The 114,573-nt window shown below is 65.3% G+C and carries 105 protein-coding genes and 1 pseudogene (2 of these 106 only partly in view); 71 read left to right on the plus strand and 35 right to left on the minus strand.

The genetic code is table 11. The annotated features are described in order from the left end of the window. The 3 genes in view from ACSU1G_RS31750 to ACSU1G_RS31760 are tightly spaced (at most 40 nt apart) and all read right to left on the minus strand, a layout consistent with a single transcriptional unit that may run on beyond the window. Positions 1-1,816, minus strand: the 5' portion of a protein-coding gene (locus tag ACSU1G_RS31750) for a 3-hydroxyacyl-CoA dehydrogenase NAD-binding domain-containing protein (RefSeq protein ID WP_439285196.1). Its footprint begins 386 nt before the window's first position; only the first 1,816 of its 2,202 coding nucleotides appear in the window; the start codon lies at positions 1,814-1,816; its stop codon lies beyond the left edge, outside the window. Positions 1,817-1,838: 22 nt separating this feature from the next. Next, complete coding sequence (locus ACSU1G_RS31755) at positions 1,839-3,047, minus strand: acetyl-CoA C-acetyltransferase (RefSeq protein ID WP_439285197.1); 1,209 nt, start codon at positions 3,045-3,047, stop codon at positions 1,839-1,841. A gap of 40 nt (positions 3,048-3,087) precedes the next feature. Next, the gene (locus tag ACSU1G_RS31760; protein ID WP_439285199.1) at positions 3,088-4,275 is read right to left on the minus strand and encodes an acyl-CoA dehydrogenase family protein; all 1,188 of its coding nucleotides are present in this window, start codon (positions 4,273-4,275) and stop codon (positions 3,088-3,090) included. Between the two features lie 121 nt (positions 4,276-4,396). On the opposite strand from ACSU1G_RS31760, the gene ACSU1G_RS31765 reads away from it, so the two are divergent. The 9 genes from ACSU1G_RS31765 to ACSU1G_RS31805 all read left to right on the plus strand — a co-directional run bounded on the left by ACSU1G_RS31765 (position 4,397) and on the right by ACSU1G_RS31805 (position 13,389). Continuing rightward, on the plus strand, positions 4,397-5,164 hold the full coding sequence (locus ACSU1G_RS31765; protein ID WP_439285201.1) for an SDR family oxidoreductase: 768 nt from the start codon (positions 4,397-4,399) through the stop codon (positions 5,162-5,164). Then, complete coding sequence (locus ACSU1G_RS31770) at positions 5,161-6,393, plus strand: acyl-CoA dehydrogenase family protein (protein ID WP_439285203.1); 1,233 nt, start codon at positions 5,161-5,163, stop codon at positions 6,391-6,393. The genes ACSU1G_RS31765 and ACSU1G_RS31770 overlap by 4 nt, the downstream gene beginning before the upstream one ends. Continuing rightward, the gene (locus ACSU1G_RS31775) at positions 6,390-7,463 is read left to right on the plus strand and encodes a phosphotransferase family protein (RefSeq protein WP_439285205.1); all 1,074 of its coding nucleotides are present in this window, start codon (positions 6,390-6,392) and stop codon (positions 7,461-7,463) included. The genes ACSU1G_RS31770 and ACSU1G_RS31775 overlap by 4 nt, the downstream gene beginning before the upstream one ends. 351 nt (positions 7,464-7,814) lie before the next feature. Beyond that, entirely contained in the window at positions 7,815-8,261 is a 447-nt protein-coding gene (locus ACSU1G_RS31780) for a hypothetical protein (protein WP_439285207.1), read from the plus strand. Positions 8,262-8,371: 110 nt separating this feature from the next. Further along, positions 8,372-9,874 carry a CoA-acylating methylmalonate-semialdehyde dehydrogenase gene (locus ACSU1G_RS31785; RefSeq protein ID WP_439285209.1) on the plus strand — a complete coding sequence of 501 codons (1,503 nt, stop codon included), beginning with the start codon at positions 8,372-8,374 and terminating at the stop codon, positions 9,872-9,874. A 10-nt stretch (positions 9,875-9,884) separates the two neighbouring features. After that, positions 9,885-11,093: an acyl-CoA dehydrogenase family protein gene (locus ACSU1G_RS31790; RefSeq protein ID WP_439285211.1), complete on the plus strand. Its 1,209-nt coding sequence runs from the start codon at positions 9,885-9,887 to the stop codon at positions 11,091-11,093. Beyond that, positions 11,093-11,989, plus strand: coding sequence for a 3-hydroxyisobutyrate dehydrogenase (gene mmsB, locus ACSU1G_RS31795; protein ID WP_439285389.1), 897 nt, complete (start codon positions 11,093-11,095; stop codon positions 11,987-11,989). Before ACSU1G_RS31790 ends, mmsB begins: the two co-directional genes overlap by 1 nt. A 37-nt stretch (positions 11,990-12,026) precedes the next feature. After that, the gene (locus ACSU1G_RS31800) at positions 12,027-12,539 is read left to right on the plus strand and encodes an NAD(P)-dependent oxidoreductase (protein WP_439285213.1); all 513 of its coding nucleotides are present in this window, start codon (positions 12,027-12,029) and stop codon (positions 12,537-12,539) included. 73 nt (positions 12,540-12,612) lie between these two features. Next, positions 12,613-13,389: an enoyl-CoA hydratase-related protein gene (locus ACSU1G_RS31805; protein ID WP_439285215.1), complete on the plus strand. Its 777-nt coding sequence runs from the start codon at positions 12,613-12,615 to the stop codon at positions 13,387-13,389. A 178-nt stretch (positions 13,390-13,567) separates the two neighbouring features. Here ACSU1G_RS31805 and ACSU1G_RS31810 read toward each other — a convergent pair whose 3' ends face one another. Both ACSU1G_RS31810 and ACSU1G_RS31815 read right to left on the minus strand, forming a co-directional pair. Next, the gene (locus ACSU1G_RS31810) at positions 13,568-14,017 is read right to left on the minus strand and encodes an SRPBCC family protein (RefSeq protein ID WP_439285217.1); all 450 of its coding nucleotides are present in this window, start codon (positions 14,015-14,017) and stop codon (positions 13,568-13,570) included. Further along, complete coding sequence (locus ACSU1G_RS31815; RefSeq protein WP_439285219.1) at positions 14,017-14,553, minus strand: MarR family winged helix-turn-helix transcriptional regulator; 537 nt, start codon at positions 14,551-14,553, stop codon at positions 14,017-14,019. Before ACSU1G_RS31815 ends, ACSU1G_RS31810 begins: the two co-directional genes overlap by 1 nt. Before the next feature lie 155 nt (positions 14,554-14,708). Here ACSU1G_RS31815 and ACSU1G_RS31820 point away from each other — a divergent pair, with 155 nt between their 5' ends. From ACSU1G_RS31820 to ACSU1G_RS31835, 4 genes are read left to right on the plus strand one after another with little or no spacing between them, the layout of a single operon-like run. After that, entirely contained in the window at positions 14,709-15,485 is a 777-nt protein-coding gene (locus ACSU1G_RS31820; protein WP_439285220.1) for an electron transfer flavoprotein subunit beta/FixA family protein, read from the plus strand. A 5-nt stretch (positions 15,486-15,490) separates the two neighbouring features. Beyond that, entirely contained in the window at positions 15,491-16,462 is a 972-nt protein-coding gene (locus tag ACSU1G_RS31825) for an electron transfer flavoprotein subunit alpha/FixB family protein (protein WP_439285222.1), read from the plus strand. Between the two features lie 6 nt (positions 16,463-16,468). Further along, positions 16,469-18,157 carry a cytochrome b/b6 domain-containing protein gene (locus tag ACSU1G_RS31830; protein ID WP_439285223.1) on the plus strand — a complete coding sequence of 563 codons (1,689 nt, stop codon included), beginning with the start codon at positions 16,469-16,471 and terminating at the stop codon, positions 18,155-18,157. Beyond that, complete coding sequence (locus ACSU1G_RS31835; RefSeq protein ID WP_439285225.1) at positions 18,157-19,017, plus strand: alpha/beta fold hydrolase; 861 nt, start codon at positions 18,157-18,159, stop codon at positions 19,015-19,017. The genes ACSU1G_RS31830 and ACSU1G_RS31835 overlap by 1 nt, the downstream gene beginning before the upstream one ends. 39 nt (positions 19,018-19,056) lie before the next feature. Here the strand turns inward: ACSU1G_RS31835 and ACSU1G_RS31840 are convergent, their stop codons facing one another. Next, positions 19,057-19,563, minus strand: a complete 507-nt coding sequence (locus tag ACSU1G_RS31840; RefSeq protein ID WP_439285226.1) for a GNAT family N-acetyltransferase — start codon at positions 19,561-19,563, stop codon at positions 19,057-19,059. Positions 19,564-19,671: 108 nt separating this feature from the next. Here ACSU1G_RS31840 and ACSU1G_RS31845 point away from each other — a divergent pair, with 108 nt between their 5' ends. Continuing rightward, the gene (locus ACSU1G_RS31845; RefSeq protein ID WP_439285228.1) at positions 19,672-20,232 is read left to right on the plus strand and encodes an acyl-CoA thioesterase; all 561 of its coding nucleotides are present in this window, start codon (positions 19,672-19,674) and stop codon (positions 20,230-20,232) included. Between the two features lie 46 nt (positions 20,233-20,278). Continuing rightward, positions 20,279-21,607, plus strand: a complete 1,329-nt coding sequence (locus tag ACSU1G_RS31850) for a hypothetical protein (RefSeq protein WP_439285230.1) — start codon at positions 20,279-20,281, stop codon at positions 21,605-21,607. Here ACSU1G_RS31850 and ACSU1G_RS31855 read toward each other — a convergent pair. From ACSU1G_RS31855 to ACSU1G_RS31865, 3 genes are read right to left on the minus strand one after another with little or no spacing between them, the layout of a single operon-like run. Beyond that, positions 21,493-22,023 (minus strand): hypothetical protein, encoded by a 531-nt coding sequence (locus tag ACSU1G_RS31855; RefSeq protein WP_439285232.1) that lies wholly within the window; start codon positions 22,021-22,023, stop codon positions 21,493-21,495. The genes ACSU1G_RS31850 and ACSU1G_RS31855 overlap by 115 nt on opposite strands. Continuing rightward, on the minus strand, positions 22,020-22,595 hold the full coding sequence (locus ACSU1G_RS31860; RefSeq protein WP_439285233.1) for a hypothetical protein: 576 nt from the start codon (positions 22,593-22,595) through the stop codon (positions 22,020-22,022). The genes ACSU1G_RS31855 and ACSU1G_RS31860 overlap by 4 nt, the downstream gene beginning before the upstream one ends. Beyond that, positions 22,592-23,446, minus strand: a complete 855-nt coding sequence (locus ACSU1G_RS31865) for a hypothetical protein (protein ID WP_439285235.1) — start codon at positions 23,444-23,446, stop codon at positions 22,592-22,594. Before ACSU1G_RS31865 ends, ACSU1G_RS31860 begins: the two co-directional genes overlap by 4 nt. A 94-nt stretch (positions 23,447-23,540) precedes the next feature. Between ACSU1G_RS31865 and ACSU1G_RS31870 the strand changes: the two genes are divergently transcribed. The 4 genes and pseudogenes from ACSU1G_RS31870 to rocD all read left to right on the plus strand — a co-directional run bounded on the left by ACSU1G_RS31870 (position 23,541) and on the right by rocD (position 29,891). Beyond that, positions 23,541-27,182: a proline dehydrogenase family protein gene (locus ACSU1G_RS31870; RefSeq protein ID WP_439285237.1), complete on the plus strand. Its 3,642-nt coding sequence runs from the start codon at positions 23,541-23,543 to the stop codon at positions 27,180-27,182. Between the two features lie 142 nt (positions 27,183-27,324). Then, positions 27,325-27,639: pseudogene (locus ACSU1G_RS31875) on the plus strand (type II toxin-antitoxin system VapC family toxin); the annotation flags it as partial. 150 nt (positions 27,640-27,789) lie between these two features. Next, a complete protein-coding gene (gene ddaH / locus ACSU1G_RS31880; protein ID WP_439285239.1) occupies positions 27,790-28,698 on the plus strand; it encodes a dimethylargininase in 909 nt (302 codons plus the stop codon). Further along, positions 28,695-29,891, plus strand: a complete 1,197-nt coding sequence (rocD, locus tag ACSU1G_RS31885) for an ornithine--oxo-acid transaminase (protein WP_439285240.1) — start codon at positions 28,695-28,697, stop codon at positions 29,889-29,891. The genes ddaH and rocD overlap by 4 nt, the downstream gene beginning before the upstream one ends. Positions 29,892-29,901: 10 nt before the next feature. Here rocD and ACSU1G_RS31890 read toward each other — a convergent pair whose 3' ends face one another. Next, positions 29,902-31,227 carry an MFS transporter gene (locus ACSU1G_RS31890; RefSeq protein ID WP_439285391.1) on the minus strand — a complete coding sequence of 442 codons (1,326 nt, stop codon included), beginning with the start codon at positions 31,225-31,227 and terminating at the stop codon, positions 29,902-29,904. Between the two features lie 5 nt (positions 31,228-31,232). After that, positions 31,233-31,673, minus strand: a complete 441-nt coding sequence (locus tag ACSU1G_RS31895; protein WP_439285242.1) for a MarR family transcriptional regulator — start codon at positions 31,671-31,673, stop codon at positions 31,233-31,235. Positions 31,674-31,715: 42 nt separating this feature from the next. Between ACSU1G_RS31895 and ACSU1G_RS31900 the strand changes: the two genes are divergently transcribed. From ACSU1G_RS31900 to ACSU1G_RS31915, 4 genes are read left to right on the plus strand one after another with little or no spacing between them, the layout of a single operon-like run. After that, positions 31,716-32,468: a copper homeostasis protein CutC gene (locus tag ACSU1G_RS31900; RefSeq protein WP_439285244.1), complete on the plus strand. Its 753-nt coding sequence runs from the start codon at positions 31,716-31,718 to the stop codon at positions 32,466-32,468. Between the two features lie 42 nt (positions 32,469-32,510). Continuing rightward, entirely contained in the window at positions 32,511-33,368 is an 858-nt protein-coding gene (locus tag ACSU1G_RS31905) for an alpha/beta fold hydrolase (protein ID WP_439285246.1), read from the plus strand. Between the two features lie 50 nt (positions 33,369-33,418). Then, positions 33,419-34,468, plus strand: coding sequence for a lipoate--protein ligase family protein (locus ACSU1G_RS31910; RefSeq protein WP_439285248.1), 1,050 nt, complete (start codon positions 33,419-33,421; stop codon positions 34,466-34,468). Beyond that, positions 34,465-35,358, plus strand: a complete 894-nt coding sequence (locus ACSU1G_RS31915; RefSeq protein ID WP_439285249.1) for a DNA-methyltransferase — start codon at positions 34,465-34,467, stop codon at positions 35,356-35,358. Before ACSU1G_RS31910 ends, ACSU1G_RS31915 begins: the two co-directional genes overlap by 4 nt. Positions 35,359-35,426: 68 nt before the next feature. Here the strand turns inward: ACSU1G_RS31915 and ACSU1G_RS31920 are convergent, their stop codons facing one another. From ACSU1G_RS31920 to ACSU1G_RS31935, 4 genes are all read right to left on the minus strand, one after another. Then, positions 35,427-36,749, minus strand: coding sequence for a TRAP transporter large permease (locus ACSU1G_RS31920; RefSeq protein WP_439285251.1), 1,323 nt, complete (start codon positions 36,747-36,749; stop codon positions 35,427-35,429). Between the two features lies 1 nt (position 36,750). Beyond that, complete coding sequence (locus tag ACSU1G_RS31925) at positions 36,751-37,341, minus strand: TRAP transporter small permease (RefSeq protein WP_439285253.1); 591 nt, start codon at positions 37,339-37,341, stop codon at positions 36,751-36,753. Positions 37,342-37,482: 141 nt separating this feature from the next. Continuing rightward, entirely contained in the window at positions 37,483-38,523 is a 1,041-nt protein-coding gene (locus ACSU1G_RS31930) for a TRAP transporter substrate-binding protein (protein WP_439285255.1), read from the minus strand. A 145-nt stretch (positions 38,524-38,668) separates the two neighbouring features. Beyond that, complete coding sequence (locus ACSU1G_RS31935; protein ID WP_439285256.1) at positions 38,669-39,766, minus strand: LacI family DNA-binding transcriptional regulator; 1,098 nt, start codon at positions 39,764-39,766, stop codon at positions 38,669-38,671. Positions 39,767-39,886: 120 nt separating this feature from the next. Between ACSU1G_RS31935 and ACSU1G_RS31940 the strand changes: the two genes are divergently transcribed. The 5 genes from ACSU1G_RS31940 to ACSU1G_RS31960 all read left to right on the plus strand — a co-directional run bounded on the left by ACSU1G_RS31940 (position 39,887) and on the right by ACSU1G_RS31960 (position 44,815). After that, the gene (locus ACSU1G_RS31940; RefSeq protein ID WP_439285257.1) at positions 39,887-40,111 is read left to right on the plus strand and encodes a hypothetical protein; all 225 of its coding nucleotides are present in this window, start codon (positions 39,887-39,889) and stop codon (positions 40,109-40,111) included. A 76-nt stretch (positions 40,112-40,187) separates the two neighbouring features. After that, positions 40,188-41,594, plus strand: coding sequence for a glucuronate isomerase (gene uxaC / locus ACSU1G_RS31945; protein WP_439285259.1), 1,407 nt, complete (start codon positions 40,188-40,190; stop codon positions 41,592-41,594). Continuing rightward, positions 41,591-43,030: a mannitol dehydrogenase family protein gene (locus ACSU1G_RS31950; protein ID WP_439285261.1), complete on the plus strand. Its 1,440-nt coding sequence runs from the start codon at positions 41,591-41,593 to the stop codon at positions 43,028-43,030. The genes uxaC and ACSU1G_RS31950 overlap by 4 nt, the downstream gene beginning before the upstream one ends. Before the next feature lie 21 nt (positions 43,031-43,051). Then, positions 43,052-44,290, plus strand: coding sequence for a D-mannonate dehydratase ManD (gene manD / locus ACSU1G_RS31955; RefSeq protein WP_439285262.1), 1,239 nt, complete (start codon positions 43,052-43,054; stop codon positions 44,288-44,290). Between the two features lie 6 nt (positions 44,291-44,296). Continuing rightward, positions 44,297-44,815: a gluconokinase gene (locus ACSU1G_RS31960; protein WP_439285264.1), complete on the plus strand. Its 519-nt coding sequence runs from the start codon at positions 44,297-44,299 to the stop codon at positions 44,813-44,815. Between the two features lie 42 nt (positions 44,816-44,857). On the opposite strand, the gene ACSU1G_RS31965 is transcribed toward ACSU1G_RS31960, so the two are convergent. Further along, positions 44,858-46,309, minus strand: a complete 1,452-nt coding sequence (locus tag ACSU1G_RS31965; protein WP_439285266.1) for a carboxylesterase/lipase family protein — start codon at positions 46,307-46,309, stop codon at positions 44,858-44,860. Between the two features lie 128 nt (positions 46,310-46,437). Here ACSU1G_RS31965 and ACSU1G_RS31970 point away from each other — a divergent pair, with 128 nt between their 5' ends. The 3 genes from ACSU1G_RS31970 to ACSU1G_RS31980 are packed head-to-tail and all read left to right on the plus strand — an operon-like array spanning position 46,438 to position 49,861. Beyond that, positions 46,438-47,598: an ROK family transcriptional regulator gene (locus ACSU1G_RS31970; protein ID WP_439285268.1), complete on the plus strand. Its 1,161-nt coding sequence runs from the start codon at positions 46,438-46,440 to the stop codon at positions 47,596-47,598. Further along, entirely contained in the window at positions 47,595-48,506 is a 912-nt protein-coding gene (locus ACSU1G_RS31975) for a polysaccharide deacetylase family protein (RefSeq protein WP_439285270.1), read from the plus strand. The genes ACSU1G_RS31970 and ACSU1G_RS31975 overlap by 4 nt, the downstream gene beginning before the upstream one ends. 11 nt (positions 48,507-48,517) lie before the next feature. Further along, positions 48,518-49,861 (plus strand): MFS transporter, encoded by a 1,344-nt coding sequence (locus ACSU1G_RS31980; RefSeq protein WP_439285272.1) that lies wholly within the window; start codon positions 48,518-48,520, stop codon positions 49,859-49,861. 101 nt (positions 49,862-49,962) lie between these two features. On the opposite strand, the gene ACSU1G_RS31985 is transcribed toward ACSU1G_RS31980, so the two are convergent. The 4 genes from ACSU1G_RS31985 to galT are packed head-to-tail and all read right to left on the minus strand — an operon-like array spanning position 49,963 to position 53,901. Then, positions 49,963-50,481 (minus strand): GNAT family N-acetyltransferase, encoded by a 519-nt coding sequence (locus ACSU1G_RS31985; protein WP_439285274.1) that lies wholly within the window; start codon positions 50,479-50,481, stop codon positions 49,963-49,965. Between the two features lie 4 nt (positions 50,482-50,485). Then, a complete protein-coding gene (galE, locus tag ACSU1G_RS31990) occupies positions 50,486-51,463 on the minus strand; it encodes a UDP-glucose 4-epimerase GalE (protein ID WP_439285276.1) in 978 nt (325 codons plus the stop codon). A gap of 39 nt (positions 51,464-51,502) precedes the next feature. Beyond that, positions 51,503-52,681, minus strand: a complete 1,179-nt coding sequence (galK, locus tag ACSU1G_RS31995) for a galactokinase (RefSeq protein WP_439285278.1) — start codon at positions 52,679-52,681, stop codon at positions 51,503-51,505. Then, entirely contained in the window at positions 52,678-53,901 is a 1,224-nt protein-coding gene (galT, locus tag ACSU1G_RS32000; protein ID WP_439285393.1) for a galactose-1-phosphate uridylyltransferase, read from the minus strand. The genes galK and galT overlap by 4 nt, the downstream gene beginning before the upstream one ends. 162 nt (positions 53,902-54,063) lie before the next feature. Between galT and ACSU1G_RS32005 the strand changes: the two genes are divergently transcribed. Further along, positions 54,064-55,017, plus strand: coding sequence for a LacI family DNA-binding transcriptional regulator (locus ACSU1G_RS32005; protein ID WP_439285395.1), 954 nt, complete (start codon positions 54,064-54,066; stop codon positions 55,015-55,017). Between the two features lie 21 nt (positions 55,018-55,038). Here ACSU1G_RS32005 and ACSU1G_RS32010 read toward each other — a convergent pair whose 3' ends face one another. Then, on the minus strand, positions 55,039-56,022 hold the full coding sequence (locus tag ACSU1G_RS32010) for a serine hydrolase domain-containing protein (RefSeq protein ID WP_439285280.1): 984 nt from the start codon (positions 56,020-56,022) through the stop codon (positions 55,039-55,041). 82 nt (positions 56,023-56,104) lie between these two features. On the opposite strand from ACSU1G_RS32010, the gene ACSU1G_RS32015 reads away from it, so the two are divergent. From ACSU1G_RS32015 to ACSU1G_RS32070, 12 genes are all read left to right on the plus strand, one after another. Next, entirely contained in the window at positions 56,105-57,880 is a 1,776-nt protein-coding gene (locus tag ACSU1G_RS32015) for an ABC transporter ATP-binding protein (protein ID WP_439285282.1), read from the plus strand. A gap of 36 nt (positions 57,881-57,916) precedes the next feature. Beyond that, positions 57,917-58,810, plus strand: coding sequence for a PmoA family protein (locus ACSU1G_RS32020; protein WP_439285284.1), 894 nt, complete (start codon positions 57,917-57,919; stop codon positions 58,808-58,810). Positions 58,811-58,887: 77 nt separating this feature from the next. Beyond that, positions 58,888-59,982 carry a Gfo/Idh/MocA family protein gene (locus ACSU1G_RS32025; RefSeq protein ID WP_439285286.1) on the plus strand — a complete coding sequence of 365 codons (1,095 nt, stop codon included), beginning with the start codon at positions 58,888-58,890 and terminating at the stop codon, positions 59,980-59,982. 249 nt (positions 59,983-60,231) lie between these two features. Then, positions 60,232-61,524 carry an ABC transporter substrate-binding protein gene (locus ACSU1G_RS32030; protein ID WP_439285287.1) on the plus strand — a complete coding sequence of 431 codons (1,293 nt, stop codon included), beginning with the start codon at positions 60,232-60,234 and terminating at the stop codon, positions 61,522-61,524. Positions 61,525-61,621: 97 nt separating this feature from the next. After that, on the plus strand, positions 61,622-62,611 hold the full coding sequence (locus tag ACSU1G_RS32035; protein WP_439285289.1) for a carbohydrate ABC transporter permease: 990 nt from the start codon (positions 61,622-61,624) through the stop codon (positions 62,609-62,611). Further along, on the plus strand, positions 62,608-63,549 hold the full coding sequence (locus ACSU1G_RS32040; protein WP_439285290.1) for a carbohydrate ABC transporter permease: 942 nt from the start codon (positions 62,608-62,610) through the stop codon (positions 63,547-63,549). Before ACSU1G_RS32035 ends, ACSU1G_RS32040 begins: the two co-directional genes overlap by 4 nt. Before the next feature lie 30 nt (positions 63,550-63,579). Further along, positions 63,580-64,227 (plus strand): hypothetical protein, encoded by a 648-nt coding sequence (locus tag ACSU1G_RS32045; RefSeq protein ID WP_439285291.1) that lies wholly within the window; start codon positions 63,580-63,582, stop codon positions 64,225-64,227. 212 nt (positions 64,228-64,439) lie between these two features. Then, positions 64,440-65,567, plus strand: coding sequence for a Gfo/Idh/MocA family protein (locus tag ACSU1G_RS32050; RefSeq protein ID WP_439285397.1), 1,128 nt, complete (start codon positions 64,440-64,442; stop codon positions 65,565-65,567). 3 nt (positions 65,568-65,570) lie between these two features. Next, positions 65,571-66,743: a dihydrodipicolinate synthase family protein gene (locus tag ACSU1G_RS32055; protein ID WP_439285293.1), complete on the plus strand. Its 1,173-nt coding sequence runs from the start codon at positions 65,571-65,573 to the stop codon at positions 66,741-66,743. Beyond that, positions 66,740-67,609: a sugar phosphate isomerase/epimerase family protein gene (locus tag ACSU1G_RS32060; RefSeq protein ID WP_439285294.1), complete on the plus strand. Its 870-nt coding sequence runs from the start codon at positions 66,740-66,742 to the stop codon at positions 67,607-67,609. The genes ACSU1G_RS32055 and ACSU1G_RS32060 overlap by 4 nt, the downstream gene beginning before the upstream one ends. A 10-nt stretch (positions 67,610-67,619) precedes the next feature. After that, the gene (locus tag ACSU1G_RS32065; RefSeq protein WP_439285296.1) at positions 67,620-68,657 is read left to right on the plus strand and encodes a LacI family DNA-binding transcriptional regulator; all 1,038 of its coding nucleotides are present in this window, start codon (positions 67,620-67,622) and stop codon (positions 68,655-68,657) included. Positions 68,658-68,687: 30 nt separating this feature from the next. Next, the gene (locus ACSU1G_RS32070; RefSeq protein WP_439285298.1) at positions 68,688-69,797 is read left to right on the plus strand and encodes a glycerate kinase; all 1,110 of its coding nucleotides are present in this window, start codon (positions 68,688-68,690) and stop codon (positions 69,795-69,797) included. A 162-nt stretch (positions 69,798-69,959) separates the two neighbouring features. Here ACSU1G_RS32070 and ACSU1G_RS32075 read toward each other — a convergent pair whose 3' ends face one another. Next, positions 69,960-71,087, minus strand: a complete 1,128-nt coding sequence (locus ACSU1G_RS32075) for a Gfo/Idh/MocA family protein (RefSeq protein WP_439285300.1) — start codon at positions 71,085-71,087, stop codon at positions 69,960-69,962. Continuing rightward, positions 71,087-71,908, minus strand: a complete 822-nt coding sequence (locus ACSU1G_RS32080; protein ID WP_439285302.1) for a sugar phosphate isomerase/epimerase family protein — start codon at positions 71,906-71,908, stop codon at positions 71,087-71,089. Before ACSU1G_RS32080 ends, ACSU1G_RS32075 begins: the two co-directional genes overlap by 1 nt. Before the next feature lie 97 nt (positions 71,909-72,005). Between ACSU1G_RS32080 and ACSU1G_RS32085 the strand changes: the two genes are divergently transcribed. Then, positions 72,006-72,659, plus strand: coding sequence for a TetR/AcrR family transcriptional regulator (locus ACSU1G_RS32085; protein WP_439285304.1), 654 nt, complete (start codon positions 72,006-72,008; stop codon positions 72,657-72,659). Positions 72,660-72,697: 38 nt separating this feature from the next. Here ACSU1G_RS32085 and ACSU1G_RS32090 read toward each other — a convergent pair whose 3' ends face one another. Continuing rightward, a complete protein-coding gene (locus ACSU1G_RS32090) occupies positions 72,698-74,455 on the minus strand; it encodes a glycoside hydrolase family 35 protein (protein ID WP_439285306.1) in 1,758 nt (585 codons plus the stop codon). A gap of 38 nt (positions 74,456-74,493) precedes the next feature. Then, entirely contained in the window at positions 74,494-75,168 is a 675-nt protein-coding gene (locus ACSU1G_RS32095; RefSeq protein ID WP_439285308.1) for a rhamnogalacturonan acetylesterase, read from the minus strand. Positions 75,169-75,357: 189 nt separating this feature from the next. Here ACSU1G_RS32095 and ACSU1G_RS32100 point away from each other — a divergent pair, with 189 nt between their 5' ends. From ACSU1G_RS32100 to ACSU1G_RS32145, 10 genes are all read left to right on the plus strand, one after another. Continuing rightward, complete coding sequence (locus ACSU1G_RS32100; RefSeq protein WP_439285310.1) at positions 75,358-76,032, plus strand: YesL family protein; 675 nt, start codon at positions 75,358-75,360, stop codon at positions 76,030-76,032. 63 nt (positions 76,033-76,095) lie between these two features. Continuing rightward, positions 76,096-77,631, plus strand: coding sequence for an extracellular solute-binding protein (locus ACSU1G_RS32105; protein WP_439285311.1), 1,536 nt, complete (start codon positions 76,096-76,098; stop codon positions 77,629-77,631). A 56-nt stretch (positions 77,632-77,687) separates the two neighbouring features. After that, positions 77,688-78,674 carry an ABC transporter permease gene (locus tag ACSU1G_RS32110; protein ID WP_439285313.1) on the plus strand — a complete coding sequence of 329 codons (987 nt, stop codon included), beginning with the start codon at positions 77,688-77,690 and terminating at the stop codon, positions 78,672-78,674. After that, entirely contained in the window at positions 78,674-79,555 is an 882-nt protein-coding gene (locus ACSU1G_RS32115; RefSeq protein WP_439285315.1) for a carbohydrate ABC transporter permease, read from the plus strand. Before ACSU1G_RS32110 ends, ACSU1G_RS32115 begins: the two co-directional genes overlap by 1 nt. Then, on the plus strand, positions 79,552-80,199 hold the full coding sequence (locus ACSU1G_RS32120) for a DUF1961 family protein (protein ID WP_439285317.1): 648 nt from the start codon (positions 79,552-79,554) through the stop codon (positions 80,197-80,199). The genes ACSU1G_RS32115 and ACSU1G_RS32120 overlap by 4 nt, the downstream gene beginning before the upstream one ends. Then, a complete protein-coding gene (locus ACSU1G_RS32125) occupies positions 80,196-82,835 on the plus strand; it encodes an exo-rhamnogalacturonan lyase family protein (RefSeq protein WP_439285319.1) in 2,640 nt (879 codons plus the stop codon). Before ACSU1G_RS32120 ends, ACSU1G_RS32125 begins: the two co-directional genes overlap by 4 nt. A gap of 172 nt (positions 82,836-83,007) precedes the next feature. After that, positions 83,008-83,967 (plus strand): aldo/keto reductase, encoded by a 960-nt coding sequence (locus tag ACSU1G_RS32130; protein WP_439285321.1) that lies wholly within the window; start codon positions 83,008-83,010, stop codon positions 83,965-83,967. Further along, positions 83,960-84,658 carry a ThuA domain-containing protein gene (locus ACSU1G_RS32135; protein WP_439285323.1) on the plus strand — a complete coding sequence of 233 codons (699 nt, stop codon included), beginning with the start codon at positions 83,960-83,962 and terminating at the stop codon, positions 84,656-84,658. Before ACSU1G_RS32130 ends, ACSU1G_RS32135 begins: the two co-directional genes overlap by 8 nt. Then, the gene (locus ACSU1G_RS32140) at positions 84,655-85,143 is read left to right on the plus strand and encodes a hypothetical protein (protein WP_439285324.1); all 489 of its coding nucleotides are present in this window, start codon (positions 84,655-84,657) and stop codon (positions 85,141-85,143) included. The genes ACSU1G_RS32135 and ACSU1G_RS32140 overlap by 4 nt, the downstream gene beginning before the upstream one ends. Before the next feature lie 16 nt (positions 85,144-85,159). Further along, positions 85,160-86,143 carry a LacI family DNA-binding transcriptional regulator gene (locus ACSU1G_RS32145; protein WP_439285326.1) on the plus strand — a complete coding sequence of 328 codons (984 nt, stop codon included), beginning with the start codon at positions 85,160-85,162 and terminating at the stop codon, positions 86,141-86,143. A 41-nt stretch (positions 86,144-86,184) separates the two neighbouring features. On the opposite strand, the gene ACSU1G_RS32150 is transcribed toward ACSU1G_RS32145, so the two are convergent. Further along, positions 86,185-87,174 (minus strand): hypothetical protein, encoded by a 990-nt coding sequence (locus ACSU1G_RS32150; protein ID WP_439285328.1) that lies wholly within the window; start codon positions 87,172-87,174, stop codon positions 86,185-86,187. Positions 87,175-87,264: 90 nt separating this feature from the next. Next, on the minus strand, positions 87,265-88,908 hold the full coding sequence (gene pgm, locus ACSU1G_RS32155; protein ID WP_439285330.1) for a phosphoglucomutase (alpha-D-glucose-1,6-bisphosphate-dependent): 1,644 nt from the start codon (positions 88,906-88,908) through the stop codon (positions 87,265-87,267). A 125-nt stretch (positions 88,909-89,033) separates the two neighbouring features. Between pgm and pheA the strand changes: the two genes are divergently transcribed. Next, positions 89,034-89,984, plus strand: a complete 951-nt coding sequence (gene pheA / locus ACSU1G_RS32160) for a prephenate dehydratase (RefSeq protein WP_439285331.1) — start codon at positions 89,034-89,036, stop codon at positions 89,982-89,984. Between the two features lie 196 nt (positions 89,985-90,180). Here pheA and ACSU1G_RS32165 read toward each other — a convergent pair whose 3' ends face one another. Continuing rightward, on the minus strand, positions 90,181-91,227 hold the full coding sequence (locus tag ACSU1G_RS32165; RefSeq protein WP_439285332.1) for an LLM class flavin-dependent oxidoreductase: 1,047 nt from the start codon (positions 91,225-91,227) through the stop codon (positions 90,181-90,183). A 114-nt stretch (positions 91,228-91,341) separates the two neighbouring features. Here ACSU1G_RS32165 and ACSU1G_RS32170 point away from each other — a divergent pair, with 114 nt between their 5' ends. From ACSU1G_RS32170 to ACSU1G_RS32195, 6 genes are all read left to right on the plus strand, one after another. Then, on the plus strand, positions 91,342-92,517 hold the full coding sequence (locus ACSU1G_RS32170) for an ROK family transcriptional regulator (protein WP_439285333.1): 1,176 nt from the start codon (positions 91,342-91,344) through the stop codon (positions 92,515-92,517). A 31-nt stretch (positions 92,518-92,548) separates the two neighbouring features. Next, complete coding sequence (locus tag ACSU1G_RS32175; protein WP_439285335.1) at positions 92,549-93,739, plus strand: ABC transporter substrate-binding protein; 1,191 nt, start codon at positions 92,549-92,551, stop codon at positions 93,737-93,739. Positions 93,740-93,814: 75 nt separating this feature from the next. Continuing rightward, positions 93,815-94,642 carry an ATP-binding cassette domain-containing protein gene (locus tag ACSU1G_RS32180; RefSeq protein WP_439285337.1) on the plus strand — a complete coding sequence of 276 codons (828 nt, stop codon included), beginning with the start codon at positions 93,815-93,817 and terminating at the stop codon, positions 94,640-94,642. Between the two features lie 32 nt (positions 94,643-94,674). Beyond that, on the plus strand, positions 94,675-95,910 hold the full coding sequence (locus ACSU1G_RS32185; protein WP_439285339.1) for a sugar ABC transporter permease: 1,236 nt from the start codon (positions 94,675-94,677) through the stop codon (positions 95,908-95,910). Positions 95,911-96,117: 207 nt separating this feature from the next. Beyond that, on the plus strand, positions 96,118-98,712 hold the full coding sequence (locus ACSU1G_RS32190) for a collagen-binding domain-containing protein (RefSeq protein WP_439285341.1): 2,595 nt from the start codon (positions 96,118-96,120) through the stop codon (positions 98,710-98,712). 122 nt (positions 98,713-98,834) lie between these two features. After that, positions 98,835-100,550 (plus strand): cation:proton antiporter, encoded by a 1,716-nt coding sequence (locus ACSU1G_RS32195; RefSeq protein WP_439285343.1) that lies wholly within the window; start codon positions 98,835-98,837, stop codon positions 100,548-100,550. 2 nt (positions 100,551-100,552) lie between these two features. On the opposite strand, the gene ACSU1G_RS32200 is transcribed toward ACSU1G_RS32195, so the two are convergent. Continuing rightward, positions 100,553-100,759, minus strand: coding sequence for a hypothetical protein (locus ACSU1G_RS32200; RefSeq protein ID WP_439285345.1), 207 nt, complete (start codon positions 100,757-100,759; stop codon positions 100,553-100,555). Positions 100,760-100,878: 119 nt separating this feature from the next. Next, positions 100,879-102,279 (minus strand): dicarboxylate/amino acid:cation symporter, encoded by a 1,401-nt coding sequence (locus ACSU1G_RS32205; protein WP_439285347.1) that lies wholly within the window; start codon positions 102,277-102,279, stop codon positions 100,879-100,881. A gap of 105 nt (positions 102,280-102,384) precedes the next feature. On the opposite strand from ACSU1G_RS32205, the gene ACSU1G_RS32210 reads away from it, so the two are divergent. Next, the gene (locus ACSU1G_RS32210) at positions 102,385-102,627 is read left to right on the plus strand and encodes a hypothetical protein (RefSeq protein WP_439285349.1); all 243 of its coding nucleotides are present in this window, start codon (positions 102,385-102,387) and stop codon (positions 102,625-102,627) included. A gap of 176 nt (positions 102,628-102,803) precedes the next feature. Here ACSU1G_RS32210 and ACSU1G_RS32215 read toward each other — a convergent pair whose 3' ends face one another. From ACSU1G_RS32215 to ACSU1G_RS32230, 4 genes are read right to left on the minus strand one after another with little or no spacing between them, the layout of a single operon-like run. Continuing rightward, positions 102,804-103,037: a helix-turn-helix domain-containing protein gene (locus ACSU1G_RS32215; protein ID WP_439285351.1), complete on the minus strand. Its 234-nt coding sequence runs from the start codon at positions 103,035-103,037 to the stop codon at positions 102,804-102,806. Beyond that, a complete protein-coding gene (locus tag ACSU1G_RS32220; protein WP_439285353.1) occupies positions 103,034-103,783 on the minus strand; it encodes a hypothetical protein in 750 nt (249 codons plus the stop codon). The genes ACSU1G_RS32215 and ACSU1G_RS32220 overlap by 4 nt, the downstream gene beginning before the upstream one ends. Continuing rightward, a complete protein-coding gene (locus ACSU1G_RS32225; protein ID WP_439285355.1) occupies positions 103,783-104,397 on the minus strand; it encodes a hypothetical protein in 615 nt (204 codons plus the stop codon). Before ACSU1G_RS32225 ends, ACSU1G_RS32220 begins: the two co-directional genes overlap by 1 nt. Next, positions 104,397-105,020, minus strand: coding sequence for a hypothetical protein (locus tag ACSU1G_RS32230; RefSeq protein ID WP_439285357.1), 624 nt, complete (start codon positions 105,018-105,020; stop codon positions 104,397-104,399). The genes ACSU1G_RS32225 and ACSU1G_RS32230 overlap by 1 nt, the downstream gene beginning before the upstream one ends. 184 nt (positions 105,021-105,204) lie before the next feature. Between ACSU1G_RS32230 and ACSU1G_RS32235 the strand changes: the two genes are divergently transcribed. From ACSU1G_RS32235 to ACSU1G_RS32250, 4 genes are all read left to right on the plus strand, one after another. Further along, entirely contained in the window at positions 105,205-107,733 is a 2,529-nt protein-coding gene (locus ACSU1G_RS32235) for an ATP-dependent Clp protease ATP-binding subunit (protein ID WP_439285359.1), read from the plus strand. A 141-nt stretch (positions 107,734-107,874) separates the two neighbouring features. Further along, the gene (locus ACSU1G_RS32240; protein WP_439285361.1) at positions 107,875-108,375 is read left to right on the plus strand and encodes an amino-acid N-acetyltransferase; all 501 of its coding nucleotides are present in this window, start codon (positions 107,875-107,877) and stop codon (positions 108,373-108,375) included. Continuing rightward, on the plus strand, positions 108,375-109,040 hold the full coding sequence (locus ACSU1G_RS32245) for a hypothetical protein (protein ID WP_439285363.1): 666 nt from the start codon (positions 108,375-108,377) through the stop codon (positions 109,038-109,040). The genes ACSU1G_RS32240 and ACSU1G_RS32245 overlap by 1 nt, the downstream gene beginning before the upstream one ends. A gap of 215 nt (positions 109,041-109,255) precedes the next feature. Further along, positions 109,256-109,672: a dehydrogenase gene (locus tag ACSU1G_RS32250; RefSeq protein ID WP_439285365.1), complete on the plus strand. Its 417-nt coding sequence runs from the start codon at positions 109,256-109,258 to the stop codon at positions 109,670-109,672. On the opposite strand, the gene radA is transcribed toward ACSU1G_RS32250, so the two are convergent. Further along, positions 109,673-111,055 carry a DNA repair protein RadA gene (gene radA / locus ACSU1G_RS32255; RefSeq protein WP_439285367.1) on the minus strand — a complete coding sequence of 461 codons (1,383 nt, stop codon included), beginning with the start codon at positions 111,053-111,055 and terminating at the stop codon, positions 109,673-109,675. A gap of 173 nt (positions 111,056-111,228) precedes the next feature. Between radA and ACSU1G_RS32260 the strand changes: the two genes are divergently transcribed. The 4 genes in view from ACSU1G_RS32260 to cydD are tightly spaced (at most 59 nt apart) and all read left to right on the plus strand, a layout consistent with a single transcriptional unit that may run on beyond the window. Continuing rightward, positions 111,229-111,852 (plus strand): helix-turn-helix transcriptional regulator, encoded by a 624-nt coding sequence (locus tag ACSU1G_RS32260; RefSeq protein WP_439285369.1) that lies wholly within the window; start codon positions 111,229-111,231, stop codon positions 111,850-111,852. A gap of 59 nt (positions 111,853-111,911) precedes the next feature. Beyond that, positions 111,912-113,327 carry a cytochrome ubiquinol oxidase subunit I gene (locus tag ACSU1G_RS32265; protein WP_439285371.1) on the plus strand — a complete coding sequence of 472 codons (1,416 nt, stop codon included), beginning with the start codon at positions 111,912-111,914 and terminating at the stop codon, positions 113,325-113,327. A 17-nt stretch (positions 113,328-113,344) separates the two neighbouring features. Further along, positions 113,345-114,400: a cytochrome d ubiquinol oxidase subunit II gene (cydB, locus tag ACSU1G_RS32270; protein WP_439285373.1), complete on the plus strand. Its 1,056-nt coding sequence runs from the start codon at positions 113,345-113,347 to the stop codon at positions 114,398-114,400. Continuing rightward, positions 114,397-114,573 carry the 5' end (the start) of a thiol reductant ABC exporter subunit CydD gene (gene cydD, locus ACSU1G_RS32275; RefSeq protein WP_439285375.1) on the plus strand. The gene runs 1,473 nt beyond the window's last position, so the window shows 177 of its 1,650 coding nt (coding positions 1-177); its start codon is at positions 114,397-114,399; the stop codon falls past the right edge of the window. Before cydB ends, cydD begins: the two co-directional genes overlap by 4 nt.

Raw genomic sequence — 114,573 nt, forward strand, 5'->3', positions numbered from 1 at the left:
TGCGGCCAGGCCGCTTCGCGTCATCGACGATCCAGTCCATAATCGCCTCTGACGGATGCTCGACCCATGCACCGCCCTCGGCCTCGACCGCCGTGCGCGTCTCCTGCCGAATCCTCTGCGACAGCGAGATGGTCAGCTCGTCCAACAGCTGCAGGGCACCGGCCGGGTACCCGGCCTGGAGTGCCGCCTGCTCGACGGATGCCGGCTCCACGCCCTCGCCGACAGCGGCGACCGCCTCGGCGATGAACTTTCCGATGACTCGGGAGGTGAAGAAGCCTCGCGAATCGTTGACGACGATCGGAGTCTTACGGATCTGCTGCACGTAATCGAACGTCTTCGCGAGCACCTCGTCGCCGGTGTTCTCGCCGCGGACGATCTCCACGAGCGGCATCTTGTCGACGGGGGAGAAGAAGTGGATGCCGATGAAGTCGCCCCGCCGCGTGATCCCCTCCGAGAGCACCGTGATCGGCAACGTCGAAGTGTTGGAGCCGAGCACGGCATCCGATGCCACGATGTCCTCGATCTCCTGGAACACGCCCTGCTTGACAGGGACGGATTCGAACACCGCCTCGATGACGAAGTCGACGCCGTCGAAGTCGGCTGCATCGCCCGTCGGGTGGATGCGTGCCAGCAGCGCCTCGCTCTTCTCCGGCGTCGTCTTGCCCCGGGCGAGTACCTTCTCTTCGAGCGTGCGGGCGTAGTCCTTGCCCTTTTCTGCGGCCTCGGCGGAGACGTCCTTCAGCACGACCTCGATGCCGGCCTTCGCTGAGACGTAGGCGATTCCTGCGCCCATCATGCCCGCGCCGATGACGCCGAGCTTCTTCGCGGTGTGCTTCGGGAACGGCTCTCCGTTCGCCTGCAGTGGGCGGCTGCCGCCGGAGTTGATCTCCTGCAGATCGAAGAAGAACGCCTTGATCATGTTCTTCGCGACCTGCCCGTGGGTCAGGCTCACCAGGTAGCGCGTCTCGACTTTGGATGCCGTGTCGAAATCAACATATGCACCCTCCACTGCTGCTGCGAGAGCCGCGCGAGGAGCAGGCATCGGTGAACCCTTGAGTTGCTTGCGCAGCAGTGCGGGAAGGGCTGGGAGCAGCGCGGCCACCGAGGGGGAGCTTGGAGCGCCTCCCGGAAGCCGGAAGCCCTTCTCGTCCCACGGCTTCACGGGAGACGGGTTCGCCGCGATCCACGCGCGGGCGCGGGCATCCAGTTCCGCCAACGGTGCGACCTCGTCGATGATTCCCACCGTCAATGCATCCTCAGCGCGGAATCGGGTCGCAGGGAGAATGACGTCCTGCAGAGCTTTTTGCAGACCGAGCATCCGGACCAGACGCGTCACGCCGCCGCCACCGGGCAGCAGGCCGAGCGAGACTTCGGGCACTCCGAACTGAGCGCCCTTGGCATCGGATGCGACGATGCGATGGTGAGTCGCGAGCGCAACTTCGAGTCCGCCGCCGAGTGCCGTGCCCGTGAGGGTGGCGACAACGGGCTTCCCGAGTTGCTCAACCCTGCGCAGCAGCGCCTTCACGTGGTCGATGTGGGCGGTTTCTTCCGCTGCCTTGGCGGGGTCTGCTGCACGGAGCAGATTCAGATCTCCGCCGGCGAACCAGCTCTTCTTCGCCGAGGTGAGGATGGCGCCGGCGATGTCATCACGCTCCATCTCCAAGCGCTCAACCGTCGCCTCGAGCGATGCGACGAAGTGCGGGTTCATGGTGTTGACCGCAGCATCCGGGTCATCCATGGTGATCGTGACGATGCCGTCGGCATCCTTCTCCCAGGCGTAGCCGGTGTATACGCCCGTGTTCTCTGCAGTGTTCATGATTCTCCTCAGACCTTTCGGCTCAGACGCGCTCGATGATGGTGGCGATGCCCATGCCCGCTCCGACGCAGAGTGTTGCGAGGCCGCGCTTGAGATCCCGACGCTCGAGCTCGTCGAGCAGGGTGCCGAGGATCATGGCGCCGGTCGCACCCAGGGGGTGGCCGAAAGCGATCGCGCCGCCGTTGACGTTGACCTTGTCGTCGGGGATGCCGAGATCCTTCTGCCACTTCATGACGACCGCGGCGAAGGCCTCGTTGAGCTCGAACAGGTCGATGTCATCGACCGTGAGCCCTGCACGATCGAGCGCCTTCTGCGTCGCGGGCGTCGGACCGGTCAGCATGATGGTCGGCTCTGAGCCGACGACCGCAGTCGAGATGATGCGGGCGCGCGGTGTCAGACCTGCGGCCTCACCGGCCGAAGCGGATCCGATCAGCATGAGGGCCGCGCCATCCACGATGCCCGAAGAATTTCCTGGCCCGTGCACATGCTCGATGTGTTCGACCGCGTGATACTTCTGCAGTGCCACGGCGTCGAAGCCGCCCTGTGCGCCGACGGCGGCGAAACTCGCCGGAAGCTTTCCGAGCGATTCGACGGTCGACTCGGGGCGACGGTGTTCGTCGGTATCGAGCAACACCACGCCGTTGATATCGCGCACGGGGATGATCGACTTCTCGAAGCGACCCTCCCGCCAGGCGGTCTCGGCGCGCTGCTGTGAACGCTCGGCGAAACCATCGACATCCTCACGGCTGAAACCCTCGAGCGTCGCGATGAGGTCGGCGCCGATGCCCTGCGGCACGAAGTAGTTGTCGTATGCGGTGGTTGGATCCTGCGCGTAGGCGCCGCCGTCCGAACCGATCGGCACGCGTGACATCGACTCGACGCCGCCTGCCAGCACGAGATCCTCGAATCCGGACGCGACCTTCTGCGCCGCGAGGTTCACAGCCTCCAGGCCCGAGGCGCAGAACCGGTTGATCTGCACTCCGGCAACGGTCTCGGGAAGGTTCGCCACCAGAGCTGCGGTGCGGGCGATGTCGCCGCCCTGCTCGCCGATCGGCGATACGACACCGAGCACGATGTCATCGATGGCTGCGGCATTCAACCCTGGATTGCGATCGCGGATGGCGTCGATCAACGTCACCACCAGGTCGACCGGCTTGGTGCCGTGCAGCGCCCCGCCCTTGTTCTTACCGCGGGGTGTGCGCACGGCGTCGTAGATATACGCGTCTGTCATGTTCTGCTCCTATGCCTGCTCTGTGCGAGTACGCGGATGACTAAAGCCCGAGGTCCCGGCCGACGATCTCTTTCATGATCTCCGTCGTTCCTCCGTAGATGGTGGTGATGCGCGCATCGAGATAGTCCTGTGCGATGCGGTACTCCTTCATGTACCCGTATCCACCGTGCAGTTGCAGGCAGCGGTTCACGATGTCGACGTACTGCTCGGTGGTCAAGAACTTCGCCGCCGAGGCATCCGCGGCCGTCAGCTCGCCCGCGTTGTGCTGCGTGATCGCCTGGTCGATGTATGCGCGACTGGCGGCCGTCGCCGTCACCATCTCGGCGAGCTCGAAGCGGGTGTTCTGGAACGATCCGATCGGTTTGCCGAATGCGGTGCGCTCCTTCACATAGTCGAGCGTGCGTGCAAGCACGCCTTCGCTGGATGCCACGGCGGCGGATGCGATCGACAGGCGCTCCTGCGGGAGGTTCCTCATCAGCCCGAGGAAACCCGCTCCCTCATCGCCGAGCAGGTTGGCGGCCGGAACTCGTACATCCTCGAAGATGAGTTCGCTCGTGTCCTGTGCGTGTAGTCCTACCTTGTCGAGGTTCTGGCCGCGCGAGAAGCCGGTCATTCCTCGCTCGATCACGAGCAGGCTGAGACCCTTGTGTGGGTCGGGGGAGGTGCGCACCGCGGTGGCGACCAGGTCCGCGTTCTGGCCGTTGGAGATGAAGATCTTCGATCCGTTGACGATGTAGTCGTCACCATCGCGCACGGCGGTGGTGCGGATGCCGCTGAGATCACTGCCGGTACCGGGTTCGGTCATCGCAATCGCGGTGATCAGTTCGCCTCGGGCGATGCCAGGCAGCCAGCGCTGCTTCTGCTCGTCATTCGTGAGATCGGTGAAGTAGGGGATGGTGATGTCGTTCGACAGGGCGATGCCCGCCATTCCGCTGGAGACCGGATTGCCTGCAAGTTCTTCGCCCATGATCGCGTTGAAGCGGAAATCGTCTGTCCCGCCTCCGCCGTGGGCCTCATCGATTGCGAAGCCGAGGATACCGGCATCCGCTGCGGCAGTGAAGAGCCCGCGGTCGACCACGCCTTCGGCATCCCAGCGTTCGATATGCGGTCGGACGTTGCGCTCGACGAAGTCCCGAACGATCTTGCGGAATTCTTCGTGCTCTTCGTCGTACAGGTGTCGTGTCAGCGCCATCGCCGCTCTCTCCTTCTCCGCGTCGTCGCGGGTCACAGTTTTTATTATCCATTCAAAATGGCAAGAGTCAAGCCCGAGGAAATCAATTGGCTATGGGTTGCATTGCGGCAGGAATTTAATGAAAATTAGAGAAAGCCTGACGATCGAAGGAGATCTCATGTCGGATGCCGATGTACTGCTCGCCGGCCGCACAGCGCTGGTCACCGGTGCCAGCCGGGGGATCGGCCTCGCCATCGCGCAGCGTCTGGTCGCCGACGGCGCGTCGGTGTGTGTGACCGCGCGACGCAGTGAGCCGTTGGAAGAGGCCGTCGCGGGCCTAGGCGGACGCGCAATCTGGGTGGCAGGGTCTGCCGACGATCCGGAGCACCGTCGAGAGGTGTTCGAGCGAATCACCGCGGAGTTCGGCCGGCTCGACATTCTCGTCAACAACGCTGGAATCAACCCTGTGTACGGGCCGCTCGTCGATCTCGACCTGGATGCGGCGCGCAAAATACTCGAGGTCAACGTGATCGGTACCCTCGCCTGGACGCAGGAGTCGGTGCGCGCGGGGCTCGGTTCGCAGGTGACAGGTGGCGTTGTCGTCAACCTCTCGTCCGTCACCGGTGAGGTGTCATCGCCCGGAATCGGCTGGTACGGAGTGAGCAAGGCGGCGGTGAGTCATCTCACACGCACGCTGTCGGTGGAGCTCGCCCCGCGCATCCGTGTCAATGCGGTGGCACCTGCGGTCGTCAAGACGCGCTTCGCGCGGGCGCTCTATGAAGGACGCGAAGAGGAAGTCGCCTCCGCCTACCCGATGGGCAGACTCGGAGCGCCGGAAGACGTGGCGGATGCTGTCGCGTACCTCTGCTCCGACGGCTCCGCGTGGATCACCGGCCAGGTGCTCAATGTTGATGGCGGACTACTGAACGCAGGAGGAACCGCATGAACGATCTCGTTGCCGTCACCGATCTCATTGCGCGCACGCGCACCTTCATCCGGGAAGTCGTGATCCCTGCGGAGCCCGCATGGGGTGAGACGCTGTCGGATGCAGCGCTGCAGAGGCTGCGCGCCCAGGCGAAGGATGCCGGTGTCTATGCGCCGCACGCACCGAAGGAATATGGCGGTCTCGGGCGGTCCTTGCCGCAGTGGTCGCCGGTGTTCCAGGAGGCGGGCTACTCGCTGATCGGACCTGCGGTGCTGAACTGCATGGCGCCGGACGAGGGCAACATGCGCCTGCTCGAGGTTGTGGGTACCGATGAGCAGAAGGAGCGGTATTTGCGGCCGCTCGTGGGCGGCGGCATCCGCTCCTCCTTCGCGATGACGGAACCGCATCCGGGCGCAGGGTCCGACCCGGATGCCCTCGCGACCGTCGCCGAGCGCGTCGACGGCGGGTGGCGTATCAGCGGGGAGAAGCGCTTCATCTCCGGTGCCGAAGGTGCAGCGTTCGCGATCGTGATGGCGCGCACTGAGGCGACCGGGGAGCATTCGGCCGGGGCGACGATGCTGCTCACGCCTTTGAGTGCCGAAGGCGTGCGGATCGGGCCGTCGATTCGCACGATCGAGGCGGCGATCTCCGGCGGGCACCCGCACGTCACCTTTGACCGAGTCTTCGTTCCGGATGCTGATGTGCTCGGGACTCCCGGAGGCGGCTTCCGCTACGCACAGGTGCGGCTGGGGCCGGCCAGGCTCACGCACTGCATGCGGTGGCTGGGGCTGGCCAGGCGTGCGTTCGACATCAGTCTGGATCGCGCGAACTCGCGCTCGCTTTTCGGGTCGCAGCTTGCCGACCTAGGCGTCGCGCAGTCGCTGATCGCCGACAGCGCGATAGACATTGATACCAGCGACGCGATGATCGATCGGGCGGCTCGGGTGCTTGAGGATGATCCGCGCGCGGGCGCGGCGCTGTCGTCGATCGCGAAGGTGTACTGCTCCGAGGCGGTGAACCGCATCATCGATCGCGCCGTGCAGTTGTGTGGAGGTGATGGTGTGAGCTCTGGATTGCCGTTGATCCAGTACCTGAACGAGGTGCGCCCGTTCCGGATCTACGACGGGTCGAGTGAGACCCACCGCTGGGCGATCGCGCGTCGAGCGGCTAAGGCGCGGCAGCGTGACGTGGATGCGGGAGAGCCGCGCCGCGACATCGTGAATCCACGCATCGTCGGGGGCGCGTCGTGATTGACGCCGATCTCGAAGTGGTGCGCACTCGCGAGGAGGCATCGCTGCTGGGGCGACCGCCGTTACTCGTGCTCGATGCGCTGGCTGATCATCTCCGTGAGGTTGGCCTCGGCGATGGGGATCTGCAGTGGTCGAGGATCGGCGACGGGCACTCGAATATCACGTATTTATTGGATGTCGGTGGCCGGAAGTTGGTGCTGCGGCGCGGGCCCCGGCCGCCCCTGCCTCCGTCGACGCACGACATGCTCCGTGAGGCAAGGGTGCAGCGGCTGCTGGGGGCTGCCGGCGTTCCGGTCCCAGAGATCCTGGATGTCTGTGCGGACGAGAGCGTGCTGGGTGTGCCGTTCTATGTCATGGAGCACCTCGATGGGGATGTCGTGACCGATCGGATGCCGCCGGCTCTCGATGATGCAGAGGGTCGGCGCGCGCTGCCGTTCGCTGCCGTCGACACACTCGCCGGGTTGCATGCGCTCGATGTGAGCACGGAAGGGTTGTCGACGCTCGGTCGTCCCGATGGTTATCTGCGTCGGCAGGTGGAGAGGTTCGCCTCGCTGTGGCCGAACGTGTCACGGCGGACTTTGCCAGAGGTCGATCGGCTGGCCGACTGGTTGCTGGCGAACCTCCCTGTATCGGCGCGTGCGTCGGTAGTGCACGGTGATTATCGGATCGGCAACCTCATGTATCGCAGGGAGGGTCCCGCATCCGTGCACGCAATCCTGGACTGGGAGATGGCGACGCTCGGCGATCCGCTCGCTGACCTCGGCTATCTCGTGGCGACCTATGCGGAGGCGGATGCCGTGCCGACGCCGCTGGAGCTGACAACCGTGACGCGAGGTGAGGGATACCCGCGGCGCGCGGACCTGATCGAGCGCTACGTCGAGCGCACCGGAGCGGACGTCTCGGCACTTGCCTGGTACGAGGTGCTCGCACTGTGGAAGGCCGCGGTGTTCTGTGAGGCGATCTACACGCGCTGGCTCGACGGCGAGCGGCCTGGCGACACGTTCGCCCCGACGCTGGCGCAAGGTGTCCCCGTGCTGCTGGCTCAGGCTGCGGCTCGCGCCGCAGCCTGAGCGCCGTTCGACAAGCGCAAATGGCTCGGTCTGACCGTCGGATGCAACCATTTGCGCCTGTTGAACCTCATCGCTGTGCAAAAGGAAAGATCCCCGCCGACCCGATTCGGCGGGGATCTTCTCATCCGGGAGCTGAGCTCACCGTGGCGCGGAAGGCGTCTGAGTTACCCGATCCGGTCTGAGATTCTCCCGCGCACAAGCAGTTGTACGTGCCGAAGGTGACTGGGTGGTGAACGGAGTCGGAACAGGTGGATGCGACTTCTTCTGCACCGATCTGACTTCGCGGCGAGTTGTCCACAATGCCCGGAATCTCACGGAGGGCCTTCTCTTAAATCGGTCATCATCGTGGGCATGACTGAAACAACCAACCCCCTCAAGAGTCGGGTACTTGACCGCGATGATGACCTGCGTGACGTGCTGGAAGTGCTGCTGCAGCGCGCGAACAGGCGGCAGATGTGGCTGATGTTCATGGACGATCGCGGATGCCTCGGCGACCCGCTCATGCCCATGGCCGACTACCCCGATGACCCGAGCCACGTGGTGGAGATCGATGATCTCGGCCAGGTGACCGAGGCGCATGTGCTCATGCATCGCGCGGGCATGCTGCGGGAGATGACCGGCAACGCCAGCGTGGTGCTTGCGTGGGAGCGGGGCGGTTCGAGCGCCGTCTCGAAGGATGACCGAGCCTGGGCGCAGGCGATGGCCGAGGCGGCGCAGAAGCTCGACATCCCGCTACGCGCGCAGTTCATCGTGCATTCGCGAGGGGTGCGCCAGCTTCATCCAGACGACTACCTCTGAGTCCTGGCCAGGGGCGAGCACAAGCGAAATACAAGGGCACCCTAGTAAATCTCAGGATGCCAGAGTAATCTGGTCATCGTGCCAATGGCGGCACGAAGGGACATCGCATAATGACTCGTACCATCCCCCATTTCATAGGCGGATCGCTCCTCACCCCGGATGCCGGGCGCTTCAGTGACGTGTTCGACCCGAGCACGGGAGCCGTACAGGCACGTGTACCGCTCGCCTCGGCCGACGACGTTCGTCGAGTGATCGACGATGCCGAGGCCGCGCAACCCGCGTGGGCCGCGACCAACCCGCAGAAGCGCGCACGCGTGCTGCTGCGTTTCCTTGATCTCGTGAATCGCGACATGGATTCGCTGGCACGTCTGCTCTCCAGCGAGCATGGCAAGACTTTCGATGATGCGAAGGGCGACATTCAGCGCGGGCTGGAAGTCATCGAATTCTCCGCGGGCGCCCCGCATCTGCTGAAAGGGGAGTTCGCCACTGGCGCGGGCACCGGCATCGACGTCTACTCGATGCGCCAGCCGCTTGGCGTCGTCGCCGGGATCACTCCATTCAACTTCCCGGCGATGATCCCGTTGTGGAAGGCAGGTCCCGCGCTCGCCGCAGGCAACTCCTTCATCCTCAAGCCGAGCGAACGCGACCCCTCCGTACCGGTGCGGCTCGCCGAACTCTTCCACGAAGCGGGTCTGCCGGCCGGTGTCTTCAACGTCGTCCACGGCGACAAGGAAGCGGTCGACACGCTGCTCACCGATCCGCGCATCCAGGCGGTGGGCTTTGTCGGCTCGACTCCGATCGCCGAGTACATCTACTCCACTGCTGCTGCGCACGGCAAACGCGCGCAGTGCTTCGGCGGAGCGAAGAACCACATGGTCGTGATGCCGGATGCCGACCTCGACCAGGTTGCCGATGCGCTCATCGGCGCAGGATACGGTTCTGCGGGAGAGCGTTGCATGGCGATTTCCGTCGCGGTCCCGGTCGGCGAAGAGACTGCTGATGCCCTGGCGGCGAAGCTCGCCGAACGAGTGGCGGAGCTGAAGGTCGGGCCCTCGCTTGCCGAGGGTGTCGACTATGGTCCGCTCGTTGCGCGCTCGGCGGTCGAACGCGTCGAGGGATACATCCAGCAGGGCGTCGACGAGGGTGCGACGCTGCTGGCTGACGGCCGAGGCTTCACCGTGCCCGGTCACGAAGAGGGCTTCTACCTCGGCCCGACGCTGTTCGATCACGTCACGACCGACATGGCGATCTATCGCGAAGAGGTCTTCGGGCCGGTGCTCGTGATCGCACGCGCCGCGGATTACGAGCAGGCGCTGGCCATGGCATCCGATCATGAGTTCGGCAACGGCGTCTCGATCTTCACTCGCGACGGCGACGCCGCCCGTGACTTCACCGCACGCGTCAACGTCGGCATGGTCGGTGTCAACGTGCCGATTCCCGTGCCGATCGCCTACTTCAGCTTCGGAGGATGGAAGAAGTCAGGGTTCGGCGATCTGAATCAGCACGGCACCGATGCCTTCCGCTTCTACACGAAAACCAAGACCGTGACGAGCAGATGGCTCTCGGACACCGTTCGTGAAGGTGCCAGTTTCGTCATCCCCACGATGAGCTGAGGAGCCAGCCATGACCATCACCGCCACTGTCACCACGGCCGAGGAGCGAGAAGCGATCCTCGGTGCCGTTCGCGAGTATGCCGAAACTGAACTCGCCCCCTACGCGATCGAGCGCGATGAGAAGCACGAGTTCCCACGTGAGGCGCTACGTCGCGGGGGTGAACTGGGCCTCGGCGGTATCTATGTGCGCGAGGAGTCGGGTGGCACCGGGCTCGGCCGCGTCGACACCGTGGCGATCTTCGAGGAACTCGCCAAGGGTGACCCGACGATCGCGGCGTACATCTCTATCCACAACATGGTCGCCTGGATGATCGACACCTACGGTGATGACGCGCAGCGCAGCGAGTGGATCGAGAAGCTCGCAGCCATGACGGAGTTCGGAAGCTACTGCCTCACCGAGCCCGGAGCGGGGTCGGATGCCGCTGCCATTGCCACGAGCGCTCGCCGCGACGGGGACGAGTACGTGCTCACCGGAGTCAAGCAGTTCATCTCGGGCGCAGGTGAATCGGGCGTCTACGTCGTCATAGCGCGCACGGGCGATGCCGACAGTGGGGCGCGCGGGATCAGCGCGTTCCTCGTCCCCGCCGATGCCGATGGGCTGAGCTTCGGGGCGCTCGAGAAGAAGATGGGCTGGCACGCTCAGCCCACACGGCAGGTCATCTTTGACGGACTGCGCGTGCCGGCATCCGCCATGCTGGGCGACGAAGGCCGCGGTTTCGCGATCGCCATGTCGGCGCTCAACGGCGGTCGCCTCAACATCGCGGCGTGCTCGCTGGGCGGCGCGCAGTGGGCACTCGATCGTGCGGTGCAGTACGTGCAGGAGCGTGTCGCGTTCGGAGAACCTCTGGCAGAGAAACAGTCGATCCTGTTCACCATCGCCGACATGCGCACCGAGTTGCAGGCCGCGCGCTTGATGGTCAGGGACGGCGCACAGGCCGTTGATGATGAGGCTCCGGATGCCACGATGCGGTGCGCGATGGCCAAGCGGTTCGCCACCGACGCCGGGTTCAATGTCGCCAACCAGGCCCTCCAGCTGCACGGTGGCTACGGGTACCTGCAGGATTACGGGATCGAGAAGGTGGTGCGGGATCTGCGCGTGCACCAGATACTGGAGGGAACCAACGAGATCATGCGGCTGATCGTCGGCCGCGAGATGCTTCGCCCGGCCGGATCCGCATCGATGCGAAGCGCCGCGAACGAACACCCGAGGAGTGCATGATGACCAGAATCGGTTTTCTCGGCCTCGGCCACATGGGTATGCCGATGGCTGTCAACCTGATGAAGGCCGGCCACGACGTGCGCGGCTTCGACCTCGTGCCCGCGGCGATCGAGGCAGCGCTGGCGGCCGGAATCCCGATCGCCGAAAGCGCCGCGGATGCTGCGGCAGGCGTCGATGTCGTGATCACGATGTTCCCCGCAGGTAAGCACGTCATCGAGGCGTATCAGGGCGGGCTGCTGGCGGCGGCTCGGCCAGACACGCTGTTCATCGAATCGTCCACGATCGCCGTGGAGGAAGCCCAGACCGCGCATGCGCTGGCCGTCGCTGCCGGGCATCGCAACATCGACGCTCCGGTCTCGGGCGGCGTCGTTGGCGCCGAGAACGGGACTCTGGCGTTCATGGTTGGTGGTTCGGAAGAGGATTTCGCCACGGCGCTGCCGTTGCTCGAAGCGATGGGTAAGCGCATCGTGCACTGCGGCGGCCCTGGCCTTGGGCAGGCAGCGAAGGTGTGCAACAACATGATCCTGGCGGTGTCGCAGATCGCTGTCGCCGAAGCATTCGTGCTGGGGGAGCGGCTGGGGCTGGAGCATCAGGCGCTGTTCGATGTCGTTTCGCAGGCGTCGGGCCAGTGCTGGTCGATCACGACGAACTGTCCGGTACCGGGGCCGGTGCCGACGAGCCCCGCCAACCGTGACTATCAGCCCGGGTTCGCAGGCGCATTGATGGCGAAGGACCTCGGGCTCGCCCTGCAGGCGATCGAGGGCACGGGGACGGATGCCAGGATGGGTATGCTCGCCCAGCAGATCTACGCGACGTTTGCCGCGGGAGATGGCGCGGGGCGCGATTTCTCCGGCATCATCACCGACATTCGGGACACGTCTTCTGCTGATCTGTGACCGATGGGTAAGAGTAGACCCGGATAACCTCGACGTGGTGCTCTCGATGCTCGGTGTTCCTTATACATTCCGACGTGTCTCGCTGTACTCGGCGGGGATGACGAACATCGTGCGCGCGATGGCGCAGCACGACGTACGCCGCCTCGTGTGCGTGAGCTCGAGCGGCACGGATCCCGCGTTACACTCACGCGACACGGGCGGAGGATTCCTATTCGAGAAGATGCTCAAGCCGCTCGTGGTCGCCACGCTCGGTCGGACGGTCTACGCCGACATGCTGCGGATGGAGCAGCTGGTCACGGCATCCGCTCTCGACTGGACGATTGTGTGCCCTGGCGCGCTCTTCCACACTGCCGATGTCACGGACTATCGCACGGCCGACGATTTTTTCGCTGGGCGATACACCTCCAGGGCGGACCTGGCGGACTGCGTGCTGCGACAGCTCGATGACAGGCGTCGCGTCCGCACGGTGGTCGCCGTCGCCACGGTCGCCGTGCAGCCCACCATGGTGGGTATCTTCTGGAACGAGGCGCTGCAGAGCGTCTCGAGGTGACGCGGATGCGGCGATACTGGACGAGAACCACGGACACTGGACGAACCACAATGAAGCGGTGAAGGGGAACGAGATGACTGAGTACGAGACGATCCTGGTCGAGCAGCGAGGCCGCGTCGGGTGGATCACCCTCAACCGCCCGCAGGCGCTGAATGCCCTGAATGCCCAGCTCTCCCAGGAGGTCACTGCGGCGGCGGTCGCCTTCGATTCGGATGACGGGGTCGGCGCGATCGTGGTGACCGGGTCGGAGAAGGCATTCGCCGCGGGCGCCGACATCAAGGAGATGGAGTCGATGTCGGCCGCCGAGATGCGCGAGACCGACCACTTCGGTGCATGGAGCGACTTCGCCGCAGTTCGCACGCCCGTGATCGCTGCCGTGAGCGGCTTCGCGCTCGGCGGCGGATGCGAGCTGGCGATGATGTGCGACATCATCCTGGCCGCCGACACCGCGAAGTTCGGGCAGCCGGAGATCAATCTCGGGGTGATCCCTGGGATGGGTGGGACGCAGCGACTCATCCGCGCCGTGGGCTATTACAAGGCCGCCGAGCTCGTTCTTTCTGGCCGCATCGTGGGTGCCGAGGAAGCGGAGCGTGCGGGTTTGGTGTCGCGTGTGATTCCGGCATCCGATCTTCTTGCAGAAGCTACGAAGCTTGCCGAAACGATCGCGTCGAAGAGTCTGCCTTCGGTCTATGCGGCGAAGGCTGCGCTGGATGCGGCGATGGAGACGCCGCTCGCGGAGGGGCTCGCGCACGAGAAGGATGCCTTCGCCGCGCTGTTCGACACTGCGGATCAGAAGGAGGGCATGTCTGCCTTCCGTGAGAAGCGGGCGCCGAACTTCACGAACAGCTGAGACGCCAGCCGCAGGGTTTGGCTACGTCCGCTGCGTGAGACACCAACGAGGACGTGGTGCCTTACGCAGCGGATGTTGCGGTGCGCGTACGCTGGCGCGTCAGGCACGCATTCAGAATCGAGAACACGCAAACCGTCCTTCCGGCGAGGCGGGAAGGGCGGTTTGTGCGTTCTCGGTCTCAGCGCTCAAGGGATGCAGCGAGCAACTCGTTGCGTTCGGAGATCAGCCGGCGCATGTACTCCCGCATGAAGAGGCGGTCGACAAGCCTGCCGATCGGTCCGAACGGCGAGCGAAAGGTCACCGTGTCGCGCATCAGCGTGCCGTCCGGATGCTCCAGGAACAGATGTTCGTGATGGAATGCGCCGAACGGACCTTTCGTCTGCTCGTCGCAGAACCGGTGCGGCGGGTCGATGTCGAACACGATCGAGCTGAGGTGGAACGGCACGCCGAAGTGCCGCGCGCGCCAGGTGACCGTTGATCCCTCAGTGAACGTGCCTCCGGCAGGACCGGAAGTCATCGTCTCGCCGTAGCGCGCCATGGACTCGACATGAAGTGCCGGATCGAGGGATGCCGCGAACGCTTCCGCAGGCGCTGCGCGGATGACCCGCTCCAGCACGAACTCCGCCATCAGAGCGGATCCGGCTGCGGGCGCGGATCGGTGAAGTCCCCGGCATCCTTACGCAGACGGGCGACGATCGACACGAGATCGGCGGCATCGGCGTGGTTCACGCCCGGTTCGTTGAATACCTGCGCATTGAGAGCCGTAGTCGCCCGCTCCACCAGATCGCGCCCGGCATCGGTGAGCGCCAGCATCGCCGCGCGCCCATCGTGAGGATGCGGCTCGCGCAGGATCAGTCCATCGCGCACCAGCCGGTCGGCCGTGCTCGTGACCGTGGTGGGGTGCACCTGAAGGCGTGCGACGACGCTCGACAGGGGGAGGCGACCCGAGCGGCTGAATGCGAGCAGCCGGAGCACCTCAAAACGCGCGAAGGAAAGCCCGAAAGGTTTGAGCGATGTATCCACTCGTGCGAGCAGCAACTGCTGGGCGCGCATGATCGAGGTCACGACCGCCATGCCGTCTGCGGCATCCGTCCACCCGTGCGAGATCCACTGACGCTTCGCCTCGGCGAGAGGGTCGATCGGGAGCGGACGAGGTTGGGCCACGAAGTCCACGGTACCGGGAAGTGCGTCGTGCGGATGAATTGTTCGTTCTGTATACATTAGGCCGCCGTTTTGGGAGTCAGTTCGGGGGTTATGGCCTGGATTGGCTACATAGCACGAGATATAGCTAGACTCAGCGGTGTCGTGAGGAGTAGTCGATGAAGATCTTCGTCTTGGTCAAAGAGGTGCCGGACACCTATGGCGATCGCAAGCTGAATCTGGAAACAGGTTTGGCCGATCGTGCGGCGGGTGATGTGGTCCTCGATGAGATCACTGAGCGCGCTCTTGAGGTTGCGCTGTCGTATGCCGATAAGTCAGAGGGCACCGAGGTTGTGGCGCTCACGATGGCTCCCGCGTCTTCGACGGCGTCGCTTCGCCGTGCGCTTGCGATCGGTGCGGCATCCGCTGTGCACATCGTTGATGAGCAGTTGGCCGGTGCCGATCTGGGTTTGACCGCCGAGGCGCTGGCTGCGGCGATCCGCCGTGCCGAGCCTGATCTGGTCATCACCGGAAACCTCTCCACCGATGGCTCCGGTGGTGTGATCCCGTCGATGTTGGCGGAGCACCTCGGCTACGCGCAGGCGACTGCCCTCAACGCGGTGGAGATCACCGCCGAGGGTGTCTCGGGTACGCGCGCTGCTGACGATGGCTCGCAGCCCGTTTCCGTGTCGTTCCCTGCGGTGATCTCGATCACCGAGGCTCTGCCGGATGCGCGGTTCCCGAACTTCAAGGGCATTATGGCTGCGAAGAAGAAGCCGCTGGAGGTGTTGTCGCTCGATGACCTCGGTGTCTCGGCTGATCCTGCCGCGGCGCCGCGTGCGATCATGACGACCATTTCCCAGAAGCCCCCGCGTGCGGCGGGCGTGAAGATCACTGATGAGGGTGACGCCGGCGCGAAGCTGGTCGAGTTCCTCGTGCAGAACAGGCTGGTGTGACGACGATGAGCTACCCCGACAAGTCGATCCTCGTCCTGGTGGACGTGACGCCCACTGGCGCTGCGGCAAGTTCTACTGCCGCGCTCATCGGCGCAGCATCGCTGATTGGCTCACCGGTCGCGCTGGTGCCCGGTGGCTCGCAGAGCGCAATGGATGCCGCCTCCGCTGCCGGCGCATCCGTCGTGCTGACCGCTGACGCCGATGCCGCATCTCTCACCGTGCCGCTTGTGGATGCTCTGCAGGCGGCGTATCAGCGCGTGCAGCCCGACGCGGTGTTGGTGTCGAACTCGATCACGGGTCGCGATGTCGCGGGCCGTCTTGCGGTGCGCGAGAAGCTCGCACTTTCGGTTGACGCGGTCGGTGTCTCCCGAGATGACGAGGGTATCGTCGCGCATCACTCTGTCTACGGTGGCGCGTACCTTGTGGAATCCGCGCCCACCTTCGGTGCGCCTGTCATTACGGTGCGTCAGGGTGCGGTGGATGCGCGCGGCGAGGCCGTCGCCTCGCCGACTGTCGAGGCCTTGGAGGTCACGGCCTCCGGCTCTGCTGCCGCGACCGCGGGCGCCACGGAGGTCATTGAGGTCGAGTCGTCTCGTCCTGATCTGCGGGGGGCCGCGAAGGTCGTCTCCGGTGGCCGCGGCCTCGGGTCGAAGGAGAAGTTCGTGCTCGTCGAGCAGCTCGCGGATGCGCTGGGGGCTGCTATCGGCGCCTCTCGAGCAGCGGTCGATGCCGGCTACATCCCGTACGCGCACCAGGTCGGTCAGACCGGCGTCTCCGTGTCGCCGCAGCTCTACATCGCGCTCGGCATTTCCGGTGCGATCCAGCACCGTGCCGGGATGCAGACCGCCAAGAACATCGTCGCGATCAACAAGGACGGCGAAGCGCCGATCTTCGACGTCGCCGACTTCGGCATCGTCGGTGATCTGTTCACCGTCGTGCCACAGGTGATCGCCGCGCTCGAAGCGCGGAAGAAGTAGCGAACGATGGGTGCGCAGAAGCTGCGTCGGGGGCTTCCCCGCGTTGTCGGCGGCGACGGATGGCCGCCGGCCGGTGACGTCGAGACGGCGGATGCTCCGGCGGTGGATGCTGTCGTTGAGGTCGCTCCGGTAGCGGATGCTGCTTCGGTGGCTGCGCCGGTAGCGGATGCTGCTGCGCCCGTTGTCGAGACTGCGGCTGTCGCTCAGTCGTCGGCGCCTGTGGCCGCGTCTGCTGCCCCGGCTGCGGCCAGCGGCGTGCGTCGAGGACTGCCTCGCACGCCCGGTGGCGAGCCGTGGCCTCCGTCTGACGCTGCGCCTTCGGTCGGTGCCGCTTCCGCCGCCGCGCCTTCGGTCGCCGCGCCTTCGGTCGCTGCGCCTGCAGTAAGCAGCCCAGTTGCTGCGTCTGTTGACGCGCCCGCTACGAGCACCCCGAGTGCCGCGCCCGTCCACGCCTCCAGCGCTCCGGCGGTTACCGCGCCGGCCCCGGCCGGCGGAGGTTCCACCGTGCGTCGTGGGCTCCCGCGCACGACCGGTGGCGAGCCTTGGCCGCCCGCCGGCACGAGCGCACAGATCGCCGCTGTCGCGACCGCGGCACCCGAGGCAACAGTGTCGCCCGCAACGGTGCCGTCCGCGACGACAGCCGTTGCGGTACCCGTTGAGTCGTCGACGGCCGTGGCGCCGGTTGACGTGAGTGCTCCGCTGCCTTTCCGGCGCACGGTCTTCGCGGGCGAGTACGCCTTCGCCCGTCCGGCTCCCGTCCCGGAGCCGGTGCGTATGGGCCCTTTCACCAAGGGGCAGTGGGCGGGGGCCGTCATCGTTGGCGGCATCGGTCTGTTGGGCGCTGCGGCCATGGCCGTGCTGTTCGTGCGCTGGCTGCTGAGCCTGTCGGGCATGCAGGACTTCCTACAGACCTACCCCGGCGAGTATCACCTGCCCGAGGGCGCTCCGGTGGGCTTCCCGAGCTGGCTGGGCTGGCAGCACTTCTTCAACGTGTTCCTGATCGTGCTGATCATCCGATCCGGGCTCAGCGTGCGCCATGACGAGCGCCCGACCGCGTTTTGGACCGCACGCGGCAACGGCAAGACCAAGATCAGTCTGACGCTCTGGTTCCACCAGGCGCTCGACATCCTGTGGCTCGTGAACGGCATCGTCTTCGTGATCCTGCTGTTCGTCACGGGGCAGTGGATGCGGGTCATCCCCACCAGCTGGGAGGTCTTCCCGAACGCGCTGTCGGCTGTGCTGCAGTACGTGTCGCTGGACTGGCCGACCGAGAACGGTTGGGTGAATTACAACTCCCTGCAGCAGCTCGCATACGGCACGACGATCTTCGTCGCCGCTCCTCTCGCCGCCATCACCGGTGTGCGGATGAGCGGACTGTGGCCGAAGAACGCCGCGAAGCTGAACAAGGCGTATCCGGTCGAGCTGGCGCGGGCACTGCACTTCCCGGTGATGCTCTACTTCGTGGTCTTCATCTTCGTCCACGTCGCCCTGGTGCTCGCCACCGGTGCGCTGCGCAACCTCAACCACATGTATGCCGCGCAGGGCTCCATCGACGGCATCGCCTACGCAGACAACTGGACCGGGTTCTGGATGCTCGTGGCATCCCTCGTCGTCATCGCCATCGCATGGGTCGCCGCGCGACCGCTCGTGCTCGCACCGATCGCAAAGCTGTTCGGCACGGTCTCCGCGCGTTGATGTCCGCAGCTCTCGATCGGCCGCAGTCGATGCGTGTGCGCAGTGACGGCATCACGTTGACCGGCGATCATTGGCCGGTACAGGCGGACGCGCACGGCAGCGTGCTGCTGCTGCACGGCGGCGGCCAGCGTCGGCACTCGTGGCGTCGCACAGGGGAGTGGCTCGCCGAGGCAGGGTGGTCCTCGTACGCCTTCGATGCCCGTGGGCACGGTGAAAGTGACCGTTCTCCGACGGGTGATTATTCCGTGTCAGCGCTGGTCGGTGATGTTCTCAAGATCATTGAGCAGATCGGCGAGGCGCCCGTTCTCGTCGGCGCATCGATGGGTGGCATGACCTCTCTCATTGCTGAGGGGGAGCATGGTCCGCTCGCTCGTGCACTCGTCTTGGTCGATATTGTGGCGAAGGTCGAAGCTGAGGGGGCACGCCGCATCCAGACATTCATGTCGAGTGCTCCGAACGGATTCGCCTCGCTCCAAGAGGCATCCGATGCCATCGCCGCGTACAACCCGCACCGGCCGCGCCCGAAGTCGCTCGACGGGCTGCGCAAGAACCTCGTGCTGCGCCCAGACGGACGCTGGCATTGGCACTGGGACCCGAAGGTGATGTCCCGTGGCACTGAACCGGAGCGCGAGATCGGGCGCGAGCGTGCGGTCGCGGCGGCCCGTAACATCACCGCGCCCACTCTGCTGGTGCGCGGCGCGCAGTCCGACATCGTGAGTGACGAGGGTCTGCAGGAGATGCAGGAGCTCATCCCGCATGCGCAGGCCGTTGAAGTGCAGGCCGCGGGTCACATGATCGCGGGCGATGACAACGACGTGTTCACGACGGAGCTACTGCGCTTCATCGAATCCACGCGCTAACGCGGGGCCCCGGCAGAAGAGCGCCGGGGTGACCCGCGCTCAGCGTACGAAGCGGACTTCGGTCAGCTGCTCGCCGAGGAACGGCTCGGTGTGGCTCGCGCCATCGAGTGTGAACCCGTTGCGCTCGTAGAAGCGGTGGGCGCGGGGGTTGTCCTCGGCGACCCAGAGATACAGCGGCTCGTCCTTGTCGACAGCGGCATCGAACAGCTTCTGACCGAGACCGGTGGAGTGCCATTCGCCCAGCAGGTAGATGAAGTACAGCTCGCGGAACGCGGGAGAATCCTTGTCGCGCGCGGGGCCAGAGCCGACGAAGCCGACGATCTCGCCGTCGACGAGCGCAGCGCTCATGTGGAAGTCGTCGCCCTGTGCGGCCCAGTGTGTCCACAGCTCGGCGAGGCGACGAGGGGAGACCTTCTCGAGGGCCGCCTTGCTGATCAGGTGATCGTAGGTCTCGTGCCAGCACTTGGCGTGCACGCGACCTAGGGCCTCCGAATCAACATCACGGACCGGACGGACAATGACTTCAGGCTGGGCTTCGGCGCTCATGCCGCGACTCTACGCGCGACCCGCGCTAAGGCGAAATCGAGCGACGCTCCTGTGCGATATCCACAAAGGAGTGCGCAGTTCATGCGCCGGTGACTACGATCGAACCTCGTGAACGTGATCTGGCGGACCCTGCTTGTGATGTGGAACGCGCGCCGTCGCCTGCGCAAGGAAGGACGCCTCGCGTCCACGGAAGTGGGGCGCGTGCGCGTGACGACGCTGCCCACCGACCTCGACGTGCTTCGGCACATGAACAACGGCCGTTACCTGTCGCTGTTCGACTTGGGCCGCTGGGATCTGCTGGTGCGCACCGGGATGAGCGGTGCGATGAAACGCCACGGCTGGTATGCCGTCGTGTCTTCCGAGACCGTCACGTTCCGCAAATCCCTCGAGCTGTGGCAACGCTTCGACGTCGAATCGCGCCTGCTCGGCCACGACGACAAGGCGATCTACCTTGAGCACCGTGCCGTGGTCGACGGTGAGATCTACGCCAAGGCGATCGTCAGGGCGCGGATGCTGAAACGAAGCGGAGGCACGCTCTCGCATCAGGAGCTGTTTGCCGCCATCGGGCGTCCAGAGGGCCTGCCGGACGTTGAGCAGTGGGTGCACGAGTGGGCCGCGGCATCCGCCCTTCCTCCCGCGCGCGCGGATGCGCCCAGTACCTGGTCTTGAGCGAGGCGTGTGGCGTCGCTGCCACCACCGGCACTAGCGTGGACTCGTGCTGACGCTTCTCGCTTCCATCGGCCGTGTGCTCCTCGCCCGCTGGCCGGCGCTGCTGGCGTGGTATCTCGGCGGCGCGCTGGTGCACTACTTCGGCATCATCGGCGCCGCGTACGCCGGGGCGACGAGCGCAGCGATCGGCTTCCTACTGCTGCCCTTGGCGATTCTCGCGAAGCTCATCGCCTTCGTGGCGATGTTCCTCGTCGTCCGAGACGCACTGCGCGAACTACAGGCGATCGCCCCGCTGCCGGAAAGCGGCGTCGAGCGGCGTCGTACCTTTGCGGTGACCCTGCTCGCCAGCATCCTGCCGTTCTTCGCGATCTACACGGCCTGGGGATTCCTGCAGGACGACGTCGACTCCTATGCGCAGCGGGCGCTGGCGATCAGATCGGGGCTCGCCTGGCAGGCGGTCGTCGACGGGACAGACTCCCTCGAAGGTGGCGCTGTCCTCGAACTGAACGTGACCGTGCTGTCGCTGTTCACGATCGTCTCCGCATTCTCCGCCCGCTGGGCGTTCAAACGTTTCGGCGCAAAGCTGCCCAAGTGGACGACTCTGCTCGCGGTCTACTTCGAGGCCGTCTGGGTGTTCTTCTCGCTGTACCTCATAGCCGGCGGGTTCGCCGCCCTCGGCGAGTGGGTCGATTCGCGGGTCGCGATGGTGTGGCTCGGTGACATCCGGGACTGGCTCGGCGCATGGCTGGTTCCGATCGCGTGGCTGTGGGATGCTATCGGCGTCGTCGCGGGCAATATCGCGGGCCTCCTCGTGCAGCCTCTGGCCTGGCTGACCATCGCCGGCGTCATCTACGGGCAGGCGATCGAGGCCGAGCAGCCGGGATTCCAGAAGAGGTTCACCGCGACCACGCAGAAGCGGCTGAAGAAGTTGCCGAATACCGTCGTGCGCTGGCTCGGTGAGCTCGCGGGCGAGTTCACCTCCCGTTTCCGTCCCATCGTGAACGCGCTCGTGCTCATGTGGCGGGCGGGGCCCGTGCTCATCGCCTCATATGTGCTGCTGTACACGATCGTGTTGGCACTTGACCCCTCGCTGCAATGGCTGCTCAGCCGCATCGTCGGCCCGCAGGATCTGAACGACTTCTGGCGGGCGTATGGTCCCGCGCTGTTCCTCGTCGTACCCTTCCTGCTCGAACCGGTGCGCATAGCCGTCGTCAGCGGCGCCTATGACAGCACGCTGGGTCGACTGCGCAAGAAGTCCGATCAGGGATCGATTGAGAAGCGGATCACCGAGGGGATGGCATCTACCGAAGCGATCTCCACCCAGAACGGCCCTTCGGCGTCGGCTGGCACGATGAACGGCACGATCATCTCGTAGGACGCGACCCTGTTCTCGCCGTCCGTCACGCAGCTCGTCGGCTCCTCGCTGGATGAGAGCAGACCGAGCTGGAAGCGAGATTCGGGAAAACGGATGCCGGTGCTCTGCTGCACGAGGGTCGGCGCGGAGCAGGACGGCGCATCGCCGTGCGGATCGACCGTGATCGCGGCGGCGATGATCCGCGCATCCGTTGGCATGTCGAAACCGGAGGTGTCGGTGATCTCGGATGCCCGGACAGGTCCCCAGGTCGTGTCGATGAGCTCCATGCTGTCGCCGTCGGCGACGTCGATCGGGATGGTGTTCGTGAACAGGTTGTGGTCCTGCCAGCCGTCCCAAGTGATGGCGCCGAAAGTGACAGGGGTGAGCACAACGAGGGCTCCGAGTGCCACGGCGTTGCGCCGCCACCAGCCGGTCATCGGATCCACTCCGGCCCGAAGACCTGCGCCTCGGAGAGCGGACTGATCTCGTCGAGATCGATCGGGATTTCGAGCACCGAGTCCATCCTGGTGTCGGTGCTGAGCGACAGCTTCAGCACGCCGGTGCCGGCGAGTTCTGGTAGTTCGAAGGCCACGGATCCATGTCGGGGGACACCAGGGTTCAGTCGCACATTGAGCATCGATGGCGCGCGCTCGGTCGCGCGGTACTCGCGCCCGTCGAGTTCGAACATTGCGCTTCCGAGATTGACAGAGCCGGTGATGTACGTGGTCCGCGGGCCGGTCACGCTCGCGGCATCCAGATCGACGATGAGCCAGTTCCCGTCGGCGGTCCAGGTGGTGTCCCCGTTGTGATCTTCGTCGCCGGTCACCGTGGTCGTGGTGCGGACATCGGTCACCGTGGCGATGAGATCGCGCCCTGTCACCTGCTCGCCGATCTCGCCACTGACGACGAATGCGGCAACCTCGGCATCCTCAGCGGGGGCGATGGCGGACACGACACCAGCAGCGGCGAGCAGCACGATGGTTGCCAGCCAGATCTTCAGATGATTCATTCCGCTTCCCCCTTCCCGAGGTCCTCGATCGCGAGGTCGGCGTAGGCGCCGGTGTACTGGTCGGACCAGTAGACGCCGTAGAGGACGGACTGACCCATGCGGCGGGTCGACGTCGGTAGCGCGAGGCGCATCGTGTCGCCGTCGCTGAATGCGCCCACTGGCACCGCCCAGCTGAGCACGACGCGCACCGGAATCTCCGGCTGCAGCCAGGGGCCGAAGGTACCGTCGTCAAGGCGTGCGACCGAGGGTGAGATCCCGCTCATCACCTGCAGCTCGGTCAGCTCGGTGGTTTCGAGGACATCCTGCAGTCCTTCGACTCTTGTCAGCCCCAACACGCTGTCCGTGCTGGATGCCCGTGCGAACTCGCTCATATTGCGGACATCCATGACGAGGCTGAGGATGCGCTGCTCGCCGGGTGTGGGGAAGACGCCTGTGCTCCCCAGCTTGTCGATCACCGTCAGACGCACGGGAGTCATCTCGAGCTCGCCGCCGATGAATGTGTCGCCGGCTGCGATCACCGGCGTCTCCGGCGTCGGCACCGCTTCGAGTCCGCCGAACAGGGCCGTCACACCGAGGAATACTGCGAGCGCCGCGGTGCTGAGCCATTTCACCGGCACCCGGTCGATGGCGCGCTGGGCGAGGGTGCGCTTGCCTCCGGATGCCGCAGGCGCAGCCCCTGGCATCGTGGCCGTAGCTGCAACGGTCGCGGCCGCGCGTGAGGTGGAACCGGCTCCGGCGGGCCCGCCGGGGGTGATCGGGGTGCCCGGCTTGGTCGCGGAGGAACTGCCGCCGAGCGCCGCGGCGAGACTCTGCTCTCCCGCGGCCGGTCTGTCCCCCTCGGCCGGTGTCACGGATCCAGCATAGAACGCGGCAAACCAGAGAAGAAGCATCCTCGCCACTGTGTGTCACCGCTCCGAGGGGATACCTCGCTCTTAGGCTGAACATATGTCAGAGTCGTCAGCGCCAGGCGCGGCCTCGCTCGCCGATCAGTCGGTCGAACTCGCACGCCGTTGGGTCGCCGAAGCAGCCGATGCAGAGGTCGATCCGGCCGCCGCTCGACTCGCCGATATGTTGCAGGATGAGAACGGCCTGCCCTTCACGCTCGGATTCGTCGACGGCGTCATGAGGCCGGAGAGCCTCGCGGCCGCCGCATCCCAGCTGCAGCGCATCGCACCGATCGTTCCCGGCTTCCTGCCCTGGTATCTGCGCGGCGCCGTGCGCCTTGGTGGTGGTGTCGCACCGCTGATGCCGTCGCCGGTCGTGCCGATCGCCCGGCGCGTTCTGCGTGACATGGTCGGGCACCTCATCGTCGATGCGCGACCGGCCAAGCTCGGCGCCGCGATCGAGAAGCTTCGCGGCAGTGGCGCACGGCTGAACCTCAACCTGCTCGGCGAGGCAGTGCTCGGTGAAGCCGAAGCGCAACGGCGGCTGGACGGCATCCATGAACTTATCCGGCGGGAGGATGTCGACTATGTCTCAGTGAAAGTTTCATCCGTCATCAGTCATATCTCGCTGTGGGCATTCGATGAGATCGTCGACAGGGTGGTCGAGCGGCTTCTGCCGCTGTACGTCACGGCCGCCAAGACCGGAACCTTCATCAATCTCGACATGGAGGAGTACCGCGACCTCGATCTGACCATCGCGGTGTTCACGCGCATCCTCGAGGATCCACGCCTGCTATTGCTCGAGGCCGGCATCGTGTTGCAGGCCTATCTGCCCGATGCGCTCTCTGCGCTGCGCGAGCTGACGGCGTGGGCGAAGGATCGAGTCGAGCACGATGGCGCTGCAATCAAGATCCGTGTGGTCAAGGGTGCGAATCTCGCGATGGAGCGAGTGGACGCCGCGATGCACGGGTGGCCACTGGCCACCTACGAGACCAAGCTCGACACCGACGCGAACTACCTGCGGATGCTCGATGAGGCGCTGCGTCCGGAGAACACCGCGGCCGTGCGAATCGGCGTGGCCGGTCACAACCTGTTCGGCATCGCATACGCCTGGTTGCTGGCAGGCGAGCGGGGTGTGCGAGACGAGGTCGAGTTCGAGATGCTGCTGGGCATGGCGCAGGGGCAGGTAGAAGCTGTCTCCCGCGAGGTCGGGCAGGTGCTGCTGTATGTGCCGGTCGTGAAGCCCGATGAGTTTGACGTCGCGATCAGCTACCTCGTCAGACGACTGGAAGAGAACGCCGAGCCTGCGAACTTCCTCTCTGCGGCGTTCCACTTGCACACCGACGAGAGCCTGTTCGATCGGGAGCGCGATCGTTTCATTCGCGCACTGGCCCGTTCTGCGGACCGGACGCTGCGGATCGTCCCTCGTCGTACGCAGAATCGCCAGACTCCGGTACATGAGTCATTGCGGCCATCGCCGGCAGCGCACGTCGAGGACGCCGACCTCACGAATGTCGTGCTCGGCATCGCCCGCGGATCCGGTGGAGAGCCCTTCGTCGAGACCGCTGTGTATTCCCGGCGCGAGATGGACTCCGACTCCGCGGGGGCACCCGGTTTCACAAACACCGCCGACAGCGACCCCGCACTGCCGACGAACAGGAAATGGGCGCAGGAAATCCGCTCCCGCATCGAGACGTCCACGGCGGGTGACGTCACGCTGCGCGAATCGAGGATCACCGATCCCGAAGCGCTGGAGAGGACGATCGCTCGAGTACGCGCTGCGGCATCCGCGTGGGGAACCCGCCCGGCATCAGAGCGGGCCGAGACGTTGATACGGGCGGCCGTCGCGCTCGAGTCTCGTCGCGCGGAACTCATCGAGGTCGCGGCATCCGAAACGGGCAAGGTGCTGGCCGAGAGTGACGTCGAGGTCAGCGAAGCGGTCGATTTCGCCCGTTTCTACGCGGCGAAGGCACGAGAGCTGGATGCCGTTGCCGGCGCCAGCTTCGAGCCCGCACGTGTCACCGTGGTCACGCCGCCGTGGAACTTTCCGATCGCGATCCCCGCCGGAGGCGTGCTCGCCGCGCTCGCCGCAGGTTCCGGCGTCGTGTTCAAGCCGGCGCCGCAGGCTCGCAGGTGTGCGGCAGTCGTCGCCGAGGCGCTCTGGGAAGCAGGAGTCCCGCGGGACGTCCTCACTCTCGCTGACATCGAAGAGGGCGAGCTCGGTCGACAGCTCATTTCACATGACGCGGTGGATCGCGTCATCCTCACCGGCGCGTGGGAAACGGCGGCGCTGTTCCGTTCTTGGCGCGCGGATCTGCCGCTGCTCGCGGAGACCAGCGGCAAGAACGCGATCGTGATCACGCCATCGGCAGACCTGGATCTCGCCGTCGCCGACCTGGTCAAGAGTGCGTTCGGGCATGCCGGGCAGAAGTGCTCTGCGGCCTCTCTCGCGATTCTCGTCGGCCCGGTCGGTCGGTCCAAGCGCTTCGCGCGTCAGTTGGTGGATGCCGTGCGCTCGCTGCACGTCGGATGGCCGAGCGATCCACTCGCAGAGGTCGGACCGGTGATCGAGGAGCCGCAAGGCAAACTCGCGTGGGCGCTCAGCGAGCTCGAGGGTGATGAGCAGTGGCTGATCAAGCCTTCGCGTGTGGATGGGGATGAAACCGGAAGGCTGTGGCGCCCTGGCATCCGCGTCGGTGTGCAAGGGGGCTCGCGTTTTCACCTTGAGGAGTTCTTCGGGCCGGTGCTCGGCATCATGCACGCGCCCAACCTTGGCCGTGCGATCGAACTGCAGAACGCGGTGGAGTACGGTCTGACGGCGGGGCTGCACACGCAGAACCCCGATGACCTGTCCGAGTGGCTCGATCGGGTGCAGGCCGGAAACCTCTATGTGAATCGCGGGATTACCGGCGCCATCGTGCAGCGTCAGCCCTTCGGTGGGTGGAAGCGCTCCTCGGTCGGCCCCGGCACCAAGGCGGGCGGACCGAACTACCTCATCGGGCTTGGGTCATGGCGATCGCGTGGCGGCGGGCAGGCATCCAGCACTCTGCACCTGCGTGGGCTCGACACCCGGATCACGGAGCTGATCGAGGCAGCGCAGCCCTCGCTGGACTTCGAGAGCTTCGAATGGCTGCGCCGTGCCGCGCTTTCGGATGCCGTCGCCTGGGACCGCGAGTTCGGACAGGTGCGTGATGTCGCGCAGCTCGGCGTCGAGCGCAACCTGTTCCGGTATCGTCCGGTGCCGGTGATGATCCGGGCGTCCGGGGATGCCGCATGGCACGAGCTGCTGCGGGTGGTAGTCGCCGCGATCCGCACCGGTGCGAGATTCTTCCTGAGTACGCCGGTCGGGCTGCCGGCTGACGTGCGTCGAGTGCTGTCGGAGCTGAATGTTTCGGTCGCGGTCGAAAGTGATGAGCAGTGGATCGAGCGGATGTCGCGCAGCGACGACCCGGCCGACGTGCTCAATCCCGCGGTCGAGCATCGTGCGCAGCGGGTGCGCCTGGTCGGCACGCGGGATGCCGTGGCCACCGTGCATCGCGCGCTGGCCGAGGCCGTCGGTGGCGACCCTGATCTCGCCATATACGACGGCGAGGTGACCTCGGCTGGTCGCATCGAACTGCTGCCCTTCGTACACGAGCAGGCAATCAGCATCACCGCACACCGCTTTGGTAACCCGGACGACTGGAGCGTCGAGGTCATCTGAGCCCGTTCGATGAGCGCAAATTGCTGTATCCGGCGGTCGGATGCCGCTGTTTGCGCTTGTCGAAAGTGAACCCCGCCCCTGCCGATATGCTCGGCTGACCGCATGAGCATGGGCGCGTACATCCGTCAGGCGCTGGACGGTTGGCGGGACCGGCCGGGCCTATGCCAGTACCGAAATGGTGCAAGAAGTGGTCTTCCATCGGATGCGCAGGACGGGACAGGCTCAGGCGGTGGCGGATGCGCGTGACATCGCGCGCTATCTCATAATCTTGAACTTCGATCACGCGGTTCTGGAGACCGCCCTCGCGCTCATCGAGTCGACCGAAGTGTGCGGTCGCGACGCCGTGCACGCTGCCACGGCGCTCGCGTACGGGATCGAGACGATCGCATCCTCGGATCCGGCGTTCGACGGCATCCCCGGTCTGCGCAGACTCGATCCGCTCCTGCCACGAGACTGACGCGCCTCTGGCGCGCACACAGATGCGGGTGTCACAATAAGACATGGCGTGCCAGCGTCGCATCTTCCCCCTCGTCTCGGTAATGAGCGGAGGGTCGAACTTCCGCCTGGCCCCTGGACAGCGTCCGCCGCATCCCTCTCAAGGAGAATGATGTCGACGCCAGAAACGATCACCGCACCCGCCCCGGTTCCTGAACCTGTCGCAGCGCGCACGGCGCAGAACCGCCGCTATCTGATGTGCCGGCCGGAGCATTTCACCGTCAGCTACACGATCAACCCGTGGATGGAGCCTGCGAAGCCGACGGACACGGCGAAGGCCGTCGCGCAGTGGCAGAAGTTGTACGACCTGTACCTTCACCTCGGCCACGACGTCGAGCTCATCGAACCTCTCGCCGATTACCCGGACATGGTTTACACGGCCAACGGCGGTTTCGTCATCGGTGGCCGCGCCTACGTGCCGAAGTTCCGCTTCACAGAGCGTGCCGGTGAAGCTCCGGCATTCGCAGACTGGTTCCGCGCGAGCGGGTACGACACTGTCGAGCCGAAAGAGGTCAACGAGGGAGAAGGTGACTTCCTGCTCGTCGGCGACGTGATCCTCGCCGGCACCGGATTCCGCTCCACCGGCGACAGCCACCGCGAGGTGGGCGAGGTCTTCGACCGCGAGGTCATTTCACTGAACCTCGTCGACCCGCGTTTCTACCACCTCGACACCGCGCTCACAGTGCTTGACCCGGTGCAGGGCGAGCAGGACGGTGGGCCGGAACGGGCGAACATCGCGTACCTGCCCGGGGCGTTCGATGACGCCAGTCGTGCGATCCTCGAGGAGCGTTTCCCGGACGCCATCCTGGTTTCGGACGAGGACGGCTCAGTCTTCGGCCTTAACTCCGCCAGCGACGGATACAACGTCATCATCTCGCCGCGCGCTGTCGGGTTTGAGGCGCAGTTGCGCGAGCGCGGATACAACCCCATCACCGTCGACCTGTCCGAGCTGCTGCTCGGCGGCGGCGGCATCAAGTGCTGCACGCTCGAGCTACGCGCGGCAGAGGAGGAGCAGGCATGACGACTTCGGCCCCCACGAACACAGAGTCCCACGTCGCCGAGAACTACCACCCGCTACCCGTGACGATCGCGTCGGGTGAGGGTGCCTGGGTCACCGACACTGAGGGTAAGCGCTACCTCGACCTGCTCGCGGCGTACTCGGCCGTGAACTTTGGTCACCGGCATCCGACGCTCATCGCTGCGGCGACCGAGCAGCTCGACCGGGTCACTCTCGTCAGTCGCGCGTTCATGAGCGACCGTCTCGAACCGTTCGCCGAGGCGCTCGCGCGGATGTGCGGCAAGGACCTCGTGCTGCCGATGAACACGGGCGCGGAGGCCGTCGAAACAGGCATCAAGGTCGCCCGCGCGTGGGGTTACCGGGTCAAGGGCATCGCACCCGAGAAGGCGCGCATCATCGTGGCGGCCGGCAACTTCCACGGCCGCACGACGACGATCGTCAGCTTCAGCGACGACGAGCAGGCCCGCGATGACTTCGGACCGTACACTCCAGGCTTCGACGTGGTGCCGTTCGGAGATGCGGATGCCATCGCCGCAGCCATCACGGATGACACGGCGGCCATCCTGGTCGAGCCGATCCAGGGCGAAGCAGGCGTCATCATCCCGCCGGAGGGGTATCTGCGCCGCATCCGTGAGCTCTGCGATGAGCGCAACGTGTTGTTCATCGCCGATGAGATCCAGGCAGGGCTCGGCCGCGTCGGCGAGACCTTCGCGTGTGATCGCGAGGGCGTCGTGCCGGATCTTTACCTGCTGGGCAAGGCGCTCGGCGGCGGCATCCTGCCGGTGTCGGCCGTGGTCGGAAACCGAGATGTGCTGGGCGTCATTCGCCCCGGCGAGCATGGTTCGACCTTCGGGGGTAATCCGCTGGCCGCGGCCGTCGGCCTGCGTGTGGTGGAGCTGCTGGAGATCGGGGAGTTCCAGGAACGCGCCCGCGCGCTTGGCGCGCACCTCGAGTCCGGGCTGGAGAAGCTCGTCGGCAATGGTGTCACTGGCATCCGTGTTGCGGGGCTGTGGGCCGGCGTCGACATCGATCCCGAGCGAGGCACCGGACGCGAAATCAGCGAGAAGCTGATGGAGCGCGGCGTTCTCGTGAAAGACACCCACGGGCAGACGATCCGCATTGCTCCGCCGCTCGTGATTCGCGCGACCGAGATCGATTGGGCGCTGGAGCAGCTGCGGCTGGTTCTGGAGGGCTGAGCGCTGGACGTTAGCGCCGCGGCGCCGTGCGGATCGGTGTGGTGGCGGCTGCGACCTCGTCGCTGAACTCCACCGGATCGACGCGCAGGACCGAAATTGGCCGGGTCTCGTCGAGCGTCAGCCGGAACCGCGAGTTTTCCTGACGGTGCAGCCTGCCGGATACCAGGATCCAGGCGAGGCCGATCGCCATGGCCACGATCCCCGCGATGCCGCCGACGAGGATGGCGGCTCGCGGCCCGGCGACATCGGTGATCCACCCAGCGATCGGCGCGCCGATCGGTGTCGAGCCCATGACGACGGCCATGTACAGCGCCAGCACGCGTCCGCGCAGTGCCGGATCAGTGGTGGTCTGCACGTAGCCGTTCGCCGTGGTCAGCATGGACACCGTGGCGAGTCCGACGAAAATGAGCACGGTTGCGTACGTCCAGTACGTCGGCATCCACGCCGAGATCACGGATGCCACACCGAACCCGCCGGCGGCGATGATCAGAACTCTCACTCGTGCGCGGTCACGTCGTGCGGCGAGCAGCGCGCCGGCCAGCGAGCCGATCGCCAGTACCGAGCTCAATATTCCGTAGCCGTCGGCGTCGCGGCCGAACTCCAGTGCCATGGTCGATGCGAAGATCGGGAAGTTCATCCCGAAGGCGCCGATGAGGAAGACCATCACGAAAGTGATCTTGAGATCGCTCCGGCCCCATACGTAGCGGAAGCCTTCGGCGAGACCGTTTCGCCCCTTGCTCTTGGTTCGGGGGAGGAGCTCGCGCGAACGGATGAGCACGAGCGCGACGAGCATGGCGAGGAAGGTCACGGCGTTGAGCACGAACACCCATCCGGTGCCCACGGCAACGATCAGCAGGCCGCCGACAGCGGGCCCGATGAGCCGTGCCATGTTGAACGATGCGGAGTTGAGTGCGACCGCGTTCGACGCGTCTTCGAGCGTGACCATGTCTGAGACGAAGGCCTGGCGCGCCGGTGCGTCGAAGGCGTTCGTGACGCCGAAGGCCAGAGCGAAACAGAACATCAATGGAAGCGTCATGACATCGGTCAGCAGCAGCGCGGCCACGCCGAGCGCGAGCAGCAGCAACATCGACTGGGTAAGCAGCAGGATCTTGCGGCGGTCGAACCGATCCGCGACCCATCCGGTCATGCTCACTAAGACGAGCGGCGGTCCGAACTGCAGAGCCATCGTGAGGCCCATCGCAGTGGCATCATTGTCCGTCAGTTCGGTGAGGACCACCCAGTCTTGCGCGGTGGCCTGCATCCAGCCGCCGACGTTCGAGACGAGGGCGCCGAGGAACCAGATCCGATAGTTGAAGTTCGAGAATGACCGGAACATCGCGCTCATCGTTCGGCCACCTTCCGCATCAGGGCCGAGGCTGCTCTCAGCGTCGCCAGTTCCTCACCGGTGAAGTCGAACTCGGCCAGTGCCGCGGCAAGGGCGGTGTCGCGCTTGCGCACAGTCGCGGTGACGATCTCGATGCCGGCATCCGTGATCTCGATGTACACCCGACGGCGGTCCGCCTCATCGGGAACCCGAACGACGAGCCCGCTTTCCGCCAGAGCATCCACCGTGTTCGACATCGTCGGTGCGCTCACGCGCTCTCGGTGGGCCAGCTCGCCCACCGGAAGGCGGCCGTTCATCCTCAGGCAGGCGAGCACGGCGAACTGCGCGTCACTGAGGGTGTCTACCGCCCTCTCGCGGCGCAGTCGGCGAGCGAGACGAAAGGTGGCGAGGCGCAGATCAGTGGCAGTGGCGAGTACGGGATCATCAGGTTCAGTCATTACTTAGGTAGTCTAACTAAGTTTTCTGAGAATAGGGGCAGAATGGATGCCGTGAACATCGCGCTCGAACTCGCCGTCCAAGACCCCGCAGGGGTTCGCATCGCCCGGGAGGTCGGCGCTGCGCGCGTCGAACTCGCCCAAGCTCTCGCTCTTGGCGGGCTCACGCCATCACCCGCCACTCTCGAGCTGGCGCTGGAAGCCGCGGGGGAGACCGGACCCGAAATCCACGTTCTCATCCGCCCTCGCGCGGGCGGATTCCACTACGACGCCGACGAGATCGCGCTCGCGGTGCGAGACGTGGAATTGGCTGTGACCGCCGGCGCTTCCGGGGTCGTCATCGGTGCGCTGGATGCCGCTGGCGCGCTCGACTTCGACGCGGTGGCTCGGCTGCGCGATGCCGCGGGTGAGGCCGCGGTCACCCTGCACCGCGCGATCGACGTCACCGCTGACCCGGTGGCAACGCTAGACAGCGCGATCGCACTCGGGCTGCGCCGGGTGCTCACCTCTGGCGGTGCCTCCTCCGCGATCGAGGGCATTGAGACGTTGCGTGCGATGGTGGTGGCCGCTGACGGCCGGATCGAGATCATGGCGGGCAGCGGAGTGAACGCCTCGAGCGCTGCTGCTTTGGCTGCCACGGACGTCGATGCGCTGCACTTTTCCGCCAAACGCAACGTTGTCGTCGACGGTGCTGGCGGTGGTGGCGTGCGGATGGGATCGGCTGCCGACGGCGTCGGAGGGTACGAGGTCACCGACCGCGATGCCGCGTTCGCGGTACGAGACGCGCTCGGACTCTGACACAGGTCTAGCCGTTTTCCCTGGCATCCGTAGACTCGACCCATGCCCCAGACTTCGGAGTTCACCGACGCGCACGGAGTCGTGATCGTCTACGACGTCCACCCTGCACAGGGCGCACCGCGAGGCGTGGTGCAGTTACTGCATGGCGTTGGCGAGCACGCCGGGCGCTACGGCGCGCTGATCGCCGCGCTCACCGCTGCCGGCTTCACCGTGTATGCAGATGACCACCGCGGTCATGGGCGCACCGGCATCCGTCAGCACGGGGGCCCCGCGAAGCTCGGCAAACTTGGCAAGGGTGGGATGAACGCGGCCAAGGACGCGATCTGGCAGTTGACCGGAATCATCCGCGCCGAGCATCCTGATTTGCCGCTCGTGTTGCTGGGCCACTCCTGGGGCTCATTCCTCGCGCAGATGCTGGTCAACGACCATCCAGAGGCCTGGGACGCCGTCGTCCTGTCCGGCTCCGCGCTGCGCACCCCTCGCGACCTCAATGCGGCACCGTTGAATGCCCGATGGGAGGGGACGGATGCCACTGGATACGAGTGGCTCAGCCGCGATGCCGCCGTCGGTAAGGCCTTCGACGACGACCCGCTCACCACGAACGTGCCGTTGCTGAGGCTGTTCGGTCCGATCGAAGCACTGAAGCTCTACGGGCGGCCGGCGAAGAATCTCGCTCGCGACATTCCGATGCTGTTGATGGTCGGTCGAGATGACCCGGTGGGCGGGCCGCACAGCGTGCACAAACTCGCCGAGGAGTATCGCACCCGCTCGGGTCTGACGGATGTCACCACACTCGTCTACCCGGATGCGCGTCACGAGATCTTCAACGAACTGCAGCAGGACGAGGTTCGCGCCGACCTGCTTGCCTGGCTCGATAAGCACGTGCCGGTCCGGACCTGACAACCGGGGTTCCCGAGCCCATCGAACCTCGCGCGGCTTAAGCTGGAGTCGTGCATGGTGAATACAAGGTTCCCGGTGGAAAGCTCGTGGTCGTCGACGTCGAAATCGAAGACGGCAGGCTGAGCGACTTCCGCCTCGCGGGCGATTTCTTTCTTGAGCCAGACAGCGCGCTCGAAGACATCAATGCGGCCGTCAACGGGCTGCCAGCGGAATCGGATGCCACGGCCATTGCCGCAGCGGTCCGAGCGGCGCTGCCCGCCGGTGCGCAGCTGCTCGGATTCAACCCGGAATCGGTTGGCACCGCCGTGCGTCGCGCACTCGTTACTGCTCCGGGCTGGCGCGACTTCGATTGGGAGATCGTGCACGAGAAAGCGGTGTCGCCGCGGATGAACCTCGCACTCGACGAGGTGCTCACTTCCCGCGTCGGCGAGGGGCGTCGCCGTCCGACGCTCAGAATCTGGGAGTGGGATGAGTCCGCGGTCGTGATCGGCTCCTTCCAGTCGTACCGCAACGAGGTCGACCCCGAAGGCGCTGCCAAACACGGCTTCGACGTCGTGCGTCGTATCTCCGGCGGCGGCGCGATGCTGATGGCCGCGGGGCAGATCATCACGTACTCGCTGTATGTTCCGGCATCCCTCGTGCAGGGTATGACGTTCGCCGATTCCTATGCGTTCCTCGATGACTGGGTGCTTCAGGCGCTGCGCTCCGTCGGTATTGATGCGACCTATCAGCCGCTCAACGACATCGCGAGCCCGACCGGGAAGATCGGCGGTGCTGCGCAGAAGCGTCTGGCCAATGGTGGTGTGCTGCACCATGCCACGATCTCGTACGACATCGACGGGCAGGTCATGACCGAGGTGCTGCGCATCGGTCGCGAGAAGCTCAGCGACAAGGGCACGACCTCGGCCGCCAAGCGTGTTGACCCGTTGCGCACCCAGACCGGGCTCAGCCGTGCCGAGATCATCGACAGCTTCAAGGAAACATTCCGCTCGTTGACGAATGCGGAAGACGGCGGCATCACCGCCGAGGAGTATGCCGACGCGGAGTCACTCGTGGAGTCGAAGTTCGCGACCGACGCGTGGCTGCAGCGCGTCCCGTGAGCTCCGCTCTTCCTGAACCCGACGCGGTCCCAGGCTCCGTATCGATCCTTCAGGGTGACAACCTCACCGCGGCGCGATCTTTGCCATCGGCATCCTTCACGCTCGTCTACCTCGACCCGCCCTTCAACACCGGCCGCACGCAGACCCGGCAGGTAGTTACCGCGCGTCGTACGTTCACAACGTCGCAAGAACCGGAAGCGGAGCCGAAGGAGATCCGGCACGGCTTCCACGGCCACGAGTACGAGCGCGTGCGCGGAATGCTGCGCACCTACGACGACAGTTTCGACGACTACGGCGACTTCCTCATGCCGCGACTCGAGGAGGCCTGGCGCCTGCTCGCCGATGACGGAACGCTCTATCTGCACCTGGACTATCGCGAAGCGCACTACGCGAAGGTCATGCTTGACGCCGTATTCGGGCGCGACGCCTTCCTCAACGAGTTGATCTGGGCATACGACTACGGCGCGAAGTCACGGCGCCGCTGGCCGACCAAGCACGACACGATCCTCGTTTACGTGAAGACGCCCGGCGCGCACGTATTCAACGCCGACGACATCGACCGTGAGCCCTACATGGCGCCCGGCCTCGTCACCGCGGAGAAGGCAGCGAGGGGCAAGCTGCCCACCGACGTCTGGTGGCACACGATCGTTCCGACCACCGGCCGGGAGAAGACCGGCTACCCGACGCAGAAGCCCGAGGGGATCCTCCGTCGGATCGTGCAGGCTTCCAGCCGCCCGGGCGACCGTGTGCTCGACCTCTTCGCCGGCAGCGGCACGACCGGGGCGGTGGCATCTGCACTCGGTCGCAACGCCGTGCTCGTCGACGACAACCCCGAGGCGGTGCGCGTGATGCAGAAGCGGATGCCGCACGCCGAGGTCACGACGCTCTGACCCGTCAACGACTGAGGCTCTCGGCGGATGCGACGCATCCACAGAGAGCCTCAAAGCTGCGGGTCAGATCAGCGGATCAGGCCGAGCGTCTCCGGCAGCCACATCGAGATCGCCGGAACGAAGGCGACGATGAACAGGCCGACCACGAGCGCCCAGAAGAACGGCCACAGTCGTGCGATGACCTTCTCCAGGCGCACGTTCCCGACGCGGGCGGCGACGAACAGGTTGTTGCCGATCGGAGGCGAGATATTGCCGAGGCACATGTTGAAGACCATCATCGCGCCGAAGTGAATCGGGCTGACGCCGAGTTCCATCACCACCGGGAGGAAGATCGGCGTGAAGATCAGGATCGCCGGTGTCGGGTCCATCACCGTTCCTGCAAGCAGGAGCACGATCATGATGATGATCAGCACGACCGCGACGTTGTCGGTGAACCCGAGTAGTCCCTCGGTCACCAGTTGTGGGATGCGCGCGAACGCGAGCACGTAGCCGAGGATGCCGGAGACGCCGATCAGCAGCATGATGATGCCGGTGACCTTGGATGCCTCGAGGATGATCTTCGGCAGTTCCCTGATCGGCAGTGTCCGCTGAATCAGGCCGAGGAAGAAGCAGTACAGCACGGCGATCACCGCGGATTCGGTCGCGGTGAAGAAGCCGCTGAGGATGCCGCCGATCACGACGAAGATCATCAGCAGCGCGGGCAGCGCCTTCAAGAAGACGATCGTGACCTGTCCGACGCTGGGGCGCACCGAGCCCTTGGCTTGGCGCAGCTCGGGGTGCTTGTGGGCGTAGAGGGCCACGACCACGATGCAGACCAGTGCCCAGATGAGACCCGGTCCGACACCGGCCATGAACAGCGCGCCAATCGAGGTGCTCGAGACGAGCGAATACACGATGAAGGTATTGCTCGGCGGAATCAGCATCCCTGCCGGTGACGACGCAGCATTGACGGCGGCGGAGAATGCCGGATCGTACTTCTCCTGACGCATCCGCGGCGTCATGACGGTGCCGATCGCAGCAGCAGAGGCAACCGAAGCGCCGGAGACCGCACCGAACATGGTGTTCGCAACGATGGTGGTCTGTGCGAGCGATGCGGGCAGGCGACCGGCCACGACCTGGGCCAGATCGATGAGGCGGGCGGCGATGCCACCGGTGTTCATGAGTCCGCCGGCGAGTATGAAGAACGGTATCGCGAGCAAACTGAAGGAGTTACTGCCCTGGAAGATCTTCTGGGAAGCGGTGAATGTCGCACCTTCCCAGTCGCCAAGGAGGATGAAGATCGCGATTGCCGAGGGCAGGCCCATGGCGACGGCGACGGGCAGTCCGATGGCGATGCCGATGGCGATGCCTGCGACCAGGACGATCGACGCGACAAGTGTGATGGTGTCCATGTCAGATCGCCTCGCTGATGTCGTTGGTGTCGGGAGTGGGCTCCTCGACACCGGCCAGAAGACCGATGATCTGCACGATGGAGTAAAAGAGGATGAGCACGCCGGAGATCGGCATGATCAGGTAGATCTGCCCGATCGTGAGCGGGAGTGATGACAGGCTCTGGTGCCAGGCATTCTGTGCCACGGCGAGGCCGCCGATGATGAATACGGCGACGATGAAGAAGACCACGATGAGCTCGATCACGACAGCGGCGGCGCGACGTGATCGCAGCGGGAGTTTCTCGATGAGAATCTCGACCGCGATGTGTCCTCGCTCGGAGAAGACATAGGCCGCAGCGATCATCGCAAGGATGACGAAGCTGTACTGCGCGGCCTCCTGCGTCCACGCTGCGGTGTCGCCTAGTACCTCGCGGGTGAAGACCTGCCAGGCGACGATGGCGACCAGTGCCACGAAGACAATGATGCACAGCCATCCGAGCAGTCGGTCGACGCCTTTGCGGGCGGTGCCAAGCACAGCCATCAGGCCATGCCAGCGGGTGGCGCCGGCCGGAGGGTTCGCCTCGCCAGCGTCATCGGGTGGGTTCGTGGTCACGGTGTCCTCCGTTCCGGCCTGACAGCGGGATGCTGTCGCCGATTTCGCACGTCGTCGTTGCGGGATGGAGCCTGAGCAGACCGGCGAGGACGCCAAGCGGTCGAGGTGACCGCCCTGCGCCCTCGCCGGGTGCGTCAGGTCTTACTCTGCAGCGCTGCGGATGGCTTCGTAAAGAGCGATCTGCGAGTCCTCGGTGAGGAACTCGTCGATCAGGGGCTCGAGGGCCTCTGCGAAGGCCTCGGTGTCGACCTCGGCGAACTCGGCGCCGCCGGCCTCAGCATCGGCGATAGCCTTCTTGGTGTCGGTCTTCCACAGCTCGGTGTGGTGCTTCCACGCGGCGGTCCAGCCTTCGTCGAAGGCCGCGCGGTCCTCGTCTGACATCTCGGCGAGCGTGTCGCTGTTGATGATCAGGAAGTCCGCACCGACCAGGTGACGCGTCAGCGAGAAGTACGGTGCCACCTCGTGGTGCTTGTTGCTGAAGTACGAGATCTCGTTGTTCTCTGCGCCGTCGACGACGCCGGACTGCAGGCCGCTGTACACATCACCGAACGGCAGCGGCGTGGGGGAGGCGCCGAGCACTTCGATCATCGCGAGGAAGACGGGGCTCTCCTGCACGCGGATCTTCTTGCCCGCCAGGTCAGCAGGCGTTTCGACGATGCCGTCCTTGGTGTAGATGCTGCGCTCGCCCTGTGTGAGCCCACCGACGACGGAGATGTTGTTGCTCTCCTCGAGCGATGAGTACACGTCACCGACGAGTTCCTGATCGTCGAGTACCGACATCTGGTGGTCGATGTTGTCGAAGACCTTCGGAAGGCTGAAGAGGACGAATTCTTTGTTCAGGTTCTCCAGCTGCGGAGCCGAGACGATCGCGAGGTCGATGACGCCCTGGCTGACCGACTGCAGGTACTCATCCTGGTTGCCGAGGGTGCTGTTGGCGTGCACTTCGATGTCCCAGCGGCCGTCGGTGGCTTCCTTGAGCTGCTCACCGAAGGCCTCGAGCGCGATGTACGAGGGGTGCGTCTCTGGCTGGTTGAGCGCCAACTTCATGACGGTGGGGCTGGTCGCGGCGCCGTCGCCAGCGCTGTCCCCGGCATTGTCGCCTCCGGTGCCGGAGCATCCGGCAAGAGCGAGGGCGGTGATCGCAGTGGCCGCCAGGAAGGCGATCCGGGTTTTGCTCCGCATGAGATTCTCCTTTGAAATGCTGTGAGTGTGGGGGACAGCGGTCTGCAACGACCGGTCTCATACATTCATCCATCTGCATCGAGATCTTGGCAACCAGTTGCCATGGGTTGCCGTGCGAGCGTGATTGGGAATGCCGGTCCTCGGCTCAGCGGTCGCCGTCGTCCGTGAACGCCGGGCGGCCGCCGTTTGGCCAGTCATTCGTCGGGTTCGCGGGCCCAGTGGATGCCCTGGTCACCAGGCGAGCGGGGAGCAAAGCCGTCTTCAACGGACCTCCTGGCGACGTGCGCGGAATTCGCGGTGTGCCGCGCAGGTCATCGAGCAGGATCTGCACTGCCACCGCGCCCAACTGGCGCAGCGGCGCGGCAACAGTTGTCAGCTGCGGCGTGCAGAAGTCCGCGCCGAAGATGTTGTCGAAGCCGACGACCGAGACATCCTCGGGAATGCGGATGCCGAGACTCTGCAGTCCGCGCATCATGCCAATCGCCAGCAGATCGTTGTACGCGATGACAGCAGTGCTCGGTGATGCGGTCAGCTCCCCGGCCGCGGAGAGCCCGCCGGCCTGGGTGGGGGAGAAAGGCCCGATACGTCGCGCGCGCAGGCCGAGTTCGTGGCACGCCTCACGTAGTGCCTGCCATCGGATACCGTTCGCCCACGACGCATCGGGGCCGGCAACATACGTGATGCCGGTGTGTCCGAGTGCGCCGAGATGCTCGACGGCTCGGCGCATGCCGCGTGCATTGTCAGTCGCAACGCTGGCAATATCGCTCATCGAGCGGTTGAGCACGACTGTCGGACGCTGCTTGGCGGCGACCCGGATGGAGGAGTCGGACATGCGAGAAGTGGCGAGCACGACGCCCTCGACCATGGGCAGCACCCGGTCGAGCGCTCGCCGCTCGGCTTCGACCGATTCCTGCACGTCGGCGACCAGCAAGGTGTAGCCAGCTTTGGTCGCGGTGTCCTCTGCGCCGCGCAGTAACTCGAAGAAGAAGGGGTTGGTGACGTCGGCGACGATGATCGCGAGCAGCGACGTCTTGCCGGTCGGCAGTGCCCTGGCGAGGGGGTTGGTGCGATAGCCCATATCGGCCGCGATCTGTCTGATCCGCTCCGCGGTCTCGGCGTTGACGCGGCCGGGGCGAGAGAACGCCCTGGATACTGTTGAAGGCGCGACTCCTGCCGCTTTGGCGACGTCGTAGATCGTCGGGCGCGGTTTGCGCTCGACGTCGGTGGAGGGCTCCTCAGTCATGCCGCGAGCCTAAGTCAGTCGTGCAACTGATGGCAACCGATTGCTGCTTTGTTGCCGCGCGGGCTGAATGGAACTGTCAAGAACGACGACCGCGCTGAGCGCACGACGATGAGGACCCGCGTGAACAACGACGACATGCTTGCTGAGGCCGAGATGGCAGAGGCGGAACTGGGCAGGCTGGGCCTCGGTTACGTGCGGGTCCGTGCACACGGAGAGCTCGCCTGCCTTGACGTTCCGTTGAACGAGATTCCCGTGCTCGCCGGTGATCCGCTGCGCTCCGAGGTGCTGCGTGCAGTGCGCGGAGCCGGATTCGAGCGCGTCGCCGTGCACATTGATACGGAGTGACATCATGACTACGCGACTCCACGGCCACATATGGCAACCGGTTGACGTCCATGCAGACCGTCTGAATCATGGAGGGATGCCAGTGCCGCTCGAACTTGACGACGACCGCCTTCTGCCCGTGGACCCCGCCACCAGGGCGGTGGCACGCGACCTCTATGCCCTGGTCGCCGATCTGCCGATCATCTCCCCACATGGGCACGTCGACCCAGCCATGCTGCTCGAGGATCAGCCTTTCTCTGACCCGGCTGAGCTGTTCATCACCAAGGATCACTACGTCACGCGACTGCTGCATGCCTCGGGCATCGACCTCGCTTCCCTCGGTGCAGGCAGCACGACAGGTGCCGATCCGCGCCAGGTGTGGCGACTGTTCGCCGAGAACTGGCATCTGTTGGCAGGCACGGCATCCGGCTACTGGCTCACGCACGAGCTTGTCACCCTCTTCGGGATTGACGTCGAGCCGTCCGCCGAGACGGCCGATGCGATTTACGACACGATCGCGGAGCGGCTGACCGAGCCCGCATACCGGCCTCGCGCGCTGTTCGAGAGGTTTGGCATCGAGGTGCTGGCCACCACAGACGACCCGATGGATGATCTCGCCGTGCACGCGGCGCTCGCTGCAGACGAGTCCTTCACCGGGCGCGTGCTGCCGACTTTTCGACCTGATGCGTATCTTGACCCGACGGCTCCGGGGTTCCGCGAGCGGATCGAGCGTTTGACGGCATCGAATCAGAGCGCACCGGATGATTTCTCGGGCTATCTCGCCGCCCTCGAAGCGCGACGCGCCCATTTCATCGCCCACGGTGCAGTCTCCGCCGACCACGGCGTCGTCGACCCGTACACGGTTGATCTGAGTGATGACGACGCGGCCGCGCTCTACCGGCGCGCGGTCGCTGGCGAGTTGGATGCTGCGAGCGCCCGCGAGTTCCGCGGCAACATGCTGTTGCGGATGGCGGGCATGAGTGCGCGGGACGGGCTCGTCATGACCATTCACCCCGGTGTGTACCGCAACCATTCCTCGGCCACGTTCGAGGGGTTCGGAGCGGACACCGGGCACGACATCCCCGTGACGACGACATACACCCAGAACCTTCGCCCGTTGCTGGAGAAGCACGGACTCGACGCGAACCTCACCCTCGTGCTGTTCACCGTGGACGAGACTGTCTACTCGCGCGAGATCGCCCCGCTCGCCGGTTTCTACCCGAGCGTTTTCATCGGCGTTCCCTGGTGGTTCCTGGATGCTCCGGATGCCGTGCTCCGCTTCCGCTCAGCCGTGACAGAGACTGCGGGTTTTTACCGCGGCTCCGGGTTCATCGACGACACCCGCGCATTCCTGTCGATCCCGGCACGTCACGACATGGCGCGGCGGTTGGACGCCGCCTTCCTCGCACGGCTCGTCGGTGAGGGGCGACTGCCGCGTGCACAGGCCGAGCGCATCGCGGTCGACCTCGTGACGACCGTGCCGCGAAAGGCGTTCAAGCTGTGACCGATACTCGCGCTGTAACGGAGATTGCCATCGCCGGGCTGGATCGCGCATCCGCCGCCGCTCGTGCCGGCCGTGCGTTCGACCGAGCGCCCGTGCGCATCGTGCACCTCGGCCTCGGCGCCTTCCACCGCGCGCACCAGGCCTGGTACACCGACGTTGCCGACGAGGCGAACGAGTGGGGAATCCGCGCCTTCACCGGGCGCAGCGCAACTGCCGCCGAAGAGCTCGCAGCCCAGGACGGCCTCTACTCGTTGATCGAGCGATCCGGTGCCGGAGACAGCATCACGCTCATCGACTCCATCGTCGATGCGGTCGATGGAGCCCGCATCGACATCCTGGCCGCAACGCTCGCCGAGCCAGCGACCGCACTGGTCACCCTCACGATCACTGAGGCGGGCTATGCGGTGGATGCCGAGCACCGCCCCGATCTGAACAACGCCGCGGTCGCGGCCGATGTCAAATGGCTTCGTGCGAATCTGGCTGCGGACGTGCTCGATCTGTCCACTGCGCCGCAGACGGCACTTGCCCGACTGCTCGTCGGTCTCGAGGCCAGGCGCCGCGCGGCTGCGGGCGCGATCGCTGTCGTGTCATGCGACAACCTTCCTGGCAACGGCGAGCTGACCCGGGCGGCGCTGACCTCGCTCGGAGAGCTTGCCGGTGCATCCGACACCCTCGCATACCTCAAGGCGCAGGTGAGTTTCCCCTCGACCTCAATCGATCGCATCACGCCCAAGACGACGTCCGCCGAAATCGCGCTCGTGCGCGAGCAGACCGGATGGGACGACCGTAGCCCGGTGGTCACCGAGCCTTTTCATGACTGGGTGATCAGCGGGGAGTTCCCTGCTGGTCGGCCGGAGTGGGAGAAGGCCGGGGCGCGCTTCGTTGACGACATCGATCCGTTCGAGCGTCGGAAGCTGTGGCTGCTCAACGGTTCGCACTCTTTTCTCGCCTACGCGGGCGCCGCTCGCGGCCACGAGACGGTGGCGCAGGCGATCGGCGATCCGCAGATCCGCGCATGGGTGGGTGAGTTGTGGGATGAAGCAGCACGCCACCTCACCGAACCGCACCTTGATATCGACGACTACCGCACAGCTCTTCTGGAGCGGTTCGATAATGCCCGCATCCAGCACCTGCTCGCCCAGATCGGCCAGGACGGCACGATCAAGCTGCGCGCCCGCATCCTTGAGGTGCTGTTCGCCGAACGGGCAGCCGGTCGTGACGGTGCAGCGTGCATCCGTGTGCTCGCGGCCTGGGTGGCACGTGCACTGGGCGGCCAGCTTCCGGCAGACAGCAATGGCGCAGCAGTGTCCGATGCCGCCACACTGGATACGTCCGCCGCAGTGCCGGCGCTGCTGGCAGTGATCGATCAGCGACTCACCGACCCTGAGATCGTGGCAGCGGTCGTCCGTGCCGCTGCCGACTTCGTACAGAACTGATGAACACCACTGGAGGACCCCATGATCATCGATAAGGCTGAAGTCATTGTCACCAGCCCCGGCCGGAACTTCGTCACACTGCGATTGACGACGGATGAGGGCCATGTCGGCATCGGCGATGCGACCCTCAACGGTCGCGAGCTCGCAGTCGTGAGCTATCTGAAGGATCACGTCGTTCCGTTGCTACTGGGCCGGGATGCACACCGCATCGAGGACACCTGGCAGTTCCTGTATCGCTCGGCGTATTGGCGTCGCGGTCCGGTGACGATGGCGGCAATCGCCGCGGTCGACATGGCGCTGTGGGACATCAAGGGCAAGGCGGCCGGGATGCCGGTGTACCAGCTGCTGGGTGGCGCAAGCCGCACCGGGCTGATGGCATACGGCCACGCCTCCGGCAAGGAGCTGCCGGAGCTGTTCGACTCGATCCGCGCGCATCAGGAGCAGGGATACCGCTCGATCCGCGTGCAGACCGGCGTGCCAGGACTGAAGGCAATCTACGGGATCGCCTCGCAGGCCGCGGACACCGCGGATGGCAGCATCCGTTACGACCACGAGCCAGCCCGTCGTGGGGCGAAGCCCACGGAGGAGGACTGGGACACTCGGGCGTACCTGCGCACCCTGCCCGGTGTCTTCGAGGCGGTACGCAACGAGTTCGGCCCCGAACTGCCGCTGCTGCACGACGGACATCACCGGATGACGCCGATCCAGGCCGCACAGCTCGGCAAGTCGCTCGAGCCTTACGACCTGTTCTGGCTCGAGGACTGCACTCCGGCCGAGAACCAGGAAGCGCTGCGTCTGGTGCGTCAGCACACCACCACGCCGTTGGCGATCGGTGAGATCTTCAACACCGTCTGGGACTTCAAGGATCTGATTAGTGAGCAGCTGATCGACTACGTCCGCGGAGCGGTGACGCACATGGGTGGCATCAGCCCGTTGAAGAAAACGCTGGACTACGCGGCGCAGTACCAGATCAAATCCGGCATGCACGGACCGACAGACATCTCCCCGGTGGGGATGGCCGCGGCGATGCATCTCGGACTGAGCATCCACAACTTCGGAATCCAGGAGTACATGCAGCACTCTGCCGAGACGGATTCGGTGTTCCAGCAGTCGTACACCTGGGAGAACGGCATGCTCCACCCCGGCGACCAGCCCGGGCTCGGCGTCACTCTGGACGTCGACGAAGCAGGCAAGTACCCGTACGAGCAGGCCTACCTGCCCTACAACCGCCTCGCCGATGGAACAGTACATGACTGGTGAGCGGGAATGACCGATGAGAACGCGCCGTTGATCTGCGTGATGGGGGTGTCGGCGGCGGGTAAAACCACCGTCGGCATCGCCCTTGCCGAGCAGTTGGGTGTGCCATTCAACGACGCCGACGCGCTGCATTCGGACGCCAATCGCGCCAAGATGGCCTCTGGCACACCGCTGACAGATGACGACCGTTGGCCCTGGCTGGAAACGGTCGGTGACCGCTTCCGCAGCCGCAGCGACACCGGACTTGTCATGGCCTGCAGTGCACTTCGGCGCGTGTACCGTGACCGGATCCGCTCGGTCGCACCCGACGTGTTGTTCGTGCACCTGCACGGTTCACGCGAGCTGTTGCTGGAGCGAGCCCAAGCCAGGACTGATCACTTCATGCCTGCTGCGCTGTTCGACTCGCAGCTCGCAACGCTGGAGGTGCTCGACGAGGACGAGGCCGGTTTCGTCGTCATCGTCGATCGGGAGCCGCACGAGCTCGTCGAGGAGATTGTCGGTCGGCTGGCTAAGTCGTCCGTTCGCTGAGCGGCCCGTTTTCAGACCAGCGTGTTTTCAGGCCAGCGCGTTTCAGACCAGTGCGAGCACGCTGTCGTAGGCGTCGCTGGTGACCTCTTCACCTGATCCGCCGAAGATCCGCGTGGTTCCGGGGTCTGTGCGCCAGGTTGCCCAGCCTGGGTCTCCATCGACGATGAGCGCCACGGCCGCGCCGTGCAACTCGTCGGCCAACGATTGCGGCGGGTGCGGCCCGGTGAGGGCATCGACACGTACCCGGTCAAGCCCGTCGAACCAGAACGGCACATCGAGACAGTGGCAGGCCCAGCCCTTGGTGGGGGAGACCCAGGAGAACCGATACGCCCAGGTCGGGGCATCCGCGCTCTGTCTAGCCTCCGCCACTCGCGGCACGAGCACCCGGAAGATGTGGTCGCTGACGTAGCGCCCGGCCATCGCCGCCGTGCCCTTTGCGCGCTGTGGCGCGTTCGCGTCGAGATAGGCGTGACGCACGGTGCGATCGTGGATGAACGGCCGCAGCAGCAGTCCTGCCGGGACTCGGCGCAGCACCGAGCGTTCGCGCTCTGCGACCATCGTGAACTCGTCATCAGCCGCGCCGAGCAATAGCGGCTTGTCCGCGCCGATCCCGGCCCGCAGCGCATCCACGGTGGGCCGAGCGATCAGCTCACCGTCGACCATCGGACCCCATGGCAGTCCGTTCTCCATGAGGTCCGCGATGACCCCGAGCCCGCGTTTGGCGCTGGCGGCCTTGCCCTGGAAGCTGTGCAGAGTCGCTTCGTCAACAGAGCGGAAGCCGCAGGCTGTGGCGTCGACGCCGGCCAGTTTCGCCAGCCGGGCCGAACGCGCCTTGGCCTCCTCCATCGGGACGTCGGCCAGTGCTCCCGACGCCGACAGCGCGCGGTGGAACAGGTGCTGCGCCGATGGCATCCCGAGCAGTGTGAGTACGGCGCCGCCGCCGGCTGACTGTCCACCGATCGTCACCTGGGCCGGGTCTCCGCCGAAGGCCGCGATGTTCTGCTGCACCCACTCGAGCGCGGCGATCCAGTCGAGTACGCCGCGGTTATGCGGGGCGTCCTCGATGTAGCCGAAGCCGTCAAAGCCCAGCCGGTAAGAGATCGACACGGTGACGACGCCGTCGCGATTGAATCGGGCCCCGTCGTACCACGGACTCGCCGGAGATCCTTCGGTGTAGCCACCGCCGTGGATCCAGACCAGCACCGGTAGTGATGCCTCGGTCGACGGTGTGAACACGTTGACGTTGAGAGTGCTGTCGCCTGCAACGGCGGGTTCGGGGATGAGTGTGTCGGTGCCCGTCGTGCGCAGTGCAGTTGCGCCATATTCGGTCGCGTCGCGCACCTCAGACCACGGCGCAGGGGGCACAGGGGCCGCGAAGCGCAGCTCACCCACGGGCGGGGCTGCGAACGGGATGCCGAGAAAAGCGGAGGATCCGTCCCGCGCGAGCCCGCGGACTGGCCCTGAGCTGGTGATGACGACGGGGGCGTGCGGCACGCTGTCTCCTTCGAATGTGGGTGGCATCGCCAGCGTAGCGGCGCGCCGCTGCCGTAATGTGACTCAAAGTGTCGCTCTTGTGTGACACTTCATGTCATACTGTTGACGACGATGCACGAGGACATACTGTGACGAAACCTCTGGCAGGGCCGCAAACCCTGTTGCGTACGCTTAATTCGAGAGCGATCCTGGAGGCTTTGGCGCAGCGTGGGCCTTTGACTCGTGCGGAGTTGATGGGCGAGACCGGGTTGTCGCGGACTGCTGTGACTCAGGTCCTGAGGATGCTCGAGGCTGGGGACGCCGTAGCATCCGCTGGGGTGGACCGAGACACGCGTGGGCCGGCGGCAACCCGCGTCTCCCTACATCCCCGACTGGGGTTCGCGGCCGCCGTGCATGTTGATCACTATGCGATGCACGTCAGTCTGATCGATCCCACCGGCACCGTGCGCGCCGCGCAGGATGCCCCGCTCGGTCGTGTCGAGGAGCGCGCCGTCGATATCGCCCGCATGATCGCGGATTGCGCGCAGACTGCCCCGGGCCGGCTGCGCCACGCGGTCGTCGCCATGCCGGGGATCGTCCGGCCCGACGGTGAGATCAGAGACGACCAGGGTCCGGATGGTGGTGCCTTCCGTGCGGCTCTGGAAGGGCTTCTCGGTTGCCAGGTGCAGGTCGAGAACGATGTGAACCTCGCGGCGCTCGCCGAGGCGGAGTCCGGTGTCGGGCATGACCTGGAGAGCTTCACCCTGCTGATGATCGACCAGGGGCTCGGTGCGGGCACCGTGCTGGGCGGCCTGCTGCGCCGCGGCTTCGCCGGGGTCTCCGGTGAAGTGCAGTATTTGCCGCAGTCGCCGGTGCCCATCGGTGTTCCGCTCATCAACGAGACGGTCGTCGAAGACCTCGCCCGCAGCAACGGGCGTGACCCGGCTGACCCGCTTGCTGTGCACCTCGACGCCTGCGCGGCCGGCGATGACGCCGCCCAGACGATGATCGACGAGCTGGCGAGGCGGCTGGTGCTCGTGGCAGGGAGTGTGACCCTTGTCGTCGACCCAGAAGCCTTCGTGTTGGGTGGGCACGCCGCGCATCCGTGTTTCTTTGCCGCGATCCTTCGGGCGGCCGAGGCGATTTCTCATCTGCTGACGCTGCGCTTCGTGCCCTCCGCCTTCGGGCGAGAGGCGACGATGATCGGTGCGATCGGTGAGGCGACATTGGCGCTGCGCGAGCGCGAGTTCACCGGCATCCTTTCTGGACAGTCCGGCATCCTTTCTGGAAAGTACCGGGTGACGCGATGACATCGCTCGTCTCTCGATTGGGTTTTCCGTCCGACGCGAAAGCGATCATCCTCAACGCCGACGATTTCGGCATGTGCCATGCGGCGAATGAGGCCATCACCGAGATGCTTGTCGGAGGGCATCTCGACTCGACAACCGTCATGGTGCCCTGCGCGTGGGCGCCGGAAGCGCTCGCCTTCGCCGCAGCCAACCCGACGCTGGATGTCGGCGTGCATCTGGTGCTCACCAGTGAGTGGAGCAGGTACCGCTGGCGTCCGCTGACTGGCATCGGATCCACCCTCGTCGATGCGGACGGCTACTTCCCGGCCGATGTCCGCTCGGTGGAAGAAAACGCCTCCGTCGCCGATGTTGCAGCCGAGCTTGCGGCGCAGTTGGAAGCAGCGCTGCACGCGGGCGTCGACGTCACCCACATCGACAACCACATGGGGTCGGTCTACGGCCTGCACACCGGGCGCGATCTGCTTGGCCCGGTATTCGAGCTTGCGGTGCGGCACGGTCTGCCGTTCCGGCTGCCCCGCGTCGTCGAAGGGACCGAGTTCGGCGCGGACCTCCAGCCGGTCCTCGATCGTGCAACGCAGGCGGCGGATGCCGCAGGCATCGTCATCCTCGACCGGCTGTGGACGCACCCCTTCGCGCTGGCAGGTGAGGGCACGGATGCGGAGGAGACGTACGAGCAGGTCAGGGATGGGTTCCTCGAATTGCTGCGCGCCGTGCCGACCGGAGTCACTGAGATTTACCTGCATCCGATGGTCGATTCTGCAGAGTTGCGCGTGGCTGTCGATCACAGTTCGAGCAAACGTGGGTATGAGCGTCGGCTGCTTGCTGATCCGGTTGTTCATCAGACCATCGAGGAAGAGGGCCTCATCCGGATAGGCTGGCGTGCGCTGCGTGACCTGCAGCGCCGATAGGAGCCCCGCAGATGAGTCTCACCGCGCGTATCCGCGACCGTCGCCTTGGCGCTGCGCCCACCCGTGCCCAATCCATGGCTTTCGGTGCATCGGGTTTCCCGGTGCAGCTGATGGGGCAGACCTTCTCGGCCTTCGTCGTCTACTTCTACGTCGCCCACCTCGGCGTGGCCGCAGAGTGGGTGGCGGCGGCGATGATCGCCCACGGCATCGTGAACGCCGTGCTGAATCCGGTGGTCGGTGCGCTCTCCGATCGAATTCGCACGCCCTGGGGGCGGCGCATCCCGTGGATCGGGCTCGGCATCGTTCCGCTGGTCGTCGCGTTCGCGCTGATCTGGATGCCTCCGGAGCTGCCCGCGGGCGGGCTGATCGCCTGGTTCCTCATTGTCGTCGCCGTGTACGACATCGCATTCGTGGTTGTCGTGTTGAACATCTCGGCGCTGTTCCCGGAGATATTCCGCACGACCGAGGAACGGGCGCGCGGCAATGTGCCTCGTCAAGTCTTCGCGATCGTCGGGATGATTCTCGGCACTGCCGGGGCGCCGCTGCTCTACGACAGCATCGGCTGGCCGGGGATGGCAATCGCACTCGGATTCGTGTGTCTGGTGATGTTCGGCTGGTCGTTCGCCGGCGGAATGGTCGAGCGTCGAGGCGAGGTCGCGGCGTCGGCGTCGTCTTCGATGACGTGGAAGGACCAGCTGCGATACACGTTCGCCAACCGGGCCTTCGTGCCGTACGTGCTGGGGTCGCTGTTCGTGCAGACCTCGATCGCCGTGATCCTCGCGGCCATCCCGTTCTACGTGCGGTACTCGCTGCATGCGGCGGAGGGCGAGAGCAGCATCCTGCTCGGAGTGATCTTCGTGGTCGCGGTGCCGGCGATCTTCCTGTGGAGCTGGGTCGTCCGCCGCACTTCACCGCGTGCCGCGCTGCTGTGGGCGGTCGGTGTGTTCGGCATCGCCGTGCTCGGGTACCTGCTGCCTTCGGGCGTTCTTGGCGCGGCGCTGGTCGGCGTCGCGGTCGGTGTTGGGGTGGGCGGCCTGTTGCAGCTGCTGGAGGTCGTGCTCTCGCAGATTATCGATGACGATGCGCAGCGCACCGGTCTTCGCCGTGAGGGCGTGTACTTCGGAGTCAACGGCTTCGTGGTGAAGGGCTCCATCGTGTTGCAGGCGATCGTTGCCGCGTGGGTGCTCAACGCCAGCGGGTTCGACGCCGCGCTGGGCGATTCGCAGCAGGAGGCCGTGGATGGTGGCATCCGGATCATGCTCGCTGTCGTGCCGATGGTGTTCACCGCGCTCGGGTGGGTGTGTTTCTGGCTGTACCCGATCCGGGTGCGCGATGTGGAGCCTGTTCAGGGCTGATCCCGCGGTACAGATGTCTGGTCAGATCACGGATGTCGGTCGAGATCCCGGTGTTCGGCAGGCATCCGTACTTCTGACCGACATCTGTACCGCTGGGACGGTCAGATTTCGGGGATGAGCTGTTTCACCCGGCGGCGTTCGGACAATGTGAGGCCCGGTCGCTCGTCGAGCTTGGTTCCGCCGTCCTCGGTCCAACCGTGACGCTCGTAGAAGTCCGCCGCGCGATCGTTGCCATCCAGCACCCACAGGTAGGCGCCGTCATGCCCGGCATCGCGAAGCGCATCCTCGACCGCAGCAAGGAGCGCGTGCCCGACGCCGGTCGACCAGGAATCCGGGTGGGCGTAGATGCCCCACAGCTCACCGGTCGCCGGTGCATCGTCATCGCGCGCTGCGCCGAATGATGCCCACGCCAGGATCTCGCCGTGTGCTTCGGCGACCAGCGTGTGCGAGTTCGTCGCGGGTTCGGCGAGGATGCCGACCCAGTGCTCGGCGCGATCCTCAATCGAGAGCCCGTCGAGCACATCCTGCGGCAGGAGGCCGCGGTAGGCGCTCTGCCACGAGTGGACATGCACGCGGGCGATGCCGCGCGCGTCAGCAGTGGTGGCATCCCGGATCAGCATCGGACTACTCGACGTTGCGGCGGGCTTCCCAGCCGGTGCGCACCATCTCGTCGACGGTGTAGCGCATCTTCCAGTCCAGGTCGCGGGCGGCGAGCTCGCCGGTGGCGACGATCCGGTCGGGGTCGCCGGGGCGGCGCGGGCCGATCTCCGGCGTGAAGTCGATTCCAGTGACACGTGCGACGGCATCCATGATCTGCTTCACGCTCAGCCCGTCGCCGGATCCGAGGTTGTAGGCGGCCTCGATGGATGCGCCGGACGCGAGCCGCTTTGCAGCCTCGACATGGGCTGCGGCGATGTCGCCGACGTGCACGTAGTCGCGGACGTTGGTGCCGTCCGGGGTGTTGTAGTCATCGCCGAAGATCTTCGGAGTCTTCTCGGCGATCAGCGCCTCGAACACGATCGGGAAGAGGTTGTGCGGGCTGACGTCGTACACCGTGGGGTCCGCGGAGCCGACGACGTTGAAGTAGCGCAGCGAGGTGTGGCGCAGCGGCTTGTCGCTGTCGGCGGTCGCGATTGCCTGGTCACGCAGCAGCCACTCGCCGATGAGCTTCGACTCGCCATAGGGGCTGGCGGGCTTCTTTGCGGTCTCCTCGACAACGAGCGACACGTCGGGGGTGCCGAAGACAGCGGCGGACGAGGAGAACACGATGTTCGTGACGCCTGCGGCATCCATCGCCTCGAGGATCACGCGAGTGCCCTCGACATTCTGTGCGTAGGTGTGCATCGGGCGCTGCACCGAGACTCCGGCGTACTTGAAGCCGGCGACGTGGATGACACCCTCGGCGTTGTGCTCGCGGAGCGTCTTTTCGACGAGTTCGCGGTCGAGGATGCTGCCCTGCACGAACGGCACGCCCTCAGGGACGAAGGATGCAACGCCGCTGGACAGGTCATCCAAGATCACCGGGGTGAGTCCGGCATCCGCAAGTGCGCGCACGACGTGCGCTCCGATGTAGCCGGCGCCGCCGGTGACGATCCAGGACATTCGTTCCCTCTTCCTCGTGACTCTTTATTCTCGCAGGCGTCAGGAGTCGCGGTGGGCGCCAGCGGCGGGCGTCACCGTGAAGATGTGCGGAGCCGTGAAACCGGATGCGGCGAACGCTGCGGTCACGGCATCCGACACCTGTTGCACGGAACCCTGCTCGACGAGCGCGATCGCTGCGCCGCCGAAGCCGCCGCCGGTCATGCGCGCGCCGATCGCGCCGGCAGTCAGGGCTGTCTCCACGGCGGTGTCGAGTTCGGGAATCGAGATCTCGAAGTCATCGCGCATCGAGACGTGGGATGCGACGATCAGCGCGCCGATCGCGCGGGGGCCCTGTGCGCGCAGCGCGGTGACGGTGTCGAGCACCCGCTGGTTCTCGGTCACGACGTGGCGCACTCGGCGGAAGGTCACGTCGTCCATGAGCTCCTTGGCGCGGGGCAGGTCGTCGACGGACACGTCGCGCAGCGACGGAACACGCATGATCGCGGCACCGCGCTCACAGGACGCGCGGCGCTCGCCGTATCCGCCGGTCGAGTGCGCGTGCTTGACACGGGTGTCCATGACGAGGATCGCGAGTCCGGTTTCACTCATGCTGAGTGGGACCAGGTTGGCGTCGAGGGTGCGGCAGTCCAGGAACAGTGCGGCGTCGGTTTCGCCGAGCATCGATGCCATCTGGTCCATGATGCCGGTCGGGGCGCCGACGGCCTCGTTCTCCGAGCGGCGGCCGATTCGGGCCAGGGCACTGCGGTCAAGCTGCGCGTCCCAGAGCTCGTTCAGAGCGGATGCTGTGGCACCCTCGATCGCGGCAGACGAGGAGAGCCCCGCGCCGACGGGGACGTCAGAGGCGATCGCGATGTCGACGCCCACTCCGGTGGCTCCGGCTAGCTGCAGCGCCCAGGCCACGCCGAGCGGGTATGCGGCCCACTCCTGCACCGCCGGCTCTGCGCCGGTCGCCGTCGGGAAGAGGGTGTTCAGCTCATCGAGGGCAACTTCGACGGCCTCTTCGGCGAAGGTCGAGGCGACGCGAATGCGTCCGTCCTCGCGCATGCCGACCGCGGCATATGTGCGGTGCGGGATCGCGAACGGCAGCACGAAACCGTCGTTGTAGTCGGTGTGCTCACCGATGAGGTTCACACGGCCCGGTGCCGACCAGACGCCAGCGGGGGCGTGGCCGGTGAGCTTCTCGAAGAGGGTGCGTGCGGCATCCTGCGGAGTGGTCATGCGCTGATCTCCTGTGCATTGTTGTCCTGTGCAGTGTTGCGGTCTGCACTGTTGTTCTCTGCGCGCTCGATCGCTTCGCGGATGCGGGCGGCGCCCTGCTCGGGAGTGACTTCAGCAGCCCAGGCCCACATGGCAGCTTCGGAGCCGGCGAGGAACTTCAGCTTGTCGGCGGCGCGACGCGGACTCGTCAGCTGCAGGTGCAGCCGTACCGTCTCGCGTCCGACGTTCACCGGTGCCTGGTGCCAGGCGGCGATGTACGGCGTGGGGGTGCTGTAGAGCGCGTCGACGCCCTTGAGTAGCTTCAGGTACAGCGGGGCGAGCTCATCGCGTTCGGCGACGGTCGTCTCGGCGAAGTCCGGCACATGACGGTGCGGCATGAGATGCACCTCGAGTGGCCAGCGTGCGGCGAACGGCACGAAAGCGGTCCAGTGCTCGCCGCGAAACACAACGCGCTCCGAGTCCTGCTCTGACTCGAGGATGCGCTGGTACAGATCGGGTGCGGTGCGGTCGATGCTTTCCAGTGCACGGGCGGTGCGCGGAGTGACGTACGGGTAGGCGTAGATCTGGCCGTGCGGGTGCGGGAGCGTGACGCCGATCGCTTCGCCGCGGTTCTCGAACGGGAAGATCTGCTCGATGCCGGGGATCTGCGACAGCGCGGCGGTGCGGTCTGCCCAGGCCTCGATCACGGTGCGGGCACGAGTGACGGTCTGAGTGCCAAAGGAACCCGAGTGGTCGGGGCTGAAGCAGACGACCTCGCAGCGGCCGACCGAGGTGCGGGTGCGGCCGAGACCGAGTGCGGCGAGATCATCCAGACCTCGTGGCGGGTTGGCCGCGGTGGGCACTCCGCCGAAGCCATCGGGCAAAGCGGGGCCGAACGCGGGGGAGCGGTTCTCGAAGACGGCGACGTCATAGAGCGACGGTACTTCTGAGGGGTTCGTCGGCGATTGCGGTGCCAGCGGGTCGGCGTCGGCGCTGGGCATCATGACGCGGTTCTGCCGGTTCGCGGCGATGGTGATCCAGTCTCCGGTGAGCACATCGAGGCGCATGTTCGCGGTGTCAGGACGCGGATCGAGCACGCGCGCATCGACAGCGCGCTCCGCGCCGAGTGTGGTGCCCGGGTCGTCGTAGTAGACGAGGTCGCGGCCGTCGGCGAGCGTGGTGGCGCGCTTGATGATGCCGGCACTCAACTCGGACGTGCGTAACTCCGCAGATTCTTGCATGTTCACGTAAACACGGTACCTGCTGGGCGATGGTAACGTCAACATTGCAGAATTGTGAGCGGCGCAGTCATGAACGGTTGAGGGAGACGGATGCCCGGGGAAGACGACCTGATCCAGCCCAACCGGGTGCGCCCGCGACGCCCCTCGTCGGGCCGAGTGTCCATGGCGCAAGTCGCCAGCCGCGCGGGAGTCTCCGGCCAGACCGTGTCGCGGGTCGTCAACGACAGCCCTCGTGTCGACCCCGCCACCCGTGCCAAGGTCGAGAAGGCGATGGTCGAACTCGGCTACCGGCCCCATCGGGCGGCCAGAGCGCTGCGTACGGGCCGCACGCAGACCATCGGCCTCGTCGTGACCACGCTGGCGACGGTGGGAAACTCGCGGATGCTGCAGGCGACCGCCGCAGCGGCCGAGCTGCGTGGCTACGCGCTGCTCGTTGTCACGGCTGGCGACTCGGTCGCGACAGCATTTGATCGCCTCCACGAACAGGGCGTCGACGGTGCGATCGTTCTGAACGAAGCGTCGGCGATGACGCGCGCGAGCGATCTGCCAGAGGGACTGCGGCTGGTCGTCGTCGATGCGCCTGCGGCATCCGATCTTCACATCGTGCACAGCGATCACGCCGGTGGAGCCGCGGCGGCGACGAAGAGGATGCTCGATCTCGGCCACGACACCGTCTGGCACTTGGCCGGGCCGGAGGGATCGTTTGCCGCGACAGAGCGCGAGCGCGGCTGGCGGGAGACGCTTCGAAGCGCGGGCCTTGACCCGGAACCCGTGGTGAGAGGTGACTGGTCTGCCGATTCCGGCTACGCGGCTGCACCTGGCATGTCCGGGGCCGCCGCTGTCTTTAGCGCCAATGATCAGATGGCGCTTGGCCTCATTCGCGCACTCGCCGAGCAGGGGCGACGGGTTCCGGAAGACGTCAGCGTGATCGGCTTCGATGACGTGCCGGATGCCGCGAACTACCGCCCGCCGCTGACCACTGTGAGGCAAGATTTCGCTGCGCTCGCGAACGCTGCCGTCTCGGCGCTCGTCGCCGAGATCAACGGGAAAGAGCTGGTTCCGCCCGCAGTCATTCCCGCTACGCTCATCGACCGAGCCAGCACTCGCTCGACATAGCTCACGGCCGCGGCGTGAGCCTCAGAGACCTCCAACGATCGCGTTGTCGAGCTCGTCGATGTTGATGCCTTCACGCATCGCCCGGTTTGTCAGCAGCACCCATGCAACGCCTGCGGTTGGATGCACCCAGAATTCCGTTCCGGCCCAGCCGCTGTGGCCGTACACGTCACGGTCAACGAGGTCAGGTGCACGCGTGCGCAGGTTCCAGGTGAAACCCCAGTCCTGCCCGCGCTCGGCGGGATACGGCTCGAGCCGGGGGATCTTGCCCGTCAGCGGACGTCGCATCATCTCCAGGGTCGCTGGATGCAGGATTCCGCCGTGTTCGCCCTCGCCGATGCGCAGCAGCGCCGTGCCGAGCCGCAGCAAGTCGTCGGCGCGTCCGGCAACACCCGCGCCGGGAGATTGCTTGCGCGCGAATCGGGTCATGTCCAGGCCTGCCGCGGCCGCATCGATGACCGGATGCGCGTCGGACAGGTCGAGACTCAGCCCGTCTGCGCCGATCTCGGCGACCCACGCTGCGACCTCGGCCTCCCACGTTCTGTCGGTGGCCTGCTCGATAAGCGCGGCGATGCCCTCGAACGCGAGTGTCGAGTACCGCGATGCTGCGCCAGCGACGAAGTCGCGACCCTGTGCGAGCAGTTCCTCGCGCAGGGGCGGCGCGGAGTCCATCGGGGGTTCGCTGATCCCGGAGGTGTGGCTGACCAGGTGCCGCAGCCGCACAGTGTCGTCGTCGTGCGTGTCGTCGCGCGCGTCGCCGAACGCCGGCAGCGCGGCGGTCAATGGCGTATCCAGCGTGAGCAGGCCGCGCTCAATCGCGCGCGCCGCGGCGATGCCGACGAGAGGCTTGGTGATCGAGAACAGCGGATAGCGGTCGTCAACGCGTGCGTCGCCGAACGACTCCAGGGCGACGGTACCGTCGGCGGAGGCGATGCCGAGCACGGCGGTGGGCAAACGGCCAGCCTCGACGTGCGTGCGGACCCAGTCGAACGCAGCGGAAAAGGTCATCGGTCGAGCAGGAAGTCGGTCTCGCCGACCCGGAAGTGGGAAGTCACGCCGTCAGCCTAACCCGAGGGACTAACATGGAGCCGTGACACGGAGAGCGCTTTCCCGCATCCCCGACCTCATCGATGGGTCTCACCCGACGTGGTCGGTGCTGCGGCTGCTCATGCGCCGCCCCGGACGGATGCTCGTCGCCGTTCTCGCCTTCACGGTGAAGGAGATCCCGCTGTGGTTCCTCCCCGTCGTCACGGCGGCCATCATCGACATCGTCGCCGACGGGGGTGAGCCATCCGCCGTGCTGTGGTGGTTCGCACTGGCCGCTTTCCTGCTGCTGCAGAACTACCCGAACCACATCCTCTACACTCGCAGCTTCATGACGGTCGTGCGTGATACCGGCGCCGATCTGCGCAATGCACTGGCTGCGCGACTGCAGAGTCTGTCGATCGGATATCACACCAGAGTCAGCTCCTCGATCGTGCAGACCAAGGTCGTGCGCGACGTCGAGAACGTCGAACTCATGCTTCAGCAGGTCACCCATCCGTTGCTGTCCGCGGCGATGGTCATGACCGGCGCGATCGCGATGACGTCGATCGTGGTGCCGCAGTTCCTGCCGGTCTACGCGCTGACCGTTCCGATCGCAATCGGCATCCGCTACGGCATGCGCACACGCTCGCGTACGCGCAACGAGGTTTTTCGCCGCGAGGTGGAGACGCTGTCGGTGAGGGTGGGGGAGATGGCCTCGCTCATCCCCATCACCAGAGCGCACGGCCTTGAGCAGACCGCAGTCACCCGCGTGGCCAGCGGCGCCGATGGTGTGCGCCGCGCGGGCCTTCACCTCGACATGCTCAACGGGCACGTCGCCTCCATCTCCTGGGTTGCGATGCAACTGCTCGGCGTCGGCTGCCTCGTGCTCGCCGCCGTGTTTTCGCTCACCGGCTTCCTGCCGGTCACTCCCGGTGAGGTCGTGCTGCTGTCGACATACTTCACGCTGCTGACCGGTGGACTGGCCCAGTTGCTCATGCTGATTCCAGTCGGTGCGCGCGGCCTGGAGTCCGTGCGCTCGATCGCCGAGGTGCTGCAGGAACCAGACGTCGAGCTGAACGAGGGCAAGCTCCGGGTCGATGCCGTCGAGGGCACGATCACGCTCGAGGACGCCTCTCAGCGCTACGCCGGCGCGGACGTCGACGCCTTGCATCGTATCGATCTCGAGATCCCCACCGGAGCGACAGTCGCCTTCGTCGGCTCGTCCGGATCGGGCAAGTCAACCCTCATGAACCTGGTGCTCGGCTTCGTGCGGCCGAGCGGGGGACGCATCCTGCTTGACGGCGCCGACATGCGGGAGCTCGACATGCGCACCGTGCGCCGGTTCGTCTCGGTCGTGCCGCAGGAATCAGTATTGTTCGAGGGATCGATCCGCGACAACATCGCGTACGGGATGCCGGATGCCACGGACGAACGCATCAGCCAGGCGCTGCGCGATGCCAACGCGTGGGAGTTCGTGCAGGACCAGCCACGGGGCTGGGATGCCGTCGTCGGCGAGCGGGGTGCGCGACTGTCGGGCGGGCAGCGTCAGCGTCTGGCGATCGCCCGCGCGCTCGTGCGCGATCCGCGGATCCTGCTACTCGACGAGGCCACCTCGGCACTCGACCCCGAATCGGAGGGGCTCGTCAAGGAGGCGCTCGAACGGCTCATGCGCGGGCGCACCACCCTCGTCGTCGCCCACCGGCTGTCCACGGTGCGGCAGGCCGATCGCATCGTCGTGCTCGAGCACGGCCAGATCGTCGAGAGCGGCACCCACGACGACCTGCTCGCCGCAGGAGGTCGCTACGCGAAACTGCACCTCACCCAGGCGGGGCTCACCTGAGCCACTGCCTCGCGTCCTAATCCACGAAGGAGTGACATGACCCTGACCGTCGATCGTGCCGCCACCGAGATCGTCGTCCGCGACGGCGACGTCGAGCTGCTCCGGTATGTCTTCGTTCCTGATTCGCCGCAGCTCGAGTCGCCGAAGCCGTACCTCGATCCGCTGCGCACGCGAGCTGGGCGGGTGGTGAGCCTGTTCCGGCCGTGGGATCACGTCTGGCACAAGGGTATCGCCTGGTCCCTGCCGGTCGTCGACGACCAGAATTTCTGGGGCGGGCCCACATACGTACACGGGCATGGCTACGTCCAGCTGCCCAACGACGGCACACAGGCGCATATCGCCGTCACCGCAGTCGACGAGGGCCAGATCGCCCGCTTCGCGCACGATCTGGAATGGATCACCGAGAATGGCCGCCGTCTTTTCACCGAGCGCCGCGAGCTCACCGCGCGACTACTGACCGACGAGGCATGGGCGCTCACGTTCGCGACCGAGATGACCAACATCACGGATGCGCCGATCCTGATCGGCTCTCCGACGACGAAGGGCCGCGACAACGCCGGTTACGGCGGACTGTTCTGGCGCGGCCCGCGCTCGTTCACCGACGGAATGCTCGTCACCGCAGACGGGACAGGGTCTGGATCCGACGTCCGTGGCCAGCGTCACGAGTGGATGGGCTTCGCCGGCCGGCATGACGAGATCGATGTGACGTCGCTGCTCGTGATGGTCGATGCGACGTCCAACCCTCATCACCCGCCGCAGTGGTTCGCCCGCTCCGAGGAGTTCGCCGCGTTGAATCCGGCACCGTTCTTCAGTGAGGAATTCACGATCGCCCCGGGTGAGACGGCGACGTTCCGCTACGCGGTCGGGATCGCGGATGCTGGAGCGGATGCCGCCGCGGATCTCGCGGCGCGACTGCGGGAGCTGCTGTGACCGGCATCGGAACGATGTCCTCTGGTGCGCGTCGTAAAGTTCAAAGCGTTCCTTCTTCGAGACTCTAAGGCTCCCGCATGATCTCCCCCCTCCGCGCCGCGATCGTCGGCACCGGCTCAGTTGCCAACCTCCACGCCCAGGCGGTGGCGGTGCATCCGCGCGCCGAGCTTGTCGCCGTGACCGACCTGTCGCGCGCCGCGGCCGACGCCTTCGCTGAGCGGCACGGCGGTCCGGCTGTGTACGACACGCTCGACGCGCTGCTGGATGCGGAGCATCCGGACGTCGTTCTTATCTGCACGCCGCCGGTGGTGCACCGCGAGCAGGCGCTTGCCGCGCTCGCCGCCGGTGCGCACGTCGTGGTGGAGAAGCCGCCGGCGCCGTCGCTGAATGATCTGGACGAGATGCGCACGGCGGCGGCGGCGGCCGATCGTCAGCTGGCGGTGGTGTTCCAACAGCGCACCGGTACCGCCGCCGCGCACATCCGGCGTCTGTTGCACGAGGGCGCGCTGGGTCGCCCGCTGATCGCCGTCTGCCAGACGCTCTGGTATCGCGGCGAGGACTACTTCGCAGCGCCGTGGCGCGGCAAGTGGAAGACCGAGGGCGGCGGCACGACGCTGGGTCACGGCATCCATCAGCTCGATCTGCTCGCGTTTCTTCTCGGTGACTGGGCGAGCGTGCAGGGGCGACTGTGGCGGCTCGATCGCGAGACCGAGACCGAGGACGCATCCACGGCTACCATCACCTTTGCGAACGGCGCCGTCGCGCAGGCAACGACCAGTGCGGTCTCGCCACGCGAGACCAGCTCGATCCGCATCGACACCCAGAAGGCAACCGTGACCGTCGACCATCTCTACGGGCACGGTCACGTGAACTGGTCGATCACACCGGCTCCCGGTTTCGAGGGTGAGTCCGACGGCTGGGCGCTGCCGCCGGTCGAAGAGCAAAGCGGCCACGCGGTGTTGCTACGCGACGTGTTCGACGCGTTGCTGGACGGCCGCGACCTGCCGGAGACCGCAGACGAACCGGCCCGCTCGTTCGAGCTCGTCGCTGCGATCTACGCCTCGGCAGCCAGGGACGGAGCCGTCATCACGCCGGCCGATCTCGCTTCGCACTCGACGCATCGCACCGGTTTCGCGAGCCCGGTGACCGACATGCGGGACGCCGACGCATGATGCTCACCGGTGTCGAGACCCACCGCGGGTGCGCGGAGGAATGCCGGTGACGCGTCACGATTCAGACTCAAGGGGGAAGCGTTGCGTCACGCGCTTGCAAAACGTTTCAACGCGTAGTACCGTGACCGGCAAGCGCTTTCCCTGAATGTAATCTTCTGTTCGATATGAATAGCGCCCACCCTGCACCCACATGGACAATGAACGTTCGCCCGAGCACAGAGAACGCGGACGTTCACAGAGAGGACAAAGATGTTCAACAAGAAGCGGTCACTCGCAGCGGTCGCGCTCGTCACCGGCGCAGCCCTGGCACTCGCCGGCTGCGCCGCCGGCGGTAACGGGCCAGCAGAGGAGGTCGACTCCGAGGAGGAGGTCACGCTTGACCTCGCGTTTTGGGGCAACGACGTGCGCGCGGACATGTACAACCAGGTCATCGAGGCGTTCAACGAGGAGCACCCGAACATCACGGTGAACGCCACCTTCCTGGGCTTCCCTGAATTCTGGGAGAAGCGCCAGACTGAGGCCGCCGGCAAGAACTTGCCGGACGTCATGCAGTTCGATTACTCCTACCTTCGTCAGTACGCCGAGAACGGGCTTCTCCTCGACCTTGACCCGTACCTGGGTGACATCATTCAGACCGAGCCGCTCTCCGAGAACATCTTGTCGATCGGCGTTGTGGCTGACACCACCTATGCGATCCCGACCTCGACCAATGCGTGGGGTCTGTTCACCAATCCGACGCTGCTCGCGACGGTCGGCGCCGAGGACTTCGGCGGCGGTTCGTGGGCCGACTACACCGACTGGATGGCCGGCGTCACCGAGGCTGCAGGCGGCGAGTTCTGGGGCGGCGCTGACTACACCGCTCGCATCCAGAACTTCGAGCTCCAGTTGCGCGCAGAGGGCGGGAATCTCTTCAACGAGGATGGCACGCTCGGCTTCGATGAGGATCGCCTCGCCGAATTCTGGGAAGAAGGGCAGGAGGTCCGCGACGGGATCGGCGTCCCGCGGCAGCTCATCGAAGAGCTGATGCCCCTCGACCCGTTCGACGCGGCCAAGACCACCAGCGCGCTCACCTGGGACAACTTCGGCAGTGGCTTCCTCGGCAACCTCGGCGAGGGGTACACCGAGCTGGGTCTGCTGGCTCCACCGGTGACTGTTGAAGGTGCGAAGGACCTGTATCTGAAGCCCTCGATGCTGCACTCGATTGCCGCGAGCACCGAGCACCCCGCGGCTGCCGCCACGCTGGTCGACTTCCTGATCAACTCTCCGCAGTCGGGCGAGATCTTCGGTACGAACCGCGGCCTGCCTGCGTCGAGCACCGCGCTCGAGGCGGCTGGCCTCGATCCGTTGAGCCTGCAGATCAAGGACTACCAGTCCTCGATCGCCGACCGCCTCGGCGATGCCCCGCCGGTGCCGATCGTCGGCTCTGGCACCATCGAGGAGAAGTTCCGCCTGCTCGGCGCTGAGCTGAGCTTCGGCACGATCACCGTCGAGGACGCGGTCGCGCAACTCTTCACAGAGATCGACGTCATCCTGAACGGCTGATCTGGCTGACGGGTACGGGGTTCGGGCGGTAGCATCACCGCACGGACCCCGCACCCAGGACGCCACCCGAACTGCCCTCATCCCCACAGGAGCCCCCGTGAGTACGACTGAGACGAGAGTCATCGTCACCGGTGAGAAGCGGCGCCAGCCGCTGCGCCGCCGCCGGCCCGAGAGTCTGAACCGCCCCAGTCAGAAGCGTCGCCAGCTGCGCGAGACCGCCGCCGGGTACGGTTTTCTCATCCCGTGGTTGATTGGCTTCTTCGGTCTCACGATCATCCCGATGGTGTATTCCCTGTACCTATCGTTCACGCGGTACAACATCTTCCAGCCGCCACGCTGGGTCGGCTTCGACAACTACGTGCGGCTGTTCACGAACGACCCGCAGTTCATGCAGTCGGCGCAGATCACGCTGATCTACGTGCTTGTCGGCACCCCGATCTCTCTGGCCGCGGCCCTGGGGGTCGCGATGCTGCTGAACTACCGAGACAAGGGTGCCGGCTTCTTCCGCTCGGCGTTCTACGCCCCGAGTCTGATCGGCGGCTCGGTGTCGGTCGCGATCGTGTGGCGGGCGATGTTCGGCTCGGACGGCCCCGTCGACAGCGCGTTGAGGTCCTTCGGCCTCGACCTGGGTGGCTGGGTCGGCAATCCCTCACTCGTACTGCCAGCGATGATCGTGCTGGCGATCTGGCAGTTCGGCGCCACGATGGTGATCTTCCTGGCCGGCCTCAAGCAGGTGCCTAAGGAGCTGTACGAGGCAGCTGAGATGGACGGCGCGAACGCGTGGCACCGCTTCCGAGCAGTGACACTGCCGATGCTCTCTCCAGTGATTTTCTTCAACCTGCTGCTCGGCTTGATCGGCGCATTCCAAGTGTTCGCCTCGGCGTACATCATCTCCAACGGCTCTGGTGGTCCCGCGGGCATGACGAACTTCATCACCCTGTACCTGTACAAGCGCGGCTTCTCCGACGGGCAGATGGGCTACGCCGCCGCGATCGCGTGGGTGCTGCTCGTCGTCGTTGCGATCATTGCCTTCATCCTCTTCAGAACCCAGCGTTCCTGGGTGCATTACGCGGGAGACAACCGATGAGCACTTCCAACGCCGCCACGACGTCCGGTGCAGCCTCCACTCCGGTCTTCGCCGTGCAGCAGACCACACCGGCCAGCCCGCCTGCCCCCCGGCGCCGAGTGAAGCGCAAGACCTGGCAGACCGTTGTGTGGCTCCTCGTGTTGCTGGTACTCACCGCGATCGTGCTGTACCCGCTGCTGTGGCTGTTCTTCTCCACTTTCAAGCCCAATGCGGAGTTCGGCCAGAACCCCGGTCTGCTGCCGAACTCGCCCACGATCGAGAACTACATCAAGGTCGCCGACGGCATCGCTGGCGTGCCGATGTGGCGGTTCTTCCTCAACTCGCTCATCCTGGCCGTCGCGGCCGTGGCAGGCACGGTGCTGTCCTCGGCACTGGCCGCGTACGCCTTCGCCCGCGTGCAGTTCAAGGGCCTTGGCATCCTCTTCGCCGCGATGATCGGGACGCTGCTGCTCCCGTTCCACGTCGTGATCATCCCGCAGTACCTCATCTTCAACAACCTCGGACTGGTTGACACCTTCTGGCCGCTCGTGCTGCCGAAGTTCCTCGCCACCGAGGCGTTCTTCGTGTTCCTGCTCGTGCAGTTCATTCGGCAGATGCCGCGTGACCTGGACGAGGCTGCGCGCATCGACGGCGCCGGGCACTTCCGGATCTTCTGGGCGATCATCCTGCCGCTGATCAAGCCCGCCCTGATCACCTGCGCGATCTTCTCGTTCATCTGGTCGTGGAACGACTTCCTTGGGCCGCTGCTCTACCTGACCAGCCCCGACAACTACCCGCTACCGATCGCTCTGCGCCTGTACAACGACCAGACCTCCAGCAGTGACTACGGCGCTACCGTCACCGCCTCGTTCATTGCGCTGCTGCCGGTGCTGCTGTTCTTCCTGGCCTTCCAACGGTTCCTCGTCGACGGCGTCGCCACTCAGGGACTGAAGGGCTAAGTCAGCGTGGTCATGCAGGAGGAGATGACGATGTCCCGGCGCGAGGAGCGCGCCGCCCGCCGGGCTGCGCTCTCGGGCAGTGGTCCGACTAGGGGCGACGCGCAGCCTGCGCGCTTCCCGGGCGCAGGCGCGAAGTTCGCCCTGTTCGGCGAGGTGCTGCTCACCGGGCTCCTCATCACGATCGTCAGCGTGCTGGTCCTCACGCTGCCCGCGGCGCTGGCCGCCGGCGTCCGTCATCTGCGCCGGTTCATCGCGGCGGAAGACTCACGACTGAGTCTGTTCTGGGTGGACGTGAAGCGGGCGATCCTGCCGGGCCTGCCCCTCGGCCTCGGCGCAACCCTTCTCGCCCTCGTGCTGTTGCTCGACATCGATCTGGCGCGGTCGGGCTTCCTGCCCGGAGGGTCGATGATCGAGGTCGTCGGCTGGGTTGGCCTCGCCGCCGGAGCGCTTGCGCTGCTCACTGCCGCCGGCGCATGGACGCCCGAACTCGGCTGGAGGGGTGCGCTGCGCGCGATCCCGAGCGTCGTCGGGGCAGACATCGTCGGCGCCTGCTACCTCGTCGCTGCGGCGGTGTTCGTCGTCGCGACCACGTGGGCGCTCGCACCACTGTTCGTCCCCGCGATCGGATGTGCGGCGCTCGCTGTCGTCGCGATCCCAGAGCGTCGCCGTTCCCGCTGACGGCTGACTGCTGACTGTGATCCTCTGAGACGGCAAGACAGCGTGGGCGCGGCTTGCGGAAAGCGTGTTCCGATGCCATGATGAATTAACTGGAAAGCGCTTACCAAGTCGGGGTGGGCCGGAGAAAAGGAACGAAAGTGTCAGAGACGACCACGCTCGCTACCGCCCCCGCGGCATCCACTCGCCAGCAGGTGCGCGAGATCGGCATCATCATGAACGGCGTCTCCGGGCGCATGGGCTACCGGCAGCACCTGGTGCGGTCGATCCTCGCGATCCGTGATCAGGGGGGCATCGAACTTTCAGACGGCACGAAGGTGACGGTGAAGCCGATTCTCGTCGGTCGCAGCGAGACCAAGCTCGCCGAACTTGCCGCTGTGCACGGCATCGAGGACTACACGACCGATCTTGACGCGGCACTCGCTGACCCGCAGTGGGAGATCTACGCCGACTTCCTGGTGACGAAGGCCAGAGCATCCGCCATCCGCAGGGCGATCGCTGCGGGCAAGGCGATCTACACCGAGAAGCCCACTGCGGAGACTCTCGAAGAGGCGCTCGAACTCGCGCGTCTGGCGAAGGATGCCGGTGTGAAGACCGGTGTGGTGCACGACAAGCTCTACCTGCCGGGCCTGCAGAAACTCAAGCGACTCATCGACTCGGGCTTCTTCGGTCGCATCCTGTCGGTCAGAGGAGAGTTCGGGTACTGGGTGTTCGAGGGTGACTGGCAGCCGGCGCAGCGCCCGAGCTGGAACTACCGCACCGAGGATGGCGGCGGCATCATCACCGACATGTTCCCGCACTGGAACTACGTGCTGGAGAACCTGTTCGGTGAGGTCAAGAGCGTCTACGCGCAGGCCGCGGTTCACATCCCCGAGCGCTGGGACGAGAAGGGCGAGAAGTACACCGCCACCGCCGAGGATGCCGCCTACGGCATCTTCGAGCTCGAAGGCGGCGTCATCGCCGAGATCAACTCCAGCTGGACGGTGCGCGTGAACCGCGATGAGCTCGTCGAGTTCCAGGTTGACGGCACGCACGGGTCGGCAGTGGTCGGACTCTTCGGTGCGAAGATCCAGCCGCGTAACGCCACGCCCAAGCCGGTCTGGAACCCTGACCTTGAAGACACTCACGACTACGACGCTGACTGGCAGCAGGTTCCCACCAACGAGATCTTCCTGAATGGCTTTCGCCAGCAGTGGGAGGAGTATCTGGAGTCCTTCGTGCTCGGCACCGACTACCCATTCGACCTTCTTGCGGGGGCCAAGGGCGTGCAGTTCGCCGAGGCGGGACTCACCTCCAGCGCCGAGGGTCGCAAGGTCGTTCTCGAAGCTCTGACGCTGGACTGACCCATGACGATGCTTCGCCTTCTCTCCGATGACGGTGTGCTGTCGGATGCCACGCTGAACGACACGGGCACGTACACCCGCCCGATTGCGCCGCTGCGCAGCCGCGTGGCCTTTGCCGCCGCGCACGTTGTCCCCAAGGTTCATGCTGACAACACTCCCGGACAGCCCGCGGACATCGACTGGGATGCAACCCTCGCATTCCGACGCAACGTCTACTCCTGGGGTCTCGGGGTTGCCGATGCGATGGACACCGCGCAGCGCAACATGGGGCTGGACGCGGCAGCCACGCGCGAGCTCATCGCCCGCAGTGCCGAAGTTGCCCGTGAGGAGGGCGGTTCGGTCGTGGTCGGTGTCAACACGGACCACGTCGCCGAGTCGCACATCTCGCTCGGCGCCGTGATCGACGCCTACAAGGAACAGCTGCACTTCACTGAGGAACAGGGTGCCGGTCCCGTGCTGATGGCTTCGCGCCACCTCGCTCGTGTGGCGACGGATGCCGCGGACTACCGTCGCGTATACCGCGAGGTGCTGCAGTCGGCGACCGTGCCAGTCGTGCTGCATTGGCTCGGTACCGCCTTCGATCCTGAGCTCCGCGGCTATTTCGGTGCGGAGGACTGGCAGAGCGCATCCGCGGTCTTGCTGGACATCATCGAGGAGAACCCGGGAAAGATCGCCGGGGTCAAGATGAGCCTGCTCAATGCCGAGTCCGAGATCTCGGTGCGCTCGCGCTTGCCTGAGCGCGTGCGCATGTTCACCGGCGACGACTTCAACTACGTCGACCTCATCGGAGGAGACACTGTCGGACGAGGAAGCAGTCACTCCGACGCGCTCCTCGGCGCGTTCGCCGCAATCACGCCGGTCGCCTCGGCGGCGATTCAGGCGCTGGATGCCGGAGATCCCGAGGCGTACCTGCGCATTCTCGGGCCCACCGAGGAACTCAGCAGGCAAGTGTTCGCCGCGCCAACGTTCTACTACAAGACGGGTGTGGCGTTCCTGTCCTGGCTGAACGGTCATCAGCCAGCTTTTCAGATGATCGCAGGGCTCCACTCGGCCCGAAGCCTCCCGCACCTCAGCCGCATCGTCGAGCTTGCGAACGCATCGCTCGCGCTGGAAGACCCTGAACTCGCCCACACCCGCTGGCACGCGATGCTGCGCCTGAACGGAGTGGACGCATGAACGCTCCAGACCCGCGCCTGTCCATCAACCAGGCCACCATCAAGTACGCCGACCTGGCCACAGCGCTTCGGGTGACGGTCGAGGCCGGAGTCCAGGCGATCGGGTTGTGGCGTGAGCCGGTACAGGCGGTCGGCCTGACGGAAGCGGCGGCGATGCTCGCCGACTCGGGGCTGCGGTTCACCACCCACTGCCGCGGTGGCTTCTTCACGATTCCTGAGGGGCCAGCGCGTCGTGCGTCGATCGATGACAACCGGGTCGCGATCGAGGAGGCTGCAGTCCTCGCGGCGGCCGGCGCTGAAGGATCCACCGCCACTCTCGTACTCGTCGCCGGCGGCCTGCCCGAGGGGTCGCGCGATCTGGTGGGGGCTCGTGAGCGAGTCCGCGACGCCATCGGGGAACTCGCTCCTGACGCCGCCGCCGCCGGTGTCACCCTCGCGATCGAGCCGCTGCATCCGATGTATGCGTCCGATCGTTGTGTGGTTGCCACTCTCGGGCAGGCGTTGGACATCGCGGCAGACTTCGACCCGGCCGTCGTGGGCGTCACGGTGGACACCTTCCACATCTGGTGGGATCCGGATGTGATCTCGAGCATCCAGCGTGCTGGTCGTGAGCGACGCATCGCGACGTACCAGGTCTGTGACTGGAAGACACCGCTTCCGCTGGATGTGCTCCTCGGTCGCCACTACCCGGGCGAAGGCGTCATCGACTTCGGGCCGATGACCCGAGCGGTCCTCGAGAGCGGGTACGACCGCGACATCGAAGTGGAGATTTTCAACGAGAAAGTCTGGGCGACAGACCCGCTCGAAGTCGTTCGACGAACTGCTGCGGGGTTCGGTTCAGCCGTTTCGCCGCACCTCACCGCTTAGAATCACGATTGTGACTGACGTTCCTGCTCCCGCGCACTCCGGCTCAGCCACGCTGCATGACGTGGCGCGAGAAGCCGGAGTCTCTCTGGCCACTGCATCGCGTGCTCTGAACGGCTCGACGCGCAAGGTCGCGGACTCCTATCGGGAGCGGGTCGAGGCAGCTGCTGAAAGGCTCGGATACACCGCGAACCTGTCGGCACAAGCAACGGCTCGTGGCACGTCGGCCATCATTGCACTGCTTGTGGCTGACATTGCCGACCCTTACTTCGGTGAACTGGCATCCGGCGTCGCCCGAGGAGCCGATGAGGCGAGTCTGGTCGTCACGATCGCGATCACCGAACGCGACCCCGAACGCGAGGTGCGCCTCGTGCGAGCCCTCCGTGGTCAGCGCCCACGTGGCGTGATCCTTGCGGCATCCCGTCCCTCGCCCGAGATCGCACCAGAGCTCGCCAAAGAGCTCGACGCGGTGACGGCGTCCGGTGGACGGGTCGTCGCTCTCGGCGTCGGATCCGACACTGTCCGCTCCGTCTGCATCGACAATCGCGGGGGAGCCAAAGCCCTGGGGGCCGCACTCGCCGAGCGAGGGTATCGTCAGGCAATCGTGCTTGCAGCGGCCGAGGGCGTGGTGACCAGCGATGCACGTCTGGCTGGATTCGAAGATGGATTCACCGCCGCAGGCGGAGCGCAGCCGCGCGTCTATCGTGGTGCCTTCACACGCGATTCGGGCACCGACGTCATGGCGCAGGCGCTCGCAGATGGCATCGACCCAGGAACGCTCGTGTTCGGCATCAGCGACGTGGTCGCGATCGGTGCTCTGTCGGCGATCCGTGCGTCCGGACGTGAGGTAGGCGTCGACATCGCTTTGTGCGGGTTCGACGACATCCCCACCGGACGTGACGTCACCCCGGCCCTCACAACCGTGCATGTGCCGTTGGAAGACGTCGGATACGAGTCCTTCCGCGCCGCCACTGACCCGGACTGGGTGCAGGACGACGATGCGCTCCGGCTCGAAGTCCTCCTGCGATCCAGCACGCCCCCGCTGTCTTGACCGAGAACACGCTCACAGGGGGAGACATGGATGATTAGGGTCGTACTCGCACCGGACAGCTTCAAGGGATCCATCACGGCGGCGGATGCCGCGCAGGCGCTCGCCGATGGGTGGGCTTCCGTCGATCGAACGGCCGAGTTCGTGATGCGCCCGATGGCCGACGGTGGCGAGGGCACGGTGGCCGCGTTCGCCGCGGCGGTGCCTGGTGCCGTGCGGATGCCGGTACGAGTCGACGGCCCGGCCGGCGTGCCGGTGGATGCCGAATGGCTGCTTCTTCCGTCGACGGATGCCGCGCCTGGCGGCACCGGCGTGATCGATCTGGCATCGACGTCTGGCATCGAGTTGGTCGATGAGCTGCGTCCCTTCGATGCTGATACGACTGGATTCGGGCAGGCGATCGTCGCCGCGCTCGAACATGGAGTCTCGCGTCTCGTGCTCGGCATCGGATCGAGCGCCTCGACGGATGGCGGCACCGGTCTGCTGTCCGCGCTCGGTGCCCGGTTCACTGATGCGGGCGGACTGCCGATCGCGCCTGGTGCCCGCGGACTGCTGGACCTCGCCGTGGTCGATCTCGAAGGGCTTCGCCCCGCGCCGGAGGTCCTCGTGCTCTCGGACGTGACGAACCCGCTCGTCGGCTCGCACGGCGCCGCGGCGGTGTTCGGACCGCAGAAGGGTCTGACGGATGCCGTCGACATCGTGCGCGTTGATGCCGCACTGGTTCGCCTCGCCGACCTTCTCGGCCTCAACCCGCAGTTGCCGGGTTTTGGTGCTGCAGGCGGGGCCGGCGCAGCACTCGCACGCTGGGGTGCCGAGCTCGCTCCGGGTGCCGGTGAAGTCGCGCGGCTGATCGAACTGGAAGAAGCGCTCGCCAACGCCGACATCGTCGTGACCGGAGAGGGTTCCTACGACGGTCAGTCCGGCGACGGCAAGGTGCCATCGTTCGTCGCCGGCCTCGCAGCCCGCGCGGGCGTGCGCGCCGCCCTCGTCGCCGGGCGGATCACCTCAGACTCTGACACCTCACTGTTCAGCGCATCCGCGTCTCTCACAGACCTCGCCGGTTCCGGGGAAGCGGCAATCGCCGACTCGCGGCGCTGGCTTCATGCGGCCGGGGCTGCGCTCGCGAACACCTTCGCCCGCTGAAGGCGTGACCATGACTGACGCCAGGACATATAAAGGCAACAGCTGCTGGGCGACGCAGTTCTTCCGGCAAACCGCGGAGCAACTCGCCGCTTAGACAGAACCGGCGCGGCATCTGCATTCCGCAGGTGCCGCGCCGGTTCGTCGACTCTTCTGAGGATCGACTTAGAGCGTCTGCGCGAGCGGGTCGAAGTCTGCACCGAGCGCGCCGACCGAGTCGAGCGTGCTCTCGACCGGAACGAACGCGCTGCTGTCGGCCGTGGCGGCCTCCTCGATCGTGAGGAGCGTGTCGAGCACGTGGTAGCCAAGCTCGCCGGTGGCGACGTGAGCCCGACCGGCACGGATCGACCGCGCCATGTCGAGCACGCCGAGACCGCGGCCGGTCATGATGCCTTCCTGCGGCAGGTCGATGCGAACCGTGTCGGATCCGGCATCCGGCGCCGGGCGCACGATGGTGAGCTCTCCGCCGAACGTGTTCGGGTCGGGGATGATCAGCGAGCCCTCGGTGCCGTGGATCTCGACGATGCCCTGTCGACGCAATGCAGAGTCAGTGCTGTACAAGCTCTGCCCCTGTCCGCCGTTCTCGAACTGCATGAGAACGGAGACGGTGGAGGGCACCTCGACGGGGAAGGTGTCACCAGCGAGCGGTCCGACCTGAACGGTGCGGTTCTCGGTTCCCTTGAGGCCGAGGGCTGCAACGGCGGCGACCGGGCCGAAGACGTGGATGAGCGTGGAGACGTAGTAGGGCCCCATATCGAGCAGCGGTCCGCCACCCACGGCGTAGAGGAACGCGGGGTTCGGGTGGAAGATCTCCGGACCCTGCCACTGGAACGTCGTCTGCGCGAACAGCGGACGCCCGATGTCGCCACGGGCGATCGCCCGCTTCGCGGTTTGAACGCCAGGACCGAGCACGGTGTCGGGTGCCACACCGACGCGCAGGCCCGCAGCCGTAGCCTTCTCGAGCAGGCCGCGCGATGATGCGCGGTCGACGCCGATCGGCTTCTCCGTCCACACGTTCTTGCCGGCGGCGATGATGCTCTCCGACACCGCGACGTGCACGGCGGGGATGGTGAGGTTGATGACGATCTCGATGTCGGGGTCGTTCAGCACGACGTCGACGCCGCCAGCGTTCGGGACACCGTACTTTGCTGCCTGCTCACGAGCGCGGTCCTCGAGGAGATCGCCGACTGCGAGGACGGTGACATCTGGGAACTGTGAGAGGTGGGTGAGGTACTGATCGCTGATGTTGCCGGCGCCGATGATGCCGACGCCGACGGGGCCGCTGGCGGCCATCAGAGTGCTGCCGCCGCGTTCGAGACTGCTTCTTCGATGAAGACGCGGCTCTGCTCAATGGCGGCATACAAGTCGCCTTCGAAGTGGTCAAACTCGACGATCGCGATTTCGAGAGCGGATGCCGTGGCGATCGACTCGGCGAGCGGAACGGCGCCAAGACCTGCGGCAACCTGGTCGGCGGGCGGGTAAGCGGCAACTTTCTCCGGCTCGAGCGTGCCGTCCTTGGCGTGCACCGCGATGACACGGTCACCGAGGGTGCGCAGCAGTGCGAGGACGTCGACGCCTGCGCGGGCGGCCCAGTACAGGTCGACCTCGAGCACGACGCGCGGGTCGAGGTTGTCGGCGAGGATCTCCAGGCCGGTCTTGTCGCCGAAGCGCGCTTCGAGCTCGTGCGCGTGATTGTGGTAACCGATGCGGATGCCGCGTGCCGCGGCCGCGTCAGCGGCAACGTTGAGCAGCGCGGCGATCTCCTGGATCTGCTCGACGCTGGTCCAACGGGCGGGGTCGGTGTAGGGCTCGATGACGACACTCATTCCGAGCTTCTCCGCCGCGGCGAAGGTCTCGTCCAGGGTGGGGACATCGCTGTCTGTGGGGGTTCCGTCGGGGTTCACGAAGGACGCGGATGCCACGAACGCGTGACCGGTCGGGGAAGCGAGGTTGCGCGAGGACAGCGCCTCAGCGAGCAGATCCGCGCGACGGACGAAGTTGTACGGCTCGACAGTCGTGAAGCCGCGCGCGGCGATGGCGTCGAGGGTTTTGTCGAGGTCTGCGTCAAGGTCTTGGTTGACGGTGAAGAGCTGGATGGAAGTGAGAACGGACAAGAGTGAATGCTCCTCGTTGAGGTGATTTCAATGGTGTGGTGCGAGATTAGCAGAGAAAACCCCCGTGTGGAGGTTTTTCTTGAGTAGGATCGTGAACATGACAGCGGAACTCGGGAAACCGGCCCAGGATGCCGGTGCTGCCGGTACTGATGCCGTTGCTGATGCTCCGAGGGCACTCTCTCGAGGCGCCTATGCGAAGGGCGTCGCGCGGCGCCAGGAGATCCTCGACCGTGCGATCGAGGTGTTCGCGCAGCGTGGCGCCGATCGCACCAGCCTGCGTGCCATCGCCGAGGCCGTCGGCGTGACGCACGCGGCACTGAGGCACTACTTCGGGTCGCTGGAAGAGCTGCTCATCGAGGTCTATCAGGAGTCGACGCACACGATCGCCTCGACGGAGATCCCGGGCGCCGAGCCCGAACCCGTCGGGGGAATGAGCCGATCGGCGGAGCGCAACCGCGAGATCCCGGGGCTCGTGCAGCTGTACTCGACGCTCGTGTCGTCCGCGCTCGAGGAGGGACATGAGCACGCGACGGCCTGGGCGACGCAACGCTTCGCGCGGCTGCGCGCTGACATCGCCGAGCAGGTGCGCGGGCAGCAGCAGACCGGGCGTATGCGCGCCGATGTCGACCCTGACGCCGTCGCAGCCCTCATCATCGCGGCATCCGACGGCCTTCAGACGCAGTGGCTGCTGGACGAGTCGACGAAGCAGTCCGAGGCTCTCGCCCTCCTCGAACTTTTCCTTGCCCCCTGAAGTGGCTCAGGCGCCCAGCGAGCGCTTTTCCGACACGCTCATTCGACTTCGTGTCCCAGGTTCGGGCGAGCGAGGAAGCGTGCCGTCGCATCAGTGATCGTCTCGAGTTCGACGATGACGATCTCGTTGCGGCCCTGCTTCGTCACCGGACCCGGAACGTACAGAGTGCGCTGCGGGCCACGACGCCAGTATCGGCCGAGAAAGAAGCCGTTGATCCAGGCGTAGCCTTTGCCCCAGCCTGCCGTGTCGAGGAAGAGATCTGCGGGCGCATCCAGGTCGAATCCTGCGCGCAGGCCCACCGGTCCGGCCGCATGGGCGTTGGTGATCGCATCCGAGACGCTCGCGTTCGTGACGGCGTGGACGAGTCGGGGGACGTCGATGCTGCGCACCTGCCAGGGGCCGCCGAGCGGGATGCCGTTGAGTGTCGGCGCGGAGATGACGCCCTTGTGCTCGCCGATCTTTGTGTCGTAGTTGACGCGTCCGGTCTCTTCGACCAGAAGGCGAAGGTGATCGCCGGGAGGAAGGGCAAGGGCAAGGTCCCCGGTTGTCCGCTGAAGCGTGCCGACGGGGCGGTCATCCAGGCTGACCCATGCGAGGTCGCGAATGTGTGCCGCCAGAACGGTCGTCTCCTCGGACGCGATGCGAGTGGAATACTCCACGAGCACGACGTCGGGGCCGAGATCATCCATCGACGGCGGGACGCTGAACTCGCCGTGGTCGAGGGTCGCTGCCGGGAGCGGGTCCCCAACGCTCTCGAGCGGAACAGTCAGCGTCGGTGCGTCGACAACAGCGGGCAGTGGATCCGAAGGCACCGCAGCATGCTTTGCGATCACACTGCGGAACGCATGGAACTTCTCGGTGAGATCGCCCGATTCGCTGATCGGCGCGTCGTAGTCGTAGCTCGTCACGAGCGGCAGATAGCGTCCGGAATCGTTCGCGCCGGCGGTCAGAGCGAAGTTCGTGCCGCCGTGGACCATGTAGATGTTGACGGATGCTCCGGCGCTCAGCAGCAGATCGAGATCGGCGGCGCTGTCGGCGAACGTCGTGGTGTGGTGCTTCTCACCCCAGTGGTCGAACCAGCCGCACCAGAACTCCATGCACATCAGCGGGCCGGTGCTCTGGTGTTCGCGCAGCGTGGCGAGGCGTTCGTGGATGCGAGAGCCGAAGGATCCGGTTTTATGAAGCCCCTCGTGCGCGCCGTTCTCGAGCATGTGCGCGATCGGCTGGTCTACCTGGGTCAGTGGCACGGTGATGCCCGCCTCGCGTGTGAGTCGGATGAGTTCTGCGAGGTAGGCCTTGTCTGAGCCGTAGGCGCCGTACTCGTTCTCGATCTGCACCAGAATGACGCTGCCACCGGTGTCGATCTGGCGCGGAGCGATGATCTCGTTGACCTTCTCCAGGTAGCCGGTGACGGCTTCGATGTAGCGAGGGTCAGAACTGCGGAGTCGTATCGCCGGGTCGGCTGTCAGCCAGGTCGGCAGACCGCCGTTGTGCCACTCGGCACACACGTACGGCCCTGGACGCACGATCGCGTGCATGCCTTCCTCCGCGATCAGATCGAGGAAGAGGCCGAGGTCGTTCTGTCCGGTGGCATCCCACTGCCCGCGGATCGGTTCATGCGCGTTCCAGGCGACGTAGGTCTCGATGGTGTTGAGTCCCATGAGGCGAGCCTTGCGGATGCGATCGCGCCAGTGGCCCGGATGAATTCGCGGGTAGTGCATCGCCCCCGAAATGATCTGTTGCGGTGCGCCGTCGAGAAGAAAGTCGGTGTCACCGATCTCAAAACGGGAAGTCATTGATGTCCTTTCAGAGAGTGGTCTTCGACGCGATCGCGTCAGCTGACGATCTGCGAGCCCTTTGCGGGCTGGTCGCCGCCCTGTCGTTCGATCGCACGCAGCGAGCGGGCAACGTACGCCGCAATGCGATCGGCACCCTCGACGCGGAAGTGCGTGTTATCGGTCAGCCCGTCTGGCCAGGCGGCTGCCTCTCCTGGAGCGAAGTGCGAAAGCAGGCGTGTGGACTCGACCTCACCGAGATCCTCATACAGCCAGGAGGTGAAAGCCGTGAGGTCGATGAGTGGCGAATCGAGCTCATGGGCGAGATCTCGCACAGCGTTCGGGTAGTCGCCGTGTGTGGGAATCAGCTGGCCGGCGTCGTCGAACCAGCGCCGTTCGCACGACGTGCACAGCACGGCGAGCGCGCCCTGCTCGTGAACATCGGCGACCATGCGGCGCAACCGATCGGTGTAGCCGCTGCGAGCGGCGAGTTCTGGTTGCTTCTGGTCGTTGTGTCCGAACTGGATTATGACGATGTCGCCCATGCTGACCTCAGACAGCAGTTCTGTCCAGTTGCCGGAGGAGAGGAAGGATTCGGTGGTCGCGCCACCGAAGGCGAGGTTTCGTACGGAGAGTTCGACATGGCGTTCGAGGAAGTGCCCCCACCCCGACATCGGACTCTCTTCGGGCTTCATGGGAGCGACGGTCGAGTCGCCCGCCAAGTGATAGATCATCTTCGATTCCTCAAACGCTGGGCACCACGGTGGATGCGAAAGCCTGTGACAGCAGTGTGTCATGGATAGCGCTTTCCTGTAGTGGTTGACGTGTCCTGATCCGTGGGTTAGCATCGGGAGCGGAAAGCGCATTCCCGCCCGAAATTTGTATCGCTGACACGCGCGGAATGCTGATCGATGGAGATCCTCATGAGCAACAGTTCCGTGTCCGGCGGGTGGGCTCTGCGTGCGCATGCGGCCTGCGACTGGTTGTTCTGGGTCATGACGGTGAACGTGCTTTGGTACGCCTTCACGCTTGCCGGAGGCATCGTCCTCGGAGCGGCACCGGCCACGATCGCCGCGGCCGAACTCACACGTCGTCGGTTGCGAGGAGAAGCGTTCCCCGCTGTGCGCACGTTCGCTGCGGCATGGCGCCGTGAGTTCTGGCGGTCCAACACCGTGCTGGCGCCCATCCTGGTCATCGGCGCCATCCTCACGGTGAACACGATCGGCTTCGCCGGTGCACGTACGCTCGCCGAGACGCCCGGAATCCTCACCCTTGTGGCCCTCGTACTCACGTTCGCGCTGCTGGCCGTGACCTTCCCGCTCTACGTCCACTACGACCTGCCGCTGCGGGGCTACGCCCTGACTGCATCACGATGGATGCTGCGCAATCTCGCCCACGTTCTGCTGCTGGTCTTGGCTGCGGTCGTCATCGTCACTGCGAGCCTGATTCTTCCCGGCATCATCCCGTTTCTCTCCCTCGGCGCATGGCTCACGATCGACACCGCACTGTGCCTGGCCTTCTTCGCGGCGAACGACCGGCAGCTCGCCGCTGCGGACGCCGATGCCGCTCCCCATGCGGTTCCCGTCGCAGCCGGCTGACCACCACCCCTGATCCGATCAACTACCCCGCACCCTCACAACAGCACGAACAAAGGAGTTCACATGAAGCACATCAGAAAGCTCAGCGGTCTGGCGCTGGTCACCGCCGGTGCCGTCGTCCTCGCCGGCTGCTCAGCCGGAGGAGCCGACGAAGGCGGCGGTGAGACGGCCGAGCTGAAGAGCCTGTCGATCATGGCCCCCTATCTGGTCACGAACGCACCTGCCGACGGCAACGAGGTGCAGGCCGCGCTCGAAGAGATTGCCGGCGTCGGCCTCGACATCACCTGGGTGCCCAACTCGTCGTACGGGGACAAGACCAACATCACACTCGCCGGAGATGACATCCCACAGGTCATGGTCATCCAGGGCAAGGATCCTGGCTTCGTCCGCAACGCAGAGGCCGGCGCCTTCTGGGATCTCACGGAATACCTGGACGACTACCCCAACCTGAAGACGACCTTCCCTGAGGTGCAGCAGTCCGCGAGCGTGAACGGCAAGGTATACGGCATCTTCCGAGCCCGCGATGTCATGCGCACGGCCGTCATCATCCGCAAGGACTGGCTGGCAGCCGTCGGACTCGACATGCCGGAGACCACGGAAGACCTGTATGAGGTTGCCAAGGCGTTCACAGAGCAGGACCCAGACGGCAACGGCGTCGATGACACCTACGGGCTGATCATTCCCAAGTGGCCAGGCGCGATCGGCAGCAACAGCCCGTACGACGTGATCGAGACGTGGTTCGGTGCAGGTAACCGCTGGACTGAGCGCGATGGCGAACTGGTGCCGAGCTTCACAACTGACGAGTGGCTCGATGCGGTGGCGTACGAGAAGGAACTCGTCGACGGCGGGTATGTGAACCCCGATTACACAACGTTCGACTCCGCGAAATGGAATGAGCCGTTCCTGAACGGCAAGGGAGGCATCATCGTCGACGTGCACTCGCGTGCGGGTCAGCTGATGAACTTGCTCAAGGAATCTGAACCCGACGGCTTCGACCAGTACGTCGACGTCGCTGGCAACATGACCGGACCCGACGGTGAGCTCACTGCCCACCCGACCACGGGCTACAGCGGATTCCTGGCGATCCCGAAGACTAACGTGCGCACCGAAGCTGACCTGCGCGCGGTGCTCGAAGTTCTCAACAAGCTCAACTCGGCCGAAGCGGGACCCGTCCTCAACAACGGCATCGAGGGGGAGACCTTCACGCTCGACGGCGACCTCGCCGTCGCCGTCGATGACGCTCCGCAGGAGCTGAAGGACGCTGTTCTGAGCTACAGCCAGCTGGGGATGAACGTCACCGGCTTCCAGGGTTATCTCCCCAAGCAGGCGACGGAGTACGAGCAGGAGATGTACGACAAGCGCAAGGAGATCGAGGCCTCCGACTCCGAGCACGCGGTGTATGACGAGGCGGCAGCCTACGTCTCGGAGACCTACGTGTCCAAGGGCGCCCAGCTGGACATCATCATTTCGGACGCACGCATTCAGTTCATCGCAGGGCAGATCGACCTGGATGGGCTCAAGGATGCGGTCGCGCTGTGGCGCAGCAGCGGAGGCGACGACATCATCGCCGAGATCAATGAACTGAGCAGCCAGAACTGACCGAATGAGGGGCGGATGCGAGCTGCATCCGCCCCTCCACACCGATTGGAGATCGCGTGGTCGTTCTGGACACAGCCGTCACTCAGGCGGAGACTCACACCGCGACGGAGGCTCTCACCGTTCCGCCCCTGAAGCGCCGTCGCGGCGTACGGGTGCACTTCACCCAGTTCAAGTGGCTGTACCTGATGCTGCTCCCCGGGCTCATCTATTTCGCGGTCTTCCGTTACGGGCCGATGGGCGGCGCGGTCATCGCGTTCAAGGACTACGTGCCTTTCCTCGGCATCGCGGACAGCCCCTGGGTGGGGTTCAAGCACTTCGACGACTTGTTCGCCAGCCCAGACTTCGGGCGGATCATGGCGAACACGCTGATCCTCGCGCTGCTGAGTGTCGTCGTGGCTTTTCCGCTGACGATCGTCGTCTCACTCCTGCTCAATGAGCTGCGGGTCAACATCGTCAAGCGCTCCGTACAAACATTGATCTATATCCCGCACTTCCTGTCGTGGACCGTCGTCGCGTCGCTGACCTATCTGCTGTTCGCGCTGGACATCGGCCCGTTGACGCAGCTGATCAACGGGGTACTCGGAACGGATGTCGGCTTCCTCACCGACCCTGCCTGGTTCCGACCCATCATCGTCCTTCAAGACATCTGGAAGAACACCGGCTGGGGCACCATCATCTTCCTCGCCGCGCTCGCGAGCGTGGATCAGGAGCAGTACGAGGCGGCGATCATCGACGGGGCAGGGCGGTTCCAACGCGTCTGGCATGTGACACTCCCCGCCATCCGACCCACGATCATCATCCTGCTCGTGCTGCAGATGGGGCAGGTGCTCAACACCGGGTTCGAGCAGATTTACCTCATGACTAACTCCCTGAACCGCCAGGTGGCCGACGTCTTCGATACCTACGTGTACTTCATGGGAATCACCCAGGGCTCCTACAGCTACAGCACCGCGGTCGGCCTGTTCAAGGCGGTCGTGGGTGTGGTGCTGATCTTCGGGGCGAATTGGCTCGCCAAACGGTTCAACCAGACGGGGATCTTCTGATGGCACGCGAGAAGTACCGGTTCAACACCCCGGCCGGCAAAGTCTTCGACGTGTTCAACGTCGCGCTGCTCACCGCCGTCGGAATCGTCGCGCTGATCCCGTTCGTGTACGTGGTCGCCGGATCCTTTGCCACCGAACTCGAACTCGCCACCCGGTCGTTCTTCGTGTGGCCCGAGACATTCAGCCTGCGCGCCTACGAATCGATCCTCACCAGTCCCACGTTCCTGCGTGCCATGGTCACGACGATCGCCGTCACGGCGGTCGGCACGCTGATCCAACTGTTTCTCACCGCGTCGATGGCGTACCCGCTGTCCAAGGGCAACCTCCCCGCTCGGCGTACGCTGCTGTCACTCATCGTGTTCACGATGGTGTTCTCCGGCGGCATGATCCCGACCTTCCTGGTGGTCAAGGACCTGGGCCTGCTCGACACATACTGGGCGCTGATCTTGCCGATGGCGATCAACCCCTTCAGCCTGATCATCATCAAGAACTTCTTCGAGCAGCTCCCCGCGGAGCTCGAGGAGTCCGCGAAGATCGACGGCGCGAACGAGATGCAGGCGTTGTGGAGCATCATCCTCCCGCTCTCCAAGCCCGTGCTCGCCACCTTCGCCCTGTTCTACGCCGTGGGCATCTGGAACGACTTCATGTCGCCCTTGCTGTACCTCAACGACAACACGATGTGGACGCTGCAGATGTTCCTGCGCCAGGTCACGGTCGCCACCGATCTGTCGATGCTGGAGGCCGGCCCCGGTCAGATGCCGCCAGCGCAGGGCATCAAGTTCGCCGTCATCGTCGTGGCGACTCTGCCGATTCTGCTGTTCTATCCGTTCCTGCAGAAACACTTCGCCAAGGGGATGCTGATCGGGTCGGTGAAGGGATGACGGCGCTGCTGTACCGAAATCCGATGGCTTCGCTGGAGGATCTCGCGGACTGGGTTGCCGAAGGGCCGATGGTCGCGGACGCCGGAGACGACGGACTGCTTCTCTCCAGCGACGGCGGAATCGATGAGCACTGGACGCTGTGGTGCCCCGAAATTTTCGGCGACCGCATCCGCATCACCTGGGAGATGTCTCCGCGCAGCGAACCGGGCCTTGCCATGTTGTTCTTCGGGGCGGCAGCGGTGGACGGCGGCAGCATCTTCGACGATGTTCTTGCTCCGCGCACTGGCGCTTATCCGCAGTATCACTCCGGCGACATCCGCACGCTGCACGTGTCGTACTTCCGCCGGCGATGGGAGGACGAACGCGCCTTCCATACCTGCAACTTGCGCAAGTCGCCCGGGTTCCATCTGGTCAGTCAGGGTGCCGACCCCCTGCCATCCGTCGACGATGCACGCGGAGCGTTCTACCGTATCTGCGTCATCAAAGATGGTGACCGCGTGGTCTTCTCGATCGATGATCTCGTCCTCTTCGACTGGGTGGACGACGAGTCGACCGGCCCGCGCGTGCGCGGCGGCCGTATCGGATTCCGACAGATGTCCCCGCTGACCGCCTGCTACCGAAACCTTGAGGTGCATTCGCTATGACCGTCCCCACCGCCCCGGCCGTCCCCCTGCGCTGGCTCGATGACGTCGCCCCGGCGGTGCTGCCCTCGGGTGTCACCTGGGGTGCACCACTCCCGCGCGGGAGCGTCGCATCGACCTCGGAACTTCGCCTTCGCCGTGATGGCGAGAACGTGCCCGGACAGTTCTGGCCTCTCGCGACCTGGCCTGATGGGTCGGTGAAGTGGACGGGCGTGGCGCTCGGTGCGATGGACGATGTCGGCGAGTACGAGATCGTGGCGGATGCCGCATCCCCCCTTCCTACACACGATCGGCCAGTGCAGGTGCGCCGCGAGGCCGGCGCCGTGGTCATCGACAACGGCGTGATCGCCGTGGAGATCGACGTGCCGCAGCACGGCGGGGCAGTCGACGCGCTGATCCGCTCGATCACCCGGGACAGTGCCGCGATTGCGGAGGACGTCCGCCTGGTCAGCTTGCGGCAGGACGAGATCGTGGAGGACGGCGGCGGTGCGCCTCGAGAACACTTCCGCTCGCGCGTCTCGCTGGTCGATGTCGAGCAGGAGGGCCCCATCCGGGCGGTCGTGCGGCTCGAGGGTACGCACCGGTCGGAGTCGGGAGAGCGGGAGTGGCTGCCGTTCATCGTGCGACTCGTCCTGGTCGCTGGCTCTGAGGAGATTCGCGTCGTGCACACGGTGATCTGGGACGGCGATGGCGAGGCCGATTTCCTCACCGGGCTCGGCGTCAGGGCAGGGGTACCGTTGCGGGCCCCGCTGCACGACCGGCATGTCCGGTTCGCCGGTGCCGGTGGCGGCTTCTTCTCGGAGGCAGTGCGGGGGCTCACCGGGCTCCGCCGCGATCCGGGTGCCGAGGTGCGTGTCGCGCAGATCCAGGCAGTGGCGACGCCGCCGACCTCTACGTGGAATCCGGAAGTGTCCGAGCGGCTGGATCTCATCCCCGCATGGTCGGATGCCACGCTCACCCAGCTCAGCGCCGACGGCTTCGGCATCCGCAAGCGCACCGCCCCTGGCCACGCGTGGATCAGCGCGGGTGCCGGCACCCGGGCTGAGGGTTTCGTGTCGGTCAGTGATCCGGGTGGGGGGCTTGGCATCGGGGTGCGGGGCTTCTGGCAGTCGCACCCGGGTCAGCTCGACATTCGGGGTGCGGCGTCCGATCGTGCGGAGGTCACCGCGTGGCTGTATGCGCCCCAGGCCCAGCCGATGGACGTCCGGTTCTATCACGATGGTCTCGGACAGGATGACTTCGCAACGCAGCTTGAGGGTCTCGAGATCACCTACGAGGACTACGAGCCGGGCTTCGGTGATGCGCATGGGGTCGCACGCACCCACGAAATCACCCTGTTCGCATACGCAGCGACGCCCGCGATCGAACGGGTCGCTGCCGACGTGGCGCGGCTGCAGACGCCTCCGCTACTGCAACCGACTCCCGCGCACCTGGATGCCGTGGGTGTGTTCGGCGACTGGGCGCCGATCGATCGCTCGACGCCGGTTCACGCCGAGATTGAGGACAGTATCGACTTCCTCCTGGACTTCTACCTCGGCCAGATCGGGCAACGCAGCTGGTACGGCTTCTGGGACTATGGCGACGTGATGCACGCCTACGACGCTGATCGTCACGTCTGGCGATACGACGTCGGCGGCTACGCCTGGGACAACAGCGAGCTCTCGCCGGATCTGTGGCTCTGGTACTCGTACCTGCGCAGCGGTCGTGCCGATGTCTTCCGCCTCGCAGAGGCGATGACCAGGCATACCGGCGAGGTCGACGTCTATCACCTCGGTCGTTGGAAGGGGCTCGGATCGCGGCACAACGTGCAGCACTGGGGATGCAGCGCCAAGCAGCTGCGCATCAGCAGCCCGATTTACCGGCGCATCTTCCACTATTTGACCGCGGACGAGCGCGTCGGTGACCTGCTCACCGAGCTACGGGACAGCGACCAGCGTTTCCTCGACACCGATCCCACCCGGAAGGTTCGGACGGATGCGTCGACCTATCGACCGGATCGTTCGGCGCTCGCCGTCGGGCTCGGGACGGACTGGGGCGCGTTGGCTGCGACGTGGCTCACCGATTGGGAGCGCACCGGCGACACGCGCTCCCGCGACCGGCTGCTGGGAACCATGGCCGACATCGGCGCTCTTCCGCACGGATTCCTCACCGGCGAGGCGCTCTACGACCTGGACTCCGGTCGCTTCGACACCAGTCGGGACCGCATCTCGGTGTCGCACCTGAGCGCAGTGTTCGGGCTCGTGGAGGTGTGCAGCGAGCTGATCGATCTCGTGGACGTGCCCGGATTCCGGGATGCGTGGCTCGATTATTGCCGCCTGTATCTGGCGACGCCGGAGGAGCAGACGGCGGCGGTCGGTGCTCCGCTGTCCGGCATCCATCTCGAGCAGGCGCACAGCCGACTGACGGCGTATGTCGCTGCGAGCACCGAAGATGCTGCGCTCGCCGAGCTCGCCTGGCAGGCGTTCGAAGGGGTCGGGGAGTGGCTCGTCCACCGGCGTGACTTCACGCTGTGCCGGGTGGAGGTGCCCCACGTCCTCAACCCGGTGGACGAGGCGCCAACTGTTTCGACCAATGACGCGGCCCAGTATGGGCTGGCGGCGATCCAGAACCTCGCGCTGATCGGGGGTCGCCTCCGCTGACGCGAGTGCCGTAGGGCGCGGGGTACGCGAGCATCCTTCTCATGCTGCTTGCGCCACGTGCCACAGCGTGTTCTACTACTAAAAACGTTTTAGATAAAACGTTCTAGACGAACAATGGAGTCGCTATGGGATGGGTCCTGATCGATCGTATCCGTGGAGGTGACTCGTTCGAATGAGTCAAACAACCCCGACCATAAATCGAACGACTCTCGGCCGCACCGCTCTGAGCGTGTCCTCTCTCTGTGTCGGTACCGCTGCGTGGGGGCTCACATCCCCGGTGCACGGACTCTCGGTCACAGAAGCGGAGGCAACCGCCACCGTGCACGCGGCACTACGCTCTCCGGTGAACTTCATCGACACGTCGAACAACTACGGGGACGGTGAGAGCGAACGGCGCATTGGTGTCGCGCTCGCCAGTGTCGACGCACCTGAGGACTTCATCGTCCAAACCAAGCTCGATCGTGACCCAGAGACCGGGTCATTCGGTGCCGACCGAATGAGGCGATCTCTGGATGAGAGCCTCGAACGCCTCGGCCTCACACATCTGCCACTGCTTCATCTGCACGATCCGGAGAATATCTCCTTCGACGAGGCCATGTCGTCCGAAGGTCCCGTATCGACCCTGATCGCCCTGCGTGACGAAGGGTACGCCGACCACATCGGCATCTCCGGAGGGCCAGCGACACTGCTGAAACGATTCGTTGAAACAGACATCTTCGATGTGCTGATCACCCACAACCGCTTCACGCTCGTCGACCAGACAGCGGACGAATTGCTGACCGCCGCCGCTACACGCGGATTGGGAATCATCAACGCCGCCGTCTACGGGGGCGGCATCTTGAGCACATGGCCGCGAACCTCGGATCATTATCACTACCGCACCGCACCGTCGGAGGTCCTCGGCGCAATCGATTCGATGGGCGCCGCGTGCGCACGATATGGGATTCCGCTCATCGCAGCGGCGCTACAGCTGTCCACACGGGATCCGCGCATCCACTCGACCATCTGCGGGATGGTCTCGGCGGCACAACTTCACGAGACACTTACCTTGCTCGATGTGACCATTCCTCCGAGTCTCTGGGAGGAGCTCGCGCAGTTGCGCCCTGACCGCTCTACGTGGATCAATGACTGACGTGCAGAGCACCGCGCTGATCGTTGTTGCGAGCGGCGTCGGAAAACACGCGGATCCCTGGCATGCGCTCGAGGCGACGTCTGCTGCGATCGCAGCGATCGTGGCAGACATGGGGCACGTGCGAGTCGTCACGACCGACGAGGTCGATGCATGGGCGGGCGCGCGAGTTCTGATACTCAATGTGAGTGGCGACCTGGGCATGCCGCCGGGGTCGAGCGCGCTGCAGATGGATGCGATCGTCGCCCATCACAACGCTGGCCTGCCCATTCTCGCCGTGCACTCGTCTTCGCTGGCCTTTCGTGATGACCCCCGTTGGCGCGAGATTCTGGGCGGTCGGTGGATCCCGGGTGTCACGATGCATCCGCAGATCGGTAACTCTCTGATCCAGCACACCCCGGCCGATCGACTGCCCGAGGGAGTCGTGGCGTTCGAGGAAGACTTCTTCGTCTACGACGAGCGCTACACGAACCTGGAACTTGACGTTGCCCCTCATGTCCTCGCAATCCACACGGAGGACGGACACACGCATCCGATCGCATGGTGGAAGAGTGCGCAGGACGGACACGGAGCAGTTGTATATGACGCCCTCGGCCATGGGGTCGAGTCGTATGATTCTCGACACCATCGCGCCTGGTTGAGAGATGCGGTTCGCGTGTTGCTGAACGACGGCCACCGCTCTGGACCCTTATGAGAGCTGAATGGAACAGCCTCGTCGTCGATGCCATCGACTATGAGATCGCGAGAATCGGTACGTCAGACGCATCCGCCGAGATCGGCGCATTCCACGACGTGTTCCTTTCCACGCAGTCGCCCTGGCGCATGGTGTCCGGATATCTCATGTTGGAAGCGGATGCGCTTCGCTCGCGCCTGAACATCTTCAGTCATGGGCGTGTTGTCGCATCACTCTTTGCGGATGGCGACAACATCGTGTGGAGCACCGCACGCTCGCCGCTAAAGGACCCGGCATGGCGAGTCGATGGTTCGTCAATCCGCACCGACGGGATCGCCCTCGTGCCGATGAGCGGAGACGCGCCACATGTCGACGGCAATCTAATAGTGATGTCCGGGGGTCTGCCCTGGGCGTTCACGATCGTTCATGGCCCGGCCGAGTCGAAGATCGATGCGCGAATACGACTCCTGATGAGTCTGGAACGGACAGGTGGACGCCGTGGCTGATGTGGGTATCCGAGATGTGGCGGCGCGCGCCGGTGTATCGGTTTCGACCGTGTCCAATGTCCTCAATCGGCCGGAGCTGGTCTCGAAAGACGCTGCGCAGCGCGTGCAGCAGGCCGTCGCTGACTTGGACTACGTGCCCAACGTCGCAGCCAGGCAGCTGCGCGCGGGGCGCAGCAACGTTTTCGGGATGGCAGTCATCAACATTACGAACCCGTTCTTCTCCGAAGCCGTTCTTGGCGCGGAAGAGGTCGCCGAAGAAGCCGGCTACTCCGTGATCGTGGGCAACAGCTATGACTCGTTCCCGCGGGAGTCCCGCTATCTCGATCTCTTCGATCGTCAGCGACTCGATGGCATTCTTCTGGCTCCGGTGAGCGACGATCTGTCCGGGCTGGAGCGCTTCGTTAAGCGGGGCGTTCCGATCGTACTTGTGGACCGCGTCGACCCGAAGGGAGTTCACTTGTCGGTATCGCTTAACGACGTCCAGGGTGGTGTCTTGGCGGCCGAGCACCTCCTTGCAGGTGGTGCGCGACACATCGCGTTCGTCGGAGGACCGTTCTACGTCGCCCAGATGCGCGACCGCCACGAGGGCGTCGAGCGCACGGTCCGAGAGGCCGGCGCGCGATTCAGCCTCATCGAGACCAACACGCTGAGCGTGCGACTGGGCCGCGAGCTCGGCGACCGCATCGCCGGGATGAATGAAGTTGATCGTCCGGACGGTGTTTTCGGCGCCAACGATGAGGTGGCGCTGGGCATCATGCAGAGCCTGATCCACCACGGCGTCTCCGTGCCAGGCGACATCGCGATTGTCGGTTATGACGACATCGACTTTGCTGCGTCGGCGATCGTACCTCTCACCTCCATTCGCCAGCCCAGTATCGAGATGGGGCGCAGCGCCGCAGGGCTGCTCCTGTCTGCGCTGTCAGAGCCAGACGAACCGCTCAAATCGGTTCGATTCGAGCCGACACTTGTCCAGCGGCAGTCGACCCGACCTCGCGTATGAACGTGGCGTGAAGTGGAGGCCGGGATCCGCGGGTGACGGTGTCAGATGAAGGGTCGCGCGTCGAGGATGGAGCGGAGCGAGAGTCCGCCGGTGTCGATCGCGTCGGGCAGTTGGACTGCGAGTTCGGCCACCAGCCCGACGCGCGCTTGGACGACGTGAAGATCACCTTCCGCAGCGTCCGGAGCCGACAAAGCGGCCGCAGCACGGTTGGCAAGCGTTTCGCACGCCGCCGTGACCTCTGCTGCTCGGTGACCGTCGCGCGCCGACCGACCCACTGAATACACCCAGTCGAGCTGCCGGAATCCCCACGCGTCGAGCGGGCTATCCTCGGACGGCAGCACGGTCGGTGTCTCGTGTAGAAGCAGAAGCCCCGTGTCAACGACGCCAGAAGGATTTGGCCACGTGCGCCCGAGCCACTCGTAGAGAAAATGCATGTGGAAACTGCACCCGAGATTGCCGAACAGTCCTGGGTCCTCGTCGACAGCCCCCATTCGATCGCGGAGCCAGAGCCCTGTCTCGCCATCGGCGTGATCGTCCAGCCAGCCCAGATACTGGTCAAGCCATCCGGTGCGCTCGTTCTCTGCAGCCCCAGCGCAGACGACACCGATGGCGAGGAGCCCGGCCGCCTCGTGGGAGGCAGGCCACGGCTGATCCCAGTCGAGTCCGGCGAGGAACGGGGCTGCCGCTTCCGCGCGCAGCAGGTCTTGCAAGCGAGCGGGGACAGGAGGCAATTCCCCGAGCACCATGAGTGTCGTCAGTGCGGTGGCAGCGCGGTGGATTTCGCCGTGAGTCGGATCCGCGAACAGCCCATCTGCTGTCGCGAATGAATTCACTGCGCGGCGCAGATCGTCCGCTTCGCGGCCGATGGGATGGTCTCCGAGCGCAATCCTGATGCCGATAGCTGCTGCCGTTCCGTACAGATCCGTGGCGGTACCGCCACGGTGACGCGTATATCCGTCCCCCCGGCGGCTCTCGGCAACCCGCTCGCGAGCATTGCGAAGAAAGCCGTCGAAGCTCAATGCACTGACCATAAATCGCCGTTCTCGGGAGGGCTCGTCGCGAGCACCGTTGGTTTTGCAACGGCGTGTATCGCCGATACGGGTTGATACAGGGGCGGAAGGCTAGCCCCCGAGCGCCGCCGACACCACCGCGCGGGCCTCGGCCTGCACCTCGGCGAGGTGTTCTGCCCCGAGCAGGCTCTCGGCATAGAGCTTGTATACGTCTTCCGTGCCGGAGGGACGGGCGGCGAACCAGGCGTGCTCGGTCTGCACCTTCAGCCCGCCGATCGCTGCACCGTTGCCCGGCGCATGCGACAGCTTCGCGATGATCGGCTCACCCGCGAGCGACGTCGCCGTGACGGCATCCGGTGCGAGCTTTCCGAGGGTCGCCTTCTGCGCGGGCGTCGCCGGAGCATCAACGCGCTGGTACGCGGATGCTCCGAACGCCTGCTCGAGTTCGGCATAGCGCTCTGACGGACTCTTGCCCGTGACCGCGATGATTTCGGCGGCGAGCAGGCAGAGCAGGATGCCGTCCTTGTCGGTCGACCAGACCGTACCGTCCTTGCGGAGGAACGACGCCCCCGCCGACTCCTCTCCGCCGAATGCGACCGTGCCGTCGAGCAGGCCCGGTACGAACCACTTGAATCCGACCGGAACCTCGAGCAGACGACGGCCGAGAGACTCAGCGACCCGGTCGATGATCATCGACGAGACCAGCGTCTTACCGATTGCGGCATCCCGTGGCCACGCGTCGCGGTGCGAGAACAGGTAATCGATCGCGACGGCGAGATAGTGGTTGGGGTTCATGAGACCGGCATCCGGTGTCACGATGCCGTGCCGGTCGGCGTCGGCGTCGTTTCCGGTGAGCACGTCGAAGTCGCCCTTCTTGGCGACGAGGGATGCCATCGCGTTGGGCGAGGACGGATCCATCCGGATCTTCTCGTCCCAGTCCAGCGTCATGAAGCGCCAGGTCGGATCGACCTCACGGTTGACGACCGTCAGGTCCAGCTCGTATACCTCTTTGATCAGCGCCCAGTACTCGACGGATGCGCCGCCGAGCGGATCGGCGCCGATGCGGACGCCGGCGTTCTTGATGGCGTCGATGTTGATGATCGTGGCCAGGTCGCGTACGTAGGCGTCGCGGAAGTCGTAGTTGGGCAGGGCATCCCAGTCGATGTCAGCGAAGCTCTTCGATTTGACGGCATCCAGGCCCGCCTCGATGAGTTCGTTCGCGCGGTTCGCGATCCAGCTCGTGGCGTCGGTGTCGGCGGGGCCGCCGTGCGGCGGGTTGTACTTGAATCCGCCATCGCGCGGAGGATTGTGCGACGGGGTGACGACGATTCCGTCTGAGCGGCCAGCAGCATCCGCCGGCAGTTCGCGGTTGTAAGTGAGGATCGCGTGGCTGAGTGCAGGAGTCGGCACGTAGGAGTCGCGTGAATCGACGCGCACCTCGATGCCGTTGGCGACGAGCACCTCGATCGCGGTGCGCTCTGCGGGAAGTGAGAGGGCGTGAGTGTCGCGCCCGAGGAACAACGGACCGGTGATGCCCTGCGTGCGGCGGTAGTCGACGATCGCCTGAGTGGTGGCGAGGATGTGCTGCTCGTTGAAGCTGTTCGACAGCGACGAGCCGCGGTGACCGCTCGTGCCGAAGGCGACGCGCTGAGCAGGATCGCTCGGATCCGGACGGCGGTCGTAGTACGCGGCGATCAGTTCGTCGACGTCAATGAGGTCACTTTCCTCCGCGGGGAGGCCGGCACGGCTGGTCATGGTTCCAGTCTGCCCCTTTTTCCTCCTCCACGACATCCCGCGAGACTTCACTTGCGTCACGAATAACCCGGGTTTCGAGGACATACGCGAAGTCTCGCGGTGGGGGTGAGGCGGTGAGGGCTAAGGTGAAACGCGTGACTGAACGTCGTACCTATAGCTACCTGGGCCCTGCGGGCACCTTCACTGAAGCAGCACTCGACCAGGTGGCCGAGGCGCGTGGCCAGGACTGGCGTGCCGTACACAACGTCGGCGAAGCTCTGGCCGACGTGCTTGAGGGTCGCAGCTACGCGGCGATGATCGCGATCGAAAACTCCATCGAGGGTGGCGTCTCCACCACACAGGATGCTCTTGCGACTCTGCCTGGGTTGCGCATCGTCGGCGAATACCTGGTGCGAGTCAACTTCGTTCTGGTCGCTCCGCGCGGCACGAAGCTCGAGGATGTCACCGTGATCGCGGCGCATCCGGTTGCCTACGCGCAGTGCCACGGCTGGCTGGGCGAGAATCTTCCGAACCATTCTCATGTTCCGGCGGCCAGCAACGTGGCATCCGCGATCGGCGTGCTGGACGGCTCCTTGCCCGCTCAGGCCGCGATCGCTCCTCCCGGGATCGTGCAGCACTACGACGTTGATGTGCTGGCATCTGAGATCGGCGACAACTCTGCGGCCGTCACGCGCTTCGTGCTCGTAACCCGCACGACGACCCCGCCTGATCCGACCGGCGCCGACAAGACCTCCCTGATCGTCGAGCTCCCGAATGACCGACCTGGCGCGTTGCTCGACATGCTCGAGCAGTTCTCGACGCGCGGCATCAACCTCTCGCTGATCGAGTCCCGGCCTATCGGAGATGAGCTCGGACGCTACCGATTCGTGCTCGACGCCGATGGTCATGTGCAGGATGAGCGGATGGCGGATGCTCTGCTCGGCATCCGTCGATTTAGCCCGCGCGTGGTGTTCCTCGGTTCGTATCCGCGCGCCGATCGCCGGATCGTGCACTATCCGGACCGCTACTCGGACGAGGTGTTCGTCGAAGCGCGCGACTGGCTCCGCGGGCTCCTCTCCGGCGCGCCGGAGGAGTAAGCGGGCGCTTGTTTCGCAGGGGAGGGGTCGTAGCCTGCCGCTTCAGGCTGCTGAGAGCGGCCCGGTGCGGCCCCTGAGGCTCGATCCTCAAGATGGTGGCCCGGCCGTAGGTTCCCCTACTCCTACGTGTGCGAGTGGGCGCTTGTGGCGCTTCGCCGCGGCAAAAGCGAGCCACGCGCGACCACTCGCCACCCCGCTACAACGCCGCGGCGATGAGCTCTAGGGTCTGGGCTCGGCCGGCCGCGGAATCCTTCGGCTCGGCCTCATAGGCGCCGGCCACGGGGGACACCATGACCTCGTCGACACCGTACTTCGCGGCGAACTCACGCGTCTCGGCGGCGACAGACTCGCCAGTGCCGACGAACCAGCGCGAACGCCCGGCCTGGACGGCTTGATCGGTGGCGGCATCTGGTGTCGCAGCAAGCGCCTCTTCTACAGTCTCGAGTGCGGTCAGAGGCTTGTTAAGGCGCAGCCGAGCCATCATCCGCAGCTGCGGAAGGGCGCGCGCTTCGGCTTCAGCAATCGTCGGCGCGGCCACCACATTGACAGTGAGGAAAGTGCGCGGCTCCGGATGCTCCTCGCTGGGCTGGTAGCCGGTGCGGTACAGATCGAGTGCGCGTTCAAGACCCTGGCCGGAGAAGTGATTCGCGAACACGTAGGGCAGGCCATGGGACGCCGCGAGCTGCGCCGAGTAGTCACTTGAGCCCAGCAACCAGATCTCGGGGGAGCTGGTCGCGGCAGGTGTGGCGTGCACGATGTACTCGCCGCCGGAAGTGAATCGCAGGGTCGCTCCGTCGCCCGCGAGGAACGCGGCGATGTCCTGTACGTGCCGGGGAAACTGCTCGACGTCGCTGGTCGTCCCTGATCCACGCAGCAGTTGCGTGATCACCGGATCGCTGCCTGGCGCGCGGCCAAGGCCGAGGTCGATGCGTCCCGGTGCGATGGCCTCGAGGGCCGCGAACTGCTCGGCAACGATGAGGGGCGCGTGGTTGGGCAGCATCACGCCGCCCGAGCCGAGCCGGATCTGCGTCGTGCGTCCGGCCGCGGCAGCGATCAGCACCGGAGGCGTGGTGGATGCCACGGCAGGCATGTTGTGGTGCTCGGCGAACCAGTAGCGGCGGTAGCCGAGGCGGTCAGCGATTTCGGCGAGCGAGAGCGACGCGGCAATCGCCTCGCTGCTGGTCTGGCCGGTGCGCACCGGAACGAGGTCGAGTACGGAGAGGGCAGGGGCTATGGCAGTCATCAAAGGGAGCAACGCCTGGCGATGGGCGCGCATTCCCTGCGAGGTACCCGGGTTCCCCGCGTGGCATTCGCGCGATGATGCACGTGCGACGCCGACGCCGGGTAAAGTGTCGTCGTGACATCACAAAGGCGTCCTCCCGGCTCGCAGGCTTCATTGCGTGAAGCCAACCGGCGGCGCGTCGTGGCCGCGATCAAGAAGCAGGGAAGCCTGACACAGGTCGAACTCGCTGCGGTGACAGGGTTGTCAGCCGCATCCGTGTCGAACATCGTCAAGGAGCTCACCGTAGGCGGAGTGCTGCGCACGGCACCTAGCATTCGCAGCGGGCGCCGCGCCACATTGGTCTCCTTTGCGCGCGCTGTCGGTCTCGTCGCCGGTGTCCATGTCGCCCCACGGCATTTACGTGTGGTGGTCGCCGATGTGAACGGCACCGTGCTCGGTGAGAACCACATGCCCTTGGCTCGTGATCACCGCGCGGACAACGAACTTGATCGGGCATCGCTCCTGCTGGCCGACATGCTGTCGAATCTCGAATCGGGCTTCGATGAGCTGCGCGGCGTGGGCATGGCGGTCTCGGCACCGATCGATCGGGCGGCGGCGCGCGTCGCGGGGCGGGGAATCCTGCGCGGCTGGACGGGTGTAGACATCGTGGAGGTTATGCACCGGCGACTGCGGCAGCCGATCTTCCTCGACAACGCCTCGAATCTCGCAACGCTCGCAGAGGCAAGGCTGGGCGCGGGGCGCGGCAAGCAGAACGTCATCTTCATCGATGCGGACGAGGGGATCGGCGCAGGGCTGCTCTTGGAGGGGCGGTTGCTTCGCGGCCACAATGGCACAGCAGGCGAGCTCGGCCATACTGTCATTCTCGAGGACGGTCCGCTGTGCCGGTGCGGGAACAGGGGGTGCCTGGAGGCCATAGCCGGTGGCCCGGCAATCCTTGAGGAGCTGGGCGACGTGGGTGGGATCACCAAGGTCGGCGATGTCGTCGTGCGCGCGATGGCGAACGACGGCGAGTGCATTCGGGCGCTGGCCAGGGCCGGCCGTCACATCGGGCTGGCAGCCGGCAACCTGTGCAACCTCTTCGACCCCGAGCGGATCATCGTGGGCGGAGACCTCGCGCGCGCAGGTGAGCTGCTGCTGGGGCCGATCCGGCTGGCGATGGAGAACACGGTGATCGTCAGCGGCGACGGCGTACCAGACGTCGTGCAGGGACAGCTCGGTATCGGGGCGGCGGCGCGAGGTGCTGCGGTGCTGGCGATCGACGAAACAAATGTGCGTCAATCGGTTCTGTGAACAGATTGAGTTCAAGTCTTGACGCCAATGGATGAATCCTGCCATGCTCGGTGGGTCGACACAGTGGTCGGCACAGCTACGGAGGTTTTCAATGAAGAACACAACCAAGCGCGCGCTGGTGGCTGTTACCGCGCTCGCCCTTTCGATGGGCATGCTCTCGGCATGCTCCAACGCCACGCAGACCGGCGATGCGGCCCCCGCCGACGATGCGGCTCCAGCCGATGAAGGGGATGCATCGACCGCGACGATCGGGTTGCTGCTTCCCGACAATGTCACCGAGCGCTATGCGAGCGCGGACAAGCCGTACTTCGAGGAGCGCGTCGCAGAACTGTGCGCCGACTGCACGGTGCTGTTCGCTAATGCTGACGGCGACGCAGCCAAGCAGCAGCAGCAGGCCGAGTCCATGCTCACGCAGGGTGTCGACGTGCTCGTGCTCGACCCGTTCGACGGTAAAGCCGCCGCCGCAATCGTCAATCAGGCCAAGGCCAAGGACATCCCGGTGATCTCCTACGACCGCCTTATCGACAGCCCAGATGTGTCCTACTACGTCTCGTTCGACAATGAAAAGGTGGGCGAACTGCAGGCGCAGGCGCTCGTAGACCGGATGAAGGAGCTCGGTCTGCCAGATGACTCCGGGATCATCATGGTCAACGGATCACCCACCGACCCCAACGCTGCGCAGTTCAAGAAGGGCGCGCACAGTGTCATCGACGCTTCCAGCCTGACGGTGCTCGCCGAGTACGACACTCCCGGATGGGAACCGCCCAAGGCGCAGAACTGGGTTGCTGGACAGGTGACGAAGTTCGGCGACAAAATCACCGGCGTATACGACGCTAACGACGACACCGCGGGCGGCGCAATCGCCGCGCTGAAGTCCGGCGGCATCACACCGCTCCCGCCCGTCACCGGTCAGGACGCGGCTCTGTCGGGCATCCAGCGCATCCTCTCCGGAGACCAGTACATGTCGGTGTACAAGGCCTTCAAGCCTGAGGCCTACCAGGCCGCCGAGCTGGCCGTTGCCCTCACTAAGGGAGAATCGCCGGAGGCCGATACCGAAGCCGATACGGCCAGCGGCGTCGCGATCCCGTCCTTCCTGCTGACGCCGGTTGCAGTCACGGTGGACAATATTAAGGACACCGTCGTCGCCGACGGGCTGTACACCATCGAGCAGATCTGCACCGCGGAGTACGCTGACGCCTGCGCCGAACACGGTCTGAAATAACTCGACCCTCTAAATGATCCGACCCGCGGTGTCGGCGTTTCGCCGGCACCGCGGCCTCATAACGAAGGATTCTCCGTGGCGCTAGCATCCGATCTTGACGAACAGCATGACGCTGTGCGTGAGCCGGTCCTGTCTATTCGAGGCATCTCCAAGGGATTCGGTGCAGTCAGGGCGCTGACCGATATCGACCTCGACGTGTACCCGGGCGAGGTCGTCGCGCTCGTCGGTGACAACGGTGCCGGTAAATCCACCCTGGTGAAGGTCCTCGCCGGCGTTCACACCGCGGACAGCGGCACCATCACCTTCAACGGCACACCAGCAACGATCCCGTCGCCGACTGCGTCGCGTGAACTGGGCATTGCGACGGTCTTCCAGGACCTGGCGCTCTGCGACAACCTCGACGTCGTCGCCAATCTGTTCCTCGGGAACGAGCGGGGAGTGGGGACTCTCGATGAGGAGCTGATGGAGCAGCAGGCGTGGGACCTGCTGCGTCAGCTTTCGGCAAAGATCCCCTCGGTGCGAATCGCCGTGGCATCTCTGTCGGGCGGGCAGCGCCAGACCGTCGCCATCGCCCGCTCCCTGATTGGCGAGCCGCGCATCGTCATCCTGGACGAGCCCACTGCGGCGCTGGGGGTGGCGCAGACCGCTGAAGTTCTCAACCTCATCGAGAGGCTGCGCGAGCGTGGTCTGGGTGTCATTCTGATCAGCCACAACATGGCCGATGTGCAGGCGGTCGCCGACCGCGTGCTGGTACTCAGACTCGGCCGCAACAACGGCATTTTCCGAACCGCGGATGTCAGCTATGAGGACATTGTCGCTGCGATCACCGGCGCCACAGACAACCCGGTCAGCACCCGTGCCGCGTCGCGAAACGACGAGCAGATCGACGAGAAAGACGCGTGATGAGCACACCACAGCCTGTGAAGGACAATTCCATGCCCACCACCAGCGCCCTCGACCTGCAGGACGAACGGCTGGTGCGCGGAGAGGGGCTCCGCGGTGCGGCCGCCGCATTCGGCACCCGCATCCGCACCGGCGATCTGGGGTCGCTGCCGATCTTCCTGGGGTTGGTGGTCATCGGGGTCGTCTTTCAGCTACTGAACCCGCACTTCCTCGCGGCTGACAACCTGGTCAACCTCACGCTGCAGTGCGCGGCGGGCGGGACTATCGCGCTGGGTGTGGTCGTGGTGCTCCTGGTCGCCCAGATTGACCTGTCGATCGGTTCGCTCAGTGGGCTGTCCTCGGCGATCCTCGGCGTGACCTTCGTGAACATGAACTGGCCGATCTGGCTGGCGATTCTGCTCGCCATCGCGGTGGGGGCGCTGATCGGGTTCTTCTACGGATTCCTGTTCACCCGGTTCGGAGTCCCGACGTTCGTGGTCACGCTGGCGGGTCTGCTCGGCTTCTTAGGGTTGCAGCTGTGGGTTCTAGGGCCCACCGGCACGATCAACCTGCCGTACTCATCCTGGCTGGTGCAGTTCGCGACTTCCTGGTTCCTGCCACCGTGGCTGGCCTATCTCATTGCCGGTATCGCTGTCGCAGGGATCGTGCTGAGCGACCTTGCGCGAGCGCGCCGGAGGACGAAGGCAGGGCTGTCGACAGGGCCAGTGTCGATCATCGTCATCAAGGCCGTCCTCATCGCCGTTGGTGCCGTCGGCGCCATCGCATACCTTGCGACCGACCGCGGTGTGGGCGTGATGTTCCTGACGTTCATCGTGTTCGTCGCCGTGATGGCATATCTGCTCACCCGTACGCGCTGGGGGCGCTGGATCTACGCGGTGGGCGGCAATGTTGAGGCAGCCCGACGCGCCGGCATCAACGTGAAGGCCATCTACATCTCAGCGCTCATGGTCGGCACAGTTCTCGCGACAGTGGGCGGCCTGATGGCGGCGGCACGGCTGACCGCGGCGAGCATCTCCAGCGGTGGCGGAACGACGAACCTCATTGCGATTGCAGCGGCGGTCATCGGAGGCACGAGTCTGTTCGGCGGACGCGGATCGGCGTGGTCCGCACTGCTGGGCATCTTCGTAATCATGTCGATCCAGAACGGTTTGACGCTTCTGAGCCTCGACTCGTCCGTGCAGTTCATGGTCACCGGTGCCGTGCTGCTGCTCGCGGTGATCATCGACTCGTTGTCACGGAAGTCCCGGGCTCTACACGGACAATCCTGACGCCTGAGGCGCCTCAAGCGCCTTGGCCCGGGCGGAGCGGGCATGCATCGGGCGATTGGGAGCGCTCTCAAGAAATTGTGGTACCGTCTGGTGCGCCTGTGGGGGATCACTCGGCGCGCCGGGCGCAATGTGCGCCAGCCGGTTGTGCGATAGCACGGCCGGTGAAGCGGATTTTCGTGCGCGCTGCGCACAAAAAAGGGGGAACGCATGACGATACGTCAATTCAGGCGCGGGGGCGCACTCGGCTCACCGTCGTCAAAGGCCGGGAGCGCGCGACGTCTGCTCGCAGCTGCAGCCGCGCTTGCTGTTGCAGGCACGGGACTTATTGTCAGCTCAACCGCTGCTGTCGCGGCACCGGTGGCTGCGGCTGCTTGCAGCGCGGTCAACCCGATGGGTGCGGCCACTCCAACCGGTTCTGAGAACGGGTACACCGTCTTCGTGCGCGATAACGCGATCTTCGCCAACAGTGAGACCGAGGGCACCATCGCAGTCGGTGGCACCGCTACCTTCGGCGATCCCCGGGGCAATGCGAACCAGCAGTACCCCATCATGCACGGCAATGTGGGCGGCAACGCAGATTACTCAGTGCCTACGATTGACGGCGCGCCGAACCGTGTCCTGATCCAGGAGTTCGCGACCAACGGACCAAAAATTGTTCAGGTCAAGGCGCAGGGCGCCACTGGCGCCGACGCCGAAGCGGGCGCCAAAATCGGTGACCAGTCCACTCCTGCCGGGTATACGTTCGGCCCAATGTTTGGCGGGACTGGGACTACATTCTTCCCGGCTGGCGGCGGCAACCAGAGCCCGCAGATCGATTCCACGGTGCAGACGTGGACTGATCTCGCTGCGGCTCAGGAGAGCTGGGGCATTGACGGTGATGTGCTCTCACACTTTCCGGCAGATAACGGCACGTCTGTGATCGAGTCGTTTACCGATTGGCAGCCCGCTGGAATCCCGGCGGATCCCAATCTGCCTATTGAGCTCAGCGTTGAAGGTCCAAGCAAGCTGCCGCTTTCTGACTTCGCCGGAATCAGCAAATACGAGCTCGCGGGTTATTCGGAGACGTCGTTCCTTGTGATCACGGTCGACCCCACGGACGTCGTGGATGGTCGGGTAACCCTGCCGTCATACGCATCCAATGGTAAAGACAGTGCAGGGAAGGAAGGCATCAGCCATATCCTCTTCGATTTCAGCGCCATTAGCGGCGAAATCGAGGTTGTCACCCCTAACGAACCGGTCCGTGGTTCCATCTACGCGCCGAACACGCACATCGTGTTCCCCGCTGAATCCGACGGTGGACGCGAGTTTGAGGGCCAGATTATCGCTCAGAATCTGACCGCGCTCCAGGGTGGCAAGGAAATCCACACCAACCTCTTCAAGGGTCGCTTCCCGTGCAACAGCGTTGAGGGGACCTTTAACCTGCAAAAGAACCTCGTGGGTGTTGACGCAGCCGCGTTCCCCGCCGGAACCACGTTTCCGGTGACGGCGACGTGGGAGGGTGGCGAGCAAGTTTTCGAGCTTCCTGCTGACGGGACTGTAGTTTCGTCGGGTGTGTCCCTGCCCGAGGGTACGGTGGTGACATTCGCCGAGGGTGATCTGCCTGCTGCCCCCGAGGGGTACTCGTTCGTATCGAAGGGCCTGTCGGCTGACACGGTTACGATCCTTGCGGACGGGAACGCGAATATTGCGTGGACCGTCACCAACACCTACGCGACCGACGCCGTCGACGCCGCCGATGCTGATGCGACGGACGCGACGGACGCGACTGACGCGACGGATGCGACTGACGCGACGGATGCGGCTGACGCGACGGATGCTGCTGACGCGACTGACGCTGCTGACGCGACTGACGCGACGGACGCGACTGACGCGACGGATGCGGCTGACGCGACGGATGCTGACGCGACGGATGCTGACGCGACGGACGCGACTGACGCAACGGATGCTGCTGACGCGACTGACGCGACTGACGCGACGGACGCGACGGACGCGACGGACACGACGGACGCGACTGATGCGACGGACGCGACTGACGCGACTGACGCAACGGACGCGACGGACGCGACGGATGCGACGGACACGACGGACGCGACTGACGCAACGGATGCTGCTGACGCAACTGACGCAACTGACGCGACTGACGCGACTGACGCGACTGACGCGACGGACGCGACGGACGCGACGGACGCGACGGACGCGACGGACGCGACTGATGCGACGGACGCGACTGACGCGACTGACGCAACGGACGCGACGGACGCGACGGATGCGACGGACACGACGGACGCGACTGACGCAACGGACGCGACTGACGCAACGGACGCAACTGACGCGACTGACGCGACTGACGCGACTGACGCGACTGACGCAACTGACGCAACTGACGCCACGGACGCCACGGACGCCACGGACGCGACGGACGCCACGGACGCGACGGATGCAACGGACGCAACGGACGCAACGGACGCAACGGACGCGACGGATGCAACGGACGCAACGGATGCTGCTGACGCGACTGACGCCACGGATGCAACGGACGCAACGGACGCGACGGACGCGACTGACGCAACGGAGGCGACGAACTCTGACGCTGCTGACGCCGACGCAACTGACGCCGATGCATCCGATGCGACCGTCACGGACGCAGACGGCTCGGGTAACGCCGGTTCCGCAGCCGGGGCCGACTCCAACCTCGCTGCGACGGGTAGCTCGATTCCGACGATCTCGATCACTGCGGGTGTAGCACTCCTGCTCGCCGGAGTTGTCGTAGCGTTCCTCACTCGAGCACGCCGCCGGGTCTGATCCCAGGGCCAACGGCCTCCACGCGAAACGCCGCGGACATCGCATCCTGATGTCCGCGGCGTTTCGCGTTCAGATCCGAAGTGTGCAGCCGTGCGAAAAGCGGGACTCGATAACCTAAATAGATGGATGCCACGCTGTTCTACGTGCTCGTCGGTGCCGTCATCGTGGCGGCCATCGCGCGCTGGCGGGGGTGGCCGGCGCCTCTGCTGGTCACGGTCGTGGCGCTCGCGGCATCCTTTCTGCCGTTCATTCCAGAACTGGAAATTGACGGACATGTGCTGCTGAACGTCGTGCTGCCGCCGCTGCTGTACTCCGCCGCGCTCGATGTCTCATTCGTCGGATTCAAGCGCAGCCTGCCGCAGATCCGTCGGCTCGGCATCTGGCTGGTGCTGCTGACCGCGGTCGTCGTCGGCCTCGTCGCGTGGCTCATCATGCCAGCACTGACTCTGCCGGGTGCGCTGCTGCTCGGGGCGATCGTCGCCCCGCCGGATGCCGTGTCCGCTGCCGCCATCGGCCGAAAGCTCGGACTTCCCAGGCGCATCATGACGGTGCTCTCCGGGGAGAGTCTGATCAACGATGCCACGTCGCTGACGCTGTACCGGGTGTTCGCGGCCATCATCGCCGGGGCTGCACTGAACGTGTGGGATGGCATCTGGCAGTTCGCGCTGGCGGTCGTGATCGGCGTGGTGGTCGGTCTGGTCTTCGGCATCGTGCTGCACCAGCTGCGCATGCGCGTCGCCGACCCGGTGGTGATCGGCACGTTCGGGCTGCTGGTGCCGTTCGGCGCCTATGCGATCGCCGAGCATCTGGGTGGCTCCGGTGTGCTCGCGGTCGTCGCGATGGGTCTGTACGTCGGCTTCAACGCTCCGCGCACCGACTACACGACAAGGCAGCAGGAGGCGCCGCTGTGGCTGTCGGCCGACCTGCTGCTGGAGAGCTTCGTCTTCGCATACATCGGGCTGATGTTCCGTCGTGTGCTGAGTGACCTGGGATCCGAGTCCGTCGAGCACATTCTGTTGCTCTCCGGTGCTGTGCTGCTCACCGTGTTGCTGGTGCGGCCGCTGTTCATCTATCCCGCACACGCATTCGCTCGCTGGCAGCAGCGCGTGCGGCTCAGACGTTGGGAACGCGCGAGCACGGCCGGGAGATTCGAGCAGAAGCAGCGCACGCGGCCTGGGCGTCAACCGATTACCGCGGAGCAGATGAAGAAGCGATTGACTGAGCCCGAGCTGAGCTGGAAGGACAACGCGATCATCTCCTGGGCGGGGATGCGCGGTGTGGTGACATTGGCGACCGCGCTCGCCGCCGCCGACCTGGCAGCGCTCGATGACAAGTCGTCGCACGCCATCGTGGTCGTCGCGTTCATCGTCACGGTGGCGACCCTGATGCTGCAGGGGCTGACGTTGCCGTTCCTGATCAAGAGATTGGGGATCGCGAGTGATGTCGATCAGACGGAGGATGCCAGAGCGATCGCGGCGGTGCGCAAGCGCAGTCGCGAGGCGGGCATGGCGTTCCTCGAGGAGAAGCGCGATGAATGGACGGCGAAGTATGGACCGTCCGAAATGAAGACGTTCGACGTGTTCACCAAGCGAATGTCACGGGTGGAGACGGAGACCGAACAGATACAGGTCGTCGAAGAGAACGTGGCGCGCCCGTCCTATGACGATCTCGCGGCCTTGATGAAGGGCTGGCTGCACGTGCGGCGCGAGGTTCTGCTTGCTGAGCGCGACGCCGACAACCTCGACGAAGAGGTGATGCGTGAGCTCATGGCCGCGATCGACGCTGAGGAGCTCGCCCTCGATACGAGGGGTGCCACCAGGCCGCAGTCGCGGGCATAGGGTCACAGCCGATTACGTGGATGCTCCTTGGCAGCGCGTTCGTTTCCGTGCTTGTAGTTGCCGGTCCAGCGGGCCATCGTGCCCTGCGGATCAGAGGCGACGGCTTCGAGGAACTCCGCGGCTCGTGCGCCGCGCAAGACGGTCGCCTGTCGTCCGTGGTGGGTGATCACCACGCTGCCGTCCGCGCGCACCTGAAAATCGAATCCCATGACCGAGAGTCTTTCAGCGCTGCGCGGTCGGCGCCAGAGCCGGCCACGTTGGGGGATCAGGCGAGGATGACGAAGGATGACGGATGCCGAAACATCCGTCATCCTGGTCAGGCGGTGCGTCAGCGCGCGCCGACGGCCTCGGCCTCCTGCTCCTCGGCCGAGTCGTCCGCGAACGGAAGTCCCGCACGGTCGGCGTTGTACAGCTCCTCATCGAGGATGCCTTCGCGCTTTGCGACGATCGTGGGCACGAGTGCCTGGCCTGCGACGTTCACTGCGGTGCGGCCCATGTCGAGGATCGGGTCGATCGCGAGCAGCAGGCCGACGCCCTCGAGCGGCAGTCCGAGGGTGGACAGCGTGAGCGTCAGCATGACGGTCGCCCCGGTCGTACCGGCAGTCGCCGCCGAACCCAGAACCGATACGAGCACGATCAGTAGGTACTGCACGATGTTCAGCTCGATGCCGAAGAACTGTGCGACGAAGATCGCGGCGATCGCCGGGTAGATCGCGGCGCATCCGTCCATCTTTGTGGTGGAGCCGAAGGGAACGGCGAAGGATGCGTATGAACTTGGCACGCCGAGGTTTCGCTCCGTGACGCGCTCGGTGAGCGGGAGAGTACCGATGGAGGAGCGGCTGACGAATCCGAGCTGCACGGCGGGCCAGGCGCCGGTGAAGTACTGCTTGATCGACAGGCCGTGAGCCCTGATCAGCACTGGGTAGACCACGAAGATGACGAGGGCCAGGCCGATGTAGACGGCGGCGGCGAACCAGGCGAGCGAGGCGAGCTTCTCCCAGCCGTACTTGATCACCGCGGATCCGATCAGACCGAAGGTTCCGAGAGGTGCGATGCGGATGATCCACCACAGCACGCGCTGGATGACCTTCAGCAGCGACTCGGTGAAGGCGAGGAACGGCTCGGCCTTCTTGCCTGCCTTGAGTGCTGCGATGCCGATGACGGTGGCGACGACGATGACCTGCAGGATGTTGAAGTTGATGCTGGATGCCACCACGCCTGCCTCGGCGTCGAACGAGCTGCGTACTCCGATGCCGAGGAAGTTCTGCGGGATCAGGCCGATCAGGAAGTTCCACCAGGTGCCGACTGCGTAGGGCTCGCCGGGAGTGAGGCCGTCGCCCGCACGAGAGCCAGGCTGGATGACCAGGCCGAGGACGATGCCGATCGTGACGGCGATGAACGCGGTGATCGCGAACCAGAGCAGGGTCTGACCGGCCAGGCGGGCAGCGTTCTGCACGCGGCGGAGGTTCGAGATGCTGGCGACGATCGCGGTGAAGATCAGGGGGACGACAGCGGCGCGCAGGATCGTGACGTACGAGCTGCCGATCGTGTCAAGGGTGGCGGAGAGGCCGGTCGAATTATCGGCGGTGGCGCCGAAGTTGCGGCCGATGAGGCCGGCAACGATGCCCAGGATGAGGGCGGCGAGGATCTGGAACCCGAACGAGGTCAGGAGCTTTCTGGCGGGGCTGCGGGTGTCTGGCGCTTTCTGCGCGCGAGTGGTGCTGCTCATTGAGGCTCCAAGTCGATGCGCGCCGGATGCGCGCGATGGGTCAACGCTAGGAGTTCGTCGGAGTGATGTGGCGGAGATGACGAAGGATGACGGAGTGGAGCGTCGGTGGTCGCGTTGCTCAGCCAGTGCGGCGGCGGCCGAACCGACATCGATCGGGGGATCCTTCTTTGCCGATTCCACCATATGCAGTTGCATCACGGCGGCTGGTGGATCACGCGCGATGGCACTGGTGACTTCGTTCTCCACCACCCGTCGGGGGAGCAGTTCGTGCTCGCGCAACGCGCGGTGCTCAGCTACGCCTGGGCCGGCATCGACCCGCCGCCCAAGCGATTCATGCCCGCCGCGTGAGGCGGGCGGATCGCAAGAGCGATGGGTCGGTAGCGACGGGTATCGGTGGTGGCAGAGTCCGGTGGTGGCGGAGTCCGGTGGTGGCAGAGTCCGGTGGTGATGGGGAACCGTGCCCGGCGCGCTGGTTCGGGCGCGGAGCCGTGTAGCGCAGACATGGTTCCCGCGCATGACGCGAGCTAACGTTCCGCAACCACCAGCAATTCGCCCACCTCGCACTCCAGCGCATCGCAGATCGCCCGCAGCGTCGAATACCTGATCGCGCGAGCGCGATCGTTCTTGAGTACCGAGAGATTGACGATGCTCACACCGACGCGCGCGCTCAGTTCGGTGAGCGTCATCCCGCGCTCGGCGAGCAACTCGTCGAGACGGCAGTGGATGCCGGTCTCCTCCTCTTCTGCAGGCGGAGTCATACGAGACCCTCCGTCTCGCGCTGTAGCGCTTCGTTCTCCTGCTGCAGCCGGATTCCCTGACGGAACACCGCGGCCAGAGCGGCAAGGCCGAGCGCGCCGATGAGTGGCAGCGGAGTCACGGTGAGCTGGAAAGCCCACGGATACCACTCGCTCTCGGGTGGGAACACCTCCCGCAGTCCGGATGTGGCGGCAATTCCGCTGAGCAGATCCGAGCCGACTCCGAAAACGAGTACAGCGATCGCGCCGATTGTGAGCGTCCGCGTCACCGTGCTAGTGAACGGGCGTCCGCGCAGCGTCTGGAAGCAGATCACCGCGAGCATCGCGGCCGGGATCGTCGTGAAGGCCAGCGAGCACAGCTGAGCCGATCCGGCCAGCAGCCTGAGGTCGAGGGAAGCGTTGCTGACGGTGAAGTCGGACAGCATGTCGCCGCTGCACGTCAGCATCGTCCCCGAGCTGTCACCGAATTCGGAACAGGGGAGGTCAAGCGGCCAAGAGAGCCAGACCGAGGTCGCTCCCGAGAGTTCGGCCCAGTCGACAGCGAATACCTTGACGGTGAAGATGACGGCACCGACCGCCGCTCCCAGAACCCACACGCCGGCGATGGTGAGCGCAGCATCCAACGCGATCGTGTTGCTGCCCCGCCTGCGTCCACGCCACACCACCAGACCCACGATGACGGCGACGACAGCGAGAGCGATCCCGATGTTTCCCAGCGATGGCCAATGGTCTCCAGTGAAATTGATCATCAGACCAGTCCTTCTATTTCGCGCTGCAACGCCGCCCCCCGACGGAAGAAGATGACCAGAACACCAGCCGCGACGGAAGCGATGTAGAGCGGGATTCCGTCTCGGAACAGCAGCCATCGTCCGTCGCTGAAGTCGCCGCCGAGGGCTGCGAACACTCCGTTGAGCCCCATGGTCTCGAAGAAGTGAGGGCCGAGGCCGGCAAGGAGCAGCAGTATCGAGATCGTGAACGTCAGACCTGTGTTCACTCGATCGAAGACGATTCCGCGCAGCAGGCGCAGGCAGACGATCACTGCGAACACTGCGACCGAGATAAGGCACAGTGCGCGCAGCACGATCGCGATGACGAGCGACGCGACGCTGATCACGTTGACTCCGGATGCTGTGAGCGTCACCATCTCCGCGGTGGCGGGCACACCACCGCCGACGGCGGCGGTAATCTCCTGCGCGGGCACGCGGGTCGTGACGGTGATCGATCCCGGAACGGCGAAAAGATCGAGCAAGCGCTGGATGCTGTCGTTGACCAGGATGCCGACGACGATCGCGCCGACCGCGATCCCGGTCAGGAGATCATTGCGATCGCGCTTTGCCTGAAGCTGCGGGGTTCGAGATGTCATCAGACGAGTCCTTTCGTGTCCTGCTGCATGCGCTGTCCGATCTCGAACGCACCCGCGACGACGGCGAGGGCCATGCCCCAACCGAGTGGGGAAAGGTCGAGAACGGCGAGGAACGCCGGTAGCACGGTTATATCGAGCGTCATTACGATCTCGGCGTGCGCGATGCTCTCGAAGAGTGGACCAAGCAGCCCGCCGGTCACGACGAGGATCGCCACGATCCCGATTCCCCACGTCGCAGATCGGACGAACGGTCGCCCGACGAGAACACGCACGCACAACCAGGCGACGACGGCGCAAATCCCGATCGCGACCAGTGCCGTGAGGATGCTTGCTGTGATGAGCAACCCCCTTGTCGACCCGGACAAGCCCGTCGCGGTGAGAGTCAGCGTTTCGAAGGCGGCGCTGGTGACCTGTGCGGATGCCTCGCTGATCTGCTCGGCGGGGAAATCCATCAGAGGGATGCCGTTGACGACGATCGCTTCATCGGTTGCGAGCGCGATGACCCGCATCGTGAGCGCCACGATGTCGACGATTCCGATGGCGGCTGCGGCTCCTGCGACGACGCCGAGTACCACCTTCTCGATCTGCTTCATCCGGCGGTTTGCTGCTGTGTCTCCGGTCATGTTCCTATCCTTATCGATAGTCGTTGTTATCGACTCTCGTTAACATAACGACTATCGATAACCCGTGTCAACAGCCTGGCTCGCTATGCCGACGGCGAACACGGGCATACCAGCCCTGTGCGGTCGTTACTCTCGATGTACAGGCGCTTGCCGCGTCTTCGCCCCGTGCGAATAAGGAGTCAGCATGTTCGAGAGATTTACGGACCGAGCCCGTCGAGTGGTTGTCCTCGCCCAAGAAGAGGCGAAGATGCTCAACCACAACTACATCGGAACCGAGCACATCCTGCTCGGTCTCATCCACGAGGGTGAGGGCGTCGCCGCCAAGGCGCTCGAAAGTCTCGGCATCTCCCTCGACGCAGTGCGCGAGCAGGTGCAGGACATCATCGGTCAGGGCCAGCAGCAGCCGACCGGCCACATCCCCTTCACGCCCCGCGCGAAGAAGGTGCTTGAGCTGAGCCTGCGCGAAGCGCTGCAGCTCGGCCACAACTACATCGGCACCGAGCACATCCTCCTCGGCCTCATCCGTGAGGGCGAAGGCGTTGCCGCTCAGGTACTCGTCAAGCTCGGCGCCGACCTGAACAAGGTGCGCCAGCAGGTCATTCAGCTGCTCTCCGGTGCTCCGGGTCGCGAGCCCGCCGCCGTCGGTGCGCAGACCAACGACTCGTCCAGCGGTACGCAGGCAGGCTCTGCGGTGCTCGACCAGTTCGGTCGCAACCTCACCCAGGCCGCGCGCGACAACAAGCTCGACCCGGTGATCGGGCGCGAGAAGGAGATCGAGCGGGTCATGCAGATCCTCTCCCGACGCTCCAAGAACAACCCGGTTCTGATCGGTGAGCCAGGCGTCGGCAAGACCGCCGTCGTCGAGGGACTCGCTCAGGCCATCGTCAAGGGTGATGTCCCGGAGACGCTGAAGGACAAGCAGGTCTACTCGCTCGACCTCGGCTCGCTCATCGCCGGTTCCCGCTACCGCGGTGACTTCGAGGAGCGCCTGAAGAAGGTCACCAAGGAGATCCGCACCCGCGGCGACATCATCGTCTTCATTGACGAGATCCACACCCTCGTGGGTGCAGGTGCTGCGGAAGGCGCGATCGATGCCGCGAGCATCCTCAAGCCGCTGCTCGCCCGTGGTGAGCTGCAGACGATCGGTGCGACCACGCTTGACGAGTACCGCAAGCACTTCGAGAAGGATGCTGCGCTCGAGCGCCGCTTCCAGTCGATCCAGGTCGCGGAGCCCACGCTCCCGCACACGATCAACATCCTCAAGGGGCTGCGTGATCGCTACGAGGCCCACCACAAGGTGCAGATCACGGATGGCGCCATCGTTGCGGCAGCGAACCTTGCTGATCGCTACGTCGCTGACCGCTTCCTCCCGGACAAGGCCATCGACCTGATCGATGAGGCTGGCGCACGCCTGCGCCTCTCGATCCTCTCCAGCCCTCCGGAGCTGCGGGAGTTCGACGAGAAGATCGCTGCCGTCCGTGAGCAGAAGGAAGTCGCCAGCGAGGAGCAGGACTTCGAGAAGGCCGCCTCCCTGCGTGACGAGGAGAAGAGCCTCCTCGCCGAGCGCCTTCGCCTGGAGAAGCAGTGGCGTTCGGGTGACGTCGCGACGAACGCGGTCGTCGACGAGGGTCTGATTGCCGAAGTGCTCGCTCAGGCCACCGGCATCCCGGTGTTCAAGCTGACGGAAGAGGAATCGAGCCGTCTCGTCTTCATGGAGAAGGCGCTGCACCAGCGCGTCGTCGGCCAGGAAGAAGCGATCGCAGCGCTCGCGAAGACGATTCGTCGTCAGCGGGCCGGCCTCAAGGACCCGAAGCGTCCCTCTGGCTCGTTCATCTTCGCCGGCCCCACCGGTGTCGGAAAGACCGAGCTGGCCAAGGCGCTCGCCGAGTTCCTATTCGACGATGAGGATGCGCTCATCTCGCTCGACATGAGCGAGTTCGGTGAGAAGCACACAGTGTCGCGGCTGTTCGGTGCCCCTCCCGGGTTCGTCGGCTTCGAAGAGGGCGGCCAGCTCACCGAGAAGGTGCGCCGCAAGCCGTTCTCCGTCGTGCTGTTCGACGAGATCGAGAAGGCTCACCCCGACATCTTCAACTCGCTGTTGCAGATCCTCGAAGAGGGCCGTCTCACCGACGGTCAGGGCCGGATCGTGGACTTCAAGAACACGGTCATCATCATGACCACGAACCTCGGATCGTCCGCGATCGCCGGTGGCCCCGTCGGCTTCCAGGTCGAGGGCAACGCGCAGACCAGCTACGAGCGGATGAAGGGCAAGGTCGACGAGGAGCTCAAGCGTCACTTCAAGCCCGAGTTCCTCAACCGCGTCGACGATGTCATCGTCTTCCCGCAGCTGTCGAAGCTGGAGCTCGTGCAGATCGTGGATCTGTTCTCCAAGCGCCTCGGCGATCGTCTGCTCGACCGTGACATGACGATCGAGCTGTCGCAGGCGGCCAAGGAGCGCCTCATCGAGATCGGCTTCGACCCGGCACTCGGTGCTCGCCCGCTGCGTCGTGCGATGCAGCGTGAGATCGAGGACCACCTGTCCGAGCGCATCCTGCACGGGGAACTCAACTCCGGCGACCACGTCAAGGTAGATCTCGAGGAGGGCAAGTTCACGTTCGCGACCAGCCAGCGCGGCGAGAAGGTCTCGGTCGGGATCAACACGGGCGGCGCGATCACCGCGACCCCCGACCTGGCGGTAGCTTCAGGCGAGTAACTCGCAAACGAAGAAGGGCGGATGCTTCGGCATCCGCCCTTCTTCGTTTCTGCTCATGTCTCGAACCCCAGACGAACTGTTGCCGCAGCAACTATCAGGTGAATGCCGGGTGGGAAGGCGGCGCGAGTTTAGGCTGGGAGGGTGAACGAGTACACCGTCCGCCCCGCGCGCAGCGCCGACGTCCTCGGCATCCACCATCTGCTGGAGCCGCTGGTCGAGCGACGCATCCTGCTCGGCAAGGATCTTGCGGTGCTCTACGGGGCCGTGCAGGAGTTCATCGTTGCCGAGAAAGACGGTGAGCTCATCGGGTGCGGCGCAATGCACGTGATGTGGGAAGACCTCGGCGAGGTGCGCACGCTGATCGTGCGTGATGACTGGCTGCATCGCGGCGTCGGGCGCGAAATCGTCGAATCGCTCGAGGCGCGTGCGCGCGAGCTCGGCCTGAGCCGACTCTTCTGCCTCACCTTCGAGACGGCATTCTTCACCGGTCGAGGGTTCGCTCCGATCGGCGAACAGATCGTGGACCCGGACGTGTACTCGCAGCTGCTGCGCAGCCCGGATGAGGGTGTCGCCGAGTTCCTGGACCTTGCCCATGTGAAGCCGAACACTCTCGGGAACATGCGGATGCTGAAGAACCTGTGATGGCAGGTCGTCGCAGAACACGCGCCAAGTATCGGCGACGCAGGCTCGCTGTGTTCTTTGGGCTTCTCGTATTGCTCGCCGCGCTGGCAGTCGGGGCGTGGCTCATCATCGCGCAGCCGTGGGCGGATGCCACTACCCACCACACCTCGACATCACAACCCACGTCGACACCACAGGAGACGGGTGAGCAATCGCCGTCTCCGGAACCGAGCCCGGAGCCGAGCGTCGAGCCGACCGCTGAGGAGACGCCGGGGATCGCGCCGTGCCAGGCGAGTGATGTTACCGTCGAAGCGACCACGAATGCCGAGACCTATCCGGCGGGCTCGCTGCCTGAGTTCTCGATCGTGCTGACGAACAGCGGCTCCGAGGACTGCTCGATCGATGTCGGCTCTGCCACGCAGGAGTTCACTGTCACCAGCGGAAACGATTTGTGGTGGGACTCACGGCACTGTCAGGAGAACCCCAGCAGCATGGTCGTGACGCTTGCGGCCGGTCAGTCCGTGCCCAGTGCCGAGCCCGTCATCTGGGATCGCACGCGTTCTGACGTCGACACCTGTGCGCAGGAGAATCGGCCGCGAGCGCCCGGCGGAGGAGCGTCGTACCATCTCACCGTCTCCATCGGCGGATTCACGGATGCAACAACCCGGCAGTTCTTGCTGTATTAAAGCTTAGAGTCCGCTATCCGTGGCTGACACTTCGCATCCTTTGGGATACCATTGAAGAGATTCTCGAGATAATTCGGTGTGAGCCATCCCCAGTGGCGTCGTATTCAGCGTCCCCAGCGCTTCGACACTTCACCGATCGAGAATCCGAGGGCCCTTTCGAGTACCCCAGTCCCCACTGGACGACTCGAGAGGGCCCCAATCTTTATGCTGGAGACATGGCAGCAAAGAAGTCGAAGTCCGCGAGTAAGAAACCCGCACCCGAGCAGTTCCGCTCCGAAGCCCTCGCGCGGGCGCTCGAGAAGCAGGACATGGCAGCGGTTGCGCTGGCGTTGCGCAACGGTAATACGGTGGTGCCGCTGCTCACGGCAGGCGCACGCGATAACCCGCTGGACGGCGGAGAGGTGTGGACCTTCCGCGATCCCGTATCCGGGGACGTTGCCCTGTTGCTGTTCAGTGACGCGACGCACAAGCCGGCGAATCTTCCCCCTGGCGTCGGGATCTATTCGCCAGCCTGGTTGCAGAAGTTTCTGACCACACATCGCGAGACGATCACCACGGTGTTCCTCGACATCGCGGGGCCGCATCCGATGCAGGCATCGCCCGACGAGCTACTCAAGGCACTCGAGGCCTGATCAGAACGGCGGAATCGCGTCTTCCCGGCGCGGCTTCGCCGGATGCGATGAGCGGCTGTGCGAGCGGACGTCGTTCAACGCAGCGTCGAGAGTGCCCGAGCGTTCATCGATGACCTGCACATATCCGAGCCGCGCTGCCTCGGATCGACGCTGCGCGGCCTGCGTCACCGCTCGCACCTCGCCTGCGAGGCTGAGCTCGCCCACCGCCGCGACCGTGCGAGGCACGGAGAACTGTCGGATCGAGCCCGCCACGGCGATCGCGATCGCGAGGTCTGCCGCGGGTTCGATGAACCGCACTCCGCCGACGGTGGACACGTAGACGTCGAGCTTTCCGGTCGGGATGCGACCACGCTTCTCGAGGATCGCCAACACCATCGCCACGCGCGCCGAGTCGAGTCCCGACACCACCCGGCGGGGATTCGGCGCCGTCGACTCGACGGTCAGTGCCTGCACCTCGACGGGGAGCGCTCTGCGGCCCTCCATTGAGATCGCGACGCACGTGCCGGGCTCCGTCGAGCCGTGGCCCAGGAACAGCCCGCTCGGATCCGGAACTTCGGCGATGCCAGCGCCGGTCATCTCGAAGCATCCGACCTCATCCGTCGGACCGAAACGATTCTTCAGCGCGCGGATGAACCGCAGTGATGTCTGGCGGTCGCCCTCGAAATGGCAGACGACGTCGACCAGGTGCTCCAGAATGCGCGGACCTGCCACCTGTCCATCCTTGGTGACATGCCCGACCAGGATGATCGGCAGGCTCCGCTCCTTCGCCACCCGGATCAGCGTCGCAGCGACCTCCCGCACCTGGCTGGGCTGGCCCGCCGCACCGTCAGACAGTGAGGATGCCACGGTCTGGACCGAGTCGACGATGACGAGCTGCGGCTTCACCTCGTCGATGTGCCCGAGAATCGTGGCGAGGTCAGTCTCGCTGGCCAGATACAGCTCGTCGTGCAGCGCACCGGTGCGCTCGGCGCGCAGTCGCACCTGAGCCTGCGACTCCTCGGCGCTCGCGTACAGCACACGGCGCCCGCCGCGAGCAGCTTGAGCGGCGACCTCGAGCAGCAGGGTGGACTTACCGACGCCTGGTTCGCCGCTGAGCAGGATCGCAGCCCCCGGCACGATGCCGCCGCCGAGCACACGATCGAACTCGCCGACACCGCTGGAACGGCGGGGCGTGTCGGCCGTGCTGATCTGTGTGATGGGGCGCGCGGCCCGATCGGCGCCGGGCGCGATCGGACTCATCTGTCTGAGGATGCCCGTCTTCGCGGCCTGTTCCTGCACCGTGCCCCACTGCTGGCACTCACCGCAACGGCCGGCCCACTTCGGTGTCGTCCATCCGCACTCGGTGCAGACGAAAGCGGGAGGTGCGGGTTTGCGGGTGGCCATATCACCAGGCTATCTGCGGCATCCGACACCCAGCGCCATGGCCGTCGAAAACGACTGTTGCGCGCGCATCCATGTCGTAAACGAATCGAGTGGATCCGGCATCCCTATCGCCGAAAGCGATTATTCACGGCCTCTTGGCCGAACCGCGTTCTGGAACTGGCAATACTGGATATATGGCCATCGCCCGACCCGCCTGCGGTCCGATCTCGACCTTCTCCCGGGTGCAGATTCTGCACCTGGTGCAGTCGCGATCCGAGCGCACGATTGGCGAACTTTGCGACGCAACGGGGTTGCACGCCAACACCGTCCGCGAGCATCTGCAGCGGCTCATCGAGGGCGGCTACGTCATCGCAGCATCCGAGCACCGCACCACTCGCGGTCGCCCGCGCACCCTGTACAGTGCGGCCACCGGTGCGCCGGACGCGTCCAGCGCCGTCGCCCGAGACAAGGTGACTGCGGCCGCGCGCCGCGGCGACATCATGCGCCGGATCCTGCCAGTCGAAGCATCCGCACTCGGCACAGACGCGACCTATCAGCTGGATGCCCTCATCGAACATCTCGAAGAGAGTGGATTCGAGCCCGTCATCGACGACGATCAGCTCACCGTAGACCTCACTCCGTGCCCGCACGCCGCGGCACGGCCGGAGGACCGCCCGGTGCTGTGCCGGGTGCACCTGAGCCTCATGCAGGGCGTGCTCACGGAAGCAGGCGGACCGCTGGTCGCCGAGTCCGTGCTCGCGCCAGAGGTTCCTCAGGAGTGCACAGTGCAGCTCCGGTTGATGGAGGTAGCGGCGTAACAGCCGTCTGCAGGTGAGGGATGCCGGACTGCCGGCATCCGAGAGAAGGAGTAGGTCTGATGGAGTGGTTGGATCCGCTGATCCTCGCACGGTGGCAGTTCGGTCTGACGACCATCTACCACTACCTCTTCGTACCGCTGACGATAGGTATGGCACTGTCTGCCGCGCTTTTCCAGACGGCATGGGTGCGCACGGCAAAGGTCCAGTACCTGCACCTGACGCGGTTCTTCGGGAAGATCTTCCTCATCAACTTCGCGATGGGCGTCGTCACCGGCATCGTGCAGGAGTTCCAGTTCGGAATGAACTGGTCGGACTACTCCCGCTTCGTGGGCGACGTGTTCGGCGCTCCGCTCGCGTTCGAGGGGCTGCTCGCGTTCTTCTTTGAAGCGACCTTCATCGGCCTGTGGATCTTCGGATGGGACAAGCTCTCCCAGAAACTCCACTTGGCCACGATCTGGTGCGTCGCCATCGGCAGCATCCTGTCTGCCTATTTCATCATCGCGGCCAACGCGTTCATGCAGAACCCGGTCGGCTACGTGTACAACCCCGAGACCAACCGCGCCGAACTCGTCGATATCTGGGCTCTGCTGACCAACCCGGTCGCGCTCGCCGCCTTCCCGCACACAATCTTCGGCGCGTTCATGTTCGCCGCCGGTGTCATCATCTCGGTCTCCGCGTGGCATCTCATGCGCGGTCAGCACACCGACACGATGCGCGTCTCGCTGAAGTTCGGCCTGTGGGGGATGCTCGTCTCCACCGTCGGGGTGGCGCTGTCTGGTGACCAGCTGGGACTCGCGATGTACGTGGCGCAGCCGATGAAGATGGCGGCGGCCGAGGCGACGTTCAACACCGTCTGCGGGCCGGATGCCTCATTCAGCCTGTTCACGCTCGGAACCCCGGATGGCAGCTCGGAGCTGTTCTCGCTCCGGGTGCCGTATCTGCTGTCGCTGTTGTCGACACACACCCTCGACGCGTGCGTGCACGGCATCAACGATCTCAACGCCGAATATGCGGTGCAGTTCGCCGACAGTGGCATCACGAACTTCGCACCGGTGCTGTGGATCACCTACTGGGCCTTCCGCTGGATGATCGGCCTCGGCATGCTGCACGCCCTGATCGCGCTTGCCGGGCTCTGGTTCACCCGTCGCGGTGCGAAGAAGCCGGTCGCCAAGTGGATGTGGAAGATCGCGATCTGGTCGTACCCGCTCGCATTGCTGGCCAATATCGTCGGATGGGTCTTCACCGAGATGGGGCGCCAACCCTGGCTCGTGTTCGGTTTGATGACGACCAGAGACGGTGTCTCGCCCGGTACCTCCGGCCTGGAAGTGCTGATCTCGCTCGTCGCCTTCACTGCGATTTATGCGGCGCTCGCCGTCGTCGAAGTCCGCCTCATCATCAGGGCGGCGCAGAAGGGTCCGGACACCACCGAGCAACCTGATGGCGAGACGGCCCAGCTGCCGTCGGTCGTGTACTGAGAAGGAAGGAACAGAACATGGATCTCCAAGTGCTGTGGTTCGGGCTCATCGCCTTCTTCTTCGTCGGCTACTTCGTTCTCGACGGCTTCGACTTCGGCGTGGGCATGTCGCTGCCGTTCCTCGGCGGCGTCGGTAAGGACCGCGACGACGTCTCGCGCCGTCAGATCATCAACACCATCGGTCCGGTCTGGGACCTCAACGAGACCTGGCTCATCGTCGCCGGCGCCTGCCTGTTCGCGTCGTTCCCCGAGTGGTACGCCTCGCTGTTCAGCGGCTTCTACCTACCGCTGCTGCTCATCCTGCTCACGCTCATCCTGCGCGGCGTCTCGTTCGAATTTCGGCACCAACGTGAGAGCGCCCGCTGGAAGGCCGGCTTCGATCGGATGATCGTGATCGGCTCTGCCGTGCCCGCATTCCTGTGGGGAGTCGCCTTCGCGAACATCGTGCAGGGCGTCGCCTTGGACGAGCGGCATGTGTACGTGGGAACCATGTTCGACCTGCTGAACCCCTACGGACTTCTCGGCGGCCTCACCACGCTGCTGCTGTTCTTCACACACGGGGCGACGTTCATTGCATTGAAGACCGATGGTCAATTGCGAGCGGATGCTCGTCGACTGGCCTTCCGCTCAGGGCTGTTGACCTTGGTCATTGCAGCAGTATTCCTGGTCTGGACTGTCGTCGCGCACTTCTCTCTCGTGGTGCTCGTGCTGGCCGCGCTCGCTGCGGTGTCGCTGGTGCTGTCCATCGTCATGAACCTGCGCGGGCGCGAGGGCTGGGCGTTCAGCTTTGGGGCAGCGACCACACTGTTCGCGGTCGTCACACTGTTCGCGGCGCTGTTCCCGAACGTGATGCCATCGACGATCGATCCGGCCTTCAGCCTCACGATCGAGAACGCGTCGAGCACGCAGTACACGCTGCAGATCATGAGCTGGACGGCGCTGGCCGCCATGCCGTTGGTACTGCTCTATCAGGGGTGGACGTACTGGGTGTTCCGCAAGCGCGTCACCCGCGCCTCCATCGAGGGGCCATCGATTGAAGGGCCGTCGATCGAAGGGGCTCCGGCGCACACGTGAAACCCGTCGATCCGAGGCTGCTGAAGTACGCCGGTGCCGCGCGGGGATTCTTCGTCCTCGCAGCGTTCATCGGCGTGCTGCAGACCATCGTGGTCATCGCCTTCGCCTGGTTCTTGACGGATGCCATCACCGGAGCCCTCGCCGGTCGTTCTGTTGCGGCGTCGCTGATCTGG

This window comes from Microbacterium sp. A93 (assembly GCF_051842835.1).

Excerpts from the sequence above, each read along its gene's own strand:
- ACSU1G_RS31755 (WP_439285197.1), bottom strand. The coding sequence starts at position 3,047 with ATGACAGACGCGTATATCTACGACGCCGTGCGCACACCCCGCGGTAAG.
- ACSU1G_RS31765 (WP_439285201.1), top strand. The coding sequence starts at position 4,397 with ATGTCGGATGCCGATGTACTGCTCGCCGGCCGCACAGCGCTGGTCACC.
- ACSU1G_RS31770 (WP_439285203.1), top strand. The coding sequence starts at position 5,161 with ATGAACGATCTCGTTGCCGTCACCGATCTCATTGCGCGCACGCGCACC.
- ACSU1G_RS31780 (WP_439285207.1), top strand. The coding sequence starts at position 7,815 with ATGACTGAAACAACCAACCCCCTCAAGAGTCGGGTACTTGACCGCGAT.
- ACSU1G_RS31785 (WP_439285209.1), top strand. The coding sequence starts at position 8,372 with ATGACTCGTACCATCCCCCATTTCATAGGCGGATCGCTCCTCACCCCG.
- ACSU1G_RS31790 (WP_439285211.1), top strand. The coding sequence starts at position 9,885 with ATGACCATCACCGCCACTGTCACCACGGCCGAGGAGCGAGAAGCGATC.
- mmsB (WP_439285389.1), top strand. The coding sequence starts at position 11,093 with ATGACCAGAATCGGTTTTCTCGGCCTCGGCCACATGGGTATGCCGATG.
- ACSU1G_RS31805 (WP_439285215.1), top strand. The coding sequence starts at position 12,613 with ATGACTGAGTACGAGACGATCCTGGTCGAGCAGCGAGGCCGCGTCGGG.
- ACSU1G_RS31810 (WP_439285217.1), bottom strand. The coding sequence starts at position 14,017 with ATGGCGGAGTTCGTGCTGGAGCGGGTCATCCGCGCAGCGCCTGCGGAA.
- ACSU1G_RS31820 (WP_439285220.1), top strand. The coding sequence starts at position 14,709 with ATGAAGATCTTCGTCTTGGTCAAAGAGGTGCCGGACACCTATGGCGAT.
- ACSU1G_RS31825 (WP_439285222.1), top strand. The coding sequence starts at position 15,491 with ATGAGCTACCCCGACAAGTCGATCCTCGTCCTGGTGGACGTGACGCCC.
- ACSU1G_RS31830 (WP_439285223.1), top strand. The coding sequence starts at position 16,469 with ATGGGTGCGCAGAAGCTGCGTCGGGGGCTTCCCCGCGTTGTCGGCGGC.
- ACSU1G_RS31835 (WP_439285225.1), top strand. The coding sequence starts at position 18,157 with ATGTCCGCAGCTCTCGATCGGCCGCAGTCGATGCGTGTGCGCAGTGAC.
- ACSU1G_RS31840 (WP_439285226.1), bottom strand. The coding sequence starts at position 19,563 with ATGAGCGCCGAAGCCCAGCCTGAAGTCATTGTCCGTCCGGTCCGTGAT.
- ACSU1G_RS31855 (WP_439285232.1), bottom strand. The coding sequence starts at position 22,023 with ATGACCGGCTGGTGGCGGCGCAACGCCGTGGCACTCGGAGCCCTCGTT.
- ACSU1G_RS31860 (WP_439285233.1), bottom strand. The coding sequence starts at position 22,595 with ATGAATCATCTGAAGATCTGGCTGGCAACCATCGTGCTGCTCGCCGCT.
- ACSU1G_RS31870 (WP_439285237.1), top strand. The coding sequence starts at position 23,541 with ATGTCAGAGTCGTCAGCGCCAGGCGCGGCCTCGCTCGCCGATCAGTCG.
- ddaH (WP_439285239.1), top strand. The coding sequence starts at position 27,790 with ATGTCGACGCCAGAAACGATCACCGCACCCGCCCCGGTTCCTGAACCT.
- rocD (WP_439285240.1), top strand. The coding sequence starts at position 28,695 with ATGACGACTTCGGCCCCCACGAACACAGAGTCCCACGTCGCCGAGAAC.
- ACSU1G_RS31890 (WP_439285391.1), bottom strand. The coding sequence starts at position 31,227 with ATGTTCCGGTCATTCTCGAACTTCAACTATCGGATCTGGTTCCTCGGC.
- ACSU1G_RS31895 (WP_439285242.1), bottom strand. The coding sequence starts at position 31,673 with ATGACTGAACCTGATGATCCCGTACTCGCCACTGCCACTGATCTGCGC.
- ACSU1G_RS31900 (WP_439285244.1), top strand. The coding sequence starts at position 31,716 with ATGGATGCCGTGAACATCGCGCTCGAACTCGCCGTCCAAGACCCCGCA.
- ACSU1G_RS31905 (WP_439285246.1), top strand. The coding sequence starts at position 32,511 with ATGCCCCAGACTTCGGAGTTCACCGACGCGCACGGAGTCGTGATCGTC.
- ACSU1G_RS31920 (WP_439285251.1), bottom strand. The coding sequence starts at position 36,749 with ATGGACACCATCACACTTGTCGCGTCGATCGTCCTGGTCGCAGGCATC.
- ACSU1G_RS31930 (WP_439285255.1), bottom strand. The coding sequence starts at position 38,523 with ATGCGGAGCAAAACCCGGATCGCCTTCCTGGCGGCCACTGCGATCACC.
- ACSU1G_RS31935 (WP_439285256.1), bottom strand. The coding sequence starts at position 39,766 with ATGACTGAGGAGCCCTCCACCGACGTCGAGCGCAAACCGCGCCCGACG.
- uxaC (WP_439285259.1), top strand. The coding sequence starts at position 40,188 with ATGCCAGTGCCGCTCGAACTTGACGACGACCGCCTTCTGCCCGTGGAC.
- manD (WP_439285262.1), top strand. The coding sequence starts at position 43,052 with ATGATCATCGATAAGGCTGAAGTCATTGTCACCAGCCCCGGCCGGAAC.
- ACSU1G_RS31960 (WP_439285264.1), top strand. The coding sequence starts at position 44,297 with ATGACCGATGAGAACGCGCCGTTGATCTGCGTGATGGGGGTGTCGGCG.
- ACSU1G_RS31975 (WP_439285270.1), top strand. The coding sequence starts at position 47,595 with ATGACATCGCTCGTCTCTCGATTGGGTTTTCCGTCCGACGCGAAAGCG.
- ACSU1G_RS31980 (WP_439285272.1), top strand. The coding sequence starts at position 48,518 with ATGAGTCTCACCGCGCGTATCCGCGACCGTCGCCTTGGCGCTGCGCCC.
- ACSU1G_RS31985 (WP_439285274.1), bottom strand. The coding sequence starts at position 50,481 with ATGCTGATCCGGGATGCCACCACTGCTGACGCGCGCGGCATCGCCCGC.
- galE (WP_439285276.1), bottom strand. The coding sequence starts at position 51,463 with ATGTCCTGGATCGTCACCGGCGGCGCCGGCTACATCGGAGCGCACGTC.
- galK (WP_439285278.1), bottom strand. The coding sequence starts at position 52,681 with ATGACCACTCCGCAGGATGCCGCACGCACCCTCTTCGAGAAGCTCACC.
- galT (WP_439285393.1), bottom strand. The coding sequence starts at position 53,901 with ATGCAAGAATCTGCGGAGTTACGCACGTCCGAGTTGAGTGCCGGCATC.
- ACSU1G_RS32005 (WP_439285395.1), top strand. The coding sequence starts at position 54,064 with ATGGCGCAAGTCGCCAGCCGCGCGGGAGTCTCCGGCCAGACCGTGTCG.
- ACSU1G_RS32010 (WP_439285280.1), bottom strand. The coding sequence starts at position 56,022 with ATGACCTTTTCCGCTGCGTTCGACTGGGTCCGCACGCACGTCGAGGCT.
- ACSU1G_RS32020 (WP_439285284.1), top strand. The coding sequence starts at position 57,917 with ATGACCCTGACCGTCGATCGTGCCGCCACCGAGATCGTCGTCCGCGAC.
- ACSU1G_RS32025 (WP_439285286.1), top strand. The coding sequence starts at position 58,888 with ATGATCTCCCCCCTCCGCGCCGCGATCGTCGGCACCGGCTCAGTTGCC.
- ACSU1G_RS32030 (WP_439285287.1), top strand. The coding sequence starts at position 60,232 with ATGTTCAACAAGAAGCGGTCACTCGCAGCGGTCGCGCTCGTCACCGGC.
- ACSU1G_RS32040 (WP_439285290.1), top strand. The coding sequence starts at position 62,608 with ATGAGCACTTCCAACGCCGCCACGACGTCCGGTGCAGCCTCCACTCCG.
- ACSU1G_RS32045 (WP_439285291.1), top strand. The coding sequence starts at position 63,580 with ATGTCCCGGCGCGAGGAGCGCGCCGCCCGCCGGGCTGCGCTCTCGGGC.
- ACSU1G_RS32050 (WP_439285397.1), top strand. The coding sequence starts at position 64,440 with ATGAACGGCGTCTCCGGGCGCATGGGCTACCGGCAGCACCTGGTGCGG.
- ACSU1G_RS32055 (WP_439285293.1), top strand. The coding sequence starts at position 65,571 with ATGACGATGCTTCGCCTTCTCTCCGATGACGGTGTGCTGTCGGATGCC.
- ACSU1G_RS32060 (WP_439285294.1), top strand. The coding sequence starts at position 66,740 with ATGAACGCTCCAGACCCGCGCCTGTCCATCAACCAGGCCACCATCAAG.
- ACSU1G_RS32070 (WP_439285298.1), top strand. The coding sequence starts at position 68,688 with ATGATTAGGGTCGTACTCGCACCGGACAGCTTCAAGGGATCCATCACG.
- ACSU1G_RS32075 (WP_439285300.1), bottom strand. The coding sequence starts at position 71,087 with ATGGCCGCCAGCGGCCCCGTCGGCGTCGGCATCATCGGCGCCGGCAAC.
- ACSU1G_RS32085 (WP_439285304.1), top strand. The coding sequence starts at position 72,006 with ATGACAGCGGAACTCGGGAAACCGGCCCAGGATGCCGGTGCTGCCGGT.
- ACSU1G_RS32090 (WP_439285306.1), bottom strand. The coding sequence starts at position 74,455 with ATGACTTCCCGTTTTGAGATCGGTGACACCGACTTTCTTCTCGACGGC.
- ACSU1G_RS32095 (WP_439285308.1), bottom strand. The coding sequence starts at position 75,168 with ATGATCTATCACTTGGCGGGCGACTCGACCGTCGCTCCCATGAAGCCC.
- ACSU1G_RS32100 (WP_439285310.1), top strand. The coding sequence starts at position 75,358 with ATGAGCAACAGTTCCGTGTCCGGCGGGTGGGCTCTGCGTGCGCATGCG.
- ACSU1G_RS32105 (WP_439285311.1), top strand. The coding sequence starts at position 76,096 with ATGAAGCACATCAGAAAGCTCAGCGGTCTGGCGCTGGTCACCGCCGGT.
- ACSU1G_RS32115 (WP_439285315.1), top strand. The coding sequence starts at position 78,674 with ATGGCACGCGAGAAGTACCGGTTCAACACCCCGGCCGGCAAAGTCTTC.
- ACSU1G_RS32120 (WP_439285317.1), top strand. The coding sequence starts at position 79,552 with ATGACGGCGCTGCTGTACCGAAATCCGATGGCTTCGCTGGAGGATCTC.
- ACSU1G_RS32125 (WP_439285319.1), top strand. The coding sequence starts at position 80,196 with ATGACCGTCCCCACCGCCCCGGCCGTCCCCCTGCGCTGGCTCGATGAC.
- ACSU1G_RS32130 (WP_439285321.1), top strand. The coding sequence starts at position 83,008 with ATGAGTCAAACAACCCCGACCATAAATCGAACGACTCTCGGCCGCACC.
- ACSU1G_RS32135 (WP_439285323.1), top strand. The coding sequence starts at position 83,960 with ATGACTGACGTGCAGAGCACCGCGCTGATCGTTGTTGCGAGCGGCGTC.
- ACSU1G_RS32140 (WP_439285324.1), top strand. The coding sequence starts at position 84,655 with ATGAGAGCTGAATGGAACAGCCTCGTCGTCGATGCCATCGACTATGAG.
- ACSU1G_RS32150 (WP_439285328.1), bottom strand. The coding sequence starts at position 87,174 with ATGGTCAGTGCATTGAGCTTCGACGGCTTTCTTCGCAATGCTCGCGAG.
- pgm (WP_439285330.1), bottom strand. The coding sequence starts at position 88,908 with ATGACCAGCCGTGCCGGCCTCCCCGCGGAGGAAAGTGACCTCATTGAC.
- ACSU1G_RS32165 (WP_439285332.1), bottom strand. The coding sequence starts at position 91,227 with ATGACTGCCATAGCCCCTGCCCTCTCCGTACTCGACCTCGTTCCGGTG.
- ACSU1G_RS32175 (WP_439285335.1), top strand. The coding sequence starts at position 92,549 with ATGAATCCTGCCATGCTCGGTGGGTCGACACAGTGGTCGGCACAGCTA.
- ACSU1G_RS32185 (WP_439285339.1), top strand. The coding sequence starts at position 94,675 with ATGCCCACCACCAGCGCCCTCGACCTGCAGGACGAACGGCTGGTGCGC.
- ACSU1G_RS32190 (WP_439285341.1), top strand. The coding sequence starts at position 96,118 with ATGACGATACGTCAATTCAGGCGCGGGGGCGCACTCGGCTCACCGTCG.
- ACSU1G_RS32195 (WP_439285343.1), top strand. The coding sequence starts at position 98,835 with ATGGATGCCACGCTGTTCTACGTGCTCGTCGGTGCCGTCATCGTGGCG.
- ACSU1G_RS32200 (WP_439285345.1), bottom strand. The coding sequence starts at position 100,759 with ATGGGATTCGATTTTCAGGTGCGCGCGGACGGCAGCGTGGTGATCACC.
- ACSU1G_RS32205 (WP_439285347.1), bottom strand. The coding sequence starts at position 102,279 with ATGAGCAGCACCACTCGCGCGCAGAAAGCGCCAGACACCCGCAGCCCC.
- ACSU1G_RS32215 (WP_439285351.1), bottom strand. The coding sequence starts at position 103,037 with ATGACTCCGCCTGCAGAAGAGGAGGAGACCGGCATCCACTGCCGTCTC.
- ACSU1G_RS32220 (WP_439285353.1), bottom strand. The coding sequence starts at position 103,783 with ATGATCAATTTCACTGGAGACCATTGGCCATCGCTGGGAAACATCGGG.
- ACSU1G_RS32225 (WP_439285355.1), bottom strand. The coding sequence starts at position 104,397 with ATGACATCTCGAACCCCGCAGCTTCAGGCAAAGCGCGATCGCAATGAT.
- ACSU1G_RS32230 (WP_439285357.1), bottom strand. The coding sequence starts at position 105,020 with ATGACCGGAGACACAGCAGCAAACCGCCGGATGAAGCAGATCGAGAAG.
- ACSU1G_RS32235 (WP_439285359.1), top strand. The coding sequence starts at position 105,205 with ATGTTCGAGAGATTTACGGACCGAGCCCGTCGAGTGGTTGTCCTCGCC.
- ACSU1G_RS32245 (WP_439285363.1), top strand. The coding sequence starts at position 108,375 with ATGGCAGGTCGTCGCAGAACACGCGCCAAGTATCGGCGACGCAGGCTC.
- ACSU1G_RS32250 (WP_439285365.1), top strand. The coding sequence starts at position 109,256 with ATGGCAGCAAAGAAGTCGAAGTCCGCGAGTAAGAAACCCGCACCCGAG.
- radA (WP_439285367.1), bottom strand. The coding sequence starts at position 111,055 with ATGGCCACCCGCAAACCCGCACCTCCCGCTTTCGTCTGCACCGAGTGC.
- ACSU1G_RS32260 (WP_439285369.1), top strand. The coding sequence starts at position 111,229 with ATGGCCATCGCCCGACCCGCCTGCGGTCCGATCTCGACCTTCTCCCGG.
- ACSU1G_RS32265 (WP_439285371.1), top strand. The coding sequence starts at position 111,912 with ATGGAGTGGTTGGATCCGCTGATCCTCGCACGGTGGCAGTTCGGTCTG.
- cydB (WP_439285373.1), top strand. The coding sequence starts at position 113,345 with ATGGATCTCCAAGTGCTGTGGTTCGGGCTCATCGCCTTCTTCTTCGTC.